This window comes from Pseudarthrobacter sp. 01T43 (assembly GCF_056398665.1).
The window spans coordinates 1-115343 of record NZ_JBFTPV010000003.1 but is presented as its reverse complement, the minus strand read 5'-3'; the positions used below and the strand labels follow the sequence as shown (position 1 = coordinate 115343).

Sequence of the window (115343 nt, the reverse complement as noted above, 5' to 3'; positions counted from 1 at the left end):
CGGCATCGGCGGCAGGCAAACGTGCTCCGCGAATTCCTGATGTTTATCCTCATTAACGGCATTGGGATCGGAATCTCAACGGGCTTCACTGCCCTGGCCAAGTATTCGTATAACGTGACCGACAAGAACATGCTGTTCGCCGCCGGTGTTGTCGGAATTTTGGTGGCTACGGTGGTCCGCTTCTTTGCCTACCGGTTCCTTGTGTTCAACCAGGAACTGGACCAGGAGCCGGAGTTCTCCCACGACCACGAGATCATGGAAGGCCACCACCACAACCAAGCCGCAGTGGCAAACGTCCAAGGCGGGAAAGCCGCGGCGGTCAGCGCCCACAGCTCGGAAGTCCCTGACCAGGACGCGCCGGGAAGTGCCCGGCAGCCCTAATACCTGGGAGGCCCCGGGACCCTAATACCGGGGAGGCCCCGGGACCCTAATACCGGGGAGGCCCCGGGACCCTAATACCGGGGAGGCCCCGGGACCAGGGAGCCGCAGTGCTGAGCCACCTGCGGACCTTCCCGGGAACGCTACCGTCCTTGGATGCGTTCCGTGGCCAGAAGCTGGTCTGTCAGCTGCACATCGGCGTGAGCCAGTACCACCGAGCCCCCGTTGTGCCAGGCGCCCAGGGCGTTCGCCAGGGCTGCCTCCAAACCATCCCCGGCCGTGACCAGGAGCCTCACGCCTTCATCGTGCCGGGCGGAAAATCCGGCCAGCAGGTCTTCATGGAGGTGACGCTTTCCCTGACGGTCAGCGACGGCGCAGCCGGACGCGGACGGCTCTGAGTGGGCCATAAAAACGTCGCCATGGGAGCGCACCTCAGCGGCATAGTCGATGACGCCGGCGGGCAGGTCTCCCGGCCACCGCATGGCAAGCGCGGGCAGCGCGACGGCGATAACGGCGTCGTACTTTCCTGCCTCGGTTCCGGGCTTGTCGGTGACGAGCATGTCAGCCTCGCCGCCGTCGAGGACTGTTTCCATGCCGAGCTGCCAGGCGGCCAGGGCCCAAATCAGTGATTTCCAGTGGACGGGAAGGTCAAGGCCCAGCCGCATCCCCGGTTCGGCATCCAGTTCGTCCTGCAGCAGGTTGCCGGTTTTGGCGACCCAGTTGTCCAGGACGCGGCCCGAGAGTTCCACGCGCTCGGAGTCCGGCCCGTACCAGGTGAGTCGGGGCGAGGTGGCGTGGCCGGAACGCAGGTTGGTCATCAGTTCGATCGCCGGGATGCTCATGGCACCATCTTGCCACGGGGCCCCGGGCACACCCTTGATGGGGGAGCAGCTGCTTCGCCGCCTGAACGGCGGTCCGCAGCCCTCCATCGTTATGTGATCTTCCTCACAGTTAATTTGTCACCCTATTTGTCTTATTGCAGCAGCACCTGTACTTTTGGCCGCTATTCGTGGCATTCGGAGGCTACGGGCTTTACGGTGGGGCCGCCCACCTTTCGGCGCGCCGGTCCTTGAGAAAATTTCCGGGCGTGGCGTGACGGCGTTTCGCCCGGAAAGTTGATTATTATCCCATCGACGGCTTGACTCTCCGCTAGTTACACACGTGTAATTAGATATCGAAAGCGACTGCATAAATACCGGCACTCAACCGAGGGCCAGGGGGAACCATGCAGTGGCTGCAAACTTTCAGGAGGGTCGCCGTGGGGCAAGCAGAGCGTATCCATGAAGATGCCGTCGCCGGCCAGGCAACGGCTAAATACCGCGCACGGGGCGTACCGAGCGACTGGTACGTGGATCCTGCCGATCCTGACGCCGCGGACCGCTACAACCGAAACACCAAAGACCCGCTCCAGGACCAGGCCACTGCCTTCCTTGCGGCCCACGAAGCGCTCCTCGACGGCGGGCACGACGAGGACGAGCTCGACCCGCCCATGGAACTGCGCCCTCCCGGCCCCGAGGCTACCCAGCCGGTGTGGATCGGACTGCCGTTCCAGCAGGACTTTGATGACGAAGGTGAACTCGGCTGGCAGACTGATGCTTTGTGCGCCCAGACCGACCCGGAAGCATTCTTTCCGGAAAAGGGCGGATCCACGCGGGATGCCAAGAAGGTGTGCGGCGCATGCGATGTGCGCTCACAGTGCCTGGAATACGCGCTGGCGAATGACGAACGGTTCGGCATTTGGGGTGGCCTTTCCGAGCGTGAACGCCGGCGGCTAAGGAAGCGAGCAAGCTAATTCTTCAGGAAGTACATGTCACTGCCGTTGTGGTTTCCCACAACGGCAGTGCCTATCTGCCCAGAACCCTGGCCGCCCTCGCGGACCAGACCCGGCCCGCCGATGCCGTCATCGGAGTGGATACCGGCTCACGCGACGATTCCGCAGTCCTCTTGGAACGCGCTCTCGGTGCTGAGAACGTCATCGGGTTTCCGCACGGCAGGGGCGGCATGGGTAGCGCCGTGCGCGCCGGGCTCACCGCGCGCTCGCCCTGGGAGGGCCAGTCCGAACGGGCCGCCACAGAGTGGATCTGGCTGCTCCATGACGATGCAGCCCCCGCGCCGGAGGCCCTGGCGGAGCTCTTGGGGGCCGTGGAACGGGCACCGTCCGTCACAGTCGCCGGCTGCAAGCAACTGGACTGGCACAGCAAACGCCGGCTGATCGACGTAGGACTGTCCACCAGCCGGTGGGCTGAGCGCCTCACCCTGATCGATGCCGACGAACTCGATCAGGGCCAATACAACGGCCGTTCGGACACCTTCGCGGTTAATTCGGCCGGCATGCTGGTGCGCCGTGACATCTGGGAACATCTGGCGGGCTTTGACCCCGCGCTCCCGGGCACCGGCGACGACGTGGATTTCTGCTGGCGCAACCGTCTTGCCGGGCACCGTGTCGTCGTGGTGCCCACCGCCCGGATGTTCCATGTGGCCCATCGGCCCCACGCCCAAGGAAACCCCTCCGCGGCCCGCAAAGCGCAGGTCCACCTCCGGCTTAAGCACGCGCCGCTCTGGAAAGTGCCTTTCCACGCAGTGGGGGCGCTGCTCGGCAGCGTCTTCAAACTCGTGCTCAGCATTGCCGTCAAGGATCCGGGGCACGGATTCTCTCAGTTACTAGCCACGTTCGCGGCTCTGGCCCGGCCCGCCGCTCTGGCTAAGTCCCGCCGTACGGCGGCCAGTACCCGCCGGATCCGGCGTTCCGTCATCAGGAAACTACAGACCCCCCGCCGTGAAGTGTGGAACCACCGCCGCTCCCTGATCGAGGCCTTGGGCGCAGACAGGTCTACTGCCGACGGCTTGATGCAGGATCCGCTGGCCGATCAGCCGACAGGCGACTCCTCCGACGACTTCGCGGCCATGACCACCACTGAACGTGGCTGGGTGGGTGCAGGGGCGCTGGCTGCCATCATCATCGCGGCAGCAGCCTCCCTCACGGCGCTCAGTGGGTTGTTTCGGGCCGAAGCCGTTTCCGGTGGCGGACTGATTCCGGTGTCGGCATCCTTGGCCGAAATCTGGCATCACGCCTCCAGCTGGTGGATCAGCCTCGGGGCAGGCCTTCCCGGCAGGGGCGACCCCTTTGACTACGTGCTGTGGATCCTCGGCGTTCTCGGCGGCGGAAATGCCAATGCGGCCATGGCCTGGCTGCTTCTGCTCGCTGCCCCGCTGTCTGGCCTGACGGCATGGTTTGCCGCTGGCGGGGTGACCACCCGGCGCCGCTGCCGCTTTATTGCGGCTCTCTTTTGGGCTGCCGCACCGGCCCTCCAGGTGGCCCTCAACCAAGGCCGGGCGGGGGCATTGGTTGCCCACATCGTGATCCCGCTGCTGGTCCTTGCACTGTTGCGTGCCACAGGGTCCGCTGTGGGCCATGGGCGGTTTGCCCTGCCGTCCCCGGGCGAGCGTCGGTTCACCGAAAAGCCGCCTTCACGGCCCGGGATCAACGGCATGCCCTCCTGGACGGCCGCGGCCGCTGCGGGCCTGGCACTGGCTGTAGTTGCCGCCTCTGCACCGGCGCTGCTAATCCCCGCCGCGGTGCTGATTGTGCTCTGCGGGCTGATGCTGGGCCGGCGTGGCCGCACGGTGTGGTGGGCGCTGCTGCCCAGCGCTGCACTTTTTCTTCCCTTCGGACTCTCCGTCATAGACAGGCCTCGGGCGCTCCTGGCGGATCCGGGCGTTCCGCTCGGATTCGAGGCGGCACCCCTGTGGCAGCAGCTTCTGGGCCAGCCCCTGCTCTTTGCACCCGGCGGCGGCCTGTACGGCCTTGCGCTGTTCAACGGGGAGGTTATCCCATGGGCACTCCTTTTGGCGCTGCTCGTGGCCGTCCCGGTCCTGCTTCTGGGGGTGGCCGCCCTTTTTCTCCCCGGGAAACGGAGCCGGACTGCACGCGCCCTTTGGGTGGCGGCACTGGTCGTCCTGGTGGGCGGCTGGCTCGCCGGACATGTTGCTACCGCCGCCACCTCAGACACGGTGGTCACGCCGTTCACCGGACCGACAGTTTCGGCCGCCGGTTTTATGCTCCTTGCGGCGGCGCTTATCGGCGCCGAGCGCCTGCTGGACGCCGCTGACCGCTCCGCCTCGCTGAACGTCAGGCGCAGCGTTGCCCTTCGCTCTGCCACCGCTGTTGCCACGGTGATACTCCTGGCCGGTCCATTGGCCGGCATGGCGGTCTGGTCGGCGCAGAACATCCTTCGGCCCGCCGTTGCGGCCCAACCTGCCGAAGATCCTGCCGCACCGGCGCTTGGAACACCGCGGCTCGTGGAGGCAGCAAATGCGCGGACGCTTCCCGCTACGGCGATCGACCGGGGTACGGGACCGGAGCAGACACGCACCCTGCTGATCAGCACCCACGAGAACGGCACTTTTGACGCCTCGCTGATGCGCGGCGCAGGAACCACACTGGACAGCCTGTCGGCCATCGCCGCCGCCCGGAACATCATGGGCGCACCGGGCCAGGAGACAATCAGGGAAGATGACGACGTCACGGCTTCGCTCCGCAGTGTTGTGGCCACAGTGGTGGCCGGGCAGGGTGTGGACCCCAGGCCGGAGTTGGAGCGCCTGGGCGCCGGGTTCGTGGTGCTGCGCTCGGCGGACACGGCGGCCCAGTTGACGGCCAGCAGGATGGACGCAGTGCCGGGCCTGGTTGCCGTAGGCCAGACCGACGTGGGCTGGCTCTGGCGGATTACTCCGCTCAACCAGCCCGCACTGCAGCCTGCTGACGTCGCCCATCGCGTGCGGATTGTGGACCCGGCCGGAGCCACGGTGGCTCTGGTGCCCTCCAGATACGACGACGTCGACGCCACCGTCTCCGGGGGCCCGGAAGGCAGGCTTGTTGTGCTCGCCGAGCGGGCGGATCCGGGATGGAGTGCCTGGTTCGACGGGCAGAAACTCACGTCCACAACGTCAGGCTCTGCCCAGGCCTTCACCTTGCCGGCCTCGGCAGGCCAGTTGACCATCCGGTATGACGCCCCGTGGGCCCTGTGGTCCGGAATCGCACAGATCACGGTCTTCGCACTCACCGTGATACTCGCCCTACCCATGCCCGCACGTCGGCCCAACACTGGCCTGTCACGGGACGAGGGATCTTTGCGTAAGGAACACCAGAATGCATAAGGACGCGCCAGGCTCCGCACCGACGGCCGGGAAACCGACGACACCAGCCAAGGAACAGAACGCCACCGCAGGCGCGCCGGCGGTGGCCACTGTCCCTGGACTTGCCCGGCCTGCTGCGAGGAGAAGGCCCTCAAGGGAATTGCTCGTTGGACTGGTTTCCGCGGTGGCAATTGTCGCGGCGGCAGGCGGCATCGTCGCTGCTGCATCCTTCGCCCCGCAGTCCGCGGGCAGCCGCGGGATTCCGGCCGGGCTGGCTTCCGTTCCTGCCGGGGCGAGCGTCGGGGTATGTCCGGGACCGGCACGCCTACTCGAAGGCACTCAAGCGGGCACCGACCCCCAATTCAGCCCCGAATCCGCAACGGCCAAAAGCGTCGTCACCGGCGCCGTGCTAAGCGCGCCCGGTGGTGTCCTGCCCGCCAGCCAACTCATCGCCCTCAACGGAACGCCCGCCGTCGAGATCGCCAAGGGTGGCGGCCAGCCTGCCCAGGAGGCCGGTCCCCAGGATCTGAAAGCCGGCGTGCTCAACGGTCGCAGCGTGACTGGCGCCACCGTGCTGGGCGCGGAGGCCATGGCAGGCCAGAAACCGTCAGCGGCCGGTGCGCTGAAATATGCGGCCACGGACGGCGACCTGCAAGGTTCAGCAGCAGCCAACTGCACGCCGCCGGCCAACGACCTCTGGCTCGCCGGCGCCAGCACCACTCTGGGCCGCACGGCCGTCCTGGTCCTCAACAACGCCTCGAGCACCCCCGCCACCGTGAGCCTGGAGCTGTTTGGCAGCAAGGGGCAGATTCAGGCCCCTGGCAGCAGGGGTCTGCTCGTCGCTCCGGGAACCACCCGTTCAATCGTCCTCGCGGGCCTCGCCCCCGGTGAGCCGCAGCTGAGCGTCCATGTCCGCAGCGCCGGCGGCCCCGTGGCGGCAGCCATTCAACAGAGCGTCCTCAGGGGACTGACACCCGGGGGCGTGGACTTCATCGTGCCAGGGGCCGCCCCGGCCGCCCGCCAGGTCATGACCGGTCTGGACATCCAGGACGCCGGCGGGATTTCTGCCATCACCGGCAAAGGCGGCTTCGGCGACGCCGGCCCTGCGCTTAACATCACCGTCCCAGGCCCCTCGGACGCCGTAGTGGAGGTCAAGCTCTTCGGCGGGGACGGTCAGAAAGCCCTGCCCGGCGGCGGTGTGGTCACTGCCAAGGCCGGGTCCGTCACCGAGATATCACTGGCTGGTGTCCCGGCTGGCCACTACACGGTATCCACCAGTTCGGACGTGTCGTTCGTGGCTTCGGCGCGGGTTACGCGCGGCGTCAACGGCGAGAAGGCGTCAGATGTTGCCTGGGCAGCCTCAGGCGTCAGGCTGGGGAGCCAGCATGTTGTCCCTGTGCCGCAGGGCGGTGACCGCAGCCTGGTCTTCGGCGTGCTGGAGAACCGGGCCACGATTTCCTACGCGCCCATCACCGCGGACGGCAAGATCCGCCCGGCGGCGACTGCCGACGTCGCCGGCGGCACCACCACCTCAATCAAGCTCCCGGAAACGGTCGGGGAGTCAGCCGTGGTGGCGTACGTGGTCTCGGCGTCCGGCGACGCCGCCTATGGCGCCCTGCTGCTGCAGCAGGAAGGCCGGGATGACATTTCGATCCTTGCCTTGATGCCGGCCGCGTCGGGCCAGGAAAAGGTAGCGGTCGCCCTCGCTAGCTAAGGCTGGTTTTGGCGGGTTCAATACCGATGGCTAGCCGCCGGTCGCTCACCAGCAGCTATGCGACGGCCGCCTGGTGCCGAGGGCTATCTGCCTGCGGCTCAGTACCGGCGGCGGTACACCGGATCGAGTGTTTCCGGTGCCACTCCGAGCATTTCGGCAGTGTGCTCAACCACAACGTCGTGGACCAGGTCCTGGAGTTCGTCGCGGCTGCCGCAGACCTGTTCCACCACCCGCCGATACAGGGTGATGACAGGTCCTTCCTCGTCCGTTGCGGGAGTGTAGACGCCCATCGGCGGCGGCGCGCCGTTGGCCACCAACTGCTCCAGATCCGGCGGTATCTCATCCACGGCGAATCGGACGCCGTCCAGCGTCTTGCCCCAGATGTCGTGCAGCCGCTGGGCAGAGTCCAGCACCATGTCATCAAAACGGTCAGACCGCGTCCGGTACCCGGGATGCGTGGGCAGGACCAGTTCCCCTCGAAGGCCGCGGCCATGGCGGTTCCTGCGGCGCATTGCAAAGCTGCGGCCCGGTGAGTCCGGTCCCGCTTCTCCGCTTCGGTCGTCCGGGTCAGCCAAACGGACCGAAAAAGCTGAATCATGGTTCGATGACTGCATACATTGACTGTAAACCCGGCCGCAGTTTTACGCGACACTAACCGCGGGCAGCGCCGGGGCGCGGCCACTGGAGCGGCAAATACGGGGAAAATCCGCTCAGACAGAGTAGTCTGTGATGTCGTGGGAGCTATCCGTCAATGTTCAAGATCGGCCTGCCGTCAGTCAGCGGTGGCAACTTTGACGTACGTCTACGCGGACTCCACCGCCGTGCTCGGCCCGCTCGCCACCTACGCGGAGCCGCATTGTTACGATTTGTGCGAGCAGCATGCCGGATCGCTGACGGTTCCCCGTGGTTGGGAAGTGCTTCGCCTGGCGATGCCCACCACCCCGCAGCAGCCCGGCCCGGATGATCTCCTGGCCTTGGCCAACGCGGTCCGGGAAGCAGCGGCGCTGCCACCCAAGCCGCAGACAACGCAGGCCCAGCGTGCCGCGCATTCAGCGCTGGAAGCGCCGGCCGGTGCCGAAGGTACCCGCCGGGGGCATCTGCGGATCCTGCGCGAACCGTCCTGATTGCGGACCACCCGGGTCGAATGTTCCACGCGCACACTGTTCTGTTCGAATCCTCGACGCGCGCGCATCTTTCTGACCGCGAACCTCCTCGGCCGCGCACCTGGCCGATACTGATGTGGCGGTAGGCTTGAACCTGCTAATCAGTCAGCCACCGGCGCGCACGCGCGCCCTTTCGGGAGCATCCACCATGGCAAAGATCAGTCCTGAGCTGTTGTCCGTCCTGCGCTGTCCCGTGACCGGCTCGCCGCTGGTCCAGGAAGGCGAAGAGCTTGTGTCGACGGCGGCGGGAGAGTCGGGCGTGAAGCTCCGGTATCCGATCCAGGACGGCATCCCGCTCCTCCTTCCGCCGGAACTGCTCCAGGCCGCCACCGCGGCCGGCTCCGACCAGCACGACTCCGCTGTCTCCTGACTTTCATCCCAATCGACTTGCACGCAGACGCTTCGACGCCGTCGCGCTATCGGACAGAGCAAAGGAATACCATGACAATTGACTACAAGGTCGCCGACATTTCGCTGGCCGAAGCCGGACGCCACCAGATCCGGCTGGCCGAGCACGAGATGCCCGGGCTGATGTCCCTTCGCAAGGAGTTTGGTCCCAGCCAGCCGCTGAAGGGCGCGCGGATCGCCGGTTCCCTCCACATGACGGTGCAGACCGCCGTCCTGATCGAAACCCTCACGGCGCTCGGTGCCGAGGTCCGCTGGGCCTCCTGCAACATTTTCTCCACCCAGGACGAAGCTGCGGCCGCCATCGTGGTGGGCAGCGGCACCGTTGAGGACCCCCAGGGAGTTCCAGTGTTCGCCTGGAAGGGCGAAACCCTCGAAGAATACTGGTGGACTGCGCAGCAGATCCTCACCTGGCCCGGTGCAGACGCTGATCCGGAGCTCGGCCCGAATATGATCCTGGACGACGGCGGGGACGCCACCATGCTGGTCCACAAGGGTGTTGAGTTCGAGGCCGCGGGTGCTGTGCCGGCCGCGGCCGAGGATGAGTCCGAAGAAGGCCGGATCTTCCTGGATGCGCTCCGCGCCTCCCTCCACGAGGACACCCAGCGGTGGACCCGGATCGGGTCCCGCCTGCGCGGCGTCACTGAGGAAACCACCACAGGCGTGCACCGCCTCTACCAGCTCGCGGAACAGGGCAAGCTGCTGTTCCCGGCCATCAACGTCAACGACTCCGTCACCAAGAGCAAGTTCGACAACAAGTACGGCATCCGGCACTCCCTTCCCGACGGCATCAACCGCGCCACGGACGTCCTGATGGGCGGCAAGGTCGCCGTCGTCTGCGGCTATGGCGACGTCGGCAAGGGCGCGGCAGAGGCATTCCGCGGCCAGGGCTCACGTGTGATCGTCACCGAAATCGACCCTATTTGCGCCCTTCAGGCAGCAATGGACGGCTACCAGGTGGCCAAGCTTGAGTCCGTCCTCAGCGAAGGCCACATCTTCATCACCACCACGGGCAACAAGGACGTCATCATGGCGGAGCATATGGCCGGGATGCGGGACAAGGCGATCGTGGGCAACATCGGCCACTTCGATAACGAGATCGACATGGCCGGCCTGGCCAGGATCCCCGGCGTCAAGAAGGTCGAGATCAAGCCCCAGGTGCACGAGTGGGTGCTCGACGCCGGGACTGCGGAAGAGCGCTCCATCATTGTCCTGTCCGAGGGCCGCCTGCTCAACCTTGGGAACGCTACCGGCCACCCGTCCTTCGTGATGAGCAACTCCTTCGCCAACCAAACGATTGCCCAGATCGAGCTGTGGACGAAGCGGGACCAGCCGGCAGGCGAGCGGGAGTACGACAAGCAGGTCTACGTCCTGCCGAAGATCCTCGATGAAAAGGTTGCCCGGCTCCACCTGGATGCCCTCGACGTCGAGCTCACCGAACTGTCAAAGGAACAGGCTGAATATCTGGACCTCGACGTCGCCGGCCCTTACAAGCCGGAGCATTATCGTTACTGAGGTGTGACTCCCCGGGCGCTGACCGCGCCCGGGGTTGTTACCTTCAACCAATATGATCGGACTATGGAGCCTGAAGCAAAGCCATACCGGATGTCGACCGCCAAAAAGATTCTCGTTGTGGCAGCCGTCTGCGTCCTTGCTGCAGCAGGCGGTGTCTTCGCCGCCGTCGCTCCGGGTGTGACCCGCGGCGCCCTCGAATCGGAAGCAGCTTCCGCAGTCCGTTCGGCACCGGGCGTGGCATCGCCCGTGGTGCCTCCGGTCAAGGTGGACATCACGCCTGCCGCCGCCGCCAAACAGGTCAACCCGGCATCGCCGGTCTCCGTGAAGGTCGGCCACGGCAGGATCGAGAGTGTCACGCTCACCAGCACCTCGGGCGAAGCAATCCCGGGCACCTTCGCCACCGATGGCAGCAGTTGGTCAGCCACGGCACCGCTGAAATTCAACACTGAATACAGCTACACGTACGTGGTAACCGACGAAGCAGGACGCGAAACCACCACCACGCAGTCATTTAATACGGTGTCCAGCACCAACGAGGCCAACGCCGCGATCTACCCCCTGGATGGCATGAAGGTGGGCGTTGGCCAGCCACTGCAGGTGGTCTTCAGCGAGCCGGTGGTCAACCGGGATGCTGTGGAGAAGGCCATCAAGATCACCTCCAGCGCCGGCCAGGCCGGGGCCTTCCACTGGTTCAGCGATACCATGGTCCGCTACCGCCCGGAAGCCTTCTGGGCAGCCAACTCCACCGTCTCCATGGACATGCAGCTCTTCGGAGTAGACCTCGGCAACGGCCAGATCGCCAACTTCAACAAGAAGGCGACCATCCGTTTCGGTGACAAGAAAGTTGCCATCGCCGACGCCGCCGCACACACCTTCACCCTGAGCGTCAACGACCAGGTAGTCAAGACCCTCCCGGTCAGCATGGGCGACAAGCGATTCCCGTCCGCCCGTGGCTACGCCGTGCTGATGGAGAAGAACCGCTTCGATCACTTCCGCGCCGCGAGCATCGGCCTCAAACCAGGGGACCCTGCGTATTACGGTGAAGTGGATGTGGAATACTCCATCCGGCTGACGCTCAGTGGGGCGTACATTCACCAGGCGCTCGAGTCCGCCTTCCCCTACATTGGCAACACGAACGTTTCCCACGGCTGCATCGGGTTCGCTCCCGACGGGGCAGCCTGGGTCTTTGACAACATGACCACGGGCGATGTTGTGCAGATCATCAACACCGAGGGCGACTACGCCGCTTTGGACGACGGCTATGGGGACTGGAACATCCCTTGGACCGAGTATGACAACTAGGCCGGTAGGCTCGAGACCAGACACCCTGCACTGCCCGGACCAAAGCCGGGCGGCGCGGACCCCAACGGAAGTGACGCTGCTGTGAACGACAACTCGCCGACCCCTGCCAAGAGCACGGAGCCGCAGCCGGATCCGCACCTTGATACTTCTTCGGACTCGGATGAGCCCGCATTTGCCTGGCTGACAGGTCAGCCCGAAAGCCGAGCCGACCGCAAAGCGGCGGAGGCAGCCTTCGAACCTGCTGACGCTCAACCTGCAGCCGCTGACACTGCTGCCGTTGAGCCTGCAGTGGTTGAGCCTGCTGCCGTTGAGCCTGCCAGGGACGAACCTTCAGGGGGAGAACCTGCCTGGGACGAACCTTTGCCAGCGGACCGCGCTGACGCCGGTCGCGCTGGAACCGAGCGTACCGCCGTCGGGGCCGCCGCCGTCGGGTCCTCCGCCGTCGGGTCCTCCGCCGTGGCTGCCGGGAAGAAAGTACCCCTTACCGGTGCGGCGCGTCACCAGTCCAGTCCCTATAGTGAACCGCTCCCCACCTCGGCACTCCAGGTCCGGCCTCCCGAAGAGGAAGTGGAGCGCCGCAACGCGGAGCGGGAAAGCGCTGCCAACGCAAAACCAGTGGCCCCGCGCATCTGGCAGGTCCTCCTGGCCTTGTGCTACCCAGCGATCCTGTTGGTGCTCGCCGTCCGAGCCGTGACCAGCCCGCTGTTCCTGTGGGTTGAGTACAACAGGCCCGGCTTTCCCGGGGACGGCTACGGCTTCAGTACCGACGACAGGATGACCTACGGCTCCTACGCCGTCGACTATCTCAGTAACTGGGCAGGGCCGCGGTACCTCGGAGACCTGGTGAACCGCAGCGGCGGCAATCTGTTCAAGGATGGCGAAGTCAGCCACATGGCGGACGTAAAACTGGTCATTCTCTCGGCCTTCGCCGCGGGGGCGCTCCTGATCGTGCTCAGTATCGTGGCGATCGCCTACCTGCGCCGTCGAAGCGCAGGGGGAGTGCGGCGGGGGCTGTTCGCGGGCTCCATTGTGTCCCTGGCCATCATCCTGGGTCTTGGCGCACTGGCCGTGCTGAGCTGGCAGCAGTTCTTCACGGAGTTCCACCGGCTGTTCTTCGCCAGCGGTTCCTGGACTTTCGCGCTTGAGGACACGCTGATCCGTCTGTTCCCGGGGCAGTTCTGGATTGATGCGGGCATCGTCATCGCCGGACTTGTCTTCTTGGCCTCAGTGGTCACGCTGATCCTCACCTGGCCCACACGACGCCGTCGCGGTCTGCTCACAGATGACCAGGAAGCCGCTCAGGTTCCGGCCTAACTGCGGTACAGGCCGGTAATCTCCGCTTCAAAATCACTGACGACGGCGGCCCTCTTAAGTTTCAGTGATGGCGTCAGGTGACCGGACTCCTCCGTGAGCGGCGCAGCCAGGATGGCAAAACTCCGGACGGCTTCAGCCTTGGACACCAGCGTGTTGGCTTCATCCACGGCTGTCTGAATCGCGCTCCGGACGCGGGAGTCCCGGGCCGCCTCGGCCAGAGGCAATAGCTTCACGCTGTTTTCCTGGCACCAGTTTTCCAGGCCGGCGGGATCCAGGCTGACGAGCGCGGCAACATAGGGTTTCCCATCGCCCACCACCACTGCGTGGTCTACGAGCTGGTGAGTGCGGATCTTTGCTTCGAGGGGGCCGGGAGCCACGTTCTTCCCGCCGGCGGTCACCAGCAGGTCCTTCTTGCGGCCGGTGATGGTCAGGAATCCCTCAGGGTCGAGTTCGCCGAGGTCCCCGGTGCGGAAGAACCCGTCTACGAAGGCCGCCGCGTTGGCCGCTTCGTTGGCGTGGTATCCCTTGAAGACACCGATGCCCTTGACCAGCACTTCGCCGTCCTCCGCGACCCTGACGGTGGTTCCCGGCAGGGGGATGCCCACGCTACCCACCCGGGTGCGGCCGATCGTGTTGGCCGTACAGGGCGCCGTGGTTTCGGTCAGCCCGTAGCCCTCCAGAACCGGGATCCCCGCCCCGCGGAAGAAATGCGCGTCGTCGGATGACAGGGGGCTGGCCCCGGACACGATATGGCCCACCCGGCCGCCAAAGACGTGGCGGAGCCGGGCATACACAAGCCGGTCAAAAAGGGCATGCCGCACCCGCAACCCGAAGCCCGGCCCGCCGCCTTGACCGCGGGCGGCTTTGTCCTGCTCGGTGGAGTAGCGGATGGCCGCTGCGGAGGCCGCCCCGAAGATCCGTGACCGGCCTGCCATGGCTGCCTTGTGCGCGGCGCCCGCGCGCACCTTCTCGAAAATCCGGGGCACGGCCAGGAGGAAAGTCGGTCTAAATGTCCCCAGATCCTCAAGCAACACCGCAGCACCGTTGACGTGGCCCAGCGTTGCGCCTGCATGGAGGCAGGCCACCTGGACAGCCCGGGCCAGCACATGGGCCAGGGGCAGGAAAATCAGTGTCCGCGCGTGGGGCTGCTTCAGGATCTCAGGCAGGAAAGCCACCACATTGACGGCCACGAGCGCAAAATTACCGTGGGTGATCTCGCAGCCTTTGGGGTGGCCGGTGGTGCCGGACGTGTAGACCAGGGATGCGACGTCGGCCAGGCCGGCGGCGGTGCGGTGGCGTTCCAGTTCGGCGTCCGTTACCCCCGTTCCGGCGGCCGAGAGGCTGGCGAGGTCCGGTGCTTCGCCGTCGAAATCCATCCTGACCACACTGACCAGCCGGTCCTGCAGGAGGGTCGAGGCTTCCAGCACCCTGGCGATCAGAGCCACGGTGGCGCGGTCCTCGGCGAAAACATGGCGGGCGCCGGCGTCGCGCAAAACCCACTCCAGCTGCCCCGGGGAGGAGGTCTCATACACGGGCACGGTGACGCCGCCGGCGAACCAGACGGCGAAGTCAACCAGCGTCCACTCATAGCGGGTTGCGGACATCACCACCACACTGTCGCCGGGCTCCACGCCACCGGCAATCAGACCCTTCGCGAGGGCGCGGACATCCTGCAGGAACTTGTGCGCGGGTACATCAGTCCACCCGTTGGGGCCCTTTCGGGCGTACAACGGGTGGGCTGTGTTTGCAGCTTCCTGCTGGAGCAGCAGGTCAGTGACATTGCTGTCCGGGTCCAGCTCCACCAGGAGTTCTGTGCTTGCTTCCCGCACGGGGGCGTCTCCGTTCCGCAGCCGTACCGCGGCGCGCGGCTATTTCGAGGGTTTGATGCCATCCTGCCCTAGATCCAGGAAGGCATCCACATTCTGAAACGCCATTCCTCGTAGGAAATGGTCTCCGCGGTCCACAAGGGGTAGAAGAAAGCGGAGAGCAGGAGCGCAGCGGCGACGAACAGCGCCAGCAGGTAAAGTCCGGAACGCCGGCGCCAGAGCGGGTCGCTTTCCCGGCCCAGGACCAGGCCCAGGCAGTACACGAGGGCGAGTATCAGGAACGGCTCAAAGGAGACTGCATAGAAAAAGAACATGGTGCGTTCCGGATACATGAACCACGGCAGATACCCCGCAGCGACGCCCGCCAGGACAGCTCCTGCGCGCCAGTCACGGCGTCCAGCCCACCAGAAGACCAGGACCACCAGTGAGATCGCGGCACTCCACCAGATCAAGGGGTTCCCGACGGAGAGGATGGCCGAGGCGCAGCGGGCGGCAGCGCACTCCGGGGTCTCCGGTCCCGGCTGCTGGTAGTAAAACGAGGTTGGCCGGCCCATGACCAGCCAGCTCCAGGCGCTGGCCTCATACGGGTGCTCCGAACTCAGGCCCTGGTGGAACTTATAAGCCTCCAGATGGTAATGGGCAAGCGAGCGGATGGAGTCCGGCACCCAGCCCCACCTTGCATCCGGATGGTCCTCGGCCCAGTGGCGGAAGTAGGCATCCCCGGAACGGAACCAGCCGGTCCACGTTGCCGTGTACACGAGGGCGGCCACGGGAACCATGCTGGCGAAGGCCGGCAGTCCGTCCTTGATGATTCCCCCGCTGATCCAGCCACGGATGCCGGCCACCCGGCGCGCATTCAGATCCCACAGGACAGTGAGGATACCGAAACCGGCGAGGAAGAACAGGCCAGACCATTTAGTACCTATTGCGAGGCCCATGCAGACGCCCGCAGCGACCCCCCACCAGCGGATACCCAGCCACGGGCCCGCCAGGAGCTGGCCACCGGAAGGGCGGCCCGTCGTCGACACCGCTGCCAGCCGTGCGAGCCGGGCAGCCAGGCGCCGGCGCCCGTCGTCGCGGTCCATCAGCAAGGCCCCGAAGGCGGCCAGGATCCAGAACATCAGGAAGATGTCCAGCAGCGAGGTCCGCGACATCACCAGGTGGTGGCCGTCGACGGCGAGCAGGAGTCCGGCCGCCGCGGCCAGTGGCAGGGAGCGGAACAGTTTCAGGGCGATGAGCGTCAGAAGCAGGACGGACAGGGTGCCCGTCAGCGCCGCGCCGAACCGCCAGCCAAACGGATTATCCGATCCGAACAGCCACATGCCCCCGGCGATCATCCACTTGCCCACCGGTGGATGGACCACGTATTCGGGACTGTTCAGCAGGATGGCAGGGTTGCCGGCGTTGAAGGAGTCGTTGGCCTTGTCCGGCCAATTGCGCTCGTAGCCGCTGACCAGGTAGGAGTAGGCATCCTTGACGTAGTACGTTTCGTCGAAGACCAGGCTGTGCGGGTTGTCCAGCCGCACAAAACGGAGGATGCCGCCGATCAGCGTAGTCAGGGCAGGAACCAGCCAAAACCAGATGCGCAACGACGGCGGGTAATCACGCCAGCTGCGGATTCCGCCAATCAGGCGCTCACGGAGGGCTGCCGCAGTGTATGCCTCGGCAGGGCGGGCGATCCATGGGCGGCCGGCAGTGGGAATGGTTTCGCTGGCCTCGGCAGGCCGCATCGAGGTCTGCGTCACGAGCCCCATGCTACCTTTTACCGCCTCCTTCACCTGCCAGCAGTAGGCTGGTGGGGTGGACCCTAACCCCAGCACTTTCGCCGATTCCAGCCCTGCAGATCCCAGCCCCTCGGATCCTTCGCCCGTAGCTGAGGTGGGCCAAGTCGCTGCTGGTCCCGTCGCTGCTGGTCCCGTCGCAGCCGGGCCGGGGCGGATCGTCCTGGCGGCCACGCCGATCGGCAATACCGGCGATGCCTCGGCCCGGCTGATCGACCTGCTTGGCACGGCGGACATCGTGGCGGCCGAGGACACCAGGCGCCTGCACCGCCTGGTCCAGAGCCTCGGCATTACCGTTGCCGGGCGGGTCATCAGCTACCACGAGCACAACGAGGCCACCAAGACCGCCGAACTGCTGGAGCAGGTACGGGCAGGCAAAACCCTCGTTATGGTCACGGACGCCGGAATGCCGTCCGTATCGGACCCCGGCTTCCGCCTGGTGGAAGGCGCTGTGGCTGCCGGGCTGACAGTGACCGCCGTCCCGGGGCCTTCTGCTGTGCTGACGGCTTTGGCACTGTCCGGCCTCCCCACGGACCGCTTCTGCTTCGAGGGTTTCCTGCCCAGGAAGGCGGGCGAGCGCGCATCCCGGCTTGCGGACCTTGCCGCGGAACGCCGGACCATGGTTTTTTTCGAGGCACCGCACCGGCTTGAGCCGATGCTTCGGGCGCTCCGGGAACGCTTCGGCTCGGAGCGCCGGATCGCTGTCTGCCGCGAACTGACCAAGACCTACGAAGAAGTCATCCGCGGCACCGTGGGGGAGTTGCTGCTCTGGGCGGAGAGCAACGAGGTCCGGGGCGAGATCGCGGTGGTGCTGGGCGGTGCGCCCGAGCAGGCGCCGGGCACGCCCGAAGACCACGTGGCAGCCGTCAACGAGTTGATGGCCCAGGGGATTCGGCTTAAGGAAGCAGTGGCCGCCGTCGCTGAGGATGTGCGTGTCAGCAAGCGCGAGCTGTACTCGGCGGTGCTGGCGGCCCGCTAAATGGCGGAACGGCGGGCGACCGGGCGGAAACGAGACCGGCGAACACCAGGCGGGTGGGAAATGAGCCCGGAACATCCGCACCGTCCGTTGTGCAGGTGAACATCTTGGCGCCCGGTGAGTGGTGCAGTCAGGCGTAGACCCTCAGTCCGGCGGAGCAGTACTGTGAAAAGGAATCAGCCGCGAGGCGGGGCACCCAAGGCTCCACAGGGCTCAAACCATTCTTACTGACGAGGGAGTCATCGTGACCGTCACTGCACAGCCAGCTGTTACTGCAGACCGCGAGAGCGAGCTGCTGGCTTCTGTTCCTACCGGCCTGCTGATCAACGGTGAGTGGCGGCCCGCCGCTTCGGGGAAAACGTTCGACGTCGAAGATCCCGCCACCGGGAAGGTGCTGGTGAGCATCGCCGACGCCGGCCCCGAGGATGCCATGGCGGCCCTGGACGCTGCCGCCGCCGCCCAGGAGTCCTGGGCGAAGGTGCCGCCCCGGGAGCGCGGCGAAATCCTGCGGCGGGCGTTCGATCTGGTGACGGAGCGGGCCGAGGATTTCGCGCTGCTGATGACGTTGGAGATGGGCAAGCCGCTGGCTGAGGCCCGGGGTGAAGTCACCTACGGGTCGGAGTTCCTGCGCTGGTTCTCCGAGGAAGCGGTGCGCGCGTTCGGCCGCTACTCCGTATCCCCTGACGGCAAGTCCCGGCTGCTGGTCACCAAGAAGCCGGTGGGCCCGTGCCTGCTGATCACGCCGTGGAACTTCCCGTTGGCCATGGCCACGCGCAAGATCGCCCCCGCCGTGGCCGCCGGCTGCACCATGGTGCTGAAGTCGGCCAACCTGACGCCGCTGACGTCCCAGCTGTTCGCTGCCGTCATGCTGGAAGCTGGCCTGCCTGCCGGTGTCCTGAACGTCATTCCCACCTCTACCGCAGGCGCCACCACCGGCCCGCTGATCAAAGACCAGCGCCTGCGCAAACTGTCTTTCACCGGCTCTACCGAAGTGGGCCGCCGCCTGCTGGCCGACGCCTCGGAAACGGTGCTGCGGACTTCCATGGAGCTCGGCGGGAACGCGCCGTTTGTGGTGTTCGAGGACGCGGACCTGGACGCCGCCGTCGCCGGGGCCATGCTGGCCAAGCTGCGGAACATGGGTGAGGCCTGCACCGCGGCGAACAGGTTCATCGTTCACGAGTCCGTTGCGGACGAGTTCGCCGAGAAGTTCGCTTCAAAAATGCGCGCCATGACCACCGCCCGTGGCACCGAGCCCGAGTCCAAAGTGGGCCCGCTGATCGATGCCAAGAGCCGGGACAAGGTCCACGAACTCGTCACCGACGCTGTTGCCTCCGGGGCCAAGGCAGTCCTGGGCGGTGCCGCGGCTGACGGGCCGGGTTACTTCTATCAGCCCACCATCCTGACCGGCGTCACCGAGGGCGCCCGGATCCTGTCTGAGGAGATTTTCGGACCCGTCGCACCGATCATCACCTTCGGCACGGAAGACGACGCCGTCCGGTTGGCAAACAATACGGAATACGGGCTCGTCGCCTATGTCTTCACCAGGGACCTGAACCGCGGGCTCCGGATGGGCGAACGCCTTGAGACCGGCATGCTGGGCCTCAACGCGGGCGTCATCTCCAATGCGGCAGCACCGTTCGGCGGCGTCAAGCAGTCCGGGCTGGGACGCGAAGGTGGCCTCGAAGGCATTGAGGAATACCTGTACACCCAGTACATCGGGATCGCTGACCCTTACGCGGGCTGAACAGGGCGGAACTGCTGACGGGAGGAGCCGCCGCTCATCCTGTCACTGAGGGTGTCCTGTCTTTGAGCGTGTCCCGTCAGCGCACCCGTCCTGTCAGTGCCCGTGAGCCGCTCATCCTGTCACTGGCCGCCTCACGGACGGAACAAGGCGTGGCGCGCCCTTGACCAGAAGCGCCCTGACCAGAAGCGCGCTGACCAGAAGCGCGCTGCGGCCCTACCCGCCCGGCGGGTGAGCGTGCCGATCCCGCGGAAGGGCGCTGCCAGGAACCGGGCCCAGCGGCGCAGGACCGATGCCGGGAGCCAGACGGCGCGCAACCGCCGGGGGAGCGGGGCATTGTCCCGCAGCGACTGTTGCACCGCCCAGATGCGCGGTGCAACCCGTCCGGGCTCCTCTGCCGAGGTTGCGGGGTTGCCCGGCCGGCCGTAGTTCCGGCGTTCGAAGTCGGCGGTCAGCGTGAGGACGGCTTGGTGTGCCGCGTGCTCCATCCCGCCAGGCTCCCCGAGCAGTGCGGAACGCCGGAGGCGCGCGGAGTAGGCCCGGGCCGTTTCGCTGGACTGTGGCGGCAGGCCGTAGTCGGTGCCAAGGTCGCGCAGTTCAGCCCAGGCCAGCGGAACGGCGTCACCGCTGTCCGGTGCTGGCCGTTGAAGCCGCCGTGAGCGGATCCCCATGCGGACCAGCCGCGGCGACGCCGCGACGAGGAGGAGTCCCAGGACACCGGCTGCGCCGGGCAGCCACTGCAGGAGCAGCTGACCGATGTCGTTGCTGCCGCCGGCACCCGGGAGGGGCGCCGCCGTCGCGCCCGGCGTCGGTATGGGGGCTGTTGCATTGGGCAGCAGGTCCTTGTTATTTTCAACGAGGTCAGGAGAGGTGGGGCTGACCGGTYCAGTTGCGTAACCAGGCACTACCCCGCGTGATGGCGTGGGCTCGAAGGGCACCCAGCCCAATCCCTGGAAGTAAAGCTCCGGCCACGCGTGGGCGTCGCGGGCATCCACTTCGTACTCCGGGAGGGCCTGCCCGGCAACGGCGACGCTGGCGCCAGTGGCCCGGCCCGGCGCGTAGCCGACGGCGATGCGGCTGGGAATTCCCTCCAGCCGGGCCATGACTGCCATGGCGGAGGAGAAGTGTATGCAGTAGCCGCTCTTCTGGGTGAGGAAGTCGGCCAGCACCGAAAGCCCGTTTCCGTCGTAGCCGCCCTGGACGGGGGACTGCAGGGAGTAGGTGAACTCTCCTGAGCGCAGGTACTTCTGAATGGCCATCGCCTTGGCATAGGCGTTATCGCTGGAACCGGTCACCGCATCGGCGGTGCGCCGGACGATATCCGGCACGCCACCGGGAATCCTAGTAAATTCGTCCAGGATTCCGCGCACGTCCCGGGACGACTGCCGGAGCATGGCGGCAGTGAGTTCCGGCACGGAGGACACCACAATATATTGCTGGGCGCGCGTATTGGTGTTGAGTCCCTTGACGGCGAGGGTGGCAGGGTCCCACGTCCAGGACCCGTTGAGCCCGCGGATTGTTTCCGGCGCATAAGGCAACGGCAGGTAGGGGCTGGTAAAGGTGCCAGTGTCCACTACGGTGACTTGCTGCTGCTCCGTCGCGGTGACGTCATAGCCGGTTGGGATTGGCCCGGAAACAGGCAGGCGTTCTGCGTCCCGGTCGTCGGGTCCCCAGGTGTCGCCGTCGAAGTTATCCACCGTGACGGACCTCAGGTACAGCGGCCCGGACGCGTTGGTGGCATAAGTGATCCGGCCCGTCCCGGCGGGGGTCCGCAGGCTATTGCCGAGGGTGATCATCGGATTCAGGCCGCTGCCGGCACCCCAGGGGTTGAGGCGGGAACCCTGCGGGAATGTACCTTGATCGAAACCGGGAATGGCCAGCGGAACCGCCAGGGTGGCCACCAGGGCCACGGTGCCGGTCAGCACAGCCCGCCGGAGGTGCCCGGGAGTCCTCCCGTTGTCCGCAGGGGTGCGGGAATCAGGGGCAAACCATTGGCTGCAGGCCAGGATCAGCAAGTAGCCGGCTGCAGCCGCGCCGAATCCCCACACCCCTACACTCTGCGGTTTCACCATGGCCGGAACCACCATGATGGCAAGCAGGCCTAGGCCTGTTGTGGCTGGCATGCCGAGGGGGACTGCCAACGCATCAATGAGGATGACGGCCAGGCCCAGGACGGCGCAGGTGACCATCACGATGCCCGCGTTCGGAGCCACGGGCGCACTCTCGGCGAGTACGGTCTCGCTGGCGCGGCGAATGAACCTGTCCAGTTCGGTCATGGTCGCCCCGGAGGGAATGAAGCCGGCAATTCCCGTGCTGCGGAAGAAAGTCAGGGTAAGGATCGCAATCAGGGATGCGAAGCCGCCAGCCGCCACCAGGAGCGGCTGGGTACGCAGGGCACGAAGCACGGCGAGGGTCAGGCAGACCACCGCCACCGTCGTCAGGACCGGCAGGTACCACGCCCACCCCCGCAGCACACCGTTGAGGGACAAAGCTGCCCCGACCACGGAAAGGGCGACTGCACCGGCCATGGCCCACGGGTACGCCCCCACCCGGGCCCGGACGGGAGCCGGTCGCGAAGCGCCCGACGCTGTGCCCGCGCCTGCTCCCGTGGGCCGCGATTCACGCGGAGCATTGCGTTCCGGTGCCAGCGTCACCGCCCCACCTCCGCTCCGCGGCGGACGTCGGCTGCTGCTGTGGCAGGCGCTGCCCCTTCCTCGTCAAAGTGGCTCCAAGCCACGGGTACGGCAACCGAGGCCGGCACGGCAACAGCACGCCAGCCGCCCCGGCGCAGTGCTTCAAGGGCTTCTTCGGAATCCTTGGGCCGGTCGGTGACGATGATGGCGAAGGCGTTTGCCCCGTAGCCTGCACCCGGCGCCAAGGCCTTGGCTTCGGCCGGGGAGATCCTGCCGAGCACAGCGATGATGGGCCCACGCATCCGGTGTGCTGACAGCTTGTCCATCAGGTGGTCGTCGAAAACGTCGGGACTTGAATCGTGGCCGCCGTGGTCCCTCCCAACGCGCTTTTCCCTGCCGGAGTGCACTTCCCACCCGCTGTGGTGCGGTCCCGACAGATGGATGGCGGCGAGGCTCTCGGCGATGGACTGGAGGCCCGATGTTCCCGAGAACTCCTCGGCATCCGGCTCCGGTGCGGACGGGGAACGGAGGAAAGCCGGCTCGCCACGGGGATCGAGCAGGCGCAGGGCGTAGTTCCGCTCCGCCAGGTGCGTGCAGATGGACATCGCCGCCACCACTGCCCACTCAAACGTGCCGCTGCTCGCCATCTCATGGCCGTCCACGGCAGGCGTTCCCCCAAAACCGGGGCCGGAGCTGCCGGAAAACGCCCCGAACCGCTGATCCAGGATGATGGTGGCTTCCGGCGTCGTCACGGATTCCTCCTGCCGCACCATGAGTTCGCCATGGCGGGCGGTGGCTGCCCAGTGGACACGCCGCATCGGATCGCCGGGGCGGTATTCACGGGTCATCACGTCATCATCGCTGGGGTTGGCGCGGATGCGGGTGGCGGTGATGCCGTCGTTGCCGCGGGCACCCGCGAGCCCCGTCACGGGAAGCTCGACGGCGGCGGGCGTCACGGTGAGGAGGTCGCCGTCGTCGATGGCCTGGCGGTGCAGTGACAGACCGAACGGATCCGTGAACTCGGCAGTCACGGGGCCGATCAGGTACTGCCCGCGTTTGGTCGAGTGCAGGTGATATTCATACCTGCTCGTCCCGCCGGTGGCTGACCTCGCAGGAAAACGAAAGGCCGGGGACTCGCCGAACCGCGGGGGCAGCTTCTCCTGCATGATCGCCCGTCCGCCTCCCGAACCGCTCCGGGCCACGGCCAGCCGGACGGTGGTGGCCGCGGAGGTCTCCACCGGGGAGGGCTGGAATTCCCGGTACACCCGGAAGCGCGGCTTGACGAGCCTGATGCCCGCAAGGGCAACCAAAGGCAGGACTATCAGGAGCACACTCAGGCTCAGGAGGTCCCGGCGTCCCATGATCTGAGCTGCCACCAACGAAACGGCCCCCGCAGCCAAAAGCCCCCACCCACGCTGGCTGAAGAGATGCCGGGGAAACCGCTCAAGCAGCGCCATGGGGAATGCCCTGCCTAGTGGTTCCGCCGCAACCCGGCCGGCGCGGCCGAAGACCGGGCCGGACTGTTCACCGGATCCTGGCTCACTGGAAGCCGGGACAGGATCCCCTGGATGACACTGTTCGGCGTCTCACCGGCGCCCGCAGCCTTGCGGTCCAGGATGATGCGGTGGGCCAGTACCGACTCCGCCACACCCACGACGTCGTCGGGCAACACGAAGTCCCGGCCGTCCAGTGCTGCCGTGGCTTTGGCAGCCCGGAGCAGCTGCAGCATGGAGCGTGGGCTCGCACCCAGCCGGAGCAGGGGACTTTCACGCGTCGCCCTGCCCACGGAGACGGTGTATTCCTTTACCGCCTGGGACACATAGACCTGCTGGACGGTTGCGATCATTGCAGCCACATCCGCCGCGGTGACAACCGCGGACAACCGGGCCAGCGGCGAGGTCGCCTGATGGGTCTCCAACATTTCGATCTCGGAATCCTTGTCCGGGTAGCCCATGGAGATGCGGGCCATGAACCGGTCCCGCTGGGCCTCGGGAAGGGGATAGGTCCCTTCCATCTCGATGGGGTTCTGCGTGGCCACCACCATGAATGGCTCATCGAGCTTGTAGGAATCCCCGTCCACGGTGACCTGATGCTCCTCCATGCACTCCAGCAGTGCAGACTGGGTCTTGGCGGAGGCGCGGTTGATTTCATCGCCAATGACGATGTTGGCGAAGACGGCCCCGGGACGGAATTCGAACTGGCGCGTTGACTGGTTGTAGATGGACACGCCCGTCACGTCCGAGGGCAGCAGGTCGGGAGTGAACTGAATCCGGCTCACTGTGCAGTCGATGGTCCGGGCCAGGCTCTTTGCCAGCAATGTCTTCCCCACACCAGGCACGTCTTCAAGCAGAAGGTGGCCTTGGGCGAGGAGCACCGTCAGGGCCAGCCTGGCGGCATCGGATTTCCCATCGATCACCGTGTTAATGGAGTCCAGGATGCGACGGCTGGCGGCGTGGAATTCCGCGGCGTCCATGGCGGACGTCCGGTGGCCGTTGAGGTGCCCCACCTGCCCGGAAACCGCGGTGAAGTTCCTGCCGGCCGGGGCTACCCCGTTGACGGCGGTGCGGCGGTGGGGGTCCATCTGCAACCTTTCAGCCCGGGGATCACCTGGGACGGGACGGCCGGCCTGCCTTCGCCCGGCGGTGGGCGTTCGCATCTGTTGGTACCAGACTACTAACACAACTGCCGGTGCTGACAGAGAGTTCCCTGAAATCTGCCGGCATCAGCCGGCGCTAGGGTTGAAGGATGTGCAATTCGCTGATTCCCGCCGCCTACCGCGTGGCAGGGGCCGATGCTCCAGCCGGTTCCGACCAGCAGAAGCGCCCCGAATATCCGCCGGCCCCGGAACCCCTGCCGGTCCCCGTGATGGACAACCATACGCACTTCGCTTTCCCCAACGGCGACAGCCCGGTGGCCATTGCGGCCGCGTTGGACGCCGCCCAGGCCGTCGGCGTACAGGGCGCAGTCCAGGTGGGTACGGACCTCGAGTCCTCCCGGTTCACCGTCCGGGCCGTTGACCTGGACAGCAGGTTGCTGGGGGCCGTGGCGCTCCACCCGAACGACGCCCCGGACTATGCCCGGCGCGGCGAGTTGGAGGAAGCGCTGGCGGAGATTGAGCGGTTGGCCGCCCACCCGCGGATCAGGGCCATCGGAGAGACTGGCCTTGATTTCTTCCGCACCGAGGGGGAGGGCCTGGCTCATCAGCGTTATTCGTTCCGCCGGCACATTGACATTGCCAAGCGCCTCAATCTGACCCTCCAGATCCATGACCGGGACGCGCACGACGACGTGGTGCAGGTTCTGCGCGAAGAGGGGGCTCCGGAGCGGGTGGTGTTCCATTGCTTCTCCGGCGATCAGGAGCTGGCCAGGATCTGCAACGAGGCGGGCTGGAACATGTCCTTTGCGGGAACGCTGACCTTTAAGAACGCGGCGAACCTCCGGGCTGCGCTCGCGGTGGCTGACCCGGAGCTTGTGCTGGTGGAAACCGACGCTCCGTTCCTGACCCCGCATCCGCACCGGGGCCGCCCCAACGCCAGTTATATGGTGCCCTACACCGTCCGGGCCATGGCCGAATTGACAGGGACCGACCTCGCCGCGCTCTGTGCAAGGATCAGCCAAAATACCGTGCGGGCATACGGTTCCTGGGCATAACGAATCCTTGTTCCGTGACCTTCCGCACCCTACTAAGTATGCAAATTTCTTGGCTGCTTTATAACGCTACGGTTACAGTGGAGAATTATTAGCCGGGGTCGGGGAAGGCCTTCGGATAATTTCACTTCACTCGCAGGAGGTCAGGCACATCTCCGATGATGCCTGCCTCAAGAGGGAAGTGTGGCGGCGCAACGATGCCCGGAGCTGTCCCCCAGGGTCTGCGCCGGCTATTTCACTGCGTTTTTCCCCGTGCCCGGATGGATCTAAAGTTACGGGCAATCGTGGTCAAGCTCTTCACAACGGACGGCAAGTTCAGTTTTATCAAGATCGGCACCCAACTGGTGGTGCTCTGTGCGCTGGTGGCAGGCCTCGTGGCCTTCGTCGGAAATAACAAAACCGTTACCCTGAATGTCGATGGGAAAGTGACTTCGGTCCAGTCCTTCGGCGGCACGGTTGGCCAGGTAGTGAAAAGCGCAAACGTGGAACTGAAGCCGGCTGACCGCGTCTCGCCCTCGGCGGACGTCAAAGTGGAGAACGGCACTGTCATCAACGTCAACATGGCCAAGGCCGTGAAGGTCAGCCTGGACGGTGCGGAGAAGACCGTCAGCACCACCGCGCCGGATGTTGCCGGCCTCGTCACCGAACTCGGAGTAGCGAGTGCCTCTTCGGTTTCAGTGCCCAAGGATGCGCAGCTCGCGGTAGACGGTTCTTACGTTTCAATTTCCACCCCCAAGAGCGTCAGCATTGTTGCTGACGGCAAGGTCTCGACGGCCACCACGACGGCGGGAACCGTCGCCCAGGTGATTGAAGACGCCGGCATCACGCTCGGCGTCGATGACCGGATGTCCCAGCCTGGTAACGCGCACGTCGTGAACAACATGGTTGTGAAGGTCTCCCGCGTGGATACCAGCCAGACGGCTGCGACCACCGAAGACGTGGCCTTTGACAGCATGAGCACCGAAAGCGCCGACCTGTTCAAGGGCGAGAAAAAGGTCACCCAGGCCGGCGTCGCCGGCAAGGTCGACAAAACCTTCAAGCTGGTGCTGGTGGACGGTCGTGAAGCCTCCCGCACGCTGGTCTCCGAAGCGGTTTCGGTTCAGCCTGTGACGGAAAAGGTCGCCGTGGGCAGCAAGCCGAAGCCGGCCGCGTCGGCACCCGCCGCCGCGGGCGCCAACACCGGTGCAGCAGCCCCGGCCATGATGAACGAAGCCATGTGGGACAAGATCGCCCAGTGCGAGGCCGGCGGAAACTGGGCCATCAACACGGGCAACGGCTATTACGGCGGCCTCCAGTTCGACGTCCGGACCTGGGTCGGTTCCGGCGGCGGCGCATACGCCCCGAATGCCAGCCTGGCCACCAAGGCCCAGCAGATTGATATCGCCAATAAGGTGTATGCACAGCGTGGCCTGCAGCCGTGGGGCTGTGGCTGGGCCGCTTCAAGCTAGGGCGCCTTCAAAGTCCTGCGCCGGCGGCAGCTGACCACAGCCGTCAGGAACGCGGGCATCAGTGGCCGGCTCCGGGACATCCGGGGCCGGCCACTGCCGTTAACCGGGAACGATCGTCGCCAGGACGACGCGGGAACGCCACAAAGCGGGCGGTGCGTTATTGCCGCCGGGATAGGATACCTACGTGACTGAACCGACTGCCGCCGCGCCCGCACCCCTCTTCGGTGCCTCCGACATCCGCCGGCTGGCAGAGGAAATAGGCATCCGGCCAACCAAGACCCTCGGCCAGAACTTCGTCATTGACGGCAACACCATCCGCCGGATTGTGTCCGTGGCCAGCGTCGGGGCGGAGGAGACGGTGCTGGAAGTCGGCCCCGGCCTTGGGTCGCTTACGCTGGGCCTGCTGGACGCCGCGAAAGCCGTGGTCGCCGTCGAAATTGATCCGGTCCTCGCCGCGAAGCTGCCGGAAACGGTGCGAACGTGGCGGCCCGGGGCGGCGGACTCCTTCCATCTTGTCCAGGCCGACGCGATGAAGGTCACGTCCCTTCCCGTTGAACCCACCGCCCTCGTGGCCAACCTTCCGTACAACGTGGCTGTGCCGGTGGTCCTGCACCTGCTCCAGCATTTCCCGAGCCTGCAGCACGGACTGGTGATGGTCCAGGACGAAGTGGCGGATAGGCTGGCCGCCGGGCCGGGCTCGAAAACCTACGGAGTACCGTCCGTCAAGGCCGCCTGGTACAGCAGTATGCGCAAGGCCGGGGTGATCGGTATGAACGTGTTCTGGCCCGCCCCCAAGATCCACTCCGGCCTCGTGGCCTTTACCCGGCGGGAAGCGCCGGTCACCACAGCCACCCGCGAGCAGGTGTTCGCCGTGATTGACGCCGCCTTCGCCCAGCGCCGCAAGACCCTGCGGGCGGCCCTCGCAGGCTGGGCCGGCGGCGCTGCGGAGGCCGAACGCTGCCTGGTGGCCGCAGGAGTGGACCCAACAGCGCGGGGCGAAGTCATCGACATCAACGCTTTTGCGCGGATCGCTGAAGCCCGCGAGGCCACGGCGTGAATGCGCTGGCCGGGCGGTTTCCCGCGCGGACAGTCCGGGTGAAGGCGCCCGGCAAAGTCAACGTCTCCCTCGACGTGGGACCGCTGCGGGCCGATGGATACCACTCGGTGGCCAGCGTCTACCTGGCCGTTTCCCTCTACGAGGAGGTTGCGGCCACCAGTACGCAGACGCCGGGGATCACGGTCAGCATCAGTCCGGAGAGCACCCTGGACCTGGACGGGGTGGACATCCCGCTGGATGAAAACAACCTGGCCTACAAGGCCGCGGCCATGATGGCCGACGTCTCCGAGCATGCCACCGGCGTCCACCTGGAGATCACCAAGCGCGTCCCGGTGGCCGGCGGCATGGGCGGCGGCTCGGCCGACGCCGCGGCGACACTCCTGGCCTGTGACGCCCTGTGGAACAGCGGGCTGTCAAAGGAAGAGCTGGCACACATCGCCGCTGACCTGGGCGCGGATGTTCCCTTTTCGCTCCTGGGTGGCACCGCCGTGGGACTGGGCGTGGGCGACGAACTCTCACCGGCCCTGGTCAAGGCACAGACGGACTGGGTCCTGGTGGCGGCAGATTACGGCTTGGCCACTCCCGAGGTCTTCCGCACACTGGATAGGCTCCGGGGCGCTGAAGGCCACGAAGCAGCCGAGCCGACGGCCGTGGACCCGCGGATCCTGCAGGCGCTCCGTGGGGGTGACGCCGTCGCCCTCAGCCGGGTCCTGGTCAACGACCTCCAGCGGGCATCCATTGAACTTGCCCCGAAGCTCCGCCATACGCTGGGACGCGGCGAAGCGCTTGGCGCCCTGGCGGGGATTGTCTCCGGCTCCGGTCCCACCGTGGCGCTCTTGACCCATAGCCCTGCCGCCGCCGACAGCCTGGCCGAGGACCTGCGGCATTACGGCCTGACGGCATTCCCTGTGCACGGCCCCGTGCATGGCGCACGCATCATGTCCGATACCCTCCTTTAAGCGCCCACACTTTACCCAGCAGCAGAAAGCAGTCCCCTTTGGCACACCTTCTTGGCGGCGAAAACCTCACAGTTTCGTACGCAACGCGCACCGTCCTGGACGGCATCACCCTTGGTCTCGAAGAGGGCGACCGGATCGGCATGGTGGGCCGGAACGGCGACGGCAAATCGACGCTGATGCGCCTGCTGGCCATGCGGTCCACCCCGGACTCCGGCCGGGTGACCAAGCGCAGCGAGGTCAACATCGGCTACCTGGATCAAAGCGACGTGCTCGACGGCGACCTCACAGTGGGCGCCGCGATCGTGGGGGACCAGGCCGACCACGAATGGGCCCGCAACCCGCAGATCCGCGAGGTCATGGGCGGTCTGGTGTCCGACGTCGACTGGCACGCCAACGTCCACGCCCTCTCCGGCGGGCAGAAACGGCGTGTGGCACTCGCCAAGCTCCTCATCGAGGACCACGACGTGATCATGCTTGATGAGCCCACCAACCACCTCGACGTCGAAGGCGTCGCCTGGCTGTCCCGGCACCTTAAGACCCGCTGGCGGGCCAACCAGGGCGCCTTCCTGGTGGTCACCCACGACCGCTGGTTCCTCGACGAAGTCTRCAACAAGACCTGGGAAATCCACGACGGCATCATGGACCCGTTCGACGGCGGCTACGCAGCCTACGTCCTGGCCCGCGCCGAGCGCGACCGGGCCGCCAACGTCATGGAAAGCAAGCGCCAGCAGCTTGTGAAGAAGGAACTCGCGTGGCTGCGCCGCGGCGCGCCGGCCCGCACAGCCAAACCAAAGTTCCGCATCGAGGCCGCCAACGCCCTGATTGCGGACGTCCCGGAACCGCGTGACTCGACGGCCCTGAGCAAAATGGCCACCGCCCGGCTCGGCAAGGACGTCCTGGACCTCGAGAACGTATCCCTCGACTTCCTCGGCGGCGACGCCGGTCAAAAGCTCTTCGACAACATCACCCTGCGCCTTGCCCCGGGTGAGCGGCTGGGCCTGGTGGGCGTCAACGGCGCCGGCAAGACCACCCTGCTGAAGCTCCTGAACGGCGAGATCCAGCCGACCTCCGGTAACGTCAAGCGCGGCAAGACCGTAGTCACCGCCGTGCTCACCCAGGAAGTCAAAGAGCTCGACGACGTCTCCGACCTGCGCGTCATCGAGGTCATCGAGCGCGAGAAGCGGTCCTTCAACGTGGGCGGCAAGGAATTCACCGCCGGCCAGCTGGTGGAGCAGCTTGGCTTCACCAACGAGAAGCAGTGGACCCCGGTCAAGGACCTCTCCGGCGGTGAGCGCCGCCGCCTCCAGCTGCTCCGACTGCTGGTAGGCGAGCCCAACGTGCTGATGCTTGATGAGCCCACCAACGACCTCGACACGGACACGCTCGCCGCCGTCGAAGATGTCCTGGACGGCTGGCCCGGCACCCTCGTGGTGGTCAGCCACGACCGCTACCTGCTTGAGCGGGTGACCGACCATCAGATGGCGCTCCTGGGCGACGGCAAAATCCGTGCCCTGCCGCGCGGCGTGGACCAGTATCTGGAACTCCGGGAATCTGCCCTGGCCGGCTCCACCATCACCGGCGGCGGTAACCCCGTGACCGGCGCCAGCGGCAGTTCCGCCCCCGCGTCCACCGGCGCCTCCGAAGCCGCCAAACGCGACGCCCGCAAGGCCAAGAACCGCATCGAACGCCAGATGGGCAAACTGGAGCAAGCGGAAAAGAAGGTCCACGACCAGATGGTCAAAAGCACCGCCGATTCCGACTTTGACGCCCTCGCCGAGCAAAACAAGAAACTCAAGGACCTCGCCGGCGAACGCGAAGCGCTGGAACTCGAATGGCTCGAAGCCCTGGAAGTCCTCGGCGAGTAGCCCTCCGTTGGGTGGCCGGTGCTGGTTTGGGTGCCGGTCCTCCCGCGTTCGTGTGGCTTGGGTGCCGCAGCCGGCCCTTCGGCGTCGCTTAGACACATCACATAGGGAGCGCTCCGGTCGCTGAGCGACCTCCGCGCTCCGATGTGCTGCGATGCGCTCCTATCCGAAGAACCAGCTCCGGCGAGCGGAACTCACCTTCCCAAAGGATCGCCTCCCGACAACGAACGTCACCTCCCGCCGTGGAACAGTACCCGAGCGGAACGTTCGGCAGGGGGTACACCTATGCGCTGTGTCTAAGCGACGGTGAAGGGCTCCTGCGCCGCGAACAGGACAACGGACGCCGGAGAAGGGCCACTGCGCCGCGGACGCAGCCACAGGCGCGTGAAAAGGCGACCAGAAGATCAACCCTCGGACTGCAGTTCGGGGTCCTTCTTGAGGCCTGTCAGGCCGTTCCAGGCGAGGTTCACCAGGTGCGCGGCTACGGTTTGTTTGTCGGGCTGGCGGCTGTCCTGCCACCACTGGCCGGTCATGGCCACCATGCCTACGAGCATCTGGGCGTACATGGCCCCGTCTTCGGCGCTGAGGCCGCGGCGGTCGAATTCGTCGGACAGAATGTGTTCAACACGGGCCGTGACGTGGGAGAGCAAGGTGGAGAACGCGCCTTCGGGCTGGGACGGGGGAGCGTCCCGCATCAGGATCCGGAAGCCTTCGGTGTGGTCTTCGATGTAGGTGAGCAGGGCGAGGGCGGCACGCTCCACGAGGACACGGGGCTTGGCTTCCTCAGTCAGGGCAGCGCTAATCGAGTCCAGGAGAATTCGGAATTCGAAGTCCACAACTTGGGTGTACAGGCCCTCCTTGGAGCCGAAGTGTTCGTAGATCACGGGTTTTGAAACGCCGGCGCAGGCCGCGATTTCCTCGATGGTGGTGCCCTCGAGTCCTCGTGCGGCGAAAAGGCCACGGCCTACGTCGATCAGTTGGCTGCGCCTCTGCACGCCAGTCATCCGTACCCGGGGTGGGTTGTTACTCACATTTCCATCATGCCTTAGGGCCGTTGGCTGGCGCGGTTGAAACGGTCGGAACCACCTGCGGGACGGGACTTGGGGTGCCGCGATTCCTGCCCGTGTCGCGGGCTGCCCTGAACCCATGGCAAAATAACTACTTGTGCCTTGGCCTTGCGCCTCTGGCACGGTCCGCCCTGGTGTAATGGCAGCACCCCGGCCTTTGGAGCCGTGGAGTATAGGTTCGAATCCTATGGGCGGAACTGCTGTGCCGAGAGCGTCCAGTAGTATGAACTCGGTGCCCCGCAAGGCTTGTGGCCGGCCCGGCACCGCACCCAGCGCCACGCGCAACCAAGCAAGGAGAGCCCGTACGTGATCCCCGAGAATATCGGCCCCGCCGCCGTCATTGTTCTGGCAGCAGGCGCCGGTACCCGGATGAAATCCCGTACTCCCAAGATCCTGCATGAGATCGGCGGCCGGTCCATGGTGGGCCATGCCCTCCTCGCGGCCCGCAGCATCAACCCCGGGCGGTTGGCTCTGGTGGTCCGCCACGAACGCGACCTGGTGGCCCGTCACCTGAACGATCTGGACCCGGACGCATTGATCGTGGACCAGGACGAAATTCCCGGCACCGGCCGTGCCGTCGAGGTGGCACTCCTGGCCCTGGACGCCCGCGAAAAACTTTCCGGCACCGTGGTGGTGACGTACGGCGACGTTCCGCTCCTCAGCGGCGGCCTCCTGGCCGACCTGGTGGCGACACACGAACGCGAAGGCAATGCTGTCACGGTGCTCACCGCCCGGCTCGCTGACGCCACGGGCTATGGCCGTATTCTCCGCGGCGATGACGGTTCCGTCACCGGCATCCGCGAGCACAAGGACGCCACAGAAGCCGAACGCCTGATCCGCGAGGTCAACTCCGGCATCTACGCTTTCGACGCCGCAGTCCTCCGCGACGCGCTGGTCCATGTCACCACTGATAACTCGCAGGGTGAGATGTACCTGACCGATGTGCTGAGCCTGGCTCGTCAGTCCGGTGGCCGGGTTGCCGCCGTCGTCACCGAAGACCGCTGGCAGGTGGAGGGCGCCAACGACCGCGTGCAGCTCTCGGCCCTCGGCGCAGAACTGAACCGCCGCACGGTCGAAGCCTGGATGCGGGCCGGAGTCACCGTTGTTGACCCCGCCACCACCTGGATCGATTCCACCGTCACCCTGGATGAGGACGTCCGTATCCTCCCCAACACGCAGCTGCACGGTGCCACCACTGTGGCGAGGGACGCCGTCGTCGGCCCCGACTCAACCCTGACGGATGTTCGCATCGGCGAGGGCGCCAAGGTGACCCGTACACACGGTTCCGGTGCTGTTATCGGTGCCGACGCCGTCGTCGGACCTTTCACCTACCTGCGGCCAGGCACAGTACTTGGTGACACCGGCAAAATCGGCGCCTTCTACGAAACCAAAAACGTCACCATCGGCCGGGGATCCAAGCTTTCCCACCTCGGCTACGCCGGCGACGCTGAAATCGGCGAGGACACCAACATTGGCTGTGGCAACATCACCGCCAATTACGACGGCGAGAAGAAGCACCGCACGGTGATCGGCTCTGGCGTCCGCACAGGTTCCAACACAGTGTTTGTTGCACCGGTCACCGTGGGGGACGGTGCCTACAGCGGCGCCGGCGCGGTGATCCGCAAGGACGTCCCGGCCGGAGCGCTCGTCCTCTCGGTTGCTGCCCAGCGCAATGCCGAAGGTTGGGTTGTTGCCAACCGTCCCGGCTCGCGCTCGGCAGAGCTGGCCCAGGCTGCCGCGTCAGACTCCTCAAATACCCCAGCATCAACAGAAGAGGGCAAGTAATAATGAGCGAAATTACCGCACACGGCGAGAAGAAGCTGGTGCTTGCCGCAGGGCGGGCACACCCCGAACTGGCGCGGGAAATCGCGAAGGAGTTGGGGACAGAGCTGCTGCCGATTGACGCCTACGACTTCGCCAACGGGGAGATCTACGTTCGCGCCGGCGAGAGCGTCCGCGGAACCGACGCGTTTGTCATCCAGGCCCACCCTGCCCCGTTGAACAACCACTTGATGGAACAGCTGATCATGATCGATTCGCTGAAGCGGGCCTCCGCCAAGCGGATCACGGTGGTGTCCCCGTTCTACCCGTATGCACGTCAGGACAAGAAGGGCCGCGGCCGCGAACCCATTTCCGCCCGGCTGGTGGCGGACCTTTACAAGACGGCCGGCGCAGACCGCATCATGAGCGTTGACCTGCACACCTCCCAGATCCAGGGCTTCTTCGACGGCCCCGTTGACCACCTGATGGCCATCCCGCTCCTGGCCGACTACATCCGGACCAAGGTGGGCGCCGACAACGTTACGGTTGTCTCCCCGGATACCGGCCGCGTGCGTGTCGCCGAACAGTGGGCTGAGCGCCTGGGCGGGGCTCCGCTGGCGTTCGTGCATAAGAGCCGTGACCTCACCGTGCCCAACCAAGCCGTCTCCAAGACCGTGGTGGGCCAGGTCCAAGGCCGGACCTGCGTCCTGATCGATGACATGATCGACACCGGCGGGACCATCTCCGGAGCGGTGCAGGTGCTCATGAATGCCGGTGCCAAGGACGTCATTATCGCCGCGACCCACGCAGTGTTCTCCGACCCCGCCGCCCAGCGGCTGGCCGAATCCGGTGCCCGTGAAGTAGTGGTCACCAACACCCTGCCCATCGCCTCCCACCAGCGTTTCCCGCAGTTGACGGTGCTTTCCATCGCGCCGCTCATAGCCCGCGCCATCCATGAAGTGTTCGACGACGGTTCAGTCACCAGCCTGTTCGACGGCAACGCCTAACTCGGCGTTCCGTCGGCCGGCGCCGGTCCCGTTTTCAGTTTTCGGGTCCGGCGCTGGTAAACTTTTTCACGATACCTTGGCGAGGGAGAGCAGTCTCCGTTATCGACTGGGTCTGAATCTCCCTTCCGGAAGGGCGCCAAACGGTCGCCCGGCGTTGAAGGTCGCAACAGACCTCCGCCCTTGCTGAACACCATTTAGTCTTCCGAGGAGATACACATGTCTGAGCAGAAGCTCGCAGCAGAAGTACGCACCGAATTCGGCAAGGGCTTTGCCCGCCGCGCTCGTATGGCCAACCTGATCCCCGCAGTCATCTACGGCCACGGCGCAGAGCCGATCCACATCACGCTGCCGGCCAAGGCCACCACGCTGGCAGTCCGCACGGCCAACGCCCTGCTCTCGCTGGATATTAACGGCGAAGATCACCTCGCCCTGGTCAAGGACGTCCAGCGGGACCCCATCCGCCAGATCATCGAGCACATCGACCTGCTGACCGTCCGCAAGGGCGAGAAGGTCACGGTGGACATCCCCGTCCACGTTGTTGGCGAACTGGCTCCGGGCAACGTCTTCAACCAGGAACTCACCGTCATCTCCCTTGAGGCCGAGGCAACCCACCTGCCCACCGCCGTCGAGGTAGACATCGAAGGGCGCGTCGCCGGACAGCACATCCTCGCTTCCGACCTGGTCCTGCCGAAGGGTTCCGTCCTGCTGGCCGACGCCGACGCCCTGGTTATCAACATCTCCGAGGCCACCGAGGTCTCCGACGAAGAGGCCCAGGCTTCCACTGAAGCCGCTGCCGAGTAATACCCACTCAGCCGGCAACTGTGGCCGGGCCCCGTTGGGGTCCGGCCACAGCCATGTCCGGACCACCTTAGGATGGAACAATGACTGACACCTGGCTGATTATCGGCCTCGGCAACCCCGGGGCCGAATACAAAGGCAACAGGCACAACGTTGGCCAGATGGTTCTTGACGAACTCGCCGGCCGGCTCGGCGGAAACTTCAAAACCCACAAAGCCCGGGCCCAGGTCCTCGAAGGGCGGTTGGGGGTTGGCGGGCCGCGCGTGGTGCTGGCCAAGCCGCTGAGCTACATGAACGTTTCCGGCGGACCCGTGACTGCCCTGGCGAATTTTTATGGCATTGGACCAGACCACGTGGTGGCGGTACATGATGAAATTGATATCCCGTTCAACACCGTCAAGCTCAAATGCGGCGGTGGCGAGGGCGGCCACAACGGACTGAGGGACATGTCCAGGGGGCTCGGCACCAAGGACTACCTGAGGGTCAGGGTGGGCGTGGGCCGCCCGCCAGGCCGCATGGATACTGCCGACTATGTGCTCCGTGACTTTGGCACCACGGAGCGCAAGGATGTGCCGTTTCTGCTGGATGAGGCCGCTGATGCCGTCGAGATGCTGGTCAGGGACGGGCTGACAGCGGCGCAGCAGAAGTTCCACCCGGCGAAGCCCGACGTGTAGCAATGGGACCAAAAATGCGTAATCCCTGTTCAGCCTTCCTTACCTAGGGGTAGTCTTCTTCCTAAGCGGGGGGGCGATGGGGCTTGTTCCCGCTTTATTGGGATGTAGGGGATAAGTTCATGTCAATCGAGCCACTTAGCTGGGAACGTGGGTCACAGTTCAAGGACCCTGAGCTGCGTACGGAAACCGCTGGCATGTCAGAGGCGCAGCGATGGTCCGCGCCAGCACGCAGCGCCAATCTCGAAGCCGTCCGCACGGCGCTGACCAGCGTCGACTCTCTCGGAGTGGTCATCACGGGCGGTCGCGGTGTCGGCAAGTCATCCTTGGCCAGGACTGCCGTATCCGAGCTTGGCCCCGATGTTTGGACGCTGCAGTTGCGTTCCGGGACCACAGCGGGCGACACCCCTTACGGATGCCTGGCGTTCCTTCTCGCGCGTCTTCCCCAGGCCTACATGGGCTCTCCGACCGCAATTCTGCGTGGCATAACGTCACTGATCCGGAGCGACGCCGCCGGTCGCCAGTGCGTCATCACCTTGGATACTGCAGGCAGCATTGACGACATGAGTGCTGGTGTCCTGCTCAATATCCTCCTGACCGGAACCGCACGCATTGTTGCCGTGGCACCCAAAATCAGCGATCTGCCGGCGGACTTCCATTGGCTTCTCACCGACCGACGGCTGACGGAAGTCCGGCTGGACAACCTGAATGAGCTGCAGACCCGCCAGGTGTTGCTTTCCCTGCTGGGCCACCGTGTCTCAGCCTCCTTGGTCAGTACCTTCCACACCATGGTGGGGGGGAACCCGCTGCTGCTCAAGGCGCTGGTGGCCGAGCAGCAGCAGTCCGGAAATCTTGTGCTGTCGGATTCGGTCTGGACATTGCGGGACAAAGTAGTGCTCGACGGCGCGGCGAGCCTCGAGGACATCGTGCGGTCGCGATGGTCCAGGCAATCTCCCCAGGAGCAGGAAGTCATCGAAATGCTTTCCTGTGCCCGGAGGGTGGAGCTCTCAAGGCTCACTGCTGTGTACGGTGCCGGCATCGTAGCGGACATGGAAGATGCAGGGCTGCTGGAGATCGACGCGTCCGAGAGCCGCTGGGTATCACTGCGCGAAATGTACCTCGGCGACGTTGTGCGCTCCTGGCTCAGCATTAGCCGGCGGCGGGAACTGCGCAACGTTCTTCTGGACGGTCAGGAACCGGACCCGGCCAGTATGACCGTGGAAGAGCTGATGGCATTCGCTGCGTGGACGCACGAGTGTGAGGCCGACCTGAGCCCCACTCTGGCGCTGGCTGCAGCCGAAGCGGCCGTGCAGCTCTTTGATCCGCACTTCGCCCTCAAATATGCCGAGACGCTGAGGCGCAACGACCCCCAATGGGTGGCAGGGCAGCGCCAGAAGGCTGCTGCCTACCTGCTCCTGGATCTTCCCGTCCAGGCGATGGCGGCCCTGGACGACATCTCACAGCCGCAGCTGGACAGTCTGGAGGTCCAGGAATACACCCAAGTCATCGCCGCAAAATCACGTGTCATGGTTTGGCTACCGGACCACGCCGACAGGGTACCGGCCCTGCTTCAGACGGCCCGGGAACGGCTCGGAGCAGAAACTGGTAGCGCGAAAGAATGGCCTGACCCTGCTGCCGCTGCAGCCAACAGGATCAGCCTGAGCGAATTCGAGTACCAGGTGTTCGTGGGAGACTACGCAGCGGCCATTCCCGGCTTGGAAGCCGCTGCTGACCCCGCGCTCAACCCCGATCTTTGGTTCCGAATGAATTCCGCCATGATCCTCATGACCGCCTTGGCCCTGACCGGGCGGGAGATGGATGCCTTAAGCCTGATGAGGCAGTTGGGCGGCCAAATTTCCGACGCCGGCCAAATCGTGGGCCTGCGGGAGATTTTCACTGAACGTGCTTACACCGTCCTCTTGACCGCCGGGCAGTGGCACCGTTGCATCGACCTCCTCAATCCATCCGCAGCACGTGAGATCAACCAGCTTCCGTACCGAAGCGCCGGTACTGAGCTGGCGGCCGGGATCGCCTACGTTTACGCGGGGCGTGGCGCCGTCGCCTTGGATTCGCTGCTCTCAGCGGTGGCCCAGCTGGAACTGCGGCCCTCACAGGGCATCCGCCGTGAAGCCTACGCGGCTGTTGCGTTCGCTTATGCGCAGTTGGGCAATGCCGGGCAGTCCCGGAAGTATTTGGACAAGTTGCAGCGGACCGGGGGCGCCGCCGATCATGCGACCCGGAGCATCACTGACTTCTGCGCCGACATGGCCGGTCGGTGGCTGAACGACACTGAAGCCGTCAACCGCCTGAAGGATTCTGCCCGCCGCGACATCGCGGCGGGGAGGTACACGCTTGCCGGGATCAGCCTGCTGGGGGCCACAGTCCACGGTACAGAGGCCGACTTCCGCCTGCTCGAAGAGGTGGCCGGTCACCGCCAGGGTCCCTTAGCGGAAATCTCGCGTTTGATTGCCGTGGGCACCAGGACCCATGACGCCAAGACATTGCTTGCCGGCGGTGAGTTGGCGGCCACGCTGGAACTCGATGCTGTTGAGGCGCGATGCATGGCGCTTGCAGTTGACTTCGCCCGCCAGGCCGGCGACCCGGCCGCGGCAAGGACCGCCCAGGCGCGGCTGGACATCCTCGCTGCCACCGTGGCCAGCCTGCCCATCGTGCCCAGCAGCGGAAGCCCTCTCCTGACCAGCAGGGAACGGCAGATTGCGCGGCTCGCGGGCAGGGGTGCCTCCAACCGCGACATTGCGCTGGATATGGGTGTCTCTGTCCGCACAGTGGAAGGCCACCTCTACCAGGTCTTCACCAAACTGGGAGTCACATCCAGGGGTGATCTGACTGGACTCGTCTAACGGCCACTCACCGAAACCGGGCCGCTTGCTCACGGGGCGGCGGCAGCCGCTGGATCGGATCTGCAACGTCATCCGGACCCGAACCAGCCAGGCAGTGTTCCTGATGGCGGGCCCGGGCATCGGCAAGACCGCGTTGGCCGAAGCCATCACCGAGCGGCTGGCGACTGACATGATCGTTGTTCAGATCCATGGAAGTTCATCGCTCTCAAGCGTTCCTTTTGGCATCCTTGCCCCATACACAGCGGAGCTGACTGCCGAGGATTCGGTGTCACCGGTGGCTGTCCTGAGGTCCGTCTGGAGCTACTTTGAAAAGCTCAAGGCCGGCAGGGACGTACCGCTGCTGCTCGTGATGGATGATGCACACCACCTGGACGATGCTACGGCCAGCATCGTTGCAGATATGATCTCTGCGGGCTGGGCCAGCGTCGTGGCCGCAGGCAGGCCCCGGCCCGGCCTGCCCCAGCCTCTGGCGCAGCTTTGGTATGACGGCCTTGCCGATCGCGTGGACCTTCGTCCGCTGAACCGGGAACAGATCGAGGAAGTCCTCGCCCACGCCCTGGACGGCACTGTCCCCGCCGGAACCGTTGACACCATCTGGAGTGCCTCCGGCGGAAACCCCCGGATCCTTGATGCCCTGCTCCATGACGCCGCCGAAGGAGGCCAGCTCGCCAAACGGAACGGGATCTGGATGCTGCTGGGGCAGTTGCCGGCCGACGGGCCGCGACTGACGAACGTGGTGGTCAAGGACATGCTGCGCCGCACGCCCGCAGAGCAGGAAGCCCTGAAACTTATTGCGCTGGCCGGGCCGGTGAGCCGAAAGGTGATCGAGGACATCTGCGGCGCCGAAGTGGTGCGCTCCCTGCTTGATCAACAGATGGTCGTGGAGAGTCATGGCACCCCCGCTGATCTTCGGATCTGGAACGCTATGTTCGGCGACGCCCTCCGTTTAACCATTTCCGTTTCCCGGAGCCTGCAACTTCTGGAAAGGGTACGCGAGCACCTGGGCACGTCCCCAGCCGGGCCAGAGGGCCGGCTGAGAGCTGTCGAGTGGGCGCTTGAATGCGGAGTGAAAACAGCAGAGCCTGAGCTCCTTGAAGCGGCCAGCACGGCGTTGGCCCACTTCAGGAGCCGAAGCGCCCGGTCCATGGCGGCAAAGATCGTGGACCCGGCACTCGTGCCCGAGGCCCAGGCCATTCAGGCGCGGGCTCTCTTCAACGAAGGCGACCACGCGGGCGCGGCCAAGCTCCTGGACGGATGCTGGCTGCAGCTGGGAGCCGGCGCCGCAGCCGCCCTGATGCTCAGGGCATTTGTCCATCAGGCCCTGGGAACACCACTGGCAGTGTTTGCGGCCGAGTCCCGCGAAGTACTCCATAGCGCCGCTGCGGAAGCAGAGCCCGCGGTGGGCTCGGGCACCGGGGCCGGGGCCGGGGCTGAAGTTGGTACAGCCACGCCCTGGCAGGAGCAGTTGCTGCGCCTTCTCGAATTCGGCGAAGCTGGGAACTGTGAGGCCCTGGACAATGAGGTCCAGGACTTTCGGAGTCGTAACCCCGCCAGCGTTACCGACCACGCGTTATGCACTGTGGGAACTGCCCTGCTTGCACAGACATACGCGGCAGCCGGACGCGCCGTCCAGGGCCTGGATGCCGGACTGCTGGCGGTTTCGGAACTCCCTGCGCTCGAAAGCGGTGTGTTTTTCTTTAATGAGTTCGTCCTGGGCCGTCTGGTGGCCGATTACCTGGCCTTGGGGGATTGGGCGTCAGCGGAACAGGAGCTGGTGGACTATGCGGCTGCTCACCCTCTGGACGCCGCCGCCTTCGCCGGCAGCATCCAGGTGCTACGCGGATATTCACTGCTGCGGCAGGGGCGGATGGAACGCGCTTACCAGACGCTGCTTCCGGCAGTGGAGACCCTGAGGCTCAGCGATCCTTTGCAAGTGTTCCGGTTCGGATCCGCGCTGGCGTTCTATGTGTCGGCGAGGCTGGGTGACGCTGCCCAGTCCAGCAGGCTCGAGCTGGATTACAAGGACTCGCCACAGGGTTCAGCCAGTCAGGAACTGCTCGCGACGGCCTACGCCGCGGCGGGTTCGGAGTACGTGACCCGTGACGGGAAGGGCCTGGCGTCCCTCCATACCCTGGCCACCACCCCCGAGGTCTCAGCCCGGGGCGGCACGCTGCTGGAACTGTTGGTACTGTGTTGGGACTTGGGTGACCATTCGGTGATTCCCCTGGTGCACACCCTGGCAGGAAACGTCCAAGGCCGCTGGGCTGCGGCGCTACTCACCCTTGCGGAGCATTGGGAATCCGCCGACGCCGACGCCCTGATGGAGATGGCGGCCCGGCTTGAAACCGAGGGCTTCGTCAACGTGGCAAGGGAAGCATACGCGCGGGCAAGCGCCGTGTTGGAAGCAGCCGGTGAACGGCGCCGGTCCCGCCAGGCGGTGGCCCTGCGGGAGAAATGCGACCACGAACTTGGCGAGCGGTTCCGGGAAGGTCAGTTCATCTCCGCCGCGCCCACGGTGCACCTTACCCGCCGTGAACAGGACATCGTGGAGCTGGCAGTCCAGGGCCTCACGGATCGGGAGATCGCCCAGCGGCTCATGGTCTCCGTCCGGACAGTGGAGGGCCACCTGTACCGCACCTACGTGAAACTCGGGGTGCGGAGCCGCGACGAACTCTCCACTGCCCTGGCCCACTAGGTCCTCCGCCGCACGTTTCCGTTCGCTGACCGGTATGCTCCAGAGACTCTTTGCCGGCGGGCGTGCCGGGCGCCCAGTACGCTCCGCTGCCTGCCTGCCTGCCTGCCTGCCTGCCTGCCTGCCTGCCTGCCTGCTTGCTGTGTCGAGGCGTGTCTTGACTTCGAGTGGCCCCGCATCTGGAATACGCGTATCAGCGGGGCCTGACCCGGTAGCCTTGCCGTCGAAGTCGAGTACTGCCTACTCGTGTTGTCCGGGTCCGCGTGCGATTAACTTGAGTCGGGAGGAAGGAGCGGCGAAAGCCCTCCGACTCCCACCATCAGACTTTCCAGGTCTTGTCTCAATGAAATCTTTCCGGCCCGGGGCCCCCCCCCCCGCCCCCCCGCCACAGTGGTGTTGTGGGACAATTGAATGTCAATCCATTGGCATCTCAAGGAGTTCACTTTGGCATTCGTCACCACGCCAGCCACGCTGGAACATGCCGTTCCGGCCATGGACAACGCCGAAGTACTCAAAATCAGGAATGACTTCCCGGTGCTGGACCAGCTGGTGAACGGCCGGCCGCTGGTGTACCTGGATTCGGGCGCCACATCGCAGAATCCGCTGAGCGTTATCGAGGCGGAGCAGGAGTTCTACGAACAGCGCAACGCGGCGGTGCACCGGGGTGCCCACCACCTTGCGGTCGAGGCCACCGAAGTCTTCGAAGATGCCCGGCAGACCATTGCGGACTTCATCGGAGCCGACTACACGGAAACGGTGTGGACCTCCAACGCCACAGAGGGCCTGAACCTGGTCAGCTATGCGCTCTCCAATGCCGCACTCTGGTCTGCCCAAGGTCGCGGCGACGCCAGGCTGAAGGAGCTGGCTGTCAACCCGGGGGACCAGATCGTGGTCACCGAAATGGAGCACCACGCCAACCTGATCCCTTGGCAGGAACTCGCCTTCCGTACCGGCGCCACCCTGCGCTACATCCCCATCGACGACGCCGGAGCCCTGCGCCTGGACGTCGCGGCTGAGATCCTGGGAAGCAAAACCAAGGTCCTCGCCTTCACCCACGCGTCCAATGTCCTGGGAACTATCAACCCCGTCACCGAGCTTGTGGCCCTTGGCCGGGCGGCGGGAGCGCTGGTGGTGCTCGACGCCTGCCAGTCCGCGCCCCACCTGCCGCTGAACGTCAAGGACCTCGACGTCGACTTCGCCGTCTTCTCCGGCCACAAGATGCTCGCGCCTACCGGAATCGGCGTGCTGTACGGCAAGCAGGACCTTCTGGATGTGCTGCCGCCGTTCCTCACCGGCGGTTCAATGATCACCACGGTGACCATGGACCGGGCCGAGTACCTGCCCTCGCCGCAGCGCTTCGAAGCGGGCACCCAGCGCATTTCCCAGGCTGTAGCCCTGGCCGCCGCCGCCAGCTACCTCACGGAAACGGGACTGGCCCGGGTGCACCGCTGGGAGGCGGAGCTTGGCCAGCGCATGGTTGCAGGCCTTGAAGCCCTTCCCGGAATTCGCGTCCTGGGACCCGCCGCCGGGCAGGAGAGGATTGGCCTGGCCGCGTTCGACGTCGAAGGTGTGCACGCGCACGACGTCGGGCAGTTCCTGGATTCCCGGGGCATCGCGGTCCGGGTGGGGCACCATTGCGCCCAGCCCTTGCACCGTCGCCTGGGCCTGACGGCAACCACCAGGGCGAGTGCTTACCTGTACAACACCACCGACGACGTCGACGCTTTCCTTGAGGCCGTTGCCGGCGTCCGCTCCTACTTCCGCGTCTGACGCGGCCACCGAAGGTATACCGAACATGAGCCTTGACCAGTTGTACCAGCAGATCATCCTTGACCATTCGAAGGTCCGCCACGGCAGCGGCCTGGCCGGTGTGGACGCCCCTGAGGGCACGACCACCGGACAGTCCCACCAGTTGAACCCAGTCTGCGGGGACGAAGTCACCCTTCGCGTCGCAGTGGAAAACGGCAAAGTGGCGCAGATTTCCTGGGACGGCGCCGGGTGTTCCATCTCCATGGCCTCAGCGTCCGTCCTCAGCGAACTCGGTGAGGGGCTGACCGTGGACGAACTCCACTCGATCATTGGCAATTTTCGGGAAGTCCTGCGCTCCCGTGGGAAGGTCCACGCAGATCCGGAGATCCTCGGTGACGCGGCGGCGTTCGAGGGTGTGGCCCGCTACGCCGCACGCGTCAAGTGCGCCATGATTTCCTGGGTGGCCGCCGAAGACGCGCTCAACCAGGCAGCGTAAACCAGCGCCGGACCGCCCCGGAAGGCGGACCGGCTAAAAGCAGCAGCGCACTTAAACAAACAGGCGCTTCCCCTGCCCTGCGGCAGAGGAAGCGCCTGTGCTGGCATATGCAGCCGGCCCGGGCGTCAGCCCAACAGGCCCATGACGCCGATCACCGCGGTGGCGGCCCCCAGCACCATGGAGATGCTAACGAGCACCACGTGAACGGTGAGGAACTTCGTTGCCTTGCCGCCGGCGTCGCGCGCCCGTGGATCCTTCATGACCCGGCGCAGGAACTGCGGCCAGACCACGAGCGACCAGACGCCGGCGATGATCAGCAGCAACGCTGCGAACAGGGGAAGCTGCATGGAGTCAGTGGCTTTCGAGCCAGGCCTGGGCCTGCTGCGACTGGATGTTCAGGGCCTTGGCCACCATGGGTTCGGCTGCCTCGGCGATTTTGCCGCCCAGGAACGGCACGGACGAGGTCACGTTGCCTTCAAGCTCAACCCGGGTGCTGCCGCCCTCGGCAACGAGCCGCTGGACTGCGGTCACGTCGAGGGGAGCGCCGGCAATCTTCAGCGTGATGTTGCTCTGGCGGGAACCGTCAGCCCCGGGGGCTTCCCAGTTTTCCACCTGAGTCACCGTGAGTTTTTCGCCCACGAACTTTCGGGCAATCTCCGGCAGTCGGGTGGTGGGAAGGGTCCGGACCGAGGTGGTGCTGAACGCGCCCGCAACATCTCCATCCACGGCAAAGGACTCCAAGGTGCCGCCGACATATTCGCTGGTGTGCCGCTGGAAGTCCTCGTTGATGAAAACAGCAGCGACACTGTCAACGGCATGCGGAAGGGTGGTGGTTGCACTCAGTGCCATGGATCCTCCAGTGATACGGGGTCTGTACGCTTTTTGCTCCCCACATCTTACGGGGCACCGGGCGTGTTCTTGGAACCGGCCTCTGCCCGCTCGGCGTCGGCGATCTTCCGCGCGGCAGTGGTGATGTTCCGTGCCATCGCCGGAAAGATGAAGCTGTGGAAGGGCAGGACGGCCAGCCAGTAGAGCCTGCCGCTGAGGCCTTTGGGGAAGAAAATGGCGCGCTGCCGGTAGCGGCTCCCGCCGCCGTCGGGCTCCACAGACAGTTCAAGCCACGCGCGCCCCGGCGCGCGCATCTCTGCCCTCAGTCGAAGGAGCTTGCCGCGGTCGATCCGTTCCACGCGCCACCAGTCCACTACCTCGCCGGGAGCCAGGTTGCCGGGGTGCCGGCGTCCCCGCAGGAGCCCGGCGCCGCCGGTGAGCTTGTCCAGCCAGCCGCGGATCCGCCAGGCCAGCGGCAGGGAATACCAGCCGTTGCGGCCCCCGATTCCCTCGATGACTGTCCACACGTGGGCCGGGTCGACGTCCCCGTGGAACGTGCGCTCGTCCACGAAGACTGTGTGGCCGGCCCACTGGGGGTCGCTGGGCAGGGGATCGGCATCTACGCCGGCGCTGGCCCAGGTGGTCTCCACCTGGCCGTCACGCTCCTTGCCCAAGGCCAGGGCGACCGCCCGCCGGTACGGAGTCAGGCCGCCCTCAGGCACCGGAATGATGGAGTCGATATCGTGCTCGCGGGACACGGCGTCGTGCTGCAGCGACTGGACCAGCGGCAACGACATCGACAGGGGGATGGGAGTGGTGAGGGCCACCCACAGACCCGCAAGTTTGGGTGCGGGGACCGGGAGTGCCAGGACCACCCGATAGGGCAGCCCGGCCTCGGCCGCGTACTCCTTCATCATGCCCGCGTACGTCAGGACCTGGCGGCAGCCGATGTCGAAAGTGCGGTTAATGTGTCCGGTGAGTGAGGCGGCGCTCACCAGGTAATAGAGCACGTCCCGGACCGCTATCGCCTCGATCCGGTTGCGCACCCAGCTCGGCGCCGGCATCAGCGGGAGGGTTTCGGAGAGGTGCCTGATCATCTCGAAGGACGCAGACCCGGACCCGATCACCACACCGGCCTGGAAGACCACCGCGTCCACCGGGCTGTCCAGGAAGACTTTGCCGACAGCTTCGCGGGACCGCATGTGCATGGACAGTTCCACATCCGCCGGATGGAGTCCGCCAAGGTAGACGATTCTGTCCACGCCGGCGTCAGCGGCGGCCTTCGCAGCGGTCCGGGCCATGGCTTGTTCCTTGGACTCGAAGCCCGATCCGGCGGCCATGGAATGGACCAGGTAATACAGCACGTCGACGCCGGCCAGGGCGTCGCGGAGGGCCCCGCCGTCGTCCAGGCTGCTCTGTACTACTTCCACATCGTCCAGCCAGGGCACTCCGGCTATCTTGGCCGGAGTCCGGACCAGGACCTTCACGGTGTGCCCCGCCTCCAGCAGCCGCGGAACTAGCCTGCCGCCGATGTAGCCGGTAGCGCCAGTAACCAGGACGGTTCGGCGTTCCATGCGAGGTGATTCGGTTGTGCCGGGCATGCTGACTCCTTCCAGTCACCCCCGATTCGGGGCGCTGTCACTATGCCATTCGGAGCGGCATGGCTTCCGGACGGCCACGGATCCTGAAAGCTTAGTCCGGCCCGCGGCGCGGTAGGCTGGGATGACCCGGTATTCGCAGCGAATTTCGGCTTTTCGTGTTGCCTGCGCCGCCCTGAACATCACGGGGAACGCCACAGGCCTTGAACACCACAGGAGTTTCCGCCATGAGCCCCAGCGCCTCCCGCACAGGTACTGCCACGTCCGGCCCGTCGCTTGCTGGACTCCGCCAGGCCCTGGCCGAAGACAGGACCTTCGCCCGGGTCAAGGCCGAGGCAGAACGCGGATTCGACGTCCGCGGCCAGGATTACCAGATCAGCGCGCCCGCCGGACTCCGCGCTGCCCTGCTCGCAGAGATGGCCGACGGCCTGGCCGCCGCACGTGCGGATGCGGCAGGGGAAACGTCCGACGGCGGGATCCCCGCGATGGTCCTGGCCGTCACCGCAACGGGACGCGAGGCAGAGGACCTGACGGCTGCCCTGCGTGCCTACCTCCCGGCCGATTCCGTGGCTGAGTTCCCCAGTTGGGAAACCCTGCCGCACGAGCGGCTCTCACCACGCTCGGACACCGTCGGGCGGCGCCTGTCCGTGCTGCGCCGGCTGGCGCACCCGGAAAGCTCGACGGCGGGTCCGCTGCGGGTGGTGGTGGCTCCCGTCCGTGCGGTGGTGCAGCCGATCGTGGCCGGGCTGGGGGAGCTGGTTCCTGTCACCCTGAAGGTGGGCCAGGACGTCCCTTTCACGGACGTCGTCCGCCGGCTGGCCGATGCCGCCTATGCCCGCGTGGACATGGTCACCCACCGTGGCGAGTTTGCCGTCCGCGGCGGTATCATCGACGTTTTTCCGCCCACCGAGGACCACCCGGTCCGGGTGGAGTTCTTCGGCGACGAGGTGGACCAGATGCGCTGGTTCGCCGTTGCGGACCAGCGCTCGCTGTCTGCTCCGGGCATCCACCACCCCACCGAACTGCACGCCCCGCCGTGCCGCGAAATCCTGATCACGCCGTCAGTGATGTCAAGGGCTGCGACGCTGAAGACCCAGCTCCCCGCGGCCGCCGACATGCTGGAGAAGATCGCCGGCGGAATCGCCGTGGAAGGCATGGAGTCCCTGGCACCGGTGCTGGTTGACGCCATGGTTCCGTTCGTGGAGCAGTTGCCTGCAGGTTCGATCTCGGTGGTCATCGAACCGGAAAAGGTCCGCACCCGCGCGCACGACCTCGCGGCCACCAACGAGGAGTTCCTCGAAGCTGCCTGGTCCACGGCATCAGACGGCGGCACGGCCCCGCTGGACCTCAGCGCACAGGCCTCCGAAGCCTTGCACTCCGCCAGCTTCCGCTCGTTGGCCGAAACCCGCAGCTTCGCGCTGGACCACGAAGTCTCCTGGTGGTCCATCACCTCGCTTGCCACCGATGAGGAGCTGCTGCCGGAGATTGACGTCCTGAACCTGCATGCCCGGGAACCGCGGGGGTACCAGGGCGATGTGGCCGAAATGATGGAATTCATCGGCTCGCACGTCCGGGACCAGTGGCGGATTGTGGTGGTGACGGAGGGCCCCGGTCCGGCCCAACGCCTGGCCGAACTGTTCCACGACGCAGACATCCCCTGTGCCCGTGTGGACACCCTGGACAAGGAACCACAGGCGGGCATCATCGAGGTGACCACTGCCGCCGTCGGACGCGGTTTTGTCCTGGACAGCCTCAAACTGGGGCTGCTCACGGAAGCCGACCTGCTGGGCCGCACCTCGGCGGGTTCCACGAAGGACATGAGGCGCATGCCGTCCAAGCGGCGGAACGCCGTGGACCCGCTGCAGCTGGTCGCCGGCGACCACGTGGTGCACGAGCAGCACGGCATCGGCCGCTTTGTGGAGCTGATCCAGCGCAAGGTGGCAGGCGGCGGTGACGGCGTCCGGGAGTACCTGGTCCTGGAGTACGCCCCGTCCAAGCGTGGTGCACCGGGGGACAGGCTCTTCGTCCCCACCGACCAGCTGGACCAGGTGACCCGGTACGTTGGCGGCGACACCCCTGTACTGAGCAAGATGGGCGGCTCGGACTGGGCCAGCACCAAATCCAAGGCCCGCAAGGCTGTCAAGGAAATCGCCGGCGAACTCATCAGGCTCTACTCCGCACGGATGGCGTCCCGCGGCCACGCTTTCGGGCCCGACACGCCGTGGCAGCGGGAGCTGGAGGAGGCCTTCCCGTACGTGGAGACGCCGGACCAGCTGACCACCATTAACGAGGTCAAAGCGGACATGGAGCGCGAGATCCCCATGGACCGCCTGGTCTCCGGCGACGTGGGCTACGGCAAGACCGAAATCGCCGTCCGCGCGGCCTTCAAAGCGGTCCAGGACGGCAAGCAGGTGGCGGTCCTGGTGCCCACCACCCTGCTCGCCCAGCAGCATTACGAGACGTTCACCGAGCGCTTCTCCGGATTCCCGCTGCGGGTCAAGGCCCTTTCACGGTTCCAGAACGCCAAGGAATCCAAGGAAACCACGGAGGGCGTCAAGAGCGGTTCCGTGGACGTGGTCATCGGCACGCACCGGCTCCTGTCCAAGGATTTTGCGTTCAAAGACCTTGGCCTGGTGATCGTGGACGAGGAGCAGCGCTTCGGTGTGGAGCACAAAGAGGCCCTGAAGAAGATGCGCACCAACGTGGACGTGCTGGCCATGAGTGCCACGCCCATCCCGCGCACGCTGGAGATGTCGCTGACCGGCATCCGCGAAACGTCCACCCTGGCCACTCCGCCGGAGGAACGCCACCCCGTTTTGACCTACGTGGGCCCCTACACGGACAAGCAGACCTCAGCCGCGATCCGGCGTGAGCTGATGCGTGAAGGCCAGGTTTTCCTGGTGCACAACCGTGTGTCCACCATTGAGCGGACCGCGGCGAAGGTCCGTGAACTGGTTCCGGAGGCTCGCGTGGAGGTGGCGCACGGGCAGATGTCCGAGAGCCGGCTCGAACAGATCATCGTGGACTTCTGGGAGAAGCGCTTTGACGTGCTGGTGTGCACCACCATCATCGAAACCGGCCTCGACATTTCCAACGCGAACACCCTGATCGTGGACGGCGCGGACAAGTACGGGCTCTCCCAGCTGCACCAGCTCCGAGGACGCGTGGGCCGCGGCCGCGAACGCGCCTACGCCTATTTCCTGTATCCCTCCGAAAAACCCCTCGGCGAGGTGGCGCTGGAACGGCTCAAGGCCGTCGCCGCGCACAACGAGCTCGGTGCGGGCATGCAGCTGGCCATGAAGGACCTCGAGATCCGCGGTGCCGGCAACCTGCTGGGCGGCGAGCAGTCCGGCCACATCCAGGGTGTTGGCTTTGACCTGTACATCCGCCTGGTAGGCGAGGCCGTGGCGGACTACCGCGGCGACGCCGAGGAAAAGGCCGCCGAGATGAAGATCGAGCTGCCGGTGAACGCCCACCTGCCGCACGATTATGTGCCGGGGGAGCGGCTGCGGCTGGAAGCCTACCGAAAGCTGGCGTCGGCGTTGACCACAGAAGCCATCGAGGAAGTCCTGGCTGAGCTGGTGGACCGCTATGGGGAACCGCCGCTGCCGGTCCAGAACCTGATCGCCGTGGCCCGCTTCCGGGTAGGTGCCCGCGAAGTCGGCCTGTCCGACGTCGCGCTGCAGGGAAACTTCATCAAGTTCTCTCCGGCGCAACTGCCGGAGTCCAAGCTCATGCGGCTGACCCGGATGTACCCGGGCTCCCAATCCAAGCCTGCACTGGACGCGGTGCTGATTCCGAAGCCCAAGACCGCCAGGGTCGGCGGCCGGGACCTGCAGGATGCCGAAATCCTGGAATGGGCCAACGGGGTCATCCGCAACATCTTCTCCGACACTCCTGTTTCAGCCACGCAGTCGGTGAGTTAAGGCTTGATGGGAGGACATCACGCCGCGTCGGGGGCCGCGGCGTGGGTAGCTATTGCCTCGACCGGTCCATACACCCTGGGCTGGTATCCGCTGGACGCCACCGGAATCCTGATCGGCGGCATGGCGACGGCGGGCACGGCGCTGGTGTGCGACTGGGACCACCGGCACAGTACCGTGGCCAACTCGCTGCCGCCGCTGTCCAACGTCATTGCCAGGGGGATTGAGAACGCCAGCGGCGGCCACCGGCAGGGCACCCACTCCATCCTGGGGGCGGCGTTCTTTGTAGTGCTCGCCATGATGGCCGGCCAGATCCAGCTGCAGACCGACTGGGGCCTGTTGTCCGTCGGTGCCGGCCTGCTGTGCATGTTCATGATCAACATTGCGGCCAAGGCGCTGAAGCTGTTCCCCAAATCGGGGTTCATCAGCAACTGGATCTTCGCCCTGACCATGGCCGGCCTGGTGACGTGGTTCGCCCCGCACCAGTGGACCTGGTTGCCGGTGTCAATGCTGACGGGTGTTGTGGTCCACATTGCAGGGGACATGATCACCACCGGTGGCGTGCCGTTGCTCTGGCCCATCGTCATCAAGCCGCCAAAGTTCCTGCGCAAACTCCCGCTGCTCAACGACGTCTGGAAAGCCAATGGGGCGTTTTCACTGCCACTGCTGGGCCGCGCCGGGTCGCGGCGGGAGTGGCTGGTTCTGATCCCTGTGGGCGCTTACGCCATGGTCGGAATGTGCGTTGCCGCCTGGGCGGTGGCAAAAGCAACTCTTCCCGCGGCCGCTGCGCTGGGAAAGACAGCTGTCAGCCGCCTGCTGGGTGCGGACTGACCGGCTGCGCAGGTTGAGGGCAGCCTGAAAGATCGGCCACTTAAAATAGCTGTGGTCCCGGATTGATCCGGGGCCACAGCTATTTGTTTACGGCAGGCTCAGTGGCTTCTTACTTCCCGCCGGCTGAGTCGGAGCGGCCCAGAATGGTCTGGGGGATCCAGTACGCCAGGAAGAAGAGTCCCAGGCAGACGGCCATGGGCCAGGGGTTGTCCAGCGTGAGGAAGGACAGTGAGTAGACGGCGCCCAGGAACAGGATGATCATGACGACAAACAGGCCGATGCTTGTGGCGAGGTTGTTTTCGTTCTCCGGGGTCTGCACCTTGGCACTGCCCGACGCTGTGGTCTTGCTGGACATTCGTTCCTCCTCGGCCCCGCAGGGCTCAAATCTGTGGCGGCAGCGACTGTTGCCGGCACGCGGTCAGTAGCCGGTTGAACCCTGTTCACCCTTGACGATCGCAATGCCGGAGCTGGCACCTATACGTGTTGCACCTGCAGCAATCATAGCCTGAGCGTCAGCCAGGGAACGCACCCCGCCGGAGGCCTTGACGCCCAGCTCAGGACCGACAGTCCGGCGCATCAGGGCGATGTCTTCGGCCGTGGCGCCGCCGCCGTTGAAGCCCGTGGAGGTCTTGACGAAGTCCGCGCCCGCCTCAACTGCAGCCTGGCAGGCAAGGACCTTCTGGTCGTCGGAGAGGAACACCGTCTCGATGATGACCTTCAAAATGGCCCCGCTCGCGTGGACTGCTTCAGCGACGGCGGCGATGTCATCCACCAGGGTCCCCTTGTCCCCGGCCCGCGCGGCGGCGATGTTGATGACCATGTCGATTTCATCGGCACCGTCCAGCACTGCACCGCGTGCTTCGAAGGCCTTCACATCACTGGGGGTAGCACCCAGGGGGAAGCCAATCACCGAACAGGTCAGCACCCCGGATCCCTTCAGGGCGGTCTTGACGGTCTTGACCCAGAGGGGATTCACGCAGACAGACTTGAAGTGGTATTCGGCTGCCTCAGCGCACACCTTGAGGATGTCAGCCTCGCTCGCTTCAGGTTTGAGCAGGGTGTGGTCAATGTAGGACGCGATGTTGCCCGGGGTTGAGTCCGTACCGGTTCCGCGCCGGTCAGCAGAAATGGCTTCGTTGCTCATGATGGTCCTTTCCTCGTGGCCTTGTGGGCCGCTGGAGCCACGGAGTGCAGGGCTCTTTTGGAAACCATCTTGCCACAGCAAGAGCCGCGCCAAGCAGGCAGACCAGGGCAGCGCGGGGTCCCCGCGTTGCTGTGGGGAGGAGGTCAGGCGGCGGTCTGGCGGACCGCGCCGGCAGAGGACGCTGTCATCAGCTGGGCAGCACAGGCACCGGCCGCAGAAGCCGCGGCGACCAGCAGTCCCAGCCTGACGCCGTCGAACGTTGCGGCGTCACCGATCGCCCAGATCCCGGGCACTGAGGTGCGGAAATCCTGGGTGATGGCAATCCCGCCGCCGGGCGCTGTCCGGAGGCCGGCGCTGGCGGCGAGTCCGTCGAGGGAAACCCGCTCCTCGGCCAGGACCACGAGGTCGCCGTTCATGGTGCTGCCATCCGGAAAGACAATCCCGGCGGACTGCAGTCCCGGGCCGGGCGTCCGGGGTGTCACCGCGGCGGGCCGCATGGTGGTGCGAACGGGCCGGACGCCGCGGGAGCGGAGCACCGCCTCCGCCTGTCCCGCCGCGGCACCGGTCCCCACCAGGATTCCCAGCGGCCGCCTGCCCAACTCCGTGCCCAGGTCCTTGACGGCTGACCCAATGCTGGCGGCGTCGTCAATGGTGGAGTAGCTCAGGCAATGGTCCGAACCCTCCACGGGGGCTTTCTCAGGTGCCGAACCGGTGGCGATCACCAGGTGGTCGTAGCCGAATTCCATGCCGTCGGCCGTGGTCACCGTCTGCGTTCCGGCCTCGATGAAACTGGCGGGCTGGCCGCACCGAAGCGAGACTTGGGGGAGGGCTGCCAGTTCCAGGAGTTCCGCGGAGGCGTCGTCGCGGTTGCTGAGGATGGTGATGGTCCCGGTGAACCGGGCCCGGTCCAGCTGGCTGACGAGCGCCTGGGCAGCAGGGCCTGCGCCTGCGATGACAATCCGGGTGGAGCTGGAGGAAGCGGTGGAGGTTGACGTGGAGGGTGCCGGAGCGGACATGTGCTGGCCCTTTCGCTGGCGGCCGCTGAACGGCCGGAACTTCGTGATGGTGCCAGCGTAGGCGGACCGTTTTTCCAACGTGTTTCCCCGTCATTGCCGTTTGACTGGGGCGCGTTCGCCAATGTTTACCCGCCAGTAATGCCGTGGGTCACACCCGGATCCGGTACCCCCGCTTGACCACCGTCTCCACGAGCCGCCCGTCAGGCAGCGAGGAGCGGAGCCTGCTGACGGTCATGTCCAGGGCGTGGACCGAGCCCCGCAGTTCGAGCAGGTCCGAGAGCGCTTCCCGGGACAGGACCGCTCCGCCGGCGCCCAGCAGGGCACGCAGCAGCAGTAGCGGCGCCGGGGCCAGCTCAACAGGCTGCCCGTCCACCCGCAGGCTGCGGCCGCGCAACTCGATGTTGCCGGAGCCCGTGTCCAGGCGCCGGACGTGGTTCAGGGCCAGGTGCTCACACACCAGCCGGATCAGGGCACCCATCCGGAACCGCTCGGGAATGAGAGGGCTGACACCGGCATCAAGGAGCGGCTGGGCTGTCACCGGGCCAACCACCGCCGTGGTGACGTTGGTCTTGAGGCTGTGGATCAGCTCCTTGTAGACGCCCATCTCGTGCGCGGTGCTCCACATGGCATCAACCGCGGGCGCACTCGTGAACGTGAGGACATCCAGGTTGCCGCTGCACGCGGCCTCAATGAGGCGCGGAAGCCGGTCCTCGCCGTCGGGCTTCACCCAGCGGTAGGGGGTAACTGTCAGGACGATGGCACCGGACATACGCAGGCGTTCCAACTGCCGGACATCGGTGTAGCCGTGGAGCTGCACGGCCACGGTCTTGCCCCGCACGCCTTCGGCAAGCAGCATGTCCACCAGTGTCGCGGTGGTTTCGTCGCTGCTGATGCCGACGTCGGCGAGGCCGGCCGCGCGGACGGCACCCCGGGCTTTGGGGCCGCGGACGAACATCCGGCACGCGCCGAGCGTTTCCAGCAGTTCCTCCCCGATCCCGAAGGAATCGGCTGCCTCGCACCAGCGGCGCATTCCGTACGCCGTCGTGGCGATGCAGAGATCGGGCCTGGCCGCGATGATGGCCTTGGTGTCCTCGATGAGGCGGATGTCCTCCTGCACGGGCGCGATTTTCAGTGCAGGGGCGTGCAGCACTTCCGCGCCGCGGCGTTCCAGGGCCTCGATGAGATCCCGGGAGCGCCGGTGCGAGGTGACGCCGATGCGGAAGCCCTCCAGCGGGGAGCTTGCGGCGTCCGAGGTTTCGTCAACCTCGGGCTCGGCCGGTGCCAGTGCGTTCATGGGGGTCAATCCTTTCACGAACCCAGCAGCGAGGCTGCCAGCCTGTCGAGGTCTGCGGCGGCCTCAGCGTGCCCGCGGTTGGCTTCGGCCACCCGGACCACCTCGCCAATGACCAGCACAGCCGGGTTGCTGCACCCGGCGGCGGCGGAGGTGATGGTGCCGAGGTCCGCGATGGTGGTCCGCTGGCCGGGACGGTAGCCGCGCTCGACGACGGCCATGGGCATGTCGGGGGGCATTCCCGCCTTGCGGAGCCCGGCGGCGAGCTGGTGCAGGGTGCCGATGCCCATCAGGACCACGATGGTGCCGCCCAGGCCGGCCAGGTGCATGTGCTCCTTCTCGGTCAGCGGCGCGTGGCCGGAGACCACGGTGAACATGTGGCTGACCTCCCGGTGCGTGACCGGGATGCCTGCGGCTGCCGGGACTGAGATCGCGCTGGTGACACCCGAGATGACGCGGACGGGGACGCCTGCCGCGACGCAGGAGGCAACTTCCTCGCCGCCGCGGCCGAAGACGTAGGGATCGCCGCCTTTGAGCCGGACCACGTTGTTGCCTTCCAGGGCGGAGGCCACCATCAGCTTTTCGATGTCGGCCTGGCTGACCTTGTGGTGGCCGGGCTTCTTGCCCACGTCCACCAGCTCGGCTGAGGTCAGGATTGGCAGGTCCTGGCATGGCGCCAGCCGGTCGTAGAACACCACATCGGCATCGCGGAGGGCTTTGACGGCTGCGACGGTCAGCAGCTCGGTGGTGCCGGGGCCGCCACCCACCAGGGTGACGTGGCCAACGGGCCCGGCGGCCGGTTCGGCCGCTACCGGGATTCCGGCTGCGCGGCACCGGCCGAGCAGGGCCTCCCAGCCCTGCTGGCCGTCGTCGACCGCGGCGACCAGGAAGGGCCGCTCGGGAACCGGGCCGTCATGTGCGGCACCCTGCGGGGTGCTGAGGCGGTAGACGACGGCGCCTGCGGCTTCGTAGCGGCGCACCGCCTGGCGGGCGGCGTGGTCGGAACCGGTGACCAGGACTTCACGGCCGGTCAGATCGATGCTGAGCTGCATGGCTATACCTCGTTCTCGTCGCGGGGCCCCAGGGGGATGGAGGCGCCGATGAGGACCGGCTGCTGGCTGGCGCGGGCCTTCTCTTCCGCGGTTGCAGGCCGCATCTGGCCGCGCTCGTCGGAGACGAAGGTGATGGAATCGTCCTTCTGGTCAGGGGCGTTGACGAAGGACCGGAACCGGCGCAGGCGCTCGGGATCCTTCAGGGTGTCCGCCCATTCGTCCACGTAGGTGTCAACGTGCCTGGACATGGCCGCTTCGAGTTCCTCGGCGATGCCCAGGGTGTCCTTGACCACCACGTCCTCGACGTGCTTGATGCCGCCGTCGAGCTCTTCCTGCCAGCGCGCGGTGCGCTGGAGGCGGTCGGCGGTGCGGATGTAGTACATGAAGTACCGGTCGATGTACTTGATCAGCGTCTGGTCGTCCAGGTCCTTGGCGAGCAGTTGGGCGTGGGCCGGGGTGGCACCGCCATTGCCGCCAACGTACAGGTTCCAGCCGTCGGCGGTGGCGATGACGCCCACGTCCTTGCCGCGGGCTTCGGCGCATTCACGGGCGCAGCCGGAGACGCCCATCTTGAGCTTGTGCGGGCTGCGGAGGCCGCGGTAGCGGAGTTCGAGCTGGATGGCCATGGCCACCGAGTCCTGCACACCGAAGCGGCACCAGGTTGAACCAACGCAGGACTTCACGGTGCGCAGGCTCTTGCCGTAGGCCTGGCCGGATTCGAAGCCGGCGTCCACCAGTTCCTTCCAGATTTCCGGCAGCTCCTCGAGGCGGGCACCGAACATATCGATCCGCTGGCCGCCGGTGATTTTGGTGTACAGGTTGTACTTCTCGGCCACGGCGGCGATGACGCCGAGCTTCTTCGGGGTGATCTCGCCGCCGGCGATGCGGGGGACCACCGAGTAGGTGCCGTCCTTCTGCATGTTGGCCAAGGCGCGGTCGTTGGTGTCCTGCAGGGTGCCGCGGCCGGCGTCCAGGACGTAGGCGCTGTTCTGGCTGGCCAGGATGTTGGCGATGGTCGGCTTGCAGATGTCGCAGCCGGCTCCGGTGCCGTACTTGGCCATGATCTCCTCGAAGGAGGTCAGCTCCAGGACGCGGATGGCGTCGAAGAGTTCCTGGCGGGAGAGTTCGATGTGCTCGCAAAGTGCCTTAGAAACCTCGACGCCTGACTTGGTCAGCTCGGTTTCGAGCAGCTTCTTGAGCATCGGCACACAGGAACCGCAGCTGGTGCCGGCACGGGTGCAACCCTTGAGCTCACCGAGTTCCTGGACCGGGGCGTTGCCGTCGCAGGCGCCGCAGCCGTTGATGGTGTCGCGGATGGTTCCGGCGGCGACGTTGTTGCAGGAACACAGGATGGCGTCGTCCGGGAGTTCAGTCTCCGGGGCCTCGCCGCCGCCTGCCGCCGTCAAGTATGCGCCGGGCTCGGCGCTCAGTTCGCGGCCCAGGAGCGGGCGGAGGCTGGTGTAGGGGCTGGCGTCGCCCACGAAGATGCCGCCCAGGAGGGTCTTGGCATCATCGGTGGTGACGATCTTCTGGTACACGCCGCGGGCGGGGTCGGCGTAGACGATCTCGAGGGAGTGTTCGGTCCTGGCGAAGCCGTCACCGAAGCTGGCCACGTCCACTCCGGAGAGCTTGAGCTTGGTGGCAGTGTCGAAACCGGGGAAGGTGGCCTCGCCGCCGTGCAGGCGGTCGGCAACGATCTCTGCCATGGTATTGGCGGGGGCCACCAGGCCCAGGCACATGCCCTCGAAGTTGGCCACTTCACCGATGGCCCAGATGCCCTCCACCTCGGTGGCGCAGTAGTCATTGATGACCACACCGCCGCGCTGGCCCAGGCTGAAAAGCTGTTCGTCGCCCTCGGCTGCGCGGAAGAGTTCGTCGCGGGGCCGCACGCCGATGGCCACGATCACCATGTCCGCATCCACGATGCGGCCGTCGGCCATCAGGACGCCGGTCACCTGGCCCTCGTCATCGGACAGGACCTCGGACGGGTAGACGCCGCCGTGGACTTCAAAGCCCTTGGCCTTGATAAGCCGGCCCATCGCCTGGCCTGCACCTTCGTCCAACTGCGTGGCCATCAGCCACTTTGAACCGTCGATCACGATCGGAGTGGCGCCCAGCTGCTCCGTGCCGGCGGCCGATTCGAGCCCCAGGAGGCCGCCACCGATGGTGACGGCGTTGACCTTGCGGCCCAGCTTTTCCGTGAGCTCGGTGATGGTCTTGTTAATGGCCCACACGTCTTCAAGCGTCCGGTAGACGTGGGTGAGTTCGTTGCCGGGGATGGGCAGGCGGGCGGCATTCGAGCCGGTGGCGGCCACCAGGTGGTCATATGCGTACGTGCTGCCGGCAGCGGTTTCCACGGTCTTGGCTTCGGGATTGATCTTCACGACGCGCTCGCCGGTCTTCAGTTCCAGGGAAGCGTGGTCCCACATGGAAGCTGATCCCAGGGTGAGGTCGACGTCGGTGTCCGTGAGGGCCTTGGAGAGGGCAACACGGTCGTACGGCAGGTGGGCTTCCTCGGTGAGGACCGTGACATGCCAGCCTTCGAGGCCACGGGAATGCATGGCATCGGCGAAGCGGTGGGCAGCGGGGCCGCCACCGGCGACGACGATGCGGCGCGGGTTCTCTGTGCTTGAAGTCTGTTCGGTCACTGTGGGCCTTTCGCATGGGCCGCAGACGGTGTTCTGCGACCTTCTCTGACGAGGTGTCCACTCAGACTAGGCAACCGCAGTTTCGCTTCAGTTTCCCCTTTGTTTCGTGGGCTTAACTTCTGCATCACGAACGCATTTCCGAGCGGGTGAGTTCTCTTTTACCCGCCGGACACATTCACTGCACGCCGTTGAAACACCGGGTGCCTACGTTGTTAGTACGGCCACGAAGGTCATGACGGTCACATAAAAGTGGCTCAACAAGCAGACAGACAAGCACGGGGAGTTGAACCGGATATGACGGCAACACTGGAATTAGGGGCACTCGCCACCGACACCACCGAATTCGCTATTGGCTGGCACCGGGTTTGCGCCGTGGCGGAACTCGAGCTCGCCTGGGGCGAGGCAGCACTCATCGCCGGCCGCCAGGTGGCCCTCTTCCGGACCGGCCCCAGTGAAGTTTTTGCTGTGGCACACGAGGACCCGGCGACCGGTGCCCACGTGATGGCCCGGGGCATCCTGGGATCCCGCGGCGCCAGGCCAACCATCGCCTCGCCGCTGCACAAAGAGGTTTACGATCTGGAGACCGGTGAATGCTTCGGTACCGCGGCAGTGCGCCTGGAAACGTTCCGGACGCGGATTTCCGACGGTTTTATCGAGGTAGCGGTCTAGGCACGCGCTTGAGCTGCCGGCCCCTGTAGCGTCAGAGTCCGAGGGCCTCGCGGACATCGCCGATCACGGCGTCCAGGGCGAGCCGGGCGGCCTGCCGGGCCTCCGGAAGTTCGGCCGCCGACTCAACCGGGCGGAGGACTTCCAGGTAGCACTTGAGCTTCGGCTCGGTGCCGCTGGGACGGATAATCACCCGGGTCTGGTCACGGGTCAGGTACAGCAGGCCATCGGTGGGCGGCAGGTGTTCGCTCCCCACGGCCAGGTCCACCAACGTCTCCACGGCGGATGAACTGAAGGACTCGGGCGGGCTGACGCGCAAGCGGTTCATCATGGCGTCAAGCAGGCCCAGGTCCGCGACCCGGATGCTCAGCTGATCGCTGGCGTGCAGGCCATACTGGAGGTAGAGCTCGTCAAGTGTGTCGAAGATGGTCTTGCCGGCGGCTTTGGCTGTGGCAGCCATCTCCGCAATGAGGAGCGCGGCTGAGATGCCGTCCTTGTCCCGGACCAAATCCGGCGCCACACAATAGCCCAGGGCTTCCTCATAGCCGTACAGCAGCCCGGGTACCCGGGCAATCCACTTGAAGCCGGTCAGAGTTTCTTCATGGGCGTAGCCGGCTGCCGCTGCGATCCGGGAGAGCAGCCGCGAGGACACGATGGAATTGGCGAACACGCCGGCAGGTCCGGCACCCGCTGTTTCACCGCCGTCGGGCGTTTCGGCGTCGTCAGGTTCGGTATCGTCCGCAGAAACGCTGCCCGCCGCGAGACGGGCCACGATATGGGCCCCCAACAACGCTCCGACCTCATCCCCGCGCAGCATGCGCCAGTCGCCGGTGTCCGGGTCCTTTGCGGCTACCGCGGCACGGTCGGCGTCGGGATCGTTGGCCAGGACAATGTCCGCGTTGAGGCGGGCCGCGGTCTCGAGTGCCAGGTCCAGGGCGCCGGGCTCTTCCGGATTGGGAAAGCTCACTGTGGGGAAATCCGGATCGGGCTCGGCCTGCTCCGCCACGAGCGTGACATCGGCAAAGCCGGCGGCCGTCAACACTGTCACGGCCGTTTCGCCGCCGACCCCGTGCATGGGAGTCAGGACAATCCGCAGATCCCGGGCGGGAAAGCGGGCAGGATCGGCGAGTGCCGCCGTCGCGCGTTCATAGTCGGCGGCCACGGAAGGGTCCAGCACAGTCCAGCCGTCCGCGGCGAGGGTGATGGAATCCAGCGCTCCCACTGCCTCAATCCGTGAGGCAATCCGGGCGTCGTAAGGCGCCACGATCTGCGCCCCGCGGCCGCTTTCCTCCACGGCATGGCGGCCCAGGTACACCTTGTAGCCGTTGTCCTGCGGCGGGTTGTGGCTGGCGGTGACCATCACGCCGCCGTCGCAATCGAGGGCACGCACGGCGAACGCGAGCAGGGGAGTGGGCAGTGCGGCCGGCATCAGGAAGGTGTCAATCCCGGCAGCGGTGAAGATGGCCGCCGTCTCCTCCGCGAAGATGTCCGAGTTATGGCGGGCGTCGTAGCCGACGACGGCGCGCGGCCGGGTTCCCGGCGCAGCTTCACCGACGGCGTCGGTCAGGAAGGCGGCGAGTCCGGCGGCGGCGCGGCGCACCACCACGCGATTCATCCGGTTTGGTCCGGGTCCGAGGGCGGCGCGGAGGCCGGCGGTGCCGAACTGCAGGGTGCCGCTGAAGCTGTCGGCGAGTTCCTGGCTGGCGGCGGCGGAGCCGTCCTCCGCCTGGTGCACCAGTTCTGTGAGAGCGGCGGCCGTGGCTGGATCCGGATCTTTGGCCGCCCATTCACGGGCTCGGCTGAACAAGGAGGCGGCATCGGTGGACGTCATGGGGTCAACGCTATCGTCATTGCCCGCGGAACGGTCCCGGACACTCGCCGGTGACGGTGGAAACCCGTCCGGACTAACCAACGCGCGGTCACATAGTGCCCGAAAAAGGCCTTGATTTGAGCGTTAAGTGACCCCGCGTTGGCCTAAAGCTTCGCGATGATCCCGGCCAGCAGTTTGGAGATGCGCGGTCCGGCTTCCTGGCCCGACTCGAGGACTTCCTGGTGGCTCAGCGGCATGGTGCTGATGCCGGCGGCGAGGTTGGTCACCAGGGAAATGCCGAACACCTCCATGCCCGCATGGCGGCCCGCGATGGCTTCCAAGGCTGTGGACATGCCCACCAGATCCGCGCCGATCCGTTTGGCAAACTGCACCTCGGCCGGGGTTTCGTAATGCGGACCGGAGAACTGGACGTAGACGCCCTCATCCAGCGAAGGATCCACCTCACGGGCGAGGTCCCGGATGCGGGAGCTGTAAAGACCTGTCAGGTCAACGAACGTGGCGCCCTCAAGCGGGGACGTGCCGGTGAGGTTGATGTGATCCTTGATGAGGACCGGCGTGCCCGGCGTCCAGTTTTCGTTGATGCCGCCGCAGCCGTTGGTGAGGACTAGGGTTTTGCAGCCGGCGGCCGCCGCCGCGCGGATGCCGTGGACCACGGCACGGACTCCCTTGCCTTCGTAGTAGTGGGTCCGCGCGCCCAGGACCAGCGCGCGTTTGCCTTCCGTGGTCAGAACGGAGCGGATGGTGCCCACATGCCCCACCACGGCCGGGGCGTGGAAGCCGGGAACCTCGTCCGCGGCCAGGGTGGCAGTGGTCTCGCCGATCAGATCGGCGGCCTCGGCCCAGCCCGACCCCAAAACCAGCGCGACGTCGTGGCTGGCCACTCCGGTCTTCTCGGCAATGTAAGCAGCAGCGGAGCGGGCGGCGTCGAAGGGGTCACTGGTCAGGAAGTCTGTATTACTCACTGGTACAAGTTATCGTGCTGCCGTCCTTGTGCACAGTGTCACGGGTGCCGGTGACGTGCACCATTGATCCGGGCTTTTTGTTGGTGTCCCGGCGAGATGGGGAGAGAATGGTTGATTGTGACTACGCATCCAGATTTCAGCTCACCCCGGATCGCAATCCTGGGAGGTGGCCCCGGCGGATACGAAGCCGCCATGGTCGCGGCCTCCCTGGGGGCGCAGGTCACCATCATTGAACGTGCCGGACTGGGCGGTTCGGCGGTGCTCACCGACGTCGTACCTTCCAAAACGCTGATCGCGACGGCGGATCTGATGACCCGCGTCGGCGAGGCGGGGGAGCTGGGAGTGAAGTTTGACGTGGACGGCGGCGACTTTGTGCCCGTCATGCACGCTGATCTCAAACACATCAACGACCGCCTCCTTGGCCTGGCCCGCCAGCAGTCGCGTGACATCACGTCCGGGCTGCAACAACATCCGAACATCCGCATCATGATCGGATCCGGCAAGCTGGTGAATAGCCACACCATCGAGGTCCTGACAGCGGACGGCACGGAAACCGTGGAGGCAGACACCATCCTGCTCGCAGTGGGTGCGCACCCGCGGGAGCTGCCTACGGCCCGGCCCGATGGAGAACGCATCCTGAACTGGGCGCAGATCTACAACCTCGATGAGCTTCCCGAGGAACTGATTGTGGTGGGGTCCGGTGTGACCGGTGCGGAGTTCGCCTCCGCCTACAACGGGCTTGGCTCCAAGGTGACGCTGATCTCCAGCCGCGACCGTGTGCTGCCCGGTTCGGACACCGACGCCGCAGTGGTGCTGGAGGAAGTGTTCGAACGCCGCGGTGTGCAGGTCCTGTCCCGGGCCCGCGCCGAAACCGTGGAGCGGACCGACGACGGCGTGGTGGTCACCCTGGGTGACGGGTCGAAGGTCACCGGCAGCCACTGCCTGGTCTGCGTGGGTTCCATCCCCAACACCGCCGGAATCGGCCTTGAAGAGGCCGGCGTGGCTGTCACCGAGAGCGGCCATGTCAAGGTCGACGGCGTCTCCCGCACCACGGCGCCGAACATCTACGCCGCCGGTGACTGCACCGGTGTCCTGGCGTTGGCGTCGGTGGCCGCGATGCAGGGCCGGATCGCGATTGCCCACTTCCTGGGCGACGCTGTGATGCCGATCAAGCTGCACCAGGTGGCGTCCAACATTTTCACCTCCCCCGAGATCGCTAACGTGGGTGTCTCCGAGGCAGAGATCCAGTCCGGCAAGTACCAGGCTGACATCATCAAGCTGTCGCTCAAGAGCAACGCGCGCGCCAAAATGCGCAATGCCAAGGACGGCTTCGTCAAGATCTTTGCCCGCAAGGGCTCCGGCACCGTGATTGGCGGTGTGGTGGTGGGCCCGAACGCCTCCGAGCTGATCTTCGCCATCTCCATCGCGGTGAAGCAGAAACTGCACGTGGACGACGTCGCCAGCACGTTCACCGTGTACCCGTCCCTGAGCGGCTCCATCTCGGAAGCCGCCAGGCGCCTGCACGTTCACATGTAGGCGGCCTCGGCGGCCGGAAGCCTTCTCCGCCTAGAACGGATACGGCGCGATGTCCGGGCGCATGGTGAGCCACTGGATCTCCGTGAAGGACTCCATATTGGCGTGGTGCCCGCCGATCCGTGAGCCGTTGCCCGAGCTCTTCATCCCGCCGAAAGGTGAGTTCGCCTCGTCGGACACTGTCTGTTCGTTGATGTGGACCTTGCCCGCATCCAGCTGGTCGGCGATGGTCATTGCCATGCCCACATCGCCCAGGATCCCAATTGACAGCCCGTATTCGTTGCCATTGGCCAGGGCCACGGCTTCCTCCACGGTGGAAAATTTCATCACCGGAGCCACGGGACCGAAGATCTCGTCTTTCCAGGCCGGGCTTGCCATGTTGAGGTCAGCGAGGACAGTGGGCTGGTAAAACCTGCCGTCGTGCGTGCCGCCAGCGGCGACGCGGGCACCGCCCCGCACTGCGTCCTGGACCATCGAGTCGATCCGGTGAAGCTGCTTTTGGTCGATGATTGGGCCCAGAGCCACCGTTCCGCTCTTAGGGTCTCCGACGGGTAGGTTCCTGGCCTTGTCCGCGACGGCACTGACGTAGTCGTCGTAGAGGTCCTCGTGGACGATGTGGCGCCCGGCGGACATGCAGATCTGGCCCTGGTGCATGAAGGAGCCGAAGGCCGCCGCCGAAGCGGCTTTCGCCAGGTCCGCACCCGGCAGCACAATGAGCGCATTGTTACCGCCGAGCTCCAGATGGGCACGTTTGAGCAGCCGGCCGGCTGTCTCGCCGATCTTCCGCCCTGCCGCCGTTGAGCCCGTAAAAGCGATGGTGCTGACTTCCGGTGCCTCGACGACGGCGGCGCCGATGTCCGCTCCGCCGGGCAGCAGTGCCAGGAGTCCGGGCGGCAGTCCGGCTTCCTCGAAGATCCGGACCAGGGTGACCCCGCCGCAGACCGCCGTGCGCGGATCCGGTTTCAGCAGCACCGCGTTGCCGAGGGCCAGGGCGGGAGCTACCGCACGGATGGAAAGGATCAGCGGGAAATTGAACGGCGCTATGACGGATACGACGCCCACGGGTCGACGCCGGGCAAAGGACCAGCGGTTCTCGTTTGACGTCAGCACGTCTCCCGCCGGGAGGGAAGGCAACGCCGAGGCGTCATAGCATTCGTTGGCCGCGATATGGGTTTCGAGGGCTGCCTTGGGAGGGATACCGCCGGACTCACGGACGATCCAGTCCTGGGCTTCGGCGGCGTGCTCCTCCCAGAGCATCCCGGCGCGGCGCAGCACCGCGGCTCGGTCCTCCGGGTTGAGCTTGGCCCACTCTTTCTGCGCGGCAGCGGCCGTTGTGGCTGCTTCGCGGACGTCGTCAACGGAGGCGAGGCCATAGGTTCCCAGCGTATCTCCGGTAGCGGGTTCGACGGCGTCGGCAGCGCCGCCACCTCCGGTACGCCAGCCGTTGAGGTAGATCTTTCCCTCCCAGAGGGAAGCGTCGAGCAGGGACATGTCTTGTCCTTTCGTGGGGGATACGTCGTACCGCACTGGCCAGTGGACGGTGAACCGGACCCGGGGCCTTTGTACATCACATGCCGCCTGGCCTCGGCCGTCAAGAGTGGAAGACGGTTTCGAGACGATGGTGACGTTCGGCCCTACTCCGCCATGCCGCACCGTGGACACACTGGGGCATGGCCAAGATCTACATCCCGTACGGGAGCGTTGAAGGGCAGACCGCCCAGATTGTGGAGTACGTTGCCGATGTGATCCGGGCAAACGGGCACGAAGCTGAAACCGTGGACCTCAAACACTCCGGCGACACCATCCCGGACGGGCAGGATGCCGTCATCGTGGCGGCGTCCGTTCACATGGGCAAGCACGAGAACTTTGTTCTCGACTTTGCCCGCCGGAACCGGGCTGAACTCGAGCGGCTTCCGTCCGCCCTGATCTCCGTGAGCCTCGCCGCCCACGGAGACGAGCACAGCGCTGAGGGCTATGTGGCCGCGTTCGAGGAGCAGTCCGGCTGGCATCCCGCCCATGTTGGGATCTTCCCGGGCGCGCTGCTCTATACGCAGTACAACTTCCTCAAACGCCAACTTATGAAGAAGATCACCAAGGACAAGGGCTCCACGGACCTGGACACGTCCCGCGACTATGTCTACACCGAATGGGACGGCGTGAAGCGTTTCACCGAGGACTTCCTTGCAGGGTTGGCTGAGCCGTCCGTTCAGGGCCCGGTGTAGGGCCGATCAGGACCGGGCGTAGGCCGGGACCATGTTTCCGGGGGCAAAGGGCTTGAACCACTGCTCGAAGCCCAGGTTCGCGTTGACGACGGGATTGGTGCCGTCTGTTTCCAGCTCCGTGTACAGCGCCTGGCTGTCCGCATCCTCCAACAGGACCTCCTCAACCTGTGCCCGCCAGTCCTCCGGCAGATCCAGCTCGTAGATGTCCTCGGTGATTTCCGCCTGGTCGAGCAGGCAGCGGACGGCGAGTTCGGCCGCGATGCAGCCGGGCGCTGCCCAGCCGCGGCCAAGGGAAGCAGCGACGTCGGCGGCGACGACAATGAACTTCCGCGTGAACCCGGCGTCGTAACTGGACGCGAACTGCGGCGGCAGCGAGGACAGCACGTAGGACTTGGCGATGCCGGACGCAGTGACGGCATCCGGCCGGCCCAGCGCCTCGAGATCGCGGAAGAGTTGGTCAAGGAGAATACCCGACGAGTTCCAGAGGAGGCCGGCCAGCAGACGGGTCCGGCTCACAGCTTCTTGCCGACCGTCGGCGGGGACGGCAGCCATTTCAGCCAGCTCTTCCGGGTCGAACAGGAGCCGCTGTTCGGGGGTCATGTCATCGGGGTGGGGATCGAGGCCCAGCAGTTCCAGGCTCAGCCCGGTCAGCTTGCCTGCGTCGGCCAGCAGTTCTTCGGTGATGTCGTCTTCCTCGTCGGCATTCATGGCCCCGATGCTACCGCCCGTCTGCCGGCATACCGATTCGCGTTACGCATCCATGTCCACGTTGGGCGTGTACATGCCCGGCCTCCCCGTCTTCAGCGCACCTCAGGCGGCCGGCACCGCTTGGAAGTGTTTTTCGATGAGCCCCTTGATGTCGTCGTGGCAGCCGCCGCAGCCCGTGCCGGCGCGGGTCGCCTTGGACACGTCGGCGACGGTGGAGCAACCGCCTTCAACGGCGCCCTGGATCTTGGCCCCGCTGACTCCGGCGCAGCGGCACACGGTGCCGGCAGGATCGGCCGGGCCGGTGGAGGCCATCTGGTCCGGGCCGTCCAGCCGCAGCAGCAAGGACCGGTCCGCCGGCAGTTCAGCACCCCGCTCGAACAGTCCCACCAGTTCGGCGGCCGTCCGCGGCATGCCCACGGCCACCAGGCCTTCCAGCACTCCGCCGCGGGTGGTCATCTTGACGTAGCGGCCGTGCTCGGGGTCCGCCCACTGGGCGATCTGCAGGCGCGGGCGGCCGCCGGCCGCCCCGGCGGTCAGGACCTCCTCGTCCCATGGATCGGCCGCGTTGTTACCGGCGACTGCCATGTTCAGGCCGCGGGCCTTGAGCACAATCACGCCAGCCTGCTCCCGGGGCAGTTCCGCCAGCGAATCGGCTTCGTCCTGCGTGCCGGTGGCCAGCAGGGTCAGGTATTCGGCCAGCCATTCGGCCTGCCGCCAGCCCGGTCCCACCAGCCCGGACGGGCCCTTCGCCGTGCGGCAGTCATGGCAGGCATGGTCCGGGCACCGCACTTCCGCGCAGTCACCGATGGCGAAGATGTGCGGCTCGTGGTGGGCCCGGAGCCGGTGGTCCACCAGGATGCCGGTACCGGTGGACAAGCCGCACCCTTCGGCGAGTTCGGTCCGCGGCCGGACGCCGCATGACAGGACCAGGAGGTCGCCGTCGATCGCGGAACCGTCGTCGAGCAGCAACGCCGAAAAGCCGCCGTCGGGCGCGCTGTGCTCCACCCCGGTGGAGCGGGCGTTGCCGGCCATCCGGACGCCGCACCGGCGCAGGCTGGCGGCGAGGACCGCGCCGCCGCCGCGGTCGATGTTGCGTCCAAGGGGATGCGGGCCGTTGTGGACTACCGTGACGGTGGCGCCTTCCTCGGCCGCTGCGAGGGCGGTCTCGAGGCCCAGCACACCGCCGCCGAGCACCACCACGCGCTTGCCGCCGTCGACCGCCGCGCGCAAAACCGAAGCGTCACGCAGGTCCCGCAGCGCCGTGACTCCGGCCGGGAGGACGGGGGAGGCGGGGTCCGGGTTGATTCCCGTGAGGTTGGGGATGACCGGACGCGAACCGGTGGCGAAGACGAGGCGCTCATAGTGGGCCGTCGTACCGTCCGTGAGGATCACCTGCTGGCGGGCCCGGTCCACCCGCCGGACCCGCACACCGAGCCGCACGTCCACGCCGTCGGCGATCAGGGCGGCCGCATCCGAAAGAGCCAGGGCATCCGCCGTGGTGCGGCCCGCGCCCAGATCGGCGACCAGGACCCGGTTGTACGCGGCCTCCGCTTCCTCGCCCACCACTGTCAGGCTGACATGCCCGTCGCGGACCGCAGGCAGCAGTTCATCGATCAGGCGGGCTGCCACCGGGCCGAATCCGACAATGACAATCTGCTCACTCATGAGGCCTCCGCTGTTTGAAGAACGCTGTGCTGAAGTCCGCTTTGTTGAAGGTCGCTGCGTGCCGCCGCCCGGACCCAGACCTTGTTGAACTTGAATTCGGGCATCCCGGAGACGGGGTCGGTGGCGGCTTCCGTCAGGCGGTTGGCGCTTTCAAGTTCCGGGAAATGGAACGGCAGGAACACGGTCTCCGGGCGGATGGCGGTGCTGAGTTCCGCCCGGCAGACCACCTCGCCGCGTTCATTGGCCACCGAGACGAAGGTGCCCTCGGTGATGCCCATCGCCGCAGCGGCCGCCGGGTGGATCTGGACTTTGGCCTCCGGCTGGCTGGCCAGAAGTTCGGACACCCGCCGGGTCTGGGCCCCGGACTGATAATGCTCCAGGAGGCGGCCGGTAATGAGGGTCATGGTCTGGGCGGCCGGGTCCGGATTAGCGGCCGGCGTACGACGGCGGCGGGGCGTCACCGGGGTCATGACCGCCTTGCCGTCGGGGTGCGCAAAGGTGTCCAGGAAGAGCCGCGGCGTACCGGTGCTGCCTGCCGGGTACGGCCAATACGCGGCTTCGCCGCGGTCCAGCATGGCGTAGTTGATGCCCGAGTAGTCGGCCAGTCCGCCGGCGGAGGCGAGGCGCAGCTCTTCGAACACCGTTTCCGGGTCCTCGCTGTACGTCGAGGGGGCGTCGAGGGCCTCCGCCAGCCGGGCCATGATCCATAGCTCGCTGCGGGCACCGGCGGGAGGCTGGATGGCCCGGCGGCGGCGCAGGACACGTCCCTCAAGGTTGGTCAGGGTGCCTTCCTCTTCGGCCCACTGCAGTACGGGCAGGATGAGGTCGGCCTCGGCGGCGGTCTCGGACATAAAGAAGTCGCAGACCACCAGGAAGTCCAGGCTGCGGAGCCCGGCGATGACCGCGTTCGCGTCGGGGGAGGCCACCGCAATATTGGACGCATGCACCAAAAGGCACCGGACGCCGTCGGGCTGTCCCAACGACTTCAGCAGCTGGACGGCGGGGAGACCGGGGCCGGGAATCAGCGATTCCGGGACGCCCCAGACGCCGGCCATGTGGGCGCGGGCGGCGGGGTCGGTGATTTTGCGGTAGCCGGGGAGCTGGTCGGCCTTCTGTCCGTGCTCGCGGCCGCCCTGGCCGTTGCCCTGGCCGGTGAGGGTGCCGTAGCCGCTGCGGCGTGAGCCGGGCAGGCCGAGGAGCAGGCTGAGGTTGATCGCGGCGGTGGCGGTGTCGGTGCCGTCCACATGCTGTTCCACGCCGCGGCCGGTGAGGATGTAGCTGCCGCCCTTGCGGGCGCCGTCGGCAAGCCTGCGCGCGGTGTCGCGGATGAGTTCCGCCGGGACGCCGGTGATGGACTGGACGCGTTCGGGCCAGAAGGCGCTGACGCTGCGGGCCACGGCGTCGTAACCGGTGGTGCGTGCGGCGATGAAGTCTTCGGCTGCCAGGCCCTCGTGGATGATCACGTGCGAGAGCCCCAGCAGGAGGCTGAGGTCGGTGCCCGGCAGGGGCTGCAAGTGGAGGCCGCCGCCGTCGGCCGTGAAGTTTGCCGTGGCTGAGCGGCGGGGATCTACGACGATGAGGCCGCCGGCGTCGCGGGCACCTTTGAGGTGCTGGACAAACGGCGGCATGGTTTCGGCAACGTTGGAGCCCAACATCAGGATGGTGCTGGCGGTGTCCAGGTCCGTGAGCGGGAATGGCAGGCCGCGGTCAACGCCGAAGGCCCGCATGCCGGCGGCCGCTGCGGAGGACATGCAGAACCGGCCGTTGTAGTCGATGCGGGAGGTGCCGAGGGCCAGCCGGGCGAACTTCCCCAGCATGTAGGCCTTTTCATTGGTGAGGCCGCCACCGCCGAACACGCCGACAGCGTCCGCCCCGTAGCGTGCCTGCGTGTCCCTGACGGCGGTGGCGACCAGGGCCAGGGCCTGGTCCCAGCCGATGGGCCGGTGGATGCCGTCGGCACCCTTCAGGAGAGGTTCCGTAACGCGTCCCGGGTGGTTCAGGAGGGTAGCCGAGGTCCAGCCCTTCCGGCACAGGCCGCCGCGGTTGGTGGGAAAGTCGCGTCCTTGGACGTCGAGGAGCGCTTCGGGGAGCGGGGCTTCGAAGGTGGCCGGCACGGCGGTTTTGGCGGGCACGGGCGCCGGCCCCGGCTCGGAAGCCGGGGCCAGTCCCGCTGGAGACGTCAGCGTCATGGCGCACTGCAGGGCGCAGTAGGGGCAGTGCGTGGCGGCGCTTTTGGTCATGTTAGACGTGTCCCATCGCGTTTCGGTTGGCGTTGCGGATGTAGCAGAACCAGCAGACCGCCAGCATCAGGACATACGCTCCGACGAAACCGTAGAACGCCGGGGTGTACGAGCCGCTGGCGGTGTTCGAGGCGTTCAGCACCTGCGGGATCACGAAGCCGCCGTAGGCGCCGATGGCCGAGATGAGGCCGAGGGCGGAGGAGGCGAGCCGCTGGGTGGCCACGGAGTCGGCACCGTTCCGGGCAGCCCGGCTGGAGGTGGCGAAGATGACCGGGATCATGCGGTAGGTTGCGCCGTTTCCGAAGCCGCTGGCGGTGAAGAGCATCAGGAACAGGACCAGGAAGAGCCAGAAGCTCTTCAGCGGCAGGGTCCAGATCATGGTCAGGGTGATCGCTGCCATCGAGGCGAAGGCTGCCACGGTCATCCGGGCGCCGCCCATCCGGTCAGCCATCCGGCCGCCGTAGGGGCGGGCCAGGGAACCGACCAGCGGGCCGAGGAACGCCAGCGAAAGAGCTACGGTGCCGACGCCGATGGAGGAGAACGCCGGGAAGTAGTCCTTGATGAGCTTCGGGAAGACACCGGCGAAGCCGATGAACGAACCGAACGTGCCGATGTACAGCAGCGCCATAACCCACAGGTGCGGTTCCTTCAGCGCAGCGACCGAACCGGCCACGTCACCCTTGGCGCTGGTGAGGTTGTTCATGTACTTAAAGGCGCCGTAAGCGGCCAGGAGGATGAACGGAACCCACATCCAGCCTGCCATCGGCAGGTTCACGGTGCCTGCGGCCAGCAGGGTAATGACAACCGGCACGGCGAGCTGTGCGACGGCGGCACCCATGTTGCCGCCGGCGGCGTTCAGGCCCAGCGCCCAGCCCTTTTCGCGGGCCGGGTAGAAGAAGGTGATGTTGGCCATGGAGCTGGCGAAGTTGCCACCGCCGAAGCCGGCCAGGGCTGCCACCAGGAGCATCACGCCGAACGGGGTTTCGGGGTTGGAAACACAGAGTCCCAGGCCGATGGCGGGGATCAGGAGCAGCAGGGCGGACACGATGGTCCAGTTCCGTCCGCCGAAGCGGGGAACCATAAAGGTATAGGGGATCCGGAGCGTGGCGCCCACCAGGCTCGGCATCGAGATCAGCCAGAAGATTTCCGACGTGGTGAAGGTGAAACCGGCTGCGGGCAGCTGGACCACCACGATGGACCAGAGCTGCCAGACCACGAAACCGAGGAACTCGGCGAAGATGGACCAGTTCAGATTGCGCCGGGCGATGGTGCGGCCGGCGGCTTCCCACTGCTCCTTGTTCTCGGCGTCCCAGTTGGCGATCCAGCGGCCGGGGAGGAATTCCAGGGCCGGGGCGGCTGCGGTTCGGGTGGAGCGAATATCTGTGGTGCGGTCAGCAGTCACGGCGTGCCTCCTTGGGGGATGTTGTTCCTCCACGTTAAAGACGGCGCGTTTCGCGGACGGTCGCGGTGTGTTAACGCCCTGTGACATTTGCCTATCAGTGCCCGAAAAGAGGTGTGAGGCGACGTGACGGCCACGAAGTGAGACGAAGCCCACAGGTCCATATGTTGGAACTCTTGTCCATTGACTGGACGGCGGGAACTAATATTGAACTCTAACTACTGCAAGCCTGGCCGCACCACGCCAGGCCGGTTCTCATGAAAGTGTTCACATGTCATCCAAACAAACCACCGCGGAACCAGGTTCGCCCAAGGCCGTGAACTCGCGCGGGCGCGTGATCGTGGCCAGCCTGATCGGCACCACCGTGGAGTTCTACGACTTCTACGTGTACGCGACCGCCGCTGTGTTGGTCTTCCCGGCGCTGTTCTTCCCCAACCAGAACGAGACCACGCAGCTGCTGAGCTCTTTCGCTGTGTTCGGCGTGGCATTCGTTGCCCGCCCGCTGGGGTCCATCGTCTTTGGCCACTTCGGTGACAAATTCGGCCGCAAGGGAACCCTGGTGGCCTCGCTGCTGACCATGGGCATTGCGACGTTCCTGATCGGCTGCCTGCCGACGGCACTTGTTCCGGGCTGGGAGTTCTGGGCTCCGGCCCTCCTCGTGGTGATGCGCTTCGCCCAGGGCCTGGCCCTCGGCGGCGAATGGAGCGGCGCGGCCCTGCTGGCCACCGAAAACGCCCCTGCCAACAAGCGCGCCGTCTACGGGACGTTCCCGCAGCTCGGCGCGCCCATCGGCTTCATCATCGCCAACGTGCTCTTCCTGGTCTTCAGCTACGCTTTGACACCGGCCGCCTTCATGGCCTGGGGCTGGCGTGTGCCGTTCCTGGTGAGCGCCGTGATGGTCATCATCGGGCTCTATGTTCGTCTCAAGCTGATCGAGACGCCTGCCTTCACCAAGGTTCTCGAGTCCAAAGAGGTGGCCAAGCTGCCCCTGGCCCGCGTCTTCAAGACCAGCTGGCGCCAGCTGATCCTGGGCACGTTCATCATGCTCGCCACGTACGTGCTCTTCTACCTGATGACCACGTTCACGCTGACCTACGGCACCCGCGCCTCCAGCCTGGATGCGGCCAAGGCGGCTGCAGAGAAGGCCGGAAAGCCAATGACCGAAACCGCAGCCGCTGCGTTCGTTCCCGGGCTGGGCTTTACCCGCAACGACTTCCTCTGGATGCTTATTGCCGGCGTTGTGTTCTTCGGTATCTTCACCCTGGTATCCGGACCGCTCGCCGAGAAGTACGGCCGCCGCAAAATGCTCCTGGCCGTGACCGCCGGAATCTTTGTGTTCGGCCTGCTGTGGGTCCCGCTCTTCAGCGGCGGTTTCGCGGGCACCATGGCACTGCTGATCATCGGCTTCTCGCTGATGGGACTGACCTTCGGGCCCATGGGTGCAATCCTGCCCGAGCTCTTCCCCACCAACGTCCGGTACACAGGTTCGGCCATCGCCTACAACTTCTCCAGCATCCTGGGCGCAGCGGTGGCACCGTTCGTCGCCGTCTGGCTCTGGGAAATGGCGAAGGGCAGCCCTGTGCTGGTGGGCGTCTACCTCACCGTTATGTCGGTCCTGACCCTGTTCGCACTGTTCGTGAGCAAGGAAACCCGCGATCTGGACTACGAGAACAACGTAGCCTGACCCTCCGGCGATCGTTCCTTGACGCCCGGTTGCTGACAGAACTGCCCGGCGTGTTCCCCGATATTCCCGGGAACACGCCGGGCATTGCTGTGTCCGGGTGCCGCACGGCCGGGCAGGAACGCACGACGGCGGCGCCCGCCACCCGTCCGAAGGCTCATCCTGCGTAGCGGGCGACGAAGTTCTTCAGGATGGTCATGGGCTCGGTCACGGTGAATGCGCGGGCGGACACCATCAGCTCCTCCGCGGACTCCGGCGGGAAGTAGCCGGCGTGGCGGTAGGTATCGATCCGGGTGACCAGACCCTCAACATCCAGTTCGGGGTGGAACTGGGTGGCGTACAGGTTCTGTTTGATCCGGAACATCTGGACCGGGCAGGCCTGTGAGGATGCGAGCAGCACGGCGTGTGACGGCAGCCTGGTGCAGGCTTCCTTGTGGCCGGTGAAGGCAGTGAACCGGCGCGGCATCCCGCGCAGGACAGGGTCCGCGATGCCCGCATCGGTCAGCTCGATTTCCACGCCGCCCAAGGGTTCGCCGAACGTCCTGTCGATCACGGCACCCTGATGCGTTCCCAGTGTTCCCACCCCGTAGCAGGCGCCGAGGAACGGAAAGTCCAGGTCCACGATCCGGTCAAGGAGCCCTGCAAGTTCCCGCTCCACCCGATGTTGGGTGGCACTTTTCCTGTCTTCGGGATCGCTGGACGTGAACGGGCTGCCGCCCACAATGACGCCGGAGTACGCCGCCAGGTCCAGTTCCGGCAGGGGACCAGCCTCCAGCCGGATGCGGCGGAGCTGTTCCGGCGCAAGCCCGCCGTACCTGAGGTAGGCGGCGTATTCGTCCTCGGCGGCGGTATCTTCGCCCCGGGAGGCCAGGAGCAGGAAAGGCTTCACACGCTAAGTGTGCCCGCGGCCCCCTGCCGAACGCCAGAGTGCCGGCCAGCGGCCCCGGACAGGGTCTCAGTGCCCGGCAGGTTCACCTGCGGACTGGGCCAAAGACCGCCGGGCCTGCGGGCGGGTGGCGGGGTCGGCGTGCCGGTGGACCAGTTTCCAGTACCCTTCCTCACGGCGGAAAATACTGGTCACCCGGAGCGCGAACTCCTCCGTGAGCGATGCGCCCTCCAGCCGGGCCCGGAAATGTTCGGTCTCCACCAGGTAGGCGGTGTCCCGGGCGGTGTAGGACGTGATGGTGTCAAACCCCAGCATCTCGCCGTCCTGGAACTGCCTGCCGGCCTGGTCCAGGCGTGCTTCCACCTGGGCCCAGCCACGTGCGATGCCGCCGAAGGGGTTAGCCAGGGTGACGTCGTCGAGCCTTGAATACAGGTCCTTGACCGGCCCGGGGTTCCCGCGGGTGATCTCCGGAACGGCCAGGTGGTAACGGGCAACTTCTTCTTCGAAACTGGGAGCAAGCATGGGGTGCCTCCGGCGGGTCTAGTCTTCGATGCTGGCGATGACGGCGCCGGCCGCGATCGTTTCGCCGGCCGCGGCGCCGAGGCCGGAAATGGTCCCGGAACGGTGCGCGGTCAGGGGCTGTTCCATCTTCATGGCCTCGAGCACCACGATCAGGTCACCTTCAACCACCACGTCGCCGTTGGCCACGGCCACCTTGACGATGGTGCCCTGCATCGGGGATGTCAGCGAATCGCCGGTGGCGGCTGCCGCTGCGCCGCCTGAGCGGAGGCGTTTCTTGGACTTGCCTGCCTTCGAGCCGCCGCCTGTACCCGTGCCGATGGATCCAAGGGAAGCCGGCAGGACCACTTCGAGGCGCTTGCCGCCGACCTCGACCACCACGCGCTGGCGTTCACCGGCGGCTTCAGCGGACACACCCGTTCCGTCCGGGGACCAGGCCGGAAGGTTGTTGACGAATTCCGTTTCGATCCAGCGGGTGTGGATCTTGAAGGGGCCGTCGGCGGGGGCGAAGTCGGGGTTGGTGACCACGGCCAGGTCGAAGGGGATCACCGTGGGGATGCCTTCCACCACCATTTCCTCCAGGGCGCGGCGTGAGCGCTGCAGGGCCTGGGCCCGGGTGGCGCCGGTGACGATCAGCTTGGAGAGCATGGAGTCGAAGTTGCCGCTGATGATGTCGCCCTGTTCCACCCCGGAATCAATCCGGATGCCGGGGCCGGTGGGGTTCTTCAGTGCGGTGATGGTGCCGGGTGCGGGCATGAAGTTCCGGCCCGGGTCCTCGCCGGTGATGCGGAACTCGATGGAGTGGCCGCGGACTTCGGGGTCGCCGTAGCCCAGTTCCTCGCCGCGGGCCAGGCGGAACTGTTCGCGGACCAGGTCGATGCCGGTGACCTCTTCGGAAACGCAGTGCTCCACCTGCAGCCGGGTGTTGACCTCCAGGAACGAGATGGTGCCGTCCTGGCCGACCAGGAACTCGCAAGTGCCTGCGCCGAGGTATCCGGCTTCCTTCAGGATGGCCTTGGAGGATTCGTACAGTCGGCGGTTCTGCTCTTCGGTGAGGAACGGGGCCGGGGCCTCTTCCACGAGTTTCTGGTTGCGGCGCTGCAGGGAGCAGTCGCGCGTGGAGATCACCACCACGTTGCCGTGGGCGTCCGCGAGGCACTGGGTTTCCACGTGGCGGGGCGCGTCCAGGAAACGCTCGATGAAGCACTCGCCCCGGCCGAATGCTGCGGTGGCCTCCCTGACGGCAGATTCAAACAGTTCCGGAATCTCCTCCCGGGTGCGGGCTACCTTGATGCCGCGGCCGCCGCCGCCAAAGGCAGCCTTGATGGCCACCGGCAGGCCGAACTTGTCCACGAATTCAAGGATTTCTTCGGCTGACTGCACAGGGTCGGCGGTGCCGGGAACCTGGGGCGCGCCCACCTTTTCGGCGATGTGGCGGGCCTGGACCTTGTCGCCAAGGGCGGAGATGGCGTCAGGGCCGGGGCCGATCCAGATAATGCCGGCTTCAATGACCTTGGCGGCGAACTCGGCGTTTTCGGCGAGGAACCCGTAACCCGGGTGGATGGCGTCGGCGCCCGACTGGCGGGCGGCGTCAATGATCTTGTCCATCACCAGGTAGGACTCGGCGGCGGTGTTGCCACCCAGGGAGTAGGCCTCGTCTGCGAGCCGGACGTGCAGCGCGTCCCGGTCAGGATCGGCGTAGACAGCCACGGAGGCAATGCCCTCGTCACGTGCTGCGCGGATGATCCGCACTGCTATTTCGCCGCGGTTGGCGATCAGCACCTTGGTGAGGTTCGACTGCACGGGACTTGCGGACTGCTCCAAAATTGCTGACAAGGCGTCTCCTTCTTTCCTTCAGGGAGCCTAGCGCGATTTTGAGGGTTCCGCCGATATTGCTTGCGGATTCCGCGGGTAAACCGGCATTGCTTTGTAGGGAACCTACAAACGTCCGAGCAATCGAGGCGATTATGGCGCAGCCCAAAGCTCCGTGATGCGCACGTTGGCCTGGCCAAGAAGGGCCCGGAGCGTCGAAATGGAAAGTCCGACGACGGTGTGCGGGTCCCCGTCCACCTTGCGGATGAACGCCCCGCCGAAACCGTCGATAGTGAACGAGCCGGCACAGTGGAGCGGTTCCCCCGTAGAGATGTACGCGTCGATTTCTTCCAGTTCCATGTCCGTGAAGTGGACCTCGGCGGAGGTGACCGCCCCGAGGGTGGCGCCGGACCCCGGCGCCACAGCGCCGTCGTCGGACTCTTCGCCCGTGCCGTCCGCCGCCACCGCGCGGCAGTCCACCAGCCAATGTCCGGTATGCAGCACCCCGCTGTTGCCGCTCATCCGGAGCATCCGTTCACGGGCGACGTCGGCGGTGTACGGCTTGCCGTGCGCCTCGCCGTCGAACTCAAACACCGAGTCGCAGCCGATGACCAGCGCGCCCTCCGCGTCCGGCAGCGCGGCCACGGCTTCGGCCTTGGCGCGGGCCAGCAGCAGCGCGGTATCGTGCGGGTCCGTGACCCCGTAGCGTGCCTGGACCGCGTCCTCGTCCACGTCGGAGACAAGCACCGAGTGCTGAATCCCGGCGTCGGCCAGTAGCTTGGTGCGGGCGGGGGACTGGGAGGCGAGGATAAGGCGGATCACGGTTTCAGCCTAATGGACCGGCTGACAGCCGCGCAGCGCAGGGACGAAAGACTCTGGCCGGCCGTTCGTAGCCGCGGTCGAATGAGACTGCATTCCCGCGAGAATCGAGTAGCCCATGACCGCACGGCTCGTGGCAGGCGTTGCCACCGTAGGTGCAGGGACCTATTTTGGCTGGGACGGCTTCACCATCCAGTCCGGAAACCTAGTTGTCATCCTGGTCATGATTGTGCTGTTTGTCCTTGCCCTTGTCCTTCCGTTTCCCGGCGGGAGGCAACGCAAATGATGGTCCGGGCCACGCCCGCGCACGGTTTGCAGGCGGAGGAAAGCGACGCCCACACCTGGACCGGGAAAGCTCGCAGATGGCTCCTGGGAAAGCTTCCTCCGGACAAGCTCTTGCCGGAGGACCAGCCGAGCTACGTGGCGTCGTGGGCGTACGTGTTCGGTATGGGGGCGGTTGCCTCGTTGCTGTGGATCATCATTTCCGGGGTCGTACTGGGATTGAACGGACCGCAGTGGTACCACGTATCTTCCCTGGGCCGCTTCGTGAACAGTACCCATCTGTGGAGTGTGGAGCTGTTCTTCATTTTTATGGTGGTGCACCTGTGGCTGAAGTTCTGGATGGCGGCCTGGCGTGGGGGACGCGTCCTGACCTGGATCAGCGGGATGCTGTCATTCGTCGTTTCCATCGTGGCAGCCTTCACCGGGTACCTCCTCCAAACGAACTTCGATTCCCAGTGGATCGCATTCGAAGCCAAGGATGCACTCAACGCAGTCGGAGCCGGCGCCTGGTTCAACGTAGCCAACCTTGGACAAGTTTTCGTTTGGCACATCACGCTGTTGCCCCTGGCCGTAGGGGCCGTGGTGGTCCTGCATGTGCTGCTCGTCCGGGTCCACGGAGTGGTGCCGCCGCTGGAGGCAGCAGAGGGCGATGCCCAGTTGGCCGGCAAGCGTGGCGGCACCGCCGGGCTAGAGACGCAGTGAAAATGCGCGTTCAAGAGGACACCTCCTGGCGGAAAACCAACACCATTGCCAGCCGGCCGTGGGCAGGTGCCGTCCGCGAGGCCGACGGCGACTACGGCCCGGTTCCGGGGTTGACCGGCGCGTTGCTGGAGATGGCCCTGCAGGGCAGCCTGGATGGAGCCCTGCAGGGCGGCGGTACCTTCTACAGCATGGATTACACCCGGAGCCTGCTCTTCCTGGGAGATGGCAGCTATTTTCAGGACCTGGCGGCCAGCCAGCACCTCACCGGCGATCAGTGGGGTGTGATGAACGAGACGGGAGATACGCCGGGCCAGTCCTGGCTGTGGCTCTTCTCGCTCCTGTACCAGGTGGAGCCCTTCAAGTCCTCGCCAAACGCCGATGCCCTGGTGGCTGTCACGATGTTCGTGCTGACCGCGTTGCTGACCCTGCTGCCGTTCATCCCCGGTTTGAGGTCGTTGCCGCGGAGGATACCGCTTCATCGGCTGGTGTGGCGGGACTACTACCGGAATCGCTGATCCCTTCGAGTTCCCGCGTCGGGGCGTCCCTGCTGAGCTTGGCGCCCTCCACATCTACGTCCGGCAGGAGGCGGTCCAGCCACTTCGGCAACCACCAGGTCTTTTCGCCCAGTAAGTACATGACTGCCGGCACAATGGTCATCCGGACCACAAAGGCATCCAGCAGCACCCCGAACGCCATGGCGAAGCCCAGGGGCCGGACCATTGTCAGGTGGCTGAAGATGAAGCCGGCGAACACACTGACCATGATGATGGCGGCGGCGGTCACCACAGCGGCGGCATGGCTGAAGCCAATCCGTACGGCCTTTTTGGCGGATGCGCCGTGCATGTATGCCTCCCGCATCCCGGAGGCGATGAACACCTGGTAGTCCATGGCCAGGCCGAACAGCACACCGATCAGGATGATCGGCAGGAAGCTCAGCACCGCGCCGGGATTGGCGACGTCGAACACGGCGCCCAGCCAGCCCCACTGGTAGACGGCCACCACGAGGCCGAACGCGGCCGCCAGTGACAGCAGGAAACCGCCGGTTGCCAGCAGGGGAACCACGATGGACCGGAAAACGAGCAAAAGGAGAAGCAGCGAAAGCCCGACGACGATCGCCAGGTAGGGCGGCAGTGCGGCGCCAAGTTTCGTGGAGACGTCGATGTTGCCGGCGGTCTGGCCGGTCAGCCCGATGGTGACACCCGTTTCGGCCTTGATCTGCGAACCGCGTTCGCGGAGCTCACTCACCACCTGCACCGTGCCTGCCTTGGCCGGACCTTCCTCGGGGATGACTTGGAAGACGGCGGTGCGGCGGTCTTCGCTCAGTGCCACCGGAACGGCAGCCACTACGTTGTCCACGCCCCGGATCAGGTCGGCGACGTCGTACTGCAGTTTCCGGGCCTGGCCCTCGTCAAGGTTGGCAGGGAATTCGCCCACCACCACGATGGGGCCGGTGACGCCTTCGCCGAAGCTGCGGGCGGTCACGTCATAGGCCTGGTAGGCCTCGGAGTCCACCGGCTCGGAGCCGCCATCGGGCAGTGCAAGCTGAAGCTGCGCGGCCGGCAGGGCCAGGGACCCCAGCAGGAGCACGCCTGCGACGAGCGCCACGATGGGGTGCCTGGTGACCAGGCCGCCCCAGCCCCGGGTGCTTTTGGCTTCCTCCTTGGCCTGGTCAGCTGCCTCATGACCGGATTCGGCGTTGTGGGCCTCGGCTTTGGCCCACGCCCGCCGGGAAATGATGCGCCGCCCGATCAGGGACAGCATGGCGGGTGTCAGTGTCAGCGCCACGAGGACGGCCACGGCGACGGTGCCCGCGGCTGCCAGGCCCATCACGCTCAGGAAGGGCAGGCCCGGTACCACCAAGGCAGCCAGGGCGATGATGACGGTCAGGCCGGCAAAAAGCACGGCATTGCCGGACGTTCCCGTGGCGCGCGCCACCGACTCCTCCGGATCCATGCCGGTGAGCAGCTGGGTCCGGTGCCGGTTCACGATGAAGAGGGAGTAGTCGATGCCCACGGCCAGGCCGAGCATGAGGGCCAGCATGGGGGAGATGGAGCTCATGTCGAACGCGCCGGAGAGGGCAAACGTGATGCCCACGCCCACGCCGACGCCGATCACGGCCATCAGCAATGGCAGCCCGGCGGCGACCAGTGTGCCGAGCATCAGGATCAGGACCAGGGCGGCCACGGCGATGCCGATGATTTCTGCGGTGCCGAAGAGCTCGGAGATGTCTTCGGTGATTTCCTTGCTGGCCAGCGCCGTGACGCCGGCGGACGACGTTTCATGCGCGATGTCCTGGACCTGCTGCCGCACCGCAGGGGTGAGGGCGTTGATGGAGGTGGTGAACTGAACCTGGGCCACCGCGGCCTGGCCGTCCGATGAAACGAAACGGATTCCGGTGGAGGCCTCAGCCTGCCGCTTGCCGAGCTCCAGTTTTGCCTTGGCGGCTTCGAGTTCCTGCGTGCCCGCGGTGAGCTGTTCCTGCCCCTGGGCCAGGGCAGCCTTCTGCTGTCCCAGCCGTGCTTCGACGACGGCGGCGGGCGCTCCCGCAGCCGTCAGCTGCTGCTCTGCGGCACTCAGCTGCGCCGCACCGGCGTCGAGCTGGGAACGTGAGGCGTCAAGCTTGGCCTGGCCTGCGGCAAGCTGCTGCCCGCCGTCGGTGATGGCCTGCCCGGCCTGGTCCAGTTGGGCCTGGGTGGCGAACGGGTCGGTGGTGGCCTTGACGTCCGGAAGTTCCCCCAGTTTGGTGAGGGCAGCCGTGACGGCCGCGCGGCTCTGGTCGGTGAAGCCGCCTGCAGGGGCTTCAAAAACAATGGTCGCGGAGCCGCCTGAGGCCGCCGGCAGTTCCTGCTTCAACTTGTCCGCGATGCGCTGGGTCTCCGTGCCCGGAATCTGGAAATTATTGGAGAGCGTGCCGTGGAAGGCGGCAGCTGAGCCGCCGACTGCCACCAATACGGCCAGCCAGAGTGAGATGACCAGCCATCTGTGGCGGTAGGAGAACTTGCCGAGGCGATAGAGCAGCAGGGCCATGTCAGAGCCGTTCTTTGAGGAGGTTAGGGGTGGCAGTTGTTTGGACTGTGGCGGTTGGTTGGTTCGTGGCGGCCGCGGCTGTTCCGGCTGCCGGATGGGGGCTGCCGAAGCCGGAGCCCAGGTGGCCCATGGCATCAATCAGCAGTTGGCGCAGGATGGCGAGCGAGGCAGGGGAGAGGTCAGCGCCGCAGCGGGCGAACCAGACGTCCATGGCCGCCTTGCCGCAGGCGATGACGGATCCGGCGAGGGCACGCAGGTAGAGCTCGTCGACGGCGGCGCCCGGGGTTCCGGCGAACCGTTCCCGCGCCGCGTTGATGATCTGCTCGGTGCAGTGGTCCCAGGCTTCAAGTTCGGAGCGGGACAGGAGCGCGTTTTCCTGGGTCAGGGTGAAGAGCTCAGCCAGCGGGGCCACGGTCATGGGGTCCGCCAGTTGCATGAGGGCGGCCTGCGCGGATTCGAGGATGGGTTCGTCCGCGGGACGCTGCCTGAACTGCTGCAGGGCGCTGTCCAGGAATCCGTTCGTCACCGCGGCCAGGGCAGCTTCAATGCTGCCGAAGTAGTTGAAGAACGTCCGCCGCGAGATGCCAGCCATCTCGGCAATATCCTCCACCGTGAAGTTCCCCGGCCCGTTGCCGCGAAGCAGCGTCAAGGCAGCATCCGTGATCGCCTGGCGCGTGGCGGCCTTGTTGAGTTCACGTCGAGAGAGGATTTCTGTCACGAAATTACACTACGTGCAAGTTTGCACGTTGCGCAAATACATTCACAGGAAGATCAAAGGTTCCCGACAGCTGGAACTGATCCTGAAGCCCGAGACTGAAACAGTCCCGTCAGGGAGAAGATGACCCGCCGTCGGTGACGGCAGATTCAGGAGAAATGAATGGCACGCACTAGGAGAATTACGCTGGGCCTGACGGCCGCGGCGCTCGCCCTTGGGGCTGGAATCGGGGTTGCCGGGATGGCTTCTGCAACCACAACGACGACCCCCACCCCCAGCGCCAGCTCAAGCACTTCCGCGGACGGCAGCACCAGCACCGCTCCGGCCGAGGGCAAGGGCGGCCGGGGTGGCCACGGCGGCCACGGCGCGTTCGGCTTCGGCGGCCAGGACGCCACTGAACTGGCCACCAAACTGGGCGTGGACCAGGCCAAGCTGACGGATGCCTTAAAGGCCTTCCGCGACGCCAACAAGCCCGCCGCCGGTACGGAGAAGGGTACGTCGGCTGACGGAACCCGGCCCGACCCGGCTGCCATGCAGGCAGGGCTCGCCAAGTCGCTTGCGGCATCGCTGGGTATCGATGAGGCCAAGGTGACGGCGGCACTGGAGGAGCTGCGCACCGCTGAGCAGACAGAACATGCCGCGGAGCTGAAGACCCGCCTGGACAAGGCCGTTACTGACGGCAAGCTGACCCAGGCTGAGGCGGACGCTGTCACCAAAGCGGTGCAGAACGGGGTAATCGGCGGCGGCGGCCGCTGACCTGCAGGCTGGAGAGTAAGGGAGCCACCCAAAGGAAGAAGTCCCCGGGAACACATGAGCTCCCGGGGACTTCTTCGTTACGCACTCCTCAGGCGGGGTTAGGCCTTCGCGTCGGCCAGTTCCCGTCCGGCGTCGGCGGGGTCAGTGCCCCGGGCGCCAGCGGAAGGATCCACACTCGCGGAGTTGGCGTCGGTCTCGGCGTCGTCCGCGAACGGGTTTCCGTTGCGGGGCGCGTTGTAGAGCGTCTCGTCAAGGATGCCCTGGCGCTTGGACACAATGGTCGGGACGAGGGCCTGGCCCGCCACGTTGAGCGCGGTGCGGCCCATGTCGAGGATGGGATCGACGGCCAGCAGGAGGCCGACGCCGGCCAGCGGCAGCCCCAGCGTGGAGAGCGTCAGGGTGAGCATCACCACGGCGCCGGTGGTGCCGGCCGTAGCGGCAGAGCCCAAGACGGAAACCAGGGCGATCAGCACGTACTGGGTGAAATCGAGCTGGATGCCGAAGAACTGGGCCACGAAGATGGCGGAGATGGCCGGGTAGATCGCGGCGCAGCCGTCCATCTTGGTGGTGGCGCCCAGGGGCACGGCGAAGGAGGCGTACGCACGCGGAACGCCGAGGTTGCGTTCGGTGACCCGCTGGGTCAGCGGCAGGGTTCCGATGGACGAGCGGGACACAAAGGCCAGCTGCACTGCCGGCCAGACGCCGGAGAAGTACTGCTTCACGGAGAGTCCGTGGGTGCGGACCAGGACCGGGTACACAACAAACATCACCAGGGCCAGGCCAACGTAGATGGCGAAGGTGAACTTGCCGAGCGCGCCGATGGTGTCCCAGCCGTAGACGGCCACGGCGTTGCCGATCAGGCCGACGGTACCGAGGGGCGCGATCCGGATGATCCACCACAGGACCTTCTGGATAACGGCCAGCGCGGACGCGTTGAGGTTCAGGAAGGGCTCAGCGGCCTTGCCTACCTTGAGGGCTGCGACGCCCACGGCGATGGCGATGACCAGGATCTGGAGCACATTAAAGCTGACGGAGGTGCTGACAGTCGTGGCGGCGTTGGCGCTCTCGGTCACGGTGGAGCTGGCACCGAGGCCGAGGAAGTTCTTGGGGAACAGGCCGATCAGGAAGGACCACCAGTCGCCGGTTTTGCCGGCGTACTTGGCTTCCTGGGTGATGCCGGTGTTCGCGCCGGGCTGCAGGAACACTCCCAGGCCGATGCCGATCAGGACCGCGATCAGCGACGTGATGGCGAACCACAGCAGGGTGTTCCAGGCCAGCTTGGCGGCGTTGGACACCTGGCGCAGGTTCGAGATGGAACTGACTACGGCCGTAAAGATCAGCGGCACCACGGCGGTCTGCAGCAGCGAGATGTAGCTGGAGCCGATGGTCTGCAGCGTGGCGCCGAGGCCGTTGGGGGCTTCCTTGGTGCTGCCCGTGTACTTGGCCAGCAGGCCGAGGCCAAGGCCCACGATGAGGGCGGCGATGATCTGGAAGCCGAACGAGCCAGCCCATTTGGGCAGCTGGAAGCCGGTCTTTCCTGAGGATTCGGGGGTGCGGGTTTGAGTGCTCACCAGAACACGCTAGGACCGCTGTTGTTATCACGACGAACAGATGTTGAGAAATGTTACGCCGTCACAATTCCCGTAGAGGCTGCAGATCCTTGCAAATCCGGCGTCACACAAGGCAATTGTGAAGTTATTCCCTGGGGCGCAGTGCCAAAGATCACCCGAGAGGCCCGGAGGGGACGCATCCGGCAGCGTGCGTCAAAGCGACGAAGGAGCAGCACGCAGAGGATGTGGTCCCTTCGGGCCGCGCCCGAGCGGAATCAGGAAAGCAGCGCCCGCCGGAGGGTATCCAGTCCGACCGAGCCGATGTTGAGGGCCTTGGTGTGGAAGGCCTTGAGATCGAAGCCCGGCCGGGCTTCGAGGTCGGTTCGGATCTGCTCCCAGAGCCGCTGCCCCACCTTGTAGGACGGGGCCTGGCCGGGCCAGCCGAGGTAGCGGGTGAATTCGAAGTTGAGCTGGCCTTCGCTGATGGCCAGGTTTTCCTTGAGGAAGTCGCAGCCCTTGTCCGGCGTCCACGTGCCGGCGCCCCAGTGGTCAGGGACCTCGAGTTCGAGGTGGACGCCGATGTCAAAAACGACCCGTGCCGCGCGCATCCGCTGCATGTCCAGCATGCCCATATGGTCGCCCGGGTCGGACAGGTAGCCGAGTTCCTGCATTAGCTTTTCGGCGTACAGGGCCCAGCCTTCACCATGCCCGGAGGTCCAGCAGACGTTTCGCCGCCACTTGTTGAGCAGCTCCCGCCGGTAGGTGGCGGTGGCTACCTGGAGGTGGTGGCCTGGGACGCCTTCATGGAAGACAGTGGTGGTCTCGGCCCACGTGGTGAACGTGTCTTCACCGGCGGGGACGGACCACCACATCCTGCCGGGGCGGCTGAAGTCGTCGGAGGGGCCGGTGTAATAGATGCCGCCCTCGTCGGTGGGGGCGATCAGGCATTCCAGCTTTTTCATCACGTCGGGAATGTCGAAGTGCACCCCGGCAAGGTCGGCAACCGCTTTGTCGGAGAGTTCCTGCATCCAGGCCTTGAGGGCTTCAGTGCCCTTGAGCTGGCGTGCGGGATCGTTGTTGAGCACCTCCTTCGCTTCGGCGATGCTGGCCCCCGGCTTGATGATGGACGCGACCTTCTCCTGCTCGGCGATGAGCCGGTCCAGTTCCTGGACTCCCCATGCGTAGGTCTCTTCGAGGTCGACGGCGGCGCCAAGGAAGGAGCGCGAGGCCAGTGAGTAGCGTTCCCGGCCTACGGCGTCCTTCTCCGGTGCCACGGGCAGCAGTTCCGTGCGGAGGAACTCCGCGAGGTGCCGGTAGGCGCCGCGCGCGGCGGCAGCACCGGCGTCGAGCTTTTCCTGTATTGAGGCTTCGAGCGGGCCCCCGGCGGTCTGCGCCCCGGCGGCGAGCTTCGCGAAGAAGCCGTCGTCGGCGGCATACTTGGTGGCCTGTTCGATGACGATGGAGACCTGGCGGGCGGCCGACACTTTCCCCGCGTCCCTGGCATGGCGCAGGGAGTCGATGTAGCCCGCGATGGCGCCCGGAACGTTCAGGGCGCGGCCGGCTATGTGCTCCCACTGCCCGGCCGTGTCAGTGGGCATCAGGTCAAAAATGGACCGGATGTCCTGCGCCGGCGAAGCGATATTGTTCAGGTCCGCTGCGTCCCAGCCGGACTCGTGGATTTCGAGCTGCAATCCCAAACGCTCCCGCATGGCGTCCAGCGTGACGGCGTCCACGTCGTCCCCGGGTGCCAGGCCGGCCAGGGCCGCGAGCGCTTTCGAGGCCTCCGCCGCGAATGCGGCGATGCCGGCAGGGGAGTAATCGGGGTACTCGGTCTCGTGGCCGGGCAGCCCGAGCTCGGTGGCAAAAGACGGATTCAACCGGATGAGCGTGTCGGTATAGGCATCCGCCACGGCATCGATGGCGGAATGCGGACGGACAGCAGGCGGGGCTTCGGTAGTCACCCCCAGAGCTTATCCCCGGCTCCGCCTCCACGCGTCGGGACCCGGCGTGGGCGCGAGCCGCAGTTGCTGCCGGCGCACCCAGTGCCGGAGGGTGGACTTCCCGGCGCCTGGAGCGTTCGTGCCGGCCAGGGACAGCACGACGGCGGTCAGCGCCGCGAGCTCCTCGGCCGACGGCTCGCCCTTGACCACGGAGAACAGCGGCGAGGCCGTTTCGGCCGCTGGGTTGCCGTCCGGGGCATCGTTGGGGATCACAGCGGGATGTTCCCGTGCTTTTTGGCGGGCAGGCTGGCCCGCTTGTCCCGGAGGGCGCGCAGCCCCCTGATGATCTGGATCCTGGTCTCGGACGGAGCGATGACTGCGTCCACGTAGCCAAGCTCAGCAGCCTGGTAAGGGTTCAGCAGCTCTTCTTCGTACTGCCGGATTACCTCGGCCCGGCGGGCTTCAACATCCCCGCCGCTCTCGGCAACGGCGATCAGGTCGCGGCGGTAGAGGATGTTGACCGCACCCTGCGCGCCCATCACGCCAATCTGGGCGGTGGGCCAGGCGAGGTTAAGGTCCGCGCCGAGCTTCTTCGAGCCCATCACGATATACGCCCCGCCGTAGGCCTTGCGCGTGATGACAGTCAGCTTGGGGACGGTGGCTTCGGCGTAGGCGTAAAGCAGCTTGGCACCGCGGCGGATTATGCCCTGGAACTCCTGGTCCTTGCCGGGCAGGAAGCCCGGCACGTCCACCAGGGTGATGATGGGGATGTTGAACGCGTCGCAGTTCCGGACAAAGCGGGCAGCCTTCTCGGAGGCCGCGATGTCCAGCGTGCCGGCAAACTGCAGCGGCTGGTTGGCAACGATCCCCACAGTGTGTCCTTCGACCCGGCCGTAGCCGATGATCACGTTGGGGGCATAGAGGGACTGCATTTCCAGGAAATGCGCGTCGTCCACGATCTGTTCGATGACGGTGCGCATGTCGTATGGCTGGTTCGCGGAGTCCGGCACGAGGGCATCCAGGGCGAGGTCGTCGTCGTCGAGCTCCAGTTCCTGCTGGTGCTCCAGCGCCGGGGCCTCGGCAAGGTTGTTGGACGGCAGGAAGTCCAGCAACTCGCGGACAAACCCGATCGCATCGGCCTCGTCGGAGGCAAGGTAGGTGGATGTGCCTGTGTTGGCATTGTGCTGCCGTGCGCCGCCGAGCGTTTCCATGTCCACGTCTTCGCCCGTGACGGTCTTGATGACGTCGGGGCCGGTGATGAACATGTGCGAGGTCTTGTCCACCATCACCACGTAGTCCGTGAGCGCGGGGGAATACGCGGCGCCGCCGGCGGACGGTCCCATGATGAGGGAGATCTGGGGGACCACACCGGAGGCATGGACGTTGTTGCGGAAGATGTCCGCGAACATGGCCAGCGAGGCCACGCCTTCCTGGATCCGGGCGCCGCCGCCGTCCAGGATGCCCACCACCGGGCAGCCGTTACGCAGGGCAAACTCCTGGACCTTGACAATTTTTTCGCCGTTGACCTGGCTGAGGGACCCGCCGTAGACGGAGAAATCCTGGCTGTAGACGGCCACGGGACGCCCGTCCACTGTGCCGTAGCCGGAAACCAGGCCGTCTCCGAGGGGCTTCTTCTTTTCCATCCCGAAGGCGGTGGAGCGGTGCACTGCCAGGGCATCAAGCTCCACGAAAGACCCCTCGTCGAGGAGGAGGTCAATGCGCTCGCGGGCGGTGTTCTTGCCGCGGGCATGCTGCTTCTCGATGGCTTCGGGGCCGGACGGCTGCTCTGCACGGGCCTGGCGGTCGCGGAAGTCGGCGATTTTTCCCGCTGTCGTGGTCAGGTCGTGGCTCATCAAGTGTCTCCGGCTCTGTAGCAGATTGGTGCTGTAACAAAATGGTGCTGCGTCTCGGTGCTGGCAGGCAGGTCGAAATGGCGGGATTTAAGTAGCTTCCGCACAAAGGACGAACCCTGCTGGCTAGTCTAATGACGCTTTTGCGGAGGACGGCTGTAGAAACCCTACAATTTTCAGGCACATCCACCCATCAAGCGGTATGTTACTGGCCAGTAACATTTCTGGACTACAGTGGAGCCCATGACTTCCAGCAACGACGCAAGGTCCGCCGCCGTCACGCCGTACCGGTCCGCCGGTTCCCTTCGGGGCCGCACCATCCTCATGTCAGGGGGCAGCCGCGGCATCGGCCTGGCCATTGCCACCCGCGCTGCCCGGGACGGTGCCAACATTGTTCTGTTGGCCAAAACCGGTGAGCCCCATGCCACGCTCGCGGGCACTGTCCACAGCGCGGCCGAGCAGGTTGAGGCCGCCGGCGGCCAGGCGCTTGCCATCGTGGGTGACGTGCGCCGCGACGAGGATGTGGCAGGCGCCGTGGCCGCCGCCGTCGAGCGCTTCGGCGGTATCGATGTGGTCCTGAACAATGCCTCCGCGATCGATCTGTCCACTACGGACGACGTCGAGATGAAGCGCTACGACCTGATGCAGGACATCAACGTCCGCGGGACTTTCCTGCTGTCCAAGCTGGCGCTGCCGGCGCTGCGCAAATCGAACAACGCCCACATCCTCACCCTCTCACCGCCCCTGAACCTGGACCCCAAATGGGCCGGCCGGCACCTTGCCTACACGATGGCCAAATACGGCATGAGCCTGACCACCCTGGGCCTGGCTGAGGAACTCAAGGCAGACGGTATCAGGGTCAACTCCCTCTGGCCGTGCACGCTGATCGACACCGCCGCGATCCGGAATATGCCCGGCGGCCGGGCCATGGTGCAGGCTGCCCGCGGGCCGCAGATCATGGCGGACGCCGCCCACGCGATCCTGACCGGCAGTAATCTCGCCGGTGCTTCGCCCACCGGATCTTCGCCCGCAGGATCGTCGTCCGCCGGCGCGGGTGCCCCCAGCGGGAACTTCTACACGGATGAGCAGGTGCTGGCGGCCGCAGGAGTCGCCGACTTCCGGCCCTACAGCCTCGGAGCAGCCGAGGAACAGCTGGTAAAGGACATTTTCCTCTAAAGCACATTCCGGTCATGCGCTTGGGGTCATGTGCCCGGGTCATGTGCCGGGGGTCATGTGGTGGCCGGAACAGCCGCCGGAGGCGTATGAGTCGATAGGATTCAATCATGGCTGACTCACACACCCCTGGAAGCCCGTTGAACCGCCAGGCCCTGGCAGACCAGGACTTCCTGGCCGCCACCGGCATCGCGAAAATGGTTGTGGTGGACTCCACCGGATCCACCAACGCGGACCTCCTGCGCGCCGTGACTGTTGAGCCAAGCGAGTGGCCTGACTTCTCAGTACTGACGGCCGAGTACCAGACCGCGGCCCGGGGCAGGCTGGACCGGAGCTGGGAAGCGCCGCCGCTGAGTTCGGTGTCGGTGTCCATCGTCCTGCGGCCCATGAACGCCGAGGGCAGGCCCTTGCCCACCCATACCTATTCGTGGCTGTCGCTGCTGGCCGCACTTGCTCTGCGGGAGACGCTGCTGGAGACGGCCGGCATCCCTGCTGTGCTTAAATGGCCTAATGACGTCTTGGTCCGTGGCCGCAAGATCGCCGGGATTCTGGCCCAAATGGGCCCCATGGGCGACGGTTCAGTGCCGGCGGTGGTCCTCGGGACCGGCCTTAACGTGACGTTGACGGCGGCAGAACTGCCGGTGCCCACGGCCACCTCCGTGGCACTTGAGCAGCCGCTGACCGATGACCGGACCCAACTGCTCAAGAGCTACCTGGCAAACTTCGCCCGGCTCTACCGCAGTTTCTGCAATGCCGACGGCGACCCCACCGCCGGGCTGGCCGGTGGACCTTCCCTCCATAAGCGGGTGGAGTCGGTGATGGTTACGCTGGGCAGGCAAGTGCGCGCGCAACTGCCGGGCGACCACGAGATCATCGGTCATGCAACCAGGCTGGACGAGTACGGTTCCCTCCTTGTGGTGGATCAGGACGCCCGGGAACATGTGGTGACCGCAGGCGACGTGGTCCACCTGCGTCCCTGGACCCCGCCGGGCCAGGACGCCGAAGGTGGTTATGCGTAAAGGCCTCGTGCCGGGCGAGCAGGTCATCACCATCACGCGTCCGCAGCCGAGGAAATTGGCCGGCCCGGCGGCAGCCTTCATCGCCGCACCGGCCGCTGCCGCCTTCGCCAGCGCCTGGACCCTGCGGGGTGAGGCCGCCCGGGTGGTGCCGGCCATCTCCGCTGATTGGGCACCGTGGATCGTCCTCGCATGCGTCCTTGCCGCCGCGTGGATATGGTTGGCATATTGCTTGCCGCGATTGCTGCGCTGGCAGGGAACCCGGTACATACTCACCAGCCGGAGGATTGTTGCCCGCTACGGCATGGTCCGGCGCCGGAATGAGCAGGTCAATCTCGGCTCGGTCCGGAACGTGACGGTCTATCAGTCGGTGTTGCAACGCATATTGCACTCCGGGAATATATCCTTGGAAACCGGGTACCAAAGCGTGGTGACCATTCAGGACGTCCCGGAAGCGGCACGGTTTCGGGATTTTGTGCTGGATGCCGTTGCCGAACTGCCTGCGGGCAGGGATCCGGAGACCGATGAATTGCCGGAATATGCCGACGAGGCGTTGCCGTGGGAGTTGAGAGAAGGTGGACACGATGAACGATGAGGACGAACAGGACCAGCAGGCCCTGCCTGCCCCCACGGCTGACAGTGCCCATCCTCCAACAGGCACGCTGTCCGTCGAACGGCTGGCGGCCAAGGCACTTGAGGCCAGGCTGCTCGGCGGCGAGCGTAAGCTTCGGCGTCGTGAAGTAGCCGCCGGGGCCGGGCTGTCGCTCCTGTCTGCGCGGAAGTTGTGGCGGGCCCTGGGCTTTCCGAATTTCGGCGATGAAGATGTCGCCTTCACCGAACGTGACCAGGCAGCCCTTTCAACGGTGGTGGACCTGGTCCGCACCGGGGTTTTAACGGAAGAAGCAGCAATCTCCGTTACCCGGGCCATCGGGCAGATGACCGACCGCATGGTGGTCTGGCAGATCGAAGCCCTGGTAGAGGACATGGTCCACGAACAGGGTGTCACCGATGCCGTGGCGCGCAAACGGCTGGTCAACGAAATGCCGGCGCTGCTCGACGCGCTGGAGCACATGCTTGTCTATTCATGGCGGCGGCAGCTCAACGCCGGGGTCCAGCGGCTGGCCGTCCGCGCCGAAGCCGGCCTGCAGGCCAGTGAAGAGGGCCGTGAAGGCGACGAAGATGATGCGCCCTTGCCGCTGGCACGCGCCGTTGGTTTCGCTGACCTCGTTTCATACACGAGCCTCTCCCGCCGGATGAATGAAAAAACCCTCGCCCGGCTGGTCCAGCGCTTCGAGAACAAATGCGCCGAGATCATCTCCGTGGGCGGTGGCCGGCTGGTCAAGACCGTGGGCGACGAAGTCCTCTACATCGCCGAGACGCCTGCAGCCGGGGCTGAAATTTCACTGGCCCTGGCCCAGGCCTTCACCGAGGACGAGATCCTCCCTGAAGCGAGGGTGGCGATGGTCTGGGGCAGGATCCTTTCCCGGCTCGGTGACATTTACGGGCCCACGGTTAACCTGGCCGCCCGGCTTACTACGCTTGCCGATCCGGGGACGGTCCTGATCGACTCCATGACGGCGTCCGCGCTGGACCAGGACGAACGTTTTGTCCTGGTGCCGCAGCCCGCCGAAAACGTGCGCGGCTTCGGCGAAATCCACCCCGTTCTGCTGGCCCGGGGCGAAGGCAAAGGCCTGGTAGTCGACTAGCGTCAACCGCCTGCCTTTTGCCGACCTGCGGGTTTATCCAGTTGTTGGCGTATCGCGCTATAGTCTGACGTTGTGGCCGCCTGCGTCCACAACGCAGGGGAGCGCTACCCATCGCGACCCTGTCCCTGCTTCGGTAGGCTAGCGCGGGAACAGAGAGCCCGGTACCGGGTCTTTGAACGGTTCGGCCGGGGGGCCGCCACAATTTCGGGGGATTAAAAGGGCTGTGACAACGCTGCTGGGGAAGCTTGGTCTCAAGAGACGCCACAACAGGATGGTCACCGGGGCGGCGTTTGCCGCCGCCGGTGCCGTGCTGGTGGCCGGTGCGATCATCTATCCGGGGTTTAAGACCACCGAAGTGGAGTTGAACGACGGCGGGGTGTGGGTTGTCAGCAAATCCAAAAACGCCGTCGGCCGCCTGAATTACCCTTCGCGGGTCCTCGACGGTGCGGTGACCCCGGCGAGCACCACCTTCGACATTCTGCAGAACGCGGGGGACGTGTTTGTGGATGACGAGACCGGTTCAACGCTGAACCAGGTTTCCCCTGCTAACATGCGCCTGGGCGGGGACAAGCAGTTGCCGGGTTCCGCGGAGGTGAGTTTTGGTGCCGGCGTGATCTCCGTGACGGATCCGGCCGCCGGCAAGGTCTGGGCTCTCTCGCCGTCCACGGTCAACGGCTTCGACCAGGAGGCGTCCGAACCGGTCATGGTGGGTTCCGAGGGCCTGGTCTCGGCAGTCGGTGCCGATGACCGGGTGTACTCGGCGGACCCGAAGTCCGGCGTGGTCACGGTGACCACTGTGGACGCCAACGGCGAAGTGGTGAACTCGGATTCAAACACCTGGAATGAACTTAAGGGCGCAGGGGATCTGCAGGTCACGGTGGTGGGGGATAAGCCGGTGGTCCTGGACGCTGCGGCCGGGAGCCTTTTCCTGCCCGGCGGGAAGCGGCTCCAGCTGGATAACGCGCGGGACGCGAAGCTGCAGCAGGGCGGTCCCGCAAGTGATTTTGTGGCCATCTCCACCCGGAAGGCGCTGCTGAAGCAACCCCTGGACGGTTCCACTGCCAAAACGGTCACGTTCGGCGGCGAGGGTGTGCCCGCTGCACCGGTGCAGTTGGGCGGCTGTGTGCACGCGGCGTGGTCGGGGGCGAACAAGTACGTGCGTGACTGCGCCAATGATGCTGACGATAAAAACGTGGACGTGCCCAAGGCGAGTGCGTCGCCGTCGTACGCGTTCCGGGTGAACCGGGACCTGGTGGTCCTGAATGATGTGAACTCCGGGAACGTGTGGTTGGTGAACCAGAACATGCAACTGGTGAACAACTGGGACGACGTTGTGCCGCCGAAGAACGAATCCGACGATCAGGACCAGGAATCGGCGGACAACAACACCATCAACTTCCTGCCGGATCGGACCAAACCGAACCGGCCGCCGGAAACCAAACCGGACACTGTCGGTGTCCGTCCCGGCCGCACCACCATCCTCAGCGTCCTGGACAACGATTCCGATCCCGACGGCGACGTCCTGACCGCCGCCGTCGGCGATTCCGGCCCCAAGGCCGGAACCCTGCAGAGCATCTACGGCGGCACCGCGTTCCAGATTTCGGTGCCGGCCGATGCCAGGCCCGGCACCGAAACGTTCAGCTACAACGCTTCCGACGGCCGGGGTTTCTCCGCCGGCGGACAGGTCACACTCAACGTGGTGGGACCTGACGAAAACCGTCCGCCCGCCTTCAAACGCGGCAGCGATTCCACCACCATGCTCGTGGAGCAGGGCAAAACTGTCAGCCAGAACATCCTCACCGACTGGGTGGATCCCGACGGCGACGACCTGGTCCTGTTGGACGCCAAGGCCGACAACGACCAGGACCAGGTCAAGGTCCGCCGCGACGGACTGCTCACGTTCCAGGACTCCGGGGCCACTGCCGGGAAAAAGAACATCACAGTAACCATCTGGGACGGCCGCGCCACCGTCACGGGCAAGGTGGTGGTCAACGTCCAGCCGCCCGGGGCGCTGGCGCCTGTGGTCAACGCCGATCACGTCACGGCGGTGGTGGGCCAGGACCTGGTGATCGCACCGCTGAAGAACGACGTCGATCCCAACGGCGGCGCCCTGCGCCTGGCACAGGTTGAGGCCAACGGCCCGGCTGAGCTGGGCCCGGTCACCGACGGCGGCACCTTCACGTTCCGCAGCACCACCCCCGGCCCGGTCTACCTGACCTACATCGCCAGCAACGGTCCGCAAAGCAGCCAGGGGCTGATCCGGGTTGACGTCGAATCGGGCAAGGACGCCGGTGATCCCGTCGCCGTGCACGATGTGGCGCTCATGCCCACCGGCGGAAGCGTCCTCCTTGACCCGTTGGCCAACGACTCGGATCCGTCGGGCGGGGTCCTGGTGCTGCAGTCCGTGAAGCTCCCGGAGAACACCACGGCCTCGGTGAGCGTGATCGACCACAGCGTCCTGCGCATCACCGACGTGCTGGGCACCAAGGATCCCTTCCTCTTCGAATACACCATGTCCAACGGCAAAAAATCAGCCACCGGCAGCGTCTCCGTGGTCCCCGTGCCCGCGCCCGCCGTCGTCGAAGCACCCCAGCCGAAGCCTGACGAAGTGAACGTCCGCGTCAACGACGTCGTCACCATTCCGGTCCTGCAGAATGACACCCATCCTCAGGGCCTGGAGCTGAGCGTTGACCCTGTCCTGCCGCAGGCCGTCGATGAAGCCGACGGCAAAAGCTTTGTCTCTGAAAACACCCTGCGGTTCATTGCCGGTCCCCAGCCCAAGACCGTCAGGGCCATCTACAACGCGGTGGACCCGCAGGGACAGAAAAGCGCAGCCGCCGTCACCATCCACATCCTTCCGCTCGAAGGGGCGCAGAACTCGCGTCCGCGGCCGCCGAACCTGACCGCCCGGGTGGTGGCCGCGGGAACGGTCCGGATCCCGGTTCCGCTGGACGGCATTGATCCCGACGGCGACTCCGTGCAGCTCACCGGCATTGACAGCACCCCTGCGATGGGCACCGCCACTGTGGGCAGCAACTTCATCGACTTCATCGCCGCGGGTGACGGCGCCGGAACCGACACGTTCCGCTATAAGGTGGTTGACCGCCAGGGTGCCGTCAACACCGGCACCGTGACAGTCGGCATCGCCCCCCGGAGCGAGACGAACCAAAACCCCACCCCGGTGGACGACGAGGTGAAGGTCCGGCCCGGGCGGCAGATCGCCGTGGACGCGACCCGCAACGACACCGATCCCGACGGGGACCTCATCCGCATCCTGACGGACGGAATTGACGCTGACCCGGCCCTCCAGGCCACCGTGAGCAAGACCAGCGGCCGCATCCTCCTGCTGGCGCCCAACGCCGCCGGCACGGTTAACGTCCGCTACACCATTGCCGATGACAGGGGAGCTGAGGCCCAGGCCACCATCCGCGTGGTGGTGGACAACAACGTGCCCCTGAAGGCGCCCATTGCGCGCGACGACAGGGTGACGTCTGCCCAGGCCATGGGAAAGACCGCCGTTGACGTGCCCGTCCTCAAGAACGACGAAGACCCCGACGGTGTGGGCGAGAACCTCAAGATCAGCACCGGGTCAGCCACGGCCCGTCCCGGCCCCGACGGAAACGTCATCGTGGACCTCACCGCGGCTCCCCAGCTCATCCCGTACACCGTTGAGGACGTTGATGGGCAGAAGTCCACCGCAATCATCTGGGTGCCGGGACTGGGGCAGCAGGTTCCCACCCTGGCCAAGGACGAGGTCATCGAGGTGATCTCGGGGCAGTCCGTGAACGTTGACCTCAAGGAATGGGTGAAGGTGCGTGAGGGAAGGTCACCCCGCCTGACCCAGGCAGACCGCATCAAGCTCATCGGCGCGGACGGCAGCAACCCCGTCTCCGGCGACGCAACCTCGCTGAAGTACACCGCCGGCGCGGACTACGTTGGCCCGGGCTCGCTGAGCTTCGAAGTCACCGACGGAACTGCCGTTGACGATCCTGCGGGCCTGAAGTCCACCCTGAGTATCCGCACCAAGGTGTTGCCGGACCCGAACCGCAACAATCCGCCCGAACTCCTGGGCGCCAAAGTTGAGGTCCCGAAGGGGGAGTCTGCCGACCTGGACCTGAGCCGGCTGACCTTGGACCCGGACCGCAACGACGTGGACAACATGAAGTACCAGCTGGTGGGCGGCAGCCCCGCCAGCTTCAATGCCCGCATGGAAGGCAAGATCCTCAGGACCTCGGTGGACGGATCCACTGCCACCGGCACCGCGGGTGCGGTGCAGGTCAAGGCGACGGATCCGCGCGGACTGGAGGCGACCGCCACCTACCAACTGTCCGTCATCGCCTCCAACCGGCCCAAACCGGTAGCCAACGACGACCTCGAACCCAACGCCGCCGCCGGTAAGCCGGTAACCGTCAAGGTCCTGGCGAACGACGCCAACCCCTTCCCGGAAACAGCACTGAAGATCATTTCGACATCAACCGAAACCGGGCAGGGAAGCGCTACCGTGTCCGGGGACTCGGTGACTGTCACCCCAGCGGCAGGGTTCACCGGAACCATGGTGGTGGCCTACACGGTGGCCGACAAGACCGGCGACGATTCCCGCAACGCCACGGCCCGCATTCGGCTGACCGTCAAGGACAAACCCCTGGCGCCCACTACTCCGCAGGCGCAAAGTGTCGGCGACAGGACGGCGCTGCTGAACTGGTCTGCCCCGGCCGATCGCGGTGCGCCCATCACCAAGTACACGGTCTACGGTGAATCGGGCTTCAAACAGGACTGCCCAGCCAACACCTGCACTTTGTCCGGGCTGACGAACAACACGAAGTACCACTTCGACGTGACGGCCACCAACGAGTTCGGTGAGTCTGACCGTTCCCCGGCTTCGGCCGAGGTACGTCCCGACGTCAAACCGGACACCCCGTTGGCTCCTACCCTGAAGTTCGGAGACAAGCAGCTCGCGGTGAACTGGGTGGCACCGGCCAGCAAGGGGTCACCGGTCAAGTCCTACGACCTGGAAATTTCGCCGGCCCCGCCGGGCCAAAACGCGCAGATCCAGAACCTGACTGCTGTCAGCTACGTCTGGAAGGGACTCCAGAACGGCGTCTCCTACAAGGTCCGGGTCCTGGCCCGCAACGATGCCAAGGAACCGTCCGAATGGAGCCCGTACTCGGCAGCCGAAGTGCCGGCCGGAGTTCCCGCCACGCCGGCCGCTCCGAGTGCTTCGCAGGCCGGACAGCTTGGATCCACAAGCCAGCTGAAGGTCAGCTGGACTGCCCCGAACAATAACGGCGACGCGGTCTCCTCGTACACACTCACCACGCTGAGGGGCGGTGCGGTGGTGGCCACCCAGCCGGTGGCTTCCGGCACCACACAGAACGTCACGGTGGACAACTCCGAGAGCAACTACACGTTCACTGTTTCGGCCACCAATAAGGCGGGCACCAGCGGAACGAGCGCCCCGTCCGCTGCCATTCGGGCGGCGGGCAAGCCCGGCCAGGTGAGCAGCGGAACCGTGGCTGAAACGGGCACCAGCGGCCAGCTCCGCCTGACATTCACACCGCTGAACGAGGCGCAGCGCAACGGCTCTACCTCAACTGAGATCGCCTACTCCTTCAACGCCGACGGCAAGTCGGGGAGCATCACGGCCGGCGGCGGCACCATCGGCGGGATGACCAACGGCCGGGACATCACAGTAACCATCATCGCGACCTCCACCAAGAACAACATTTCCGGGGATGCAAAAGCCATTGGCACCGGGAACCCCTACGGCCCGGCGAACGCCCCCAGCGTGAATGGCATGACATCACCCAAGGGCGACGGTCAGGTGCACTGGTCCTGGAACAACCCCAACACCAACGGCCGCGCCCTGAACCACTACGACGTCAGCATGGACAGTGGAAGCTGGCAGAACGTGGGCAAGGCGACCAGCTTCGACGCCGGTGCCGGCGGCTGGGGTAAGAACCATAACCTGCGCGTCCGGGCCGTCACGGTGGTGGACGGCGCCATCGGCGGCCCTGCCACCTCCACATCCGGCGCCGATAACACGCCGCCGCCGGCGCCCACCAAGGTCCGGGTCAAGCAACCGACCAACAACAGCTGCCCGGGCAAGCCCAACGTCCCGGACCGCTTCGGGTACCGGAACGGCAGCCCGGATTGCGGCGGAAACGATGCGAACTGGGTCTCCTTCTCCGACGGGTGGATCAACAGTGCCTGCTGGATGAACATCTATGGTTCCAGCGAAACGGCCAACCCGCCCAGCTACTACAAGTGGTACCGCATGGACGGCGGTCCCCACTCGGGCTGGTACGTCAAGCTCGAAACCATAGACATCAGCGGCGCGGACGTCGGCAGATGCTGACGGTCCAGACGGCCACTTCACGCCAGCTTCAACAGATCTGCACCATGAGAAAAGGACTTACTTCATGACCATGACCACCGAGCAGGCCGAATGGTTTGCAGGCACTTTCGACAAGCTCGTTGCCAACGTGGGGCAGGCGGTGCTCGGTAAGGAACACGTCATCCGGCTGACGTTCACCGCGATGCTGTCCGAGGGGCACATCCTGTTTGAGGATGCGCCCGGCACCGGCAAGACCATGCTGGCCAGGGCCATGGCTGCCACCGTCCAGGGCTCCAATAACCGCATCCAGTTCACCCCGGACCTGCTGCCCTCGGACGTCACCGGTGTGACCATCTACGACCAAAAGACGCAGAAGTTTGAGTTCCACAAGGGCCCGATCTTCAACAACATCGTCCTGGCCGACGAAATCAACCGTGCCTCGCCGAAGACCCAGTCGGCGCTGCTGGAAGTCATGGAAGAATCCCGGGTCACAGTAGACGGTGTGACCTATGAGGCAGGCCGGCCGTTTATGGTCATGGCCACCCAGAACCCCATCGAGCAGGCAGGCACCTACCGCCTTCCCGAGGCCCAGCTGGACCGCTTCCTGATCAAGACCTCCATCGGCTACCCGGACCATGCCTCCACCGTGCGGCTGCTGGGCGGCTCCAACCTGAAGGACCGTTCCAAGGAGATCTCCGCGGTCATCACCACCCAGGCTGTCGCGGACATGGCTGATCTGGCAGCCACCGTGCACGTTGATACGGCTGTCCTGGAATACATTTCCCGGCTCTGTGAGGAGACCCGCAACGCGCCCGAGAGCCGGCTAGGGGTCTCCGTGCGCGGTGCCATCGCCATGGTGCGGGCTGCCAAGGTCTGGGCCGCAAGCCAGGGGCGCAACTTCGTCCTGCCGGACGATGTCAAGGAACTGGCCCCCGTGGTCTGGACCCACCGCTTCGTGATGGACCCGGAAGCGGAGTTCTCCGGCGCCACAGCCGAGGCCATCCTGGCCCGGGTGCTGTCCGACGTCGCCGCACCGCAGCAGCGCGCCACCGTCTGACGCTCCCCGGAGCCCAGACATTCACCCTTCAGCGCGAACAAAGGTACCTCTATGTCCAGCAGCACTCCGCTGGCCCGGCTTGCTGAACGCCTCCGGCAACCCTTCCACCGGGACGGCAAGGCCACCAGGCTGCATCCGTCGTCGGTCTGGGCGGAGGCCACCGGCACTGCCGCACTTGCCCTCACCCCGGCGTGGGAGAAGGTCCGTGGACTGTGGCTGCACTTCGTGTGGCCGGTCCTGTCCGTCGTCAGCGTGCTGGGCTGGTCAGTTCTGCTGGCCTCGATCCTGTTGTGGACCGCGGGCCAGGCCTTCGGCTGGCAGGAGGCAAAGGTTGCAGCCATCGCGTCGTTTGTCCTCTTCCTGATCGCCATCGGGTTCATTCTGGGCCGCTCCTCGTACGGCGTGATCCTGGACCTCGCCCGGACCCGGGTGGCCGTGGGGGACAGCGCGGTAGGAAGCATCGCCGTCTCCAACACCTCCGCGCGCCCGCTGCTGCCGGCCGCACTGGAACTGCCGGTGGGCAACGCCACGGCGATCTTCCACCTGCCCAGGATGAAGCCCCGGCAGGTGCACGAGGACCTCTTCACCATCCCCACGGCCCGCCGCGCCGTCATCGTGGTGGGGCCCGTCCGCTCCGTCAGGGCAGACCCGCTGCACCTGCTCCGCCGCCAGGTCATGTGGACCGAACCGGAGGACCTCTTCGTCCACCCCAAAACGGTGGCCCTGGCCGGTTCCGCAGCGGGCTTCATCCGCGACCTTGAAGGCATGCCCACCACGGATCTCTCCAGTGCCGACGTCTCCTTCCACGCGCTGCGCGACTACGTCCCGGGAGATGACCGGCGACACATCCACTGGAAGACCACCGCCCGGACCAACAAGCTTATGGTGCGCCAGTTCGAAGAGACCCGGCGCGCCCACCTGGCCATCTCGCTCTCCATCAACACTGACGAATACGCTTCCGAGCAGGAATTCGAAATGGCCATTTCGGCGGCCGCCTCGATCGGGCGGCAGGCCATCCGCGAGCAGCGCGAGCTCAATGTCCTCACGCAGAAGGGGCCGCTTCGCTGCGAAACCGGCCGCAACCTGCTGGATGACATGACCCGGATCGCCGGGGCACCTATGCGGCGTACCGCCGTCGACCTCGCCCGGACCCTTGCCGACACCGTGCCTAACGCTTCAGTGGTGTTTTTTGTGGTGGGCAGCAATGTGACGCCCACACAGCTCCGCTCGGCGGCGGCGTCCGTGCCGCCCGGTGTGCGGTGCCTGGCGGTCCGCCTCCAGCCCGGGGCAGCCCCCGGCCGCGCAAATAATGCCGACCTGACCGTGCTGACTCTCGGCGACCTCGCCGACCTGGCCATCGTCCTCCGAAAGGCAGCCGCATGAGCTCCGCATCCGACCTCCGGCCCCGGACGTCCCCGCGGCGGCAGGATGAGTCAGCCTTCGCCGACGGCCGTCCGGCCTGGCACGTCATGCTCGACGCCGGCGCGCTCACCGTATTGCTCGGGCTCGGCGTCCTGGGATTCAGCCTCAGCTTCGGCGGCGACCCCTACTACCTGATCTCCGGCTTCGGCGGCATCATCCTGGGCCTCGGCATCGCCGCCCTCGACGCCCATCTGCGTCTAGGCCTGCTGATCAGCAGCGCCCTCGCCCTGGGCGCCTACCTGGTCTTCGGCACGTTCCTCGCTGTGCCGGATGCGGCGATCGCAGGTTTCGTTCCCAGCCTCGATTCCCTGCGTACGCTGCTGCTGGGCGTGGTGTTCGCCTGGAAGGACATGCTTACCGTGGGCGTCCCGGTGGGATCCGCCGGCGGAGTCCTGATCGTCCCGTTCCTGAGTTCACTGCTCACCGCACTGGTGGCCGGCCTTCTGACCTGGCGCCTGAAGAGCCCCTACTGGCCGCTGCTGCCGGTGCTGGTCCTGTTTGTCACCGGCATTGCCTTCAGCACCAGCGCCGCCTTCCTCACCGTTGAGCGCGGCATTGGACTGACCGTCGTCGCGATCGCTTGGGCCACCTTCCGCCGCGACGCCCTGCGCCGCAGTGATACCCGGAAGATCTCGGTCAACCGGCTGCAGGCAGACGCTGCCACGGCCCAGCGGGCAAAACTCCGCAGGCTCGGTACAGCAGCCGCGGTCATCGCGGCCACCGTGGCCATCACGGCCGTCGCCGCGCCACTGGTCACTGCCGGCACCGACCGCAAGGTCCTCCGCAACGTGGTGGTCCCGCCCTTCGACCCCAGGGACTACATCACGCCCCTGGCAAGTTTCCGGACCTTCGTCAAAGACCGGAAGGACGACACCCTTTTTGTGGTCAAGGGCCTTCCCCGGGACGGCAGGGTCCGGCTGGGCGCCCTGGATGCATTCAATGGCACCAACTACAACATGGACCCCAACGGTTCGGGCAGCTTCAGCAAGGTGGGCGACACTGCGTCCATTAACACGTTGGCAGACACGGCCAGTGTGGTGCCCACCAAGGACTATTCGATGGACATCACCATCGAGGACTACCAGGGCTACTTTGTCCCCGGCGGCCGGAAGACCACCGGCCTGAGCTTTGACCGGAGTGCGTCCGCTGCGGCATCGGGGCTTTACTTCAACGCGGGCACGGACACGGCTGTTACCACCCAGGGCCTGTCGAAGGGCGATTCCTACAGCGTCCAGGTCTCCGAGCCGGTCAAGCTTGAGCACGGCCAGCTGACCCAGTACGACTTCGCCAAGATCACCCTCCCGGATGCCCTTGAGGTTCCGCCGGTAGTTGGTTCCCAAGCCAATGACCTCTCGGCCGATGCGCCCACGCCCATTGACCGCGTGCGCCAGATCGAAGCGCATTTCCAGAAGACCGGGGCGTTCAGCAACGGGCTGATCACCGAAGGCCAGCTGCCCAGCGTGTCCGGCCACAGTGCGTCCCGCATCAGGAACCTGCTGACCGCCAAACAGATGCTCGGTGACGACGAACAGTACGCAGTGTCCATGTCGCTGATGCTGCGGCACCTTGGCATCCCGTCGCGCGTCGTGATGGGTTTCTACCCTGATCCGACCAGCCCGGAGAACGGCGCCGGCGAGGTCAAAATGACGGGAAAGGACGTCCACGCCTGGGTGGAAGTTGCCTTCGACCGGGTGGGCTGGGTCAGCTTCGACCCCACGCCGCCCAAGGACAACATCCCCATCCCGCCGGACCCTGAAAACAAGTCCAAACCTAAACCGCAGGTGCTGCAGCCGCCGCCCCCGCCGCAGGAACCGGTGGACCTGCCTGCGGATTCCTCGCCGGACGCGCTGGACGCGGACGAGAAGAAGAACAACCCCTGGCTGTTCTGGGGTGCCCTGCTCGGTGCCCTGGGTGTTGCCGTCATTCCGCTGGCAACCCTTGCGCTGCCGCTGCTGCTCATCCCGCTCCTCAAGTCACGACGCCGGAAGGCGCGTTTCACCACGGGGCACCCCGCGCACCGTGTCGGCGGCGGCTGGAATGAGGTTCTGAGCCTGGCTACAGACATGGGCGCCGGGATTGACAGCCGTTCAACGCGGCGCGAAAGTGCGGCGGTGGTTGCGGAGGCCTTCCCCGCCGCCGGGCAGACCACCACCATGCTGGCGAACCGCGCGGATGCCTCCATTTTCGGGGCGGGCCAGCCCACCGAGGAAGAGGTCCGGGAGTACTGGGCCATCGTGGACGGTTCACTGAAGGAGATCACCGGAACGGTAGGATTCTGGCGCCGCCAACGGGCCAGGCTCTCGCCCCGGTCGCTGCTGGCCGATGGCCGTACTGCCCTGAAATTGCGCAGTGCGCGGCTGGGGCTGCTGCTGCCGTCGCGTCCCGCCAGGAATGTGGCGGCACCAGCGTCCGCCACCGGTAGGGTGGAGACCGGTCCGGACGTTCCCGGCGGCACGGGTCCTGCGCTGCAGGGCGACGGATCGGCCAGAACGCCGGCCGCCTCCGAGGCTGATCAGACCACCGTTCTGCGGAACCCCGGCAGGAAGAACCACACTGACTCATGATGACTGAGCCCGAGCGCTGCCAGCGGTGCCAGCAACTAATCCGCGGCGGCGCCACGTTCTGCACGGCCTGCAGTGCTCCGCTGCCCAACAGATCCGCCCGCAGCGGACGCAACGTCGACCACGCACAACGTGCCGTGATGGAAAGCGCCGCGGCGCACGCGGGTCAGATTCCCGGTACTATCCCGGTAGTACAAACGGCTCCAGGGGGAGGAACGGGAATGGCAGCCAATCTTGAGCTGGTTCCAGCCACGGCCGGCAAAAGGCTTGGCGCCGCAGTACTGGACTGGCTGGCGCCCGTCGCGGTGTTGGTGGTGACCTTCGCCATCGGCTTCGCCGGCATCACCCGCACCCAAAGCGGCGGATTTATCATCTACGACACAGCCTCCCTGGTCCTGTTCGGCAGCATCGGAACGGGGCTGACCCTGGTGTACCTGGTGGTCCTCGCGGGTATGGAGGGCCGTTCCGGTGCCACCATCGGCAACCGGGTCATGGGTATCCGCAGTGCCGACAAGGACGGCTACGCCCCGGGTACGGGGGGAGTGTTCCTGCGTGGCCTCGTCACAGGGGCCGGGATCATCCTGGCGCTCTTGGCCGCGGTGCTGATCGTCATCTTCAGGTGGTTCGACATCGCGCTGTTCATCCTGGGACCGTTGGTTCTGATCGGTGCCGCGTGGGCTGTCCTGGTGGTTGTCTCCAACACGTGGGACGCCAACGGCAGGCTCCGTGGCTGGCATGATGCAGCGGCTAAAACCCTGGTCTTCGATGTCAACGCGGGCCGCAACCCACTCACCTCGGGCGGCATCCAGGGTCCGTACAGCTTCGCGCCCCTGGACCTGCCGCCCGTGCAGCCGGTGGCTTCGCCGGTGGCGCGGCAGCCCGCCGCAGCCCAGCCCAGCCCAGCGCAGCCTCACACCGCGGCACAGACGTATGCGCCGCCGTCGTTCGCCCCGCAGGCTGCCAATTCGTTCCACCCGCCGGTAACTCCTGCGGTCACCCTGCCGGTTCCCGCCTCCGGCGCAACACACCCCGACGATGACCTTGACCGCACGCAGATGCGCGGCGGTGCGGCCTATGCCGCGCCTGTCGCGGTGCTGCGGATCAAGCTCGACGACGGCCGGGACTTCCAGCTCGACCGCAGCGTCCTGGTGGGGCGCAACCCCGTGGCCCGGACGGGTGAGCAGCAGGCCCAGCTCCTGGCCGTCACCGATCCCGGCCGCTCGATTTCCAAAACGCACCTCCACCTGCTGACCGACGGCGCAGGCATCTGGGTGACGGACCGCAACTCCACCAACGGCAGCGCGGTCACCACGCCGGACGGCCGTCGGACGCCCCTGCAGCCCGGCGTGCCCGCCTTTATCAGTCCGGGAACCACTGTCCACTTTGGTGACCGCTCCTTCCACCTAGGACAGGCATGAACCCTCAGCCCGCCAGTGTTTCCTCCGACGCAGAAAACGGACCCGGACTCAGCCTGAGCTACGGCTACGGCACGGATCGCGGACTGCGCCGCGAGCTCAACGAAGACTCCTTCATCGCCTCGGACCCCGTCTTTGCCGTGGCGGACGGCATGGGCGGCCACGAAGCCGGGGAGATTGCCAGCGGCATGTGCGTCCGTGCGCTCGCTGCCATGCCGCAGCTGGCCACCGGGGAGCGCAGCGTCACGGCCGCTGTGCTCCAGCAATACCTGGTCCGTGCCGATAGCTCCATCCGGGAAGCCACAGGGGCCCGGGCCGGAACCACCCTGACAGGCGCTGTTGTGGTGGAGCAGATGGGGATGCCGTACTGGCTTGTCCTGAACATCGGCGATTCCCGGACGTACCGGCTGAGCCAGGGGCATTTTGCCCAGGTCAGCGTGGACCACTCTGAGGTCCAGGAACTGGTGGACGCCGGTGAAATCACACCGGAGCAGGCCACCGTCCACCCCCGCCGCCACGTGGTCACCAGGGCCCTGGGAACCGGCGACGAGACGGAAGCGGACTACTGGCTGCTGCCGGTTGAGGAAGGCGACCGGATCATGATCTGCTCCGACGGCCTCAATGCCGAGCTGACCGACGAACACATCCACCGCATCCTCAGCACCGTTGCCCACCCCCAGGACGCCGTAGATGCCCTGATCCAGGCCGCCCTCCGMAACGGGGGCCGTGACAACGTCACGGTCATTGTGGTTGACGCCAAAAACGTGATGAACGACGCCGGCATTGCCACCACCGCACCCCGGCCCACCGTTGATGCGGAAGTGGAGGTCACGCTGCCTAGGGCAGAAATTGTTGACGCCAGCCGGCCAGCTGCGGATGACGACGAAAGCGGTAGGCACTGAGATGGCCACCGCCAACTACACAGCGGGCACCTGGCTGGGCGTCCTCCGCTCGCGTACTGCCGTCTTCCTAGGACCCGGCACCCCGCCAGCTCTCGTCCAGACGCTCTGGGACCTGCTCGAGGACGCTCCGGAAGTACACGAAGTCCTTCATGCGGTGACCAGCAGCTTCGGTGTTTCCCTGGCAAAGATCCCGTCGTTCGGCATCGTGGATTGCCGTGACGCACTGCGGGTCTTCCTTCGCGGCGACCTTGACCTGACCGTACAGCTGCCCTGCGGCGCCGAGGACTTGAACGGACGTGATGTCACCACCTGGACTGAGCGACGCTTCGACCTGCCCGAGTGGTACCGCCTGACCGTCGCGGGCGGCGCCGGGCCCGGCACTGTCCTGCCCCTCACCGAGGGCGTGGTCCTGCTGCAGTCGCTGACGGTGGAAGTAACCGGTGCCCCGGCTGAGGCACGGGAAATCATTACACCGGAACCGGCTGTGGTGCCTGAGTCCGCCGCGCCGGAACCCGCCGCCGCACCGCAGCTGGAAGTTGCATCTCAGCCCGGAGTTAAACCGCAGCCGGACGCAGCACCGGAGCCCGCCGTCGTCCTTGAAACTGACGCGGCGCAGGACGCTGACGTTCCATCGGGGGCCCACGCCGACGGCTCGGGTGCCGGCGGCAGCAGCGGAACTACGGAACGCGAAGTCTCAGCTGAGACGGTGCTGGGGCTCATGGACGATGACTCCCACTATGCCGCGGAGACAGCTGAGCCTGGGCAGGAGGCCCCTGCCGACCAGATGCCCGCCCACGAGCTGACCGGCACGTACGACCACCTGTGGGAAAAGACTGTGATCCGCCGCATCGAGGACGCAGCCGTGCGCGACGAGCCGGAGGAATCCGACGCCGACGCACCTGACGCAGCAGCACCTGAAACTGACGCAGCACCTGAAACTGACGCGGGGCCGGACCTACCGGCAGCAGCCACACCACCTCCAGCCTCCGTGCCGGCTCCGGCACGCGGCGGCGGCATCATTGACTCGGTCCCGTGGCGGACCGGGGCAAGCGGTGTGGCGGCCGGGCAGGTTCAGCCGTCGTTCAACCTGCCCCAGACGCCGGTTCCCGCCAGCGGTCCGGCCACAGAGCCCGAAGAGTTCGACGGGGACCATGACGGCCAAACCATCATGAAGAGCGACGTCGCCGGCATGGGCGCACACCCGGAACCGGTACAAGGACCGGTATCCGGCGCCGGACCCCTGGTCCTGGCACTGGTCTGCGACCGCGGCCACGCCAACCCGCCCACCCATGCCCAGTGCGCCACGTGCGGTTTGCCGCTGCCACCGGACGCTGTCCAGGTTGCCCGGCCACGGCTCGGGAGAATGCGCGTCTCCACCGGTGAACTGGTGGACCTGGACCAGTCGCTGGTGATCGGTCGTCAGCCGTCAGTGTCCCGCGTGCAGGGCGGCGTGATGCCCAGGCTCGTCCAGGTGTCCAGCCCCGGCGGCGACATTTCACGCTCGCACGTTGAGGTCCGGCTTGAGGGCTGGCACGTGATGCTGTGCGATCTGAAGGCTACGAACGGCACGTTCCTGGTCCGCGAGGGCCAGCAGCCGCGCCGCCTGGCCCAGAACGAGATGGCCATCCTGCTCGACGGCGATATCGCGGAACTGGGTGACGACATCTCATTGCGTTTTGAGGAGATTCTTTGAGTTCCAAACGGCCAATTGCGCCGCCGCCCCCTATTCCGGGGTTTACCTACATCAGCCTGCTTGGCTCTGGCGGGTTCTCCGACGTCTACCTTTATGAACAGGACCGTCCCCGGCGCAAGGTGGCAGTCAAGGTCCTCCTCTCGGACCTGAAGACCGAAGGCGCCCGGCGCAGGTTCGAGTCCGAGGCCAACCTGATGGCGCAGCTCTCGTCCCACCCGTACATCGTGACGATTTTTGAGGCGGAGGTGACCGAGGCCGGGCACTCCTACCTGGCCATGGAGTACTGCTCCAGGCCCAGCCTGGATGTCCGGTACCGCCGGCAGCGCTTCAGCGTTGACGAGGTCCTCGCCGTCGGCATCCAGGTGGCCTCCGCCGTCGAGACCGCCCACCGCGCGGGCATCGCCCACCGGGACATCAAGCCCGCCAACATCCTGGTCACCGATTACAACCGGCCCGCCCTGACGGACTTCGGAATCTCGGGCACCCTGGGTGGCGACGCCGATGAAGACGCCGGAATGTCCATCCCGTGGTCGCCGCCGGAACAGTTCATGGACGGCCCCGTCGACGGCGTGATGGTGGATGTTTGGGCGCTGGGCGCCACTCTCTACACCCTGCTCGCTGGCAGGTCGCCGTTCGTGATGCCGGGCACCGACAATTCCCAGCGTGAACTGATCTCGCGCATCACCAACTCGCCGCTGCCCCGTCTGGGCCGGGCCGACGTGCCCGAGTCCTTGGAACGCGCGCTTGCCACGGCCATGGCCAAGCCTGCTGCCTCCAGGTACTCCTCGGCCCACGCCTTCGCCCTGGCCCTGCAGCGGATCCAGGCTGAACTGAACCTCTCGGTCACGCCCTTTGAAGTGCTCGAAGAGGCCCGGCACGATGAGAGCCACCCTGATGACGGTTTCGAGGAGACCCGCGTCCGGAGCATTGCGGCCATCGATCCGGAGCGGACCGGCAGCGCCCCGACTTTCCCGGCACGCACCCGGCCCAAGGCTCCCGAAGCCGGCGGCCCGACGTCGGGCTTTTCCGCAGGAGGATTTGCCCCGGCACCGGCACCGGCACCGGCACCGGCACCGGCGGCAGCGTCCGTGCCCCGGCCGCAGGTTCCGGGCAGTCTGTTCACGAGCCCGCAGGACGGCCAGGGTATCGGCACCCTGTTTGGTGGCCCGGGCTACAGCAGCCCCGCCGGCAGCAACCTGGCCGGCGATGCGGTTGGCGATCCGGCGGGGGAGTGGGCCCATGCCACGATGCTCCGCGGCAGCGCGCCGGCCGCCGCTGACTACGGCACCGTACCCGACGCAACTGTTCAGCGCCCTGGCCTGCTCCCGGCCCGGGCCGGACAGCCAGCACAGCAGGCCGGCGGCCGGACGGGCCGCACGGAACCGGAGATTGACGCGACCATCAGCCGTCCCGCCGCCGGGCCGGAAACGGCACCGGAGAGTACTCCTGACCACGGCAAGCGGAACCTGTGGCTCGGCCTCGCCGGCGGAACCGTACTGGTCCTGGCGATCATTGTGGGCATCGTGCTGGCCTCATCAGCCCCGGAGCCGAAGGTGGCTGTGACCAGCCAGATCAGCAAGCCCCCGGCAGATGCCCTGGATAGCGGCACCGTCCCGGATGTGGCGGACCTCGATGGTGGGATGGGCGCCAACGGCAGGATTGTCTTCACTTGGACTAATCCCCAGCCGAAGGACGGCGACACCTACAAGTGGCGCCTCACTGATTTCGTGACCCGTGAACCAGGGCCCTACCAGGTGGCCAAGGAGACCCGCGTCGAAGTAGCACCGCCGCCGGACAGAAACATCACCTGCATTGACGTCATGATCGTCAGGGCGGATGGAGCCGCCTCCCCAATGGAGGGACCCTCTGGAACCTGCTACACGAAATAGACAGGCACCTGACCTAGGAGCACGCGTTTTGCCCAACGAGGAGGCACGGAATATGGGGGATCTGGCAATAGATTTCTGTGGTGAATGGTACGAACCGTCCGATGAGGAGATCTTCAACATCGGCCGGGAAGGCGATCTCGAGGTGGATGACAACCCGTACCTTCACCGCCAGTTCCTGCAGGTGGCCCGCTACGACGGGATGTGGTGGCTCAGCAACGTGGGCAGGATGCTGTCCGCCACCGTGGCTGACGGTTCCGGCGGCATGCAGGCGTGGCTGTCCCCGGGGGCACGCATACCGCTGGTATTCAGCCACACGAACATCATTTTCACTGCCGGCCCCACGACGTACGAGTTCGCCGTGCACCTCAAAACGCCGTCCTTCCGCCAGCAATCACGCGAAGACGACAGCAACGGTGACACCACCATCGGCCCGGTCGTTTTCACGGACGCGCAGAAAGCCCTCATCGTGGCGCTGGCCGAACCCATGCTGCGGCGCGAGGGAACCGGTTTCAGTGCCCTCCCGTCGTCGGCCGCGGCTGCCAAGACCCTGGGCTGGGCACTGACCCGGTTCAACCGGAAGCTGGACAACGTCTGCGACAAACTTGACCGCGTCGGCGTGGTGGGCCTTCGCGGCGGCGGCGGCAAGCTGGCCACCAACCGGCGCGCCCGGCTCGTCGAACACGCTGTCACCACCCACCTGGTGACGGTCGACGATTTGTATCTTTTGGAAAAGATGAGGGGCGTGGACGAAGGATGAGGATCCGGCTGACACTCCGCCGGGACCCGGCGGAAACCAAGGACCTGGCCGTTACGGTGGACGGCCTGGCCACCGTGGCGGACATCGCCACCCAGTTGTGGGTGGCGGACCCCGACCGGAAGGGGTCCACGGCACCGGATAACCTTTCCCTACGCATTGACGAGGCTTTTGTGGGCGGGGGAATCCGCGGCAACATCCTGAGCCGGACGGACAACCTGCTGGAATCGGGTCTGCGCCCGGGCTCCGTGGTCTCGCTGGCTGAGGTCAGCGAACACTTCAGCGCTCCCGGCGCCAACCGCGGCCCCGCTGCCGCAACGTTGCGGATCCTCTCAGGGCCCGACGTCGGGCAGGAATTTTCGCTGCCGTCCGGCACCAGCTACATCGGCCGGGACCGGGACGTTGACATCCGGCTTTCAGATCCCCTGACCTCCAAACGCCATGCCCGCATCACGGTGGGCGAAAGCGTTGAGATCGTGGACACCAATTCGGCCAATGGCCTGCTCATGGACGGACTCCCCGTCACCAGGGCAACGCTGAACTCGTCGGACACCGTCACCCTGGGGGAGACCACCGTGACGGTGGTTCCGCTGGGGCACAACCACGCGGCAGCGCCGACGTCGCCCCTTGTCGATTTCAACCGCTCCCCGCGCGTGGTTCCCCGCTTCGACGCGCCCAAGCGCGTCCCACCGGCGGGCCCAAAGCGGCCGGACCCCCAGGCGTTCCCGTTCATCATGCTGATGGCGCCACTGCTGATGGGCGGCATCCTGTTCGCAGTGACGCGGAACATGCTCTCGGTGATCTTCATGATGATGATGCCGCTGTTTATTGTGGGCCACTTCGTTGACCAAAAGATGCAGACGAAGCGCAAGCAGAAGGAGCAGCTCAAACAGTTCCGCGGGTCCATGGCCGCCTTCCGGCAAGCCATCACCGAACTGCAGCATGTGGAACGCGCGGTCCGCCTGCAGGAGGCACCTTCGGTGAGCGACACCGTGGATTCCATTTACAAGCTCGGCCCGCTGCTGTGGACCCACCGCCCCGAGCACCTCGGCTTCCTTGGCCTGCGGTTCGGGCTTGGCACCAGCCCGTCCCGGATCATGTTCGAGGAACCCAACAACAACGACACCGAAGCTGAATACATGCGCGAGATCCAGGACTGCCTGAAGCAGTTCCGGGACATCGAAGGCGTGCCCGTGGTCTCCCAGCTGCGAACGGCAGGAGCCTTCGGCGTCGCCGGAGCGCGCGGTCTCGTAGACGATGTGGCCCGCGGCATGGTGCTGCAGTTCGTGGGGCTGCACTCACCTGCTGAAGCGGTGGTCACGGCCATCACCTCCGCGCAGTCCCGCCAGCGCTGGGACTGGCTGCAGTGGCTGCCCCATGTGGGCTCGGGCCACAGCCCCCTTTCCGGCGACCACCTTGCCGCCGGTTCCGCCAGCGGCTCCTCCCTCCTGGCCCGGCTGGAGGACCTGCTCGATGCCCGGGAGGCCATGGCCAAGCGCTCAGCCCCCGACGCCAGGGGAGTGATTGACCCGGCCAGGCACGAGCTCGCTGCACCGGTGTTGCCCGCGGTCCTGGTCATTGTTGAGGACGACGCCCCGGTTGACCGCGGCCGGCTGACCCGCCTCGCCGAACGCGGACCGGACTCCGGCGTCCACGTCATGTGGGTGGCCACCGAGATCCAGGCGCTCCCGGCCGCCTGCCGCGACTTCATGGTGGTGGACGGGGACAACGGCACCACCACCGGCCAGGTTCGGCTGGGCCGGCACACCTATCCCGTCAGCTGCGAAAGCCTCGACGCCGAACTCGCCGCCCAGCTGGCACGGATGCTGGCGCCGGTGGTGGACGTCGGCAAGCCGGTGACGGACGATTCTGACCTGCCTCGCGCGGTGTCCTATGCCACCCTGATCGGCAAGGATTTCCTGGACAACCCGCAGGCGGTCGCTGAGCGCTGGGAAGAAAACAATTCTGTCCATGCCTCTGCCGTGCCCAACCGAAAGGACAACGGAACCCTCCGCGCCCTGGTGGGTTCCAAGGGCATCGAACCGCTGTACCTGGACCTAAAGAACGAGGGCCCGCATGCACTCGTGGGAGGCACCACCGGCGCCGGCAAGTCCGAGTTCCTGCAGTCCTGGGTCATGGGTATGGCCGCGGCTTACAGCCCGGACCGGGTGAGCTTCCTCTTTGTGGACTACAAAGGCGGGGCCGCGTTCGCTGACTGCCTCAGCCTGCCCCACACGGTGGGCCTGGTCACCGACCTCTCCCAGCACCTGGTCCGCCGCGCGCTGACGTCTTTGCGCGCAGAGCTGCACTACCGGGAGCATCTGCTGAACCGGAAGAAAGCCAAGGACCTGCTGGCACTCCAGCGCGAAGCGGACCCCGAGGCGCCGCCGTACCTGGTCATCATCGTTGACGAGTTCGCCGCGTTGGCCACCGAAGTGCCTGAGTTCGTTGACGGCGTGGTGGACGTTGCAGCCCGTGGCCGGTCCCTGGGCCTGCACCTTATCCTGGCCACGCAGCGTCCCGCCGGCGTCATCAAGGACAGCCTGCGCGCCAACACCAACCTCCGGGTGGCCCTGCGCATGGCCGACGAAGAGGATGCCACCGACATCCTTGGTGTGCCTGACGCAGCCTACTTCGACCCCTCCGTCCCGGGACGCGGGGCGGCCAAAACCGGACCTGGCCGCATCCAGGGTTTCCAGACCGGCTACGCCGGCGGCTGGACTACTGACAAGCCCCAGCGTCCGCAGATCGACATCGTGGAAATGGCTTTCGGGTCGGGGCAGAGCTGGGAAGCTCCCGCCCCGGAGAAGCCTGTCAAGGAAGCTCCCGCCGGTCCCAACGACATCGCGAGGATGACCGCCAACATCATCCGCGCGGCCGAATCGCTGGCCATCCGGCCGCCGCGCAAACCATGGCTGGACGAGCTCGCCACCACCTACGACTTCTCCAAGCTGCCCAACCCGCGGACCGATGAGCGGCTGCTCCTGGGCGTGGCGGACGATCCCGCCCGGCAGGAACAGCCCACGGTGTTCTACGAACCGGACAAAGACGGCAACATGGCTATTTACGGGACCGGCGGCTCCGGCAAGTCCGCGGCACTGCGCGGGATCGCGATCGCCGCCGCCGTCACGCCCCGCGGCGGTCCCGTGCACATGTACGGGATTGACTGCGGATCCTCGGGGCTGAAGATGCTCGATGGGCTTCCGCACGTGGGGGAGATCATCGACGGCGACGACGTGGAGCGCGTGGGCCGCTTGCTGCGGCTGCTCCGCGACATCGCCGATGAACGGTCTTCGCGCTATGCCGATGTCCGGGCCTCCACCATCGTCGAGTACCGGTCGTTGGCTGACCGCCCGGACGAGAAGCGCATCTTCGTCCTGCTCGATGGCATGTCAGCGTTCCGCGAGACCTACGAGTACAGCAGCCTGTCCTCGCTGTGGGACATATTCCTCCAACTGGCCACCGACGGCCGCCCCCTGGGAATCCACCTCGTCATTACCGGTGACCGGCCCAACTCGGTACCGGCGTCGCTGCTTGCCTCCATCCAGCGCCGCCTGGTGCTGCGGTTGTCCTCCGAAGACGACTACCTGTCCATGAACGTCCCCAGGGATGTGCTCAGCTCCTCCTCACCGCCCGGACGCGGACTGCTGGGCGGCCTCGAGGTGCAACTGGCCGTCCTGGGCGGGAACTCCAACCTCGCCCTCCAGGCGCGCGAGGTCCACAAACTCAGCCAGGCGATGCTGCGCCAGGGACTGGACCCGGCACCCAAGATCCAACGGTTGCCGGAACAGGTGGACCTGGACCTGCTGCCGGCTGGCAGCCCGGACCTCCCGGTCATCGGCGTCGACGACGAAACGCTGCAGCCGGCCGAGATCATGGCCAAGGGCCCGCTGCTCCTGGCAGGGCCGCCGGGGGCAGGGCGTACCGTGGCCCTGGTCAGCCTGGCCTATGCGCTGCGCCGGTCCAACCCGGACACGGAACTGGTGTACATCGGCTCGCGCCGGTCCGCGGTGGCGTCGCTGCCGCTCTGGAACCGCTCGATTGTAGGCGCCGACGATTTGTCCGGGATGGTGGAAGACCTGACGGAGCATTCCAGCGGAAACCCGGGCAAGGTGGCCTTCTTCATCGAAGGCCTGACCGAGTTCACGGACACGGTGGCGGAATCGGGCGTCGCGCAGCTCGTGACGGCGTCCCTCAAGGCTGACCAGTGGGTTATCGGCGAATCCGAGACGTCAACCTGGTCCTCCGCCTGGTCCCTGGCGCAGCCGTTCAAGTCCGGCCGCCGAGGACTGCTGGTGAACCCGGGAGACATCGAAGGGGACAGCCTGCTGAGCACGTCGCTGGGCCGCGTGAGCCCGCAGTTCATCCCGGGCCGCGGCTACATAGTGGGACGCGGCAAGGCCCGCAAACTGCAGATCGCCCTGCCGCCTGAAAACAGGGACTGAGGCCAGGCAGCGCCGGGGCCTGCAAATCCAGGGATTTGCGGGCCCCGCGGCGCTGTAGAAGACTACCGGCAACACTAGTTCGCCGCGGAGGGGTGCCGCGCGCCGTCCGCAAAGGTAACTATGATCCGATCCTCCTCCGCGCCCCGTAGCGTCGCCGCCGCGGTTGTTACGGTGCTGGCGTTCACGGTCGGCTTGTCGGCGGCCGCTCCCGCGCAGGCCGCCGACGGCGACACCGGTCCGGGCTGCGGAATCGTCTGCGGGCTTCTCCCCGGCGACCAGAAGGCCCCGCCGACAGATCGCGGCACAGGGAAGCCGACCGAGCCGCCGTCGGCCACTCCCACACCTCCGCCCGCGGCTCCGCCCGTAGTGCCCGCCCCGTCCCCCACAGCCCCGCCCGTTTCGGCCGAACCGGCTCCCGCTCCGGCACCGGTGCTCACTCGTGCCCCGGAGCCTGCAGTTTCTGCCGTTGAGGAAGCGCCGACGCCGGTGGCCACAACCAGTGCTGCGTCGCCTTCCGCGGCTTCCGCCAGCCCGTCCGCCGAATCTAACTGGGATACGCCGGTCACGAAGTCGGCAAAGCCCACGCAGGCGGCCGCAGTGTCCCGGAGCGATGACTCCGGGCTGTTGGGCAGCCCAGGGCTGCTGCCCATCATGGCGGGCGTACTGCTGGTGGGAGTCGCGGGCCTCGCGTTTGCCTGGTGGGGCCGGAACCGGTTGTCCTCGCACTGACTGCCCTTCCCTGTCCCGTGCTGTTCGAGGGTCCCGCCCCTGTGCAGTGGCGGATGGGCAGCGGTGCCCATCGACGGGTTTCCGGGGCCGGGTTAGGTTGGGGGCAATGGATCTTCCGGATGAGCCGGGGGCCGCGGGGGATGCCGATCTGGATCGGATCCGATGACTTATGAGGAGAAACTGATGGCTATTTG

83 protein-coding genes and 1 tRNA gene (1 of these 84 running past the window's edge) are annotated in these 115343 nt (G+C 66.1%); 50 read left to right on the top strand and 34 right to left on the bottom strand.

Features of this window, described 5'->3' with window-relative positions; translation table 11 throughout:
• On the top strand, positions 1-381 hold the 3' portion of the coding sequence (locus tag AC1DIM_RS03975) for a GtrA family protein (RefSeq protein WP_477709194.1). 222 nt of this gene lie to the left of the window's left edge; only the last 381 of its 603 coding nucleotides appear in the window; its start codon lies off the left edge, out of view; its stop codon occupies positions 379-381.
• 140 nt (positions 382-521) lie between these two features.
• Here the strand turns inward: AC1DIM_RS03975 and AC1DIM_RS03970 are convergent, their stop codons facing one another.
• Positions 522-1220 (bottom strand): TIGR03089 family protein, encoded by a 699-nt coding sequence (locus AC1DIM_RS03970; protein WP_477709193.1) that lies wholly within the window; start codon positions 1218-1220, stop codon positions 522-524.
• Positions 1221-1636: 416 nt separating this feature from the next.
• Here AC1DIM_RS03970 and AC1DIM_RS03965 point away from each other — a divergent pair, with 416 nt between their 5' ends.
• Genes AC1DIM_RS03965 through AC1DIM_RS03955 form a run of 3 tightly spaced genes read left to right on the top strand, consistent with a single transcriptional unit; the run spans position 1637 to position 7225 of the window.
• Positions 1637-2170: a WhiB family transcriptional regulator gene (locus AC1DIM_RS03965; RefSeq protein ID WP_477709192.1), complete on the top strand. Its 534-nt coding sequence runs from the start codon at positions 1637-1639 to the stop codon at positions 2168-2170.
• 29 nt (positions 2171-2199) lie between these two features.
• Positions 2200-5532: a glycosyltransferase family 2 protein gene (locus AC1DIM_RS03960; protein WP_477709191.1), complete on the top strand. Its 3333-nt coding sequence runs from the start codon at positions 2200-2202 to the stop codon at positions 5530-5532.
• A complete protein-coding gene (locus AC1DIM_RS03955) occupies positions 5525-7225 on the top strand; it encodes a DUF5719 family protein (protein WP_477709190.1) in 1701 nt (566 codons plus the stop codon). The genes AC1DIM_RS03960 and AC1DIM_RS03955 overlap by 8 nt, the downstream gene beginning before the upstream one ends.
• 98 nt (positions 7226-7323) lie before the next feature.
• Here the strand turns inward: AC1DIM_RS03955 and AC1DIM_RS03950 are convergent, their stop codons facing one another.
• Complete coding sequence (locus AC1DIM_RS03950) at positions 7324-7839, bottom strand: metallopeptidase family protein (protein ID WP_477709189.1); 516 nt, start codon at positions 7837-7839, stop codon at positions 7324-7326.
• A gap of 120 nt (positions 7840-7959) precedes the next feature.
• On the opposite strand from AC1DIM_RS03950, the gene AC1DIM_RS03945 reads away from it, so the two are divergent.
• The 5 genes from AC1DIM_RS03945 (at position 7960) to AC1DIM_RS03925 (ending at position 12924) form a co-directional block, all read left to right on the top strand.
• A complete protein-coding gene (locus AC1DIM_RS03945) occupies positions 7960-8349 on the top strand; it encodes a DUF3499 domain-containing protein (protein ID WP_190988494.1) in 390 nt (129 codons plus the stop codon).
• A 187-nt stretch (positions 8350-8536) separates the two neighbouring features.
• Entirely contained in the window at positions 8537-8758 is a 222-nt protein-coding gene (locus AC1DIM_RS03940) for a Trm112 family protein (RefSeq protein WP_477709188.1), read from the top strand.
• Between the two features lie 71 nt (positions 8759-8829).
• Positions 8830-10308, top strand: coding sequence for an adenosylhomocysteinase (ahcY, locus tag AC1DIM_RS03935; protein WP_477709187.1), 1479 nt, complete (start codon positions 8830-8832; stop codon positions 10306-10308).
• 63 nt (positions 10309-10371) lie between these two features.
• Positions 10372-11610 carry a L,D-transpeptidase gene (locus AC1DIM_RS03930; RefSeq protein WP_477709186.1) on the top strand — a complete coding sequence of 413 codons (1239 nt, stop codon included), beginning with the start codon at positions 10372-10374 and terminating at the stop codon, positions 11608-11610.
• Positions 11611-11691: 81 nt separating this feature from the next.
• A complete protein-coding gene (locus AC1DIM_RS03925) occupies positions 11692-12924 on the top strand; it encodes a TIGR01906 family membrane protein (protein WP_477709185.1) in 1233 nt (410 codons plus the stop codon).
• On the opposite strand, the gene AC1DIM_RS03920 is transcribed toward AC1DIM_RS03925, so the two are convergent.
• Positions 12921-14753, bottom strand: coding sequence for an AMP-dependent synthetase/ligase (locus tag AC1DIM_RS03920; protein WP_477709184.1), 1833 nt, complete (start codon positions 14751-14753; stop codon positions 12921-12923). The genes AC1DIM_RS03925 and AC1DIM_RS03920 overlap by 4 nt on opposite strands.
• 68 nt (positions 14754-14821) lie before the next feature.
• Positions 14822-16504, bottom strand: coding sequence for a dolichyl-phosphate-mannose--protein mannosyltransferase (locus tag AC1DIM_RS03915; RefSeq protein ID WP_477709183.1), 1683 nt, complete (start codon positions 16502-16504; stop codon positions 14822-14824).
• Between the two features lie 46 nt (positions 16505-16550).
• Between AC1DIM_RS03915 and rsmI the strand changes: the two genes are divergently transcribed.
• Positions 16551-17510 carry a 16S rRNA (cytidine(1402)-2'-O)-methyltransferase gene (gene rsmI, locus AC1DIM_RS03910; protein ID WP_477709182.1) on the top strand — a complete coding sequence of 320 codons (960 nt, stop codon included), beginning with the start codon at positions 16551-16553 and terminating at the stop codon, positions 17508-17510.
• A gap of 241 nt (positions 17511-17751) precedes the next feature.
• Complete coding sequence (locus AC1DIM_RS03905) at positions 17752-19251, top strand: NAD-dependent succinate-semialdehyde dehydrogenase (protein WP_477709181.1); 1500 nt, start codon at positions 17752-17754, stop codon at positions 19249-19251.
• A gap of 131 nt (positions 19252-19382) precedes the next feature.
• Here AC1DIM_RS03905 and AC1DIM_RS03900 read toward each other — a convergent pair whose 3' ends face one another.
• Genes AC1DIM_RS03900 through AC1DIM_RS03890 form a run of 3 tightly spaced genes read right to left on the bottom strand, consistent with a single transcriptional unit; the run spans position 19383 to position 24462 of the window.
• Positions 19383-21902, bottom strand: a complete 2520-nt coding sequence (locus AC1DIM_RS03900) for a transglutaminase TgpA family protein (RefSeq protein WP_477709180.1) — start codon at positions 21900-21902, stop codon at positions 19383-19385.
• Positions 21899-23338: a DUF58 domain-containing protein gene (locus tag AC1DIM_RS03895; protein WP_477709179.1), complete on the bottom strand. Its 1440-nt coding sequence runs from the start codon at positions 23336-23338 to the stop codon at positions 21899-21901. The genes AC1DIM_RS03900 and AC1DIM_RS03895 overlap by 4 nt, the downstream gene beginning before the upstream one ends.
• Before the next feature lie 14 nt (positions 23339-23352).
• Complete coding sequence (locus AC1DIM_RS03890; RefSeq protein ID WP_477709178.1) at positions 23353-24462, bottom strand: AAA family ATPase; 1110 nt, start codon at positions 24460-24462, stop codon at positions 23353-23355.
• Positions 24463-24626: 164 nt separating this feature from the next.
• Between AC1DIM_RS03890 and AC1DIM_RS03885 the strand changes: the two genes are divergently transcribed.
• From AC1DIM_RS03885 to AC1DIM_RS03865, 5 genes are all read left to right on the top strand, one after another.
• Positions 24627-25532: a TatD family hydrolase gene (locus AC1DIM_RS03885; protein WP_477709177.1), complete on the top strand. Its 906-nt coding sequence runs from the start codon at positions 24627-24629 to the stop codon at positions 25530-25532.
• 257 nt (positions 25533-25789) lie between these two features.
• Positions 25790-26977: a ubiquitin-like domain-containing protein gene (locus AC1DIM_RS03880; protein ID WP_477709176.1), complete on the top strand. Its 1188-nt coding sequence runs from the start codon at positions 25790-25792 to the stop codon at positions 26975-26977.
• Positions 26978-27161: 184 nt separating this feature from the next.
• Positions 27162-28034: a 16S rRNA (adenine(1518)-N(6)/adenine(1519)-N(6))-dimethyltransferase RsmA gene (gene rsmA, locus AC1DIM_RS03875; protein WP_477709175.1), complete on the top strand. Its 873-nt coding sequence runs from the start codon at positions 27162-27164 to the stop codon at positions 28032-28034.
• A complete protein-coding gene (locus AC1DIM_RS03870) occupies positions 28031-28993 on the top strand; it encodes a 4-(cytidine 5'-diphospho)-2-C-methyl-D-erythritol kinase (protein ID WP_477709174.1) in 963 nt (320 codons plus the stop codon). Before rsmA ends, AC1DIM_RS03870 begins: the two co-directional genes overlap by 4 nt.
• A 38-nt stretch (positions 28994-29031) precedes the next feature.
• On the top strand, positions 29032-30858 hold the full coding sequence (locus tag AC1DIM_RS03865) for an ABC-F family ATP-binding cassette domain-containing protein (RefSeq protein ID WP_477709173.1): 1827 nt from the start codon (positions 29032-29034) through the stop codon (positions 30856-30858).
• Positions 30859-31259: 401 nt separating this feature from the next.
• Here the strand turns inward: AC1DIM_RS03865 and AC1DIM_RS03860 are convergent, their stop codons facing one another.
• Positions 31260-31886: a TetR/AcrR family transcriptional regulator gene (locus AC1DIM_RS03860; protein ID WP_477709172.1), complete on the bottom strand. Its 627-nt coding sequence runs from the start codon at positions 31884-31886 to the stop codon at positions 31260-31262.
• A 161-nt stretch (positions 31887-32047) separates the two neighbouring features.
• Here AC1DIM_RS03860 and AC1DIM_RS03855 point away from each other — a divergent pair.
• From AC1DIM_RS03855 to sufU, 9 genes are all read left to right on the top strand, one after another.
• Positions 32048-32119, top strand: a tRNA-Gln gene (locus AC1DIM_RS03855).
• Between the two features lie 109 nt (positions 32120-32228).
• Positions 32229-33707 (top strand): bifunctional UDP-N-acetylglucosamine diphosphorylase/glucosamine-1-phosphate N-acetyltransferase GlmU, encoded by a 1479-nt coding sequence (gene glmU / locus AC1DIM_RS03850; RefSeq protein ID WP_477709171.1) that lies wholly within the window; start codon positions 32229-32231, stop codon positions 33705-33707.
• Positions 33708-33709: 2 nt separating this feature from the next.
• Positions 33710-34690 carry a ribose-phosphate diphosphokinase gene (locus AC1DIM_RS03845; protein WP_477709170.1) on the top strand — a complete coding sequence of 327 codons (981 nt, stop codon included), beginning with the start codon at positions 33710-33712 and terminating at the stop codon, positions 34688-34690.
• Between the two features lie 216 nt (positions 34691-34906).
• The gene (locus AC1DIM_RS03840; protein ID WP_477709169.1) at positions 34907-35491 is read left to right on the top strand and encodes a 50S ribosomal protein L25/general stress protein Ctc; all 585 of its coding nucleotides are present in this window, start codon (positions 34907-34909) and stop codon (positions 35489-35491) included.
• An 80-nt stretch (positions 35492-35571) separates the two neighbouring features.
• Positions 35572-36162 carry an aminoacyl-tRNA hydrolase gene (gene pth, locus AC1DIM_RS03835; protein WP_477709168.1) on the top strand — a complete coding sequence of 197 codons (591 nt, stop codon included), beginning with the start codon at positions 35572-35574 and terminating at the stop codon, positions 36160-36162.
• Positions 36163-36281: 119 nt separating this feature from the next.
• Positions 36282-39020 carry a LuxR C-terminal-related transcriptional regulator gene (locus tag AC1DIM_RS03830; protein ID WP_477709167.1) on the top strand — a complete coding sequence of 913 codons (2739 nt, stop codon included), beginning with the start codon at positions 36282-36284 and terminating at the stop codon, positions 39018-39020.
• A gap of 25 nt (positions 39021-39045) precedes the next feature.
• Positions 39046-41715 (top strand): LuxR C-terminal-related transcriptional regulator, encoded by a 2670-nt coding sequence (locus AC1DIM_RS03825; protein ID WP_477709166.1) that lies wholly within the window; start codon positions 39046-39048, stop codon positions 41713-41715.
• Between the two features lie 441 nt (positions 41716-42156).
• The gene (locus tag AC1DIM_RS03820) at positions 42157-43482 is read left to right on the top strand and encodes a SufS family cysteine desulfurase (RefSeq protein ID WP_477709165.1); all 1326 of its coding nucleotides are present in this window, start codon (positions 42157-42159) and stop codon (positions 43480-43482) included.
• 25 nt (positions 43483-43507) lie between these two features.
• On the top strand, positions 43508-43957 hold the full coding sequence (gene sufU / locus AC1DIM_RS03815; RefSeq protein WP_477709164.1) for a Fe-S cluster assembly sulfur transfer protein SufU: 450 nt from the start codon (positions 43508-43510) through the stop codon (positions 43955-43957).
• A 125-nt stretch (positions 43958-44082) separates the two neighbouring features.
• Here the strand turns inward: sufU and AC1DIM_RS03810 are convergent, their stop codons facing one another.
• Genes AC1DIM_RS03810 through AC1DIM_RS03800 form a run of 3 tightly spaced genes read right to left on the bottom strand, consistent with a single transcriptional unit; the run spans position 44083 to position 46386 of the window.
• A complete protein-coding gene (locus tag AC1DIM_RS03810) occupies positions 44083-44304 on the bottom strand; it encodes an SCO4848 family membrane protein (RefSeq protein WP_477709163.1) in 222 nt (73 codons plus the stop codon).
• Between the two features lie 4 nt (positions 44305-44308).
• Positions 44309-44806, bottom strand: a complete 498-nt coding sequence (locus tag AC1DIM_RS03805) for a DUF2505 domain-containing protein (protein WP_477709162.1) — start codon at positions 44804-44806, stop codon at positions 44309-44311.
• Between the two features lie 47 nt (positions 44807-44853).
• Complete coding sequence (locus tag AC1DIM_RS03800; protein WP_477709161.1) at positions 44854-46386, bottom strand: SDR family oxidoreductase; 1533 nt, start codon at positions 46384-46386, stop codon at positions 44854-44856.
• Between the two features lie 224 nt (positions 46387-46610).
• On the opposite strand from AC1DIM_RS03800, the gene mfd reads away from it, so the two are divergent.
• Both mfd and AC1DIM_RS03790 read left to right on the top strand, forming a co-directional pair.
• On the top strand, positions 46611-50309 hold the full coding sequence (gene mfd / locus AC1DIM_RS03795; protein ID WP_477709160.1) for a transcription-repair coupling factor: 3699 nt from the start codon (positions 46611-46613) through the stop codon (positions 50307-50309).
• A 6-nt stretch (positions 50310-50315) separates the two neighbouring features.
• Positions 50316-51137, top strand: a complete 822-nt coding sequence (locus AC1DIM_RS03790; protein WP_477709159.1) for a metal-dependent hydrolase — start codon at positions 50316-50318, stop codon at positions 51135-51137.
• 109 nt (positions 51138-51246) lie between these two features.
• Here the strand turns inward: AC1DIM_RS03790 and AC1DIM_RS03785 are convergent, their stop codons facing one another.
• The 6 genes from AC1DIM_RS03785 to nirB all read right to left on the bottom strand — a co-directional run bounded on the left by AC1DIM_RS03785 (position 51247) and on the right by nirB (position 58288).
• Entirely contained in the window at positions 51247-51492 is a 246-nt protein-coding gene (locus tag AC1DIM_RS03785; RefSeq protein ID WP_477709158.1) for a hypothetical protein, read from the bottom strand.
• 63 nt (positions 51493-51555) lie between these two features.
• Complete coding sequence (deoC, locus tag AC1DIM_RS03780; protein ID WP_477709157.1) at positions 51556-52281, bottom strand: deoxyribose-phosphate aldolase; 726 nt, start codon at positions 52279-52281, stop codon at positions 51556-51558.
• Between the two features lie 143 nt (positions 52282-52424).
• Complete coding sequence (locus AC1DIM_RS03775; protein ID WP_477709156.1) at positions 52425-53297, bottom strand: FAD-dependent oxidoreductase; 873 nt, start codon at positions 53295-53297, stop codon at positions 52425-52427.
• A 148-nt stretch (positions 53298-53445) separates the two neighbouring features.
• Positions 53446-54591: a uroporphyrinogen-III synthase gene (locus AC1DIM_RS03770; RefSeq protein WP_477709155.1), complete on the bottom strand. Its 1146-nt coding sequence runs from the start codon at positions 54589-54591 to the stop codon at positions 53446-53448.
• Positions 54592-54605: 14 nt separating this feature from the next.
• Complete coding sequence (cobA, locus tag AC1DIM_RS03765) at positions 54606-55640, bottom strand: uroporphyrinogen-III C-methyltransferase (RefSeq protein WP_477709154.1); 1035 nt, start codon at positions 55638-55640, stop codon at positions 54606-54608.
• 2 nt (positions 55641-55642) lie between these two features.
• Positions 55643-58288, bottom strand: a complete 2646-nt coding sequence (gene nirB / locus AC1DIM_RS03760) for a nitrite reductase large subunit NirB (RefSeq protein ID WP_477709153.1) — start codon at positions 58286-58288, stop codon at positions 55643-55645.
• A gap of 294 nt (positions 58289-58582) precedes the next feature.
• Between nirB and nirD the strand changes: the two genes are divergently transcribed.
• Complete coding sequence (gene nirD, locus AC1DIM_RS03755; RefSeq protein WP_477709152.1) at positions 58583-58957, top strand: nitrite reductase small subunit NirD; 375 nt, start codon at positions 58583-58585, stop codon at positions 58955-58957.
• A 31-nt stretch (positions 58958-58988) separates the two neighbouring features.
• Here the strand turns inward: nirD and AC1DIM_RS03750 are convergent, their stop codons facing one another.
• Together AC1DIM_RS03750 and AC1DIM_RS03745 are read right to left on the bottom strand one after the other, a co-directional pair.
• Complete coding sequence (locus tag AC1DIM_RS03750) at positions 58989-60785, bottom strand: phospho-sugar mutase (RefSeq protein ID WP_477709151.1); 1797 nt, start codon at positions 60783-60785, stop codon at positions 58989-58991.
• 143 nt (positions 60786-60928) lie between these two features.
• The gene (locus tag AC1DIM_RS03745) at positions 60929-61747 is read right to left on the bottom strand and encodes a purine-nucleoside phosphorylase (protein ID WP_477709150.1); all 819 of its coding nucleotides are present in this window, start codon (positions 61745-61747) and stop codon (positions 60929-60931) included.
• Positions 61748-61864: 117 nt separating this feature from the next.
• Here AC1DIM_RS03745 and AC1DIM_RS03740 point away from each other — a divergent pair, with 117 nt between their 5' ends.
• Complete coding sequence (locus AC1DIM_RS03740; protein WP_477709149.1) at positions 61865-63283, top strand: NAD(P)H-quinone dehydrogenase; 1419 nt, start codon at positions 61865-61867, stop codon at positions 63281-63283.
• Positions 63284-63313: 30 nt separating this feature from the next.
• On the opposite strand, the gene AC1DIM_RS03735 is transcribed toward AC1DIM_RS03740, so the two are convergent.
• Positions 63314-64771 carry an aldehyde dehydrogenase family protein gene (locus AC1DIM_RS03735; protein ID WP_477709148.1) on the bottom strand — a complete coding sequence of 486 codons (1458 nt, stop codon included), beginning with the start codon at positions 64769-64771 and terminating at the stop codon, positions 63314-63316.
• Positions 64772-64950: 179 nt separating this feature from the next.
• Here AC1DIM_RS03735 and AC1DIM_RS03730 point away from each other — a divergent pair, with 179 nt between their 5' ends.
• Positions 64951-65502 (top strand): flavodoxin domain-containing protein, encoded by a 552-nt coding sequence (locus AC1DIM_RS03730; protein WP_477709147.1) that lies wholly within the window; start codon positions 64951-64953, stop codon positions 65500-65502.
• A gap of 6 nt (positions 65503-65508) precedes the next feature.
• Here AC1DIM_RS03730 and AC1DIM_RS03725 read toward each other — a convergent pair whose 3' ends face one another.
• The 4 genes from AC1DIM_RS03725 to AC1DIM_RS03710 all read right to left on the bottom strand — a co-directional run bounded on the left by AC1DIM_RS03725 (position 65509) and on the right by AC1DIM_RS03710 (position 71517).
• Entirely contained in the window at positions 65509-66210 is a 702-nt protein-coding gene (locus AC1DIM_RS03725; RefSeq protein WP_477709146.1) for a hypothetical protein, read from the bottom strand.
• Positions 66211-66312: 102 nt separating this feature from the next.
• A complete protein-coding gene (locus AC1DIM_RS03720; protein ID WP_477709145.1) occupies positions 66313-67875 on the bottom strand; it encodes an FAD-dependent oxidoreductase in 1563 nt (520 codons plus the stop codon).
• Positions 67872-70115: a molybdopterin oxidoreductase family protein gene (locus AC1DIM_RS03715; protein WP_477709144.1), complete on the bottom strand. Its 2244-nt coding sequence runs from the start codon at positions 70113-70115 to the stop codon at positions 67872-67874. Before AC1DIM_RS03715 ends, AC1DIM_RS03720 begins: the two co-directional genes overlap by 4 nt.
• A gap of 1 nt (position 70116) precedes the next feature.
• Positions 70117-71517, bottom strand: coding sequence for an MFS transporter (locus AC1DIM_RS03710; protein ID WP_477709143.1), 1401 nt, complete (start codon positions 71515-71517; stop codon positions 70117-70119).
• A 268-nt stretch (positions 71518-71785) separates the two neighbouring features.
• On the opposite strand from AC1DIM_RS03710, the gene AC1DIM_RS03705 reads away from it, so the two are divergent.
• The gene (locus AC1DIM_RS03705) at positions 71786-73198 is read left to right on the top strand and encodes an MFS transporter (RefSeq protein ID WP_477709142.1); all 1413 of its coding nucleotides are present in this window, start codon (positions 71786-71788) and stop codon (positions 73196-73198) included.
• A 154-nt stretch (positions 73199-73352) separates the two neighbouring features.
• On the opposite strand, the gene AC1DIM_RS03700 is transcribed toward AC1DIM_RS03705, so the two are convergent.
• From AC1DIM_RS03700 to AC1DIM_RS03685, 4 genes are all read right to left on the bottom strand, one after another.
• On the bottom strand, positions 73353-74084 hold the full coding sequence (locus AC1DIM_RS03700; protein ID WP_477709141.1) for a glutamine amidotransferase: 732 nt from the start codon (positions 74082-74084) through the stop codon (positions 73353-73355).
• Positions 74085-74150: 66 nt separating this feature from the next.
• The gene (locus tag AC1DIM_RS03695) at positions 74151-74603 is read right to left on the bottom strand and encodes a YybH family protein (protein WP_477709140.1); all 453 of its coding nucleotides are present in this window, start codon (positions 74601-74603) and stop codon (positions 74151-74153) included.
• A gap of 18 nt (positions 74604-74621) precedes the next feature.
• Positions 74622-76436 (bottom strand): acetyl/propionyl/methylcrotonyl-CoA carboxylase subunit alpha, encoded by a 1815-nt coding sequence (locus AC1DIM_RS03690; RefSeq protein ID WP_477709139.1) that lies wholly within the window; start codon positions 76434-76436, stop codon positions 74622-74624.
• A gap of 129 nt (positions 76437-76565) precedes the next feature.
• Entirely contained in the window at positions 76566-77234 is a 669-nt protein-coding gene (locus tag AC1DIM_RS03685; RefSeq protein WP_477709138.1) for a Maf family protein, read from the bottom strand.
• A gap of 115 nt (positions 77235-77349) precedes the next feature.
• Between AC1DIM_RS03685 and AC1DIM_RS03680 the strand changes: the two genes are divergently transcribed.
• From AC1DIM_RS03680 to AC1DIM_RS03670, 3 genes are read left to right on the top strand one after another with little or no spacing between them, the layout of a single operon-like run.
• Positions 77350-77517: a hypothetical protein gene (locus AC1DIM_RS03680; RefSeq protein ID WP_477709137.1), complete on the top strand. Its 168-nt coding sequence runs from the start codon at positions 77350-77352 to the stop codon at positions 77515-77517.
• Positions 77514-78215 carry a cytochrome b N-terminal domain-containing protein gene (locus tag AC1DIM_RS03675; protein ID WP_477709136.1) on the top strand — a complete coding sequence of 234 codons (702 nt, stop codon included), beginning with the start codon at positions 77514-77516 and terminating at the stop codon, positions 78213-78215. Before AC1DIM_RS03680 ends, AC1DIM_RS03675 begins: the two co-directional genes overlap by 4 nt.
• Positions 78216-78217: 2 nt before the next feature.
• The gene (locus AC1DIM_RS03670) at positions 78218-78730 is read left to right on the top strand and encodes a hypothetical protein (protein WP_477709135.1); all 513 of its coding nucleotides are present in this window, start codon (positions 78218-78220) and stop codon (positions 78728-78730) included.
• On the opposite strand, the gene AC1DIM_RS03665 is transcribed toward AC1DIM_RS03670, so the two are convergent.
• Together AC1DIM_RS03665 and AC1DIM_RS03660 are read right to left on the bottom strand one after the other, a co-directional pair.
• Complete coding sequence (locus AC1DIM_RS03665; protein ID WP_477709134.1) at positions 78651-81242, bottom strand: MMPL family transporter; 2592 nt, start codon at positions 81240-81242, stop codon at positions 78651-78653. The genes AC1DIM_RS03670 and AC1DIM_RS03665 overlap by 80 nt on opposite strands.
• A 1-nt stretch (position 81243) precedes the next feature.
• Complete coding sequence (locus tag AC1DIM_RS03660) at positions 81244-81960, bottom strand: TetR/AcrR family transcriptional regulator (protein ID WP_477709133.1); 717 nt, start codon at positions 81958-81960, stop codon at positions 81244-81246.
• Between the two features lie 159 nt (positions 81961-82119).
• Here AC1DIM_RS03660 and AC1DIM_RS03655 point away from each other — a divergent pair, with 159 nt between their 5' ends.
• A complete protein-coding gene (locus AC1DIM_RS03655; protein WP_477709132.1) occupies positions 82120-82713 on the top strand; it encodes a hypothetical protein in 594 nt (197 codons plus the stop codon).
• A 98-nt stretch (positions 82714-82811) separates the two neighbouring features.
• Here the strand turns inward: AC1DIM_RS03655 and AC1DIM_RS03650 are convergent, their stop codons facing one another.
• From AC1DIM_RS03650 to AC1DIM_RS03635, 4 genes are all read right to left on the bottom strand, one after another.
• Complete coding sequence (locus AC1DIM_RS03650; protein ID WP_477709131.1) at positions 82812-84284, bottom strand: dicarboxylate/amino acid:cation symporter; 1473 nt, start codon at positions 84282-84284, stop codon at positions 82812-82814.
• A gap of 254 nt (positions 84285-84538) precedes the next feature.
• Positions 84539-86224, bottom strand: a complete 1686-nt coding sequence (locus AC1DIM_RS03645; protein WP_477709130.1) for a DUF885 domain-containing protein — start codon at positions 86222-86224, stop codon at positions 84539-84541.
• 9 nt (positions 86225-86233) lie between these two features.
• Positions 86234-86476: an acyl-CoA carboxylase subunit epsilon gene (locus AC1DIM_RS03640; RefSeq protein WP_477709129.1), complete on the bottom strand. Its 243-nt coding sequence runs from the start codon at positions 86474-86476 to the stop codon at positions 86234-86236.
• Positions 86473-88056: an acyl-CoA carboxylase subunit beta gene (locus tag AC1DIM_RS03635; protein WP_477709128.1), complete on the bottom strand. Its 1584-nt coding sequence runs from the start codon at positions 88054-88056 to the stop codon at positions 86473-86475. The genes AC1DIM_RS03640 and AC1DIM_RS03635 overlap by 4 nt, the downstream gene beginning before the upstream one ends.
• A 240-nt stretch (positions 88057-88296) precedes the next feature.
• Between AC1DIM_RS03635 and AC1DIM_RS03630 the strand changes: the two genes are divergently transcribed.
• The 15 genes from AC1DIM_RS03630 (at position 88297) to AC1DIM_RS03560 (ending at position 115149) form a co-directional block, all read left to right on the top strand.
• Complete coding sequence (locus tag AC1DIM_RS03630) at positions 88297-89229, top strand: SDR family oxidoreductase (RefSeq protein WP_477709127.1); 933 nt, start codon at positions 88297-88299, stop codon at positions 89227-89229.
• 107 nt (positions 89230-89336) lie between these two features.
• Positions 89337-90245 carry a biotin--[acetyl-CoA-carboxylase] ligase gene (locus tag AC1DIM_RS03625; protein ID WP_477709126.1) on the top strand — a complete coding sequence of 303 codons (909 nt, stop codon included), beginning with the start codon at positions 89337-89339 and terminating at the stop codon, positions 90243-90245.
• Positions 90238-90837, top strand: a complete 600-nt coding sequence (locus AC1DIM_RS03620; protein ID WP_477709125.1) for a PH domain-containing protein — start codon at positions 90238-90240, stop codon at positions 90835-90837. The genes AC1DIM_RS03625 and AC1DIM_RS03620 overlap by 8 nt, the downstream gene beginning before the upstream one ends.
• Positions 90827-91948, top strand: a complete 1122-nt coding sequence (locus tag AC1DIM_RS03615) for an adenylate/guanylate cyclase domain-containing protein (RefSeq protein ID WP_477709124.1) — start codon at positions 90827-90829, stop codon at positions 91946-91948. The genes AC1DIM_RS03620 and AC1DIM_RS03615 overlap by 11 nt, the downstream gene beginning before the upstream one ends.
• A gap of 223 nt (positions 91949-92171) precedes the next feature.
• The gene (locus AC1DIM_RS03610; RefSeq protein ID WP_477709123.1) at positions 92172-98303 is read left to right on the top strand and encodes an Ig-like domain-containing protein; all 6132 of its coding nucleotides are present in this window, start codon (positions 92172-92174) and stop codon (positions 98301-98303) included.
• A 64-nt stretch (positions 98304-98367) separates the two neighbouring features.
• Positions 98368-99339, top strand: coding sequence for an AAA family ATPase (locus AC1DIM_RS03605; protein WP_477709122.1), 972 nt, complete (start codon positions 98368-98370; stop codon positions 99337-99339).
• Positions 99340-99390: 51 nt separating this feature from the next.
• Positions 99391-100722, top strand: coding sequence for a DUF58 domain-containing protein (locus AC1DIM_RS03600; RefSeq protein ID WP_477709121.1), 1332 nt, complete (start codon positions 99391-99393; stop codon positions 100720-100722).
• Positions 100719-103325 (top strand): transglutaminase TgpA family protein, encoded by a 2607-nt coding sequence (locus tag AC1DIM_RS03595; protein WP_477709120.1) that lies wholly within the window; start codon positions 100719-100721, stop codon positions 103323-103325. Before AC1DIM_RS03600 ends, AC1DIM_RS03595 begins: the two co-directional genes overlap by 4 nt.
• Before the next feature lie 218 nt (positions 103326-103543).
• Entirely contained in the window at positions 103544-104740 is a 1197-nt protein-coding gene (locus tag AC1DIM_RS03590) for an RDD family protein (protein WP_477709119.1), read from the top strand.
• Positions 104737-105639 carry a PP2C family protein-serine/threonine phosphatase gene (locus tag AC1DIM_RS03585; protein WP_477709118.1) on the top strand — a complete coding sequence of 301 codons (903 nt, stop codon included), beginning with the start codon at positions 104737-104739 and terminating at the stop codon, positions 105637-105639. The genes AC1DIM_RS03590 and AC1DIM_RS03585 overlap by 4 nt, the downstream gene beginning before the upstream one ends.
• Before the next feature lies 1 nt (position 105640).
• The gene (locus AC1DIM_RS03580) at positions 105641-107332 is read left to right on the top strand and encodes an FHA domain-containing protein (RefSeq protein ID WP_477709117.1); all 1692 of its coding nucleotides are present in this window, start codon (positions 105641-105643) and stop codon (positions 107330-107332) included.
• Complete coding sequence (locus AC1DIM_RS03575; RefSeq protein ID WP_477709116.1) at positions 107329-109221, top strand: serine/threonine-protein kinase; 1893 nt, start codon at positions 107329-107331, stop codon at positions 109219-109221. The genes AC1DIM_RS03580 and AC1DIM_RS03575 overlap by 4 nt, the downstream gene beginning before the upstream one ends.
• A 52-nt stretch (positions 109222-109273) precedes the next feature.
• Positions 109274-109978, top strand: a complete 705-nt coding sequence (locus tag AC1DIM_RS03570) for a hypothetical protein (protein ID WP_477709530.1) — start codon at positions 109274-109276, stop codon at positions 109976-109978.
• Positions 109975-114420: an FtsK/SpoIIIE domain-containing protein gene (locus AC1DIM_RS03565; protein WP_477709115.1), complete on the top strand. Its 4446-nt coding sequence runs from the start codon at positions 109975-109977 to the stop codon at positions 114418-114420. Before AC1DIM_RS03570 ends, AC1DIM_RS03565 begins: the two co-directional genes overlap by 4 nt.
• A gap of 120 nt (positions 114421-114540) precedes the next feature.
• Positions 114541-115149: a hypothetical protein gene (locus AC1DIM_RS03560; protein WP_477709114.1), complete on the top strand. Its 609-nt coding sequence runs from the start codon at positions 114541-114543 to the stop codon at positions 115147-115149.
• The last annotated feature ends 194 nt before the right edge of the window (positions 115150-115343 follow it).

Coding starts and splice junctions, on each gene's coding strand:
- sufU (WP_477709164.1), top strand. CDS start 43,508: ATGAGCCTTGACCAGTTGTACCAGCAGATCATCCTTGACCATTCGAAG.
- AC1DIM_RS03570 (WP_477709530.1), top strand. CDS start 109,274: ATGGGGGATCTGGCAATAGATTTCTGTGGTGAATGGTACGAACCGTCC.
- AC1DIM_RS03595 (WP_477709120.1), top strand. CDS start 100,719: ATGAGCTCCGCATCCGACCTCCGGCCCCGGACGTCCCCGCGGCGGCAG.
- AC1DIM_RS03630 (WP_477709127.1), top strand. CDS start 88,297: ATGACTTCCAGCAACGACGCAAGGTCCGCCGCCGTCACGCCGTACCGG.
- AC1DIM_RS03775 (WP_477709156.1), bottom strand. CDS start 53,297: ATGTCCGCTCCGGCACCCTCCACGTCAACCTCCACCGCTTCCTCCAGC.
- AC1DIM_RS03955 (WP_477709190.1), top strand. CDS start 5,525: ATGCATAAGGACGCGCCAGGCTCCGCACCGACGGCCGGGAAACCGACG.
- AC1DIM_RS03845 (WP_477709170.1), top strand. CDS start 33,710: ATGAGCGAAATTACCGCACACGGCGAGAAGAAGCTGGTGCTTGCCGCA.
- AC1DIM_RS03800 (WP_477709161.1), bottom strand. CDS start 46,386: ATGCCCGGCACAACCGAATCACCTCGCATGGAACGCCGAACCGTCCTG.
- AC1DIM_RS03715 (WP_477709144.1), bottom strand. CDS start 70,115: ATGACCAAAAGCGCCGCCACGCACTGCCCCTACTGCGCCCTGCAGTGC.
- AC1DIM_RS03880 (WP_477709176.1), top strand. CDS start 25,790: ATGGATCTAAAGTTACGGGCAATCGTGGTCAAGCTCTTCACAACGGAC.
- AC1DIM_RS03705 (WP_477709142.1), top strand. CDS start 71,786: ATGTCATCCAAACAAACCACCGCGGAACCAGGTTCGCCCAAGGCCGTG.
- AC1DIM_RS03560 (WP_477709114.1), top strand. CDS start 114,541: ATGATCCGATCCTCCTCCGCGCCCCGTAGCGTCGCCGCCGCGGTTGTT.
- AC1DIM_RS03950 (WP_477709189.1), bottom strand. CDS start 7,839: ATGCAGTCATCGAACCATGATTCAGCTTTTTCGGTCCGTTTGGCTGAC.
- pth (WP_477709168.1), top strand. CDS start 35,572: ATGACTGACACCTGGCTGATTATCGGCCTCGGCAACCCCGGGGCCGAA.
- AC1DIM_RS03895 (WP_477709179.1), bottom strand. CDS start 23,338: ATGGCGCTGCTTGAGCGGTTTCCCCGGCATCTCTTCAGCCAGCGTGGG.
- ahcY (WP_477709187.1), top strand. CDS start 8,830: ATGACAATTGACTACAAGGTCGCCGACATTTCGCTGGCCGAAGCCGGA.
- AC1DIM_RS03885 (WP_477709177.1), top strand. CDS start 24,627: ATGTGCAATTCGCTGATTCCCGCCGCCTACCGCGTGGCAGGGGCCGAT.
- AC1DIM_RS03930 (WP_477709186.1), top strand. CDS start 10,372: ATGGAGCCTGAAGCAAAGCCATACCGGATGTCGACCGCCAAAAAGATT.
- AC1DIM_RS03970 (WP_477709193.1), bottom strand. CDS start 1,220: ATGAGCATCCCGGCGATCGAACTGATGACCAACCTGCGTTCCGGCCAC.
- nirD (WP_477709152.1), top strand. CDS start 58,583: ATGACGGCAACACTGGAATTAGGGGCACTCGCCACCGACACCACCGAA.
- AC1DIM_RS03565 (WP_477709115.1), top strand. CDS start 109,975: ATGAGGATCCGGCTGACACTCCGCCGGGACCCGGCGGAAACCAAGGAC.
- AC1DIM_RS03890 (WP_477709178.1), bottom strand. CDS start 24,462: ATGGACCCCCACCGCCGCACCGCCGTCAACGGGGTAGCCCCGGCCGGC.
- AC1DIM_RS03810 (WP_477709163.1), bottom strand. CDS start 44,304: ATGCAGCTTCCCCTGTTCGCAGCGTTGCTGCTGATCATCGCCGGCGTC.
- AC1DIM_RS03580 (WP_477709117.1), top strand. CDS start 105,641: ATGGCCACCGCCAACTACACAGCGGGCACCTGGCTGGGCGTCCTCCGC.
- AC1DIM_RS03625 (WP_477709126.1), top strand. CDS start 89,337: ATGGCTGACTCACACACCCCTGGAAGCCCGTTGAACCGCCAGGCCCTG.
- mfd (WP_477709160.1), top strand. CDS start 46,611: ATGAGCCCCAGCGCCTCCCGCACAGGTACTGCCACGTCCGGCCCGTCG.
- AC1DIM_RS03735 (WP_477709148.1), bottom strand. CDS start 64,771: ATGTCCCTGCTCGACGCTTCCCTCTGGGAGGGAAAGATCTACCTCAAC.
- AC1DIM_RS03770 (WP_477709155.1), bottom strand. CDS start 54,591: ATGAACGCACTGGCACCGGCCGAGCCCGAGGTTGACGAAACCTCGGAC.
- AC1DIM_RS03620 (WP_477709125.1), top strand. CDS start 90,238: ATGCGTAAAGGCCTCGTGCCGGGCGAGCAGGTCATCACCATCACGCGT.
- AC1DIM_RS03615 (WP_477709124.1), top strand. CDS start 90,827: ATGAACGATGAGGACGAACAGGACCAGCAGGCCCTGCCTGCCCCCACG.
- AC1DIM_RS03695 (WP_477709140.1), bottom strand. CDS start 74,603: ATGCTTGCTCCCAGTTTCGAAGAAGAAGTTGCCCGTTACCACCTGGCC.
- AC1DIM_RS03725 (WP_477709146.1), bottom strand. CDS start 66,210: ATGAATGCCGACGAGGAAGACGACATCACCGAAGAACTGCTGGCCGAC.
- AC1DIM_RS03790 (WP_477709159.1), top strand. CDS start 50,316: ATGGGAGGACATCACGCCGCGTCGGGGGCCGCGGCGTGGGTAGCTATT.
- AC1DIM_RS03680 (WP_477709137.1), top strand. CDS start 77,350: ATGACCGCACGGCTCGTGGCAGGCGTTGCCACCGTAGGTGCAGGGACC.
- AC1DIM_RS03750 (WP_477709151.1), bottom strand. CDS start 60,785: ATGACGTCCACCGATGCCGCCTCCTTGTTCAGCCGAGCCCGTGAATGG.
- AC1DIM_RS03655 (WP_477709132.1), top strand. CDS start 82,120: ATGGCACGCACTAGGAGAATTACGCTGGGCCTGACGGCCGCGGCGCTC.
- AC1DIM_RS03720 (WP_477709145.1), bottom strand. CDS start 67,875: ATGAGTGAGCAGATTGTCATTGTCGGATTCGGCCCGGTGGCAGCCCGC.
- AC1DIM_RS03665 (WP_477709134.1), bottom strand. CDS start 81,242: ATGGCCCTGCTGCTCTATCGCCTCGGCAAGTTCTCCTACCGCCACAGA.
- AC1DIM_RS03840 (WP_477709169.1), top strand. CDS start 34,907: ATGTCTGAGCAGAAGCTCGCAGCAGAAGTACGCACCGAATTCGGCAAG.
- AC1DIM_RS03830 (WP_477709167.1), top strand. CDS start 36,282: ATGTCAATCGAGCCACTTAGCTGGGAACGTGGGTCACAGTTCAAGGAC.
- AC1DIM_RS03670 (WP_477709135.1), top strand. CDS start 78,218: ATGCGCGTTCAAGAGGACACCTCCTGGCGGAAAACCAACACCATTGCC.
- AC1DIM_RS03605 (WP_477709122.1), top strand. CDS start 98,368: ATGACCATGACCACCGAGCAGGCCGAATGGTTTGCAGGCACTTTCGAC.
- AC1DIM_RS03915 (WP_477709183.1), bottom strand. CDS start 16,504: ATGGGGCTCGTGACGCAGACCTCGATGCGGCCTGCCGAGGCCAGCGAA.
- deoC (WP_477709157.1), bottom strand. CDS start 52,281: ATGAGCAACGAAGCCATTTCTGCTGACCGGCGCGGAACCGGTACGGAC.
- AC1DIM_RS03675 (WP_477709136.1), top strand. CDS start 77,514: ATGATGGTCCGGGCCACGCCCGCGCACGGTTTGCAGGCGGAGGAAAGC.
- AC1DIM_RS03600 (WP_477709121.1), top strand. CDS start 99,391: ATGTCCAGCAGCACTCCGCTGGCCCGGCTTGCTGAACGCCTCCGGCAA.
- AC1DIM_RS03590 (WP_477709119.1), top strand. CDS start 103,544: ATGGCAGCCAATCTTGAGCTGGTTCCAGCCACGGCCGGCAAAAGGCTT.
- AC1DIM_RS03635 (WP_477709128.1), bottom strand. CDS start 88,056: ATGAGCCACGACCTGACCACGACAGCGGGAAAAATCGCCGACTTCCGC.
- AC1DIM_RS03785 (WP_477709158.1), bottom strand. CDS start 51,492: ATGTCCAGCAAGACCACAGCGTCGGGCAGTGCCAAGGTGCAGACCCCG.
- AC1DIM_RS03805 (WP_477709162.1), bottom strand. CDS start 44,806: ATGGCACTGAGTGCAACCACCACCCTTCCGCATGCCGTTGACAGTGTC.
- cobA (WP_477709154.1), bottom strand. CDS start 55,640: ATGCAGCTCAGCATCGATCTGACCGGCCGTGAAGTCCTGGTCACCGGT.
- AC1DIM_RS03940 (WP_477709188.1), top strand. CDS start 8,537: ATGGCAAAGATCAGTCCTGAGCTGTTGTCCGTCCTGCGCTGTCCCGTG.
- AC1DIM_RS03730 (WP_477709147.1), top strand. CDS start 64,951: ATGGCCAAGATCTACATCCCGTACGGGAGCGTTGAAGGGCAGACCGCC.